The sequence below is a fragment of the Nocardia sp. NBC_01327 genome (assembly GCF_035958815.1).
Classification (GTDB): Bacteria; Actinomycetota; Actinomycetes; order Mycobacteriales; family Mycobacteriaceae; genus Nocardia.
Genome location: NZ_CP108383.1, coordinates 1 through 115,343 on the forward strand (window position 1 = coordinate 1; position 115,343 = coordinate 115,343).

A 115,343-nucleotide genomic window follows, 5' to 3' on the forward strand; every position below is an offset into this window, starting at 1 on the left:
TTGCGAATGATGTTCCGGCGGTGTCCTACTCTCCCACACCCTGTCGAGTGCAGTACCATCGGCGCAGGTGGCCTTAGCTTCCGGGTTCGGAATGGGACCGGGCGTTTCCCCACCGCTATAGCCGCCGTAACTCTATGAAACTGTCACACTTCGTGTGCCACAGGATATTTCGAGGGCCAGCCCTCGAACACCCGAACGGGTGGCCGAGGCAAGAGCCTCGATATCCAGGGGCCCGGGGACAAGGTCCCCGAAACCACCCACACAACGAAGTTGTGTGTTGTTTCAGATACCGCACAGTGGACGCGTAGCTTCTTTGTTGGTAAGTCCTCGGCCTATTAGTACAGGTCACCTGCACCCGTTACCGGGCTTCCAGTTCCTGCCTATCAACCCAATGGTCTGTTGGGGGCCTTAACCTATCAAGTAGGTGAGAAACCTCATCTTGGAACAGGCTTCCCGCTTAGATGCTTTCAGCGGTTATCCCTTCCGAACGTAGCAAACCAGCCGTGCCCTTGGCAGGACAACTGGCACACCAGAGGTTCGTCCGTCCCGGTCCTCTCGTACTAGGGACAGCCTTCCTCAAGTTTCTGACGCGCGCGGCGGATAGAGACCGAACTGTCTCACGACGTTCTAAACCCAGCTCGCGTGCCGCTTTAATGGGCGAACAGCCCAACCCTTGGGACCTACTCCAGCCCCAGGATGCGACGAGCCGACATCGAGGTGCCAAACCATCCCGTCGATATGGACTCTTGGGGAAGATCAGCCTGTTATCCCCGGGGTACCTTTTATCCGTTGAGCGACACCGCTTCCACTTGCCGGTGCCGGATCACTAGTCCCGACTTTCGTCCCTGCTCGACCTGTCGGTCTCACAGTCAAGCTCCCTTGTGCACTTGCACTCGACACCTGATTGCCAACCAGGCTGAGGGAACCTTTGGGCGCCTCCGTTACATTTTGGGAGGCAACCGCCCCAGTTAAACTACCCACCAGGCACTGTCCCTGAACCAGATCATGGTCCGAGGTTAGAAGTCCAATACGATCAGAGTGGTATTTCAACGATGACTCCACGAACACTGGCGTGCCCGCTTCACAGTCTCCCACCTATCCTACACAAACCGTACCGAACACCAATACCAAGCTATAGTGAAGGTCCCGGGGTCTTTTCGTCCTGCCGCGCGTAACGAGCATCTTTACTCGTAATGCAATTTCGCCGAGTCTGTGGTTGAGACAGCTGAGAAGTCGTTACGCCATTCGTGCAGGTCGGAACTTACCCGACAAGGAATTTCGCTACCTTAGGATGGTTATAGTTACCACCGCCGTTTACCGGGGCTTAAATTCTCAGCTTCGCACCGAAGTGCTAACCGGTCCTCTTAACCTTCCGGCACCGGGCAGGCGTCAGTCCGTATACATCGTCTTACGACTTCGCACGGACCTGTGTTTTTAGTAAACAGTCGCTTCTCACTGGTCTCTGCGACCTCACCCAGCTCGGGAAGCAAGTTCCGTCACCAGACAAGGCCCTCCTTCTCCCGAAGTTACGGAGGTATTTTGCCGAGTTCCTTAACCACAGTTATCTCGATCGCCTTAGTATTCTCTACCTGACCACCTGTGTCGGTTTGGGGTACGGGCCATGTACCAGCTCGCTAGAGGCTTTTCTCGGCAGCATAGGATCACTGAATTCGCCTCAATCGGCTACGCATCACCTCTCAGGCTATATGTTGTGCGGATTTGCCTACACAACGCCCTACAGGCTTACACCCGGACAACCATTACCGGGCCCAGCTACCTTCCTGCGTCACCCCATCGCTTGACTACTACCAGCAGGGTCCCATGCAGCCACGTTCCCCCTCGCCCGAAGGCTCGGTAAGACCGCTTTTGGATGGTTAGCACACTAGATTCGCCATTGGGCGCGGATACACGGGTACGGGAATATCAACCCGTTGTCCATCGACTACGCCTGTCGGCCTCGCCTTAGGTCCCGACTCACCCTGGGCGGATTAACCTGGCCCAGGAACCCTTGGTCATTCGGCGGACGAGTTTCTCACTCGTCTTTCGCTACTCATGCCTGCATTCTCACTCGCATGGCCTCCACGGCTGGATCACTCCGCCGCTTCCCTGGCCATACGACGCTCCCCTACCCATCCAGACTCCTGGCCCGAAGGCGGGATAATGTCTGAATGCCGCGGCTTCGGCGGTGTACTTGAGCCCCGCTACATTGTCGGCGCAGGATCACTTGACCAGTGAGCTATTACGCACTCTTTCAAGGGTGGCTGCTTCTAAGCCAACCTCCTGGTTGTCTTCGCGACCCCACATCCTTTTCCACTTAGTACACGCTTAGGGGCCTTAGCCGGCGATCTGGGCTGTTTCCCTCTCGACTACGAAGCTTATCCCCCGCAGTCTCACTGCCACGCTCTCACACACCGGCATTCGGAGTTTGGCTGACTTCGGTAAGCTTGTGGGCCCCCTAGGCCATCCAGTAGCTCTACCTCCGGTGTGAAACACGTGACGCTGCACCTAAATGCATTTCGGGGAGAACCAGCTATCACGGAGTTTGATTGGCCTTTCACCCCTACCCACAACTCATCCCCTCAGTTTTCAACCTAAGTGGGTTCGGGCCTCCACGACGTCTTACCGTCGCTTCACCCTGGCCATGGGTAGATCACTCCGCTTCGGGTCCATAGTGTGCGACTAGAGTTCGCCCTATTCGGACTCGCTTTCGCTACGGCTACCCCACACGGGTTAACCTCGCCACACACCGATGACTCGCAGGCTCATTCTTCAAAAGGCACGCCATCACCCCACGAACAAGTTCGAAGGCTCTGACGGATTGTAAGCGCACGGTTTCAGGTACTATTTCACTCCCCTCCCGGGGTACTTTTCACCTTTCCCTCACGGTACTAGTCCGCTATCGGTCACCAGGTAGTATTCAGGCTTATCGGGTGGTCCCGACAGATTCACGGCAGATTTCACGGGCCCGCTGCTACTCGGGTGCCTACTACAACAGAGAACACGTTTTCGTCTACCGGACTCTCACCGTCTACGGTTGGCCGTCCCAGACCAATTCGACTAACGCATTCTTTTCTGACTGTTGCCCATCACGGCAGTGATGAGAAAGTAGGTCCCACAACCCCAAGAACGCAACGCCTGCCGGCTATCACACGCTCCTGGTTTAGCCTCTTCCGCTTTCGCTCGCCACTACTCACGGAATCACTGTTGTTTTCTCTTCCTGTGGGTACTGAGATGTTTCACTTCCCCACGTTCCCTCCACACGCCCTATATATTCAGGCGCGGGTAACACGACATCACTCGTGCTGGGTTTCCCCATTCGGACATCCTCGGATCTCAGCTCGGTTGACAGCTCCCCGAGGCTTATCGCAGCCTCCTACGTCCTTCATCGGCTCCTGGTGCCAAGGCATCCACCGTACGCTCTTACACACTTACTAACAAAGATGCTCGCGTCCACTGTGCAGTTCTCAAACAACACACCCGCATCGGATTCGAATCCAAGACCTTTCCGGCAGAGCCGGCGGTTTCGAGGAGATCCGAGCAGATCGTTATCTTGCCTGGAAAGAAAGACTCGCGTCTATTCTTTCAGGACCCAACAGTGTGTCGATATATTCACCACGATCTCGGACTGAGCCGAAACCATGTGCGATGAAGCTTGTCAGTGTTCCACCCATGAGCGTCCGCAGTCCCACATATGGGGACTAAACGGTCTCTGACGCATTCTCGTCCGACTGTTCGGAGAGCGTTGCGTAGATGTGCTCCTTAGAAAGGAGGTGATCCAGCCGCACCTTCCGGTACGGCTACCTTGTTACGACTTCGTCCCAATCGCCAATCCCACCTTCGACGGCTCCCTCCACAAGGGTTAGGCCACCGGCTTCGGGTGTTACCGACTTTCATGACGTGACGGGCGGTGTGTACAAGGCCCGGGAACGTATTCACCGCAGCGTTGCTGATCTGCGATTACTAGCGACTCCAACTTCACGGGGTCGAGTTGCAGACCCCGATCCGAACTGAGACCGGCTTTAAGGGATTCGCTCCACCTCGCGGTATCGCAGCCCTCTGTACCGGCCATTGTAGCATGTGTGAAGCCCTGGACATAAGGGGCATGATGACTTGACGTCGTCCCCACCTTCCTCCGAGTTGACCCCGGCAGTCTCTCACGAGTCCCCGCCATTACGCGCTGGCAACATAAGATAAGGGTTGCGCTCGTTGCGGGACTTAACCCAACATCTCACGACACGAGCTGACGACAGCCATGCACCACCTGTACACCGACCACAAGGGGGGCCGTATCTCTACGGCTTTCCGGTGTATGTCAAACCCAGGTAAGGTTCTTCGCGTTGCATCGAATTAATCCACATGCTCCGCCGCTTGTGCGGGCCCCCGTCAATTCCTTTGAGTTTTAGCCTTGCGGCCGTACTCCCCAGGCGGGGTACTTAATGCGTTAGCTACGGCACGGATCCCGTGGAAGGAAACCCACACCTAGTACCCACCGTTTACGGCATGGACTACCAGGGTATCTAATCCTGTTTGCTACCCATGCTTTCGCTTCTCAGCGTCAGTTACTTCCCAGAGACCCGCCTTCGCCACCGGTGTTCCTCCTGATATCTGCGCATTTCACCGCTACACCAGGAATTCCAGTCTCCCCTGAAGTACTCTAGTCTGCCCGTATCCCCTGCAAGCTTAAGGTTGAGCCCCAAGTTTTCACAGAAGACGTGACAGACCGCCTACAAGCTCTTTACGCCCAGTAATTCCGGACAACGCTCGCACCCTACGTATTACCGCGGCTGCTGGCACGTAGTTGGCCGGTGCTTCTTCTACAGGTACCGTCACTTGCGCTTCGTCCCTGTCAAAAGGGGTTTACAACCCGAAGGCCGTCATCCCCCACGCGGCGTCGCTGCATCAGGCTTTCGCCCATTGTGCAATATTCCCCACTGCTGCCTCCCGTAGGAGTCTGGGCCGTGTCTCAGTCCCAGTGTGGCCGGTCACCCTCTCAGGTCGGCTACCCGTCGTCGCCTTGGTGGGCCGTTACCCCACCAACAAGCTGATAGGCCGCGGGCCCATCTCGCACCGATAAATCTTTCCACCTTCGAACATGCATCCGAAAGTCATATCCGGTATTAGACCCAGTTTCCCAGGCTTATCCCAGAGTGCGAGGCAGATCACCCACGTGTTACTCACCCGTTCGCCGCTCGTGTACCCCGAAGGGCCTTACCGCTCGACTTGCATGTGTTAAGCACGCCGCTAGCGTTCGTCCTGAGCCAGGATCAAACTCTCCGTTGAAGACTCTCAACTCCATCCTTACGGATGCAATCGGAAGAATTAACCAGAGTCCGAAAACCATGGCAAAACAAAACGCCAGCAAAAAAGTATTTGCTGACTAAATGTCCGACCTCTCAACCGGGGGGTATGAGAAGCCGGAACCAATAATAATATTGGCACTGACATTCATCGACACACTATTGAGTTCTCAAAGAACACACGCACACAGAACTTCGCGGGCTCTTTGTCCCGGTCGGTCTCTGAGGCAACTTTTACAGCTTAGCCCTTACCGCACAGCAGAACCAAATCCGCTGGTCAGGAGAGCTAGTGTGACTGTCGGGCGCTCCTCGTACAACCTCGTTTCCCAGGCCGTTAAGGCTCCGGGTCGGTGTCCGTGTCGCTCTGACTCGAACTAAGTTACGTGTCGCTACGAATGAAGTCAAATCGGCTGGTCAGGGGCTTGAACCCGGCAATCCGAACGAATGGTCTTGGTCGCGGACCGCCGAAGCGCACCCTAGAGGGCGTGTACGTCTGCGATTGGTCGATTACCACCGGCATCCTCGACGAGTTCGCAGAGCGACTCCCCGGCCATCAGCACAACGCGTCCATCCCCCCACACGCGCAGGACATCTCGCAGACGGCGGAGGCCGTCCCACAGCACGCGGAGTGGCGCGTCAGCTGGCTCCCGGGCCGGCTGCTGACCCGAGACCAGGCGATCGCCGCCATCGAATTGGTCGAACTCCTCTATGCCCCTGCCCCGTACAGCGATGCGGCCTGCCGCGCCGCCATCGCGGCGGCCGCCGAACTCGTCGGCGTCCGGCCCATCGATGCGGCGGCCACACTCTCGGAACGACATCCCCGGCCCTGACTCGCCCCACGTAGAAAGTCCGCGAAACCACAAGGGCCGGTCCACCGTGAGGGTGGACCGGCCCGCGTCATCCAGCTACGGAGCCGTGGATCAGCTCGCGTTATCCGTGCACTTCGACGTGACCAGGATGCCCGGCCCACCCGACGCACTCAGCGACGACGGCCGGAACGCCTGCGACAGCGCCTGCCGCTCCGCCTCGAAACGCGTGGGCGCCGAGGCCCAGAAGTACCGGGAGTCGGAATCCGACGTCTTGGCGATGGCGCCGCAGCCGTCGACGAAACGCACCGCGATGTGGCAGTACTCCGGGTCGCCGCAGTCGTTCAGCGCATCCCGATCCGCCTCTGCCCAGTTCGGGTAGTTGTATGCGGCAGACCAGTTCTCGGTGTTGTCATCCCATTGCAGCAGCGCGATCGAACCGTAGAGTCGTCCATCCGGTCCCGCTTCGGCGCTCGCGGATCCCGCGCCCGCCACCGCACCGGCCATCATCGAGACAGCCGCCAGCCCCAGGGCGATTTTGCCCATTCCAAACATTCGAGATACTCCCCATCAGAAACGGTTTCGCGAATGAAACCGGTTGTGACAGTAGCTCGAAGGTCCGACAAACTCGAGTCGATAAGACAGCTGCGAAAACGCCGAAGGCCGGCCCACCCGAGGGTGGACCGGCCTTCAGTTGTGTACTGCGAGAACCGAATCGGTTCGACGCGGACTCAGATCCGGGGGATCAGAAGTCCATGCCGCCCATGCCACCGGTCGGGTCGCCCGCGGGGGCGGCCTTCTCCGGCTTGTCGGCGACGACGGCCTCGGTGGTGAGGAACAGAGCCGCGATGGAAGCCGCGTTCTGCAGGGCCGAGCGGGTGACCTTGACCGGGTCGGCAACGCCGGCGGCCAGCAGGTCGACGTACTCGCCGGTGTCGGCGTTGAGGCCGTGGCCGGCGGGAAGGTTCGAGACCTTCTCGGCGACAACGCCGGGCTCCAGGCCCGCGTTGAAGGCGATCTGCTTCAGCGGAGCCGAGAGCGCGACGCGAACGATGTTCGCGCCGGTGGCCTCGTCACCGGTGAGGGTCAGCTCGTCCAGCGCCGGGGCGGCCTGCACGAGAGCCACGCCGCCACCGGCGACGATGCCCTCTTCGACGGCAGCCTTGGCGTTGCGCACGGCATCTTCGATGCGGTGCTTGCGCTCCTTGAGCTCGACCTCGGTCGCAGCGCCGGCCTTGATCACCGCAACACCGCCGGCCAGCTTGGCCAGGCGCTCCTGCAGCTTCTCACGGTCGTAATCCGAGTCCGAGTTCTCGATCTCGGTGCGGATCTGCGCCACGCGGCCCTTGATGGCCTCCGGGTCGCCGGCACCCTCGACGATGGTGGTCTCGTCCTTGGTGATGACAACCTTGCGGGCGGTGCCGAGCAGCTCGATGCCGGCGGTGTCCAGGGACAGGCCGACCTCTTCGCTGATGACCTCGCCACCGGTGAGGATGGCGATATCGGCCAGCATGGCCTTGCGGCGGTCACCGAAGCCCGGCGCCTTGACGGCGATGGACTTGAAGGTGCCACGAATCTTGTTGACCACCAGGGTGGAAAGGGCTTCGCCCTCGACGTCCTCGGCGATGATCAGCAGCGGCTTGCCGGCCTGGATGACCTTCTCCAGCAGCGGCAGCAGGTCCTTGACGGTCGAGATCTTCGAGCCGACGAGCAGGATGTACGGATCCTCGAGGGTCGCTTCCTGACGCTCCGGGTCGGTGACGAAGTAACCCGAGATGTAGCCCTTGTCGAAGCGCATGCCCTCGGTGAGCTCCAGCTGGAGACCGAAGGTGTTGCTCTCCTCGACGGTGATGACACCTTCCTTGCCGACCTTGTCCATGGCCTCGGCGATCAGATCACCGATGGACGAGTCGCCGGCCGAGATACCGGCGGTGGCAGCGATCTGCTCCTTGGTCTCGACCTCCTTGGCGGTCTCGAGCAGGCGGGCAGTGATGGCCGCAACGGCCTTCTCGATGCCACGCTTCAGACCCAGCGGGTTCGCACCGGCCGCGACATTGCGCAGGCCTTCGCGTACCAGCGCCTGGGCGAGCACGGTGGCGGTGGTGGTGCCGTCGCCAGCGACGTCGTCCGTCTTCTTGGCAACTTCCTTGACGAGCTCCGCGCCGATCTTCTCGTACGGATCTTCGAGCTCGATTTCCTTGGCGATGGAGACACCATCGTTGGTGATGGTGGGGGCGCCCCACTTCTTCTCCAGCACGACATTGCGGCCCTTCGGGCCCAGCGTCACCTTGACAGCGTCGGCCAGGGCGTTCAGACCCCGCTCGAGACCGCGGCGAGCCTCTTCGTCGTACGCAATTGTCTTGGCCATTGCGTTGAGATCCTCCAGATCAGGGGATTGACACGATCTGGCCAGGCGCGGTGCCCGCGACGGACGACCATAGGGGCCTCACCGTCCCGACCTAGCACTCACAGGTCAGGAGTGCCAAGCCATTTCTAGCACTCACACACCGGGAGTGCAAGGTCGGGGCTCAGCGCACCAGACGGTCGTCCACCCGCAGTAGCAGCGCAATCAGCGCATCGGTACGGCGCTCCTCGGGGGTACGCGGCTCACCCTGATCGATATTGACCAGCTCGGCGTCGTTCAACAGCAACTCCGCCTCGATCCGCATGATGGCGCGGACGAACACCGGAGCCACGTCGGGGGGCAGGTCACCGTTCACGATGAACCCGCCGTCCGGCGCCTCTTCGGTGGAGACATAGGAGAGCGCGCGCACCAGATCTGCGCGGCGTTCCCCTGCAACTAGGTCGGAACCTTCGTCGTCCGCCATGCCCACATGGTATCCGCCGTGGCTAGTGGGACACGTGAGGCGGGGTTCACTGCGCGTCAGCTGCGGGGTCCGCGAACTGCGCGAGCAGTTCCTCGAGGTCCGCCGATACCGCGTCCTTCTCCAGACCGAGGCCGGAGAGCACACCGGTACCGGCCTCCACCTCCAGCAGCGCGAGCAGCAGATGCTCGGTGCCGATGTAGTTGTGGCCCAGGCGAAGTGCCTCCCGGAAGGTCAACTCCAGGACCTTCTTGGCCTGAGAATCGAAGGGAATCAAGGCCGGAATCTTCTCCGCGGGGGCGGGCAGGGCGGCGGTGGCGACCCGGCGGACCGCGTCCACACTCACACCCTTGGCCTTGACAACCTGCACCGCAAGCGAATCCGGCTCCCGCAGCAGACCCAGGACCAGGTGCTCGGGGACGATCTCGGCATTGCTGCCGTTGCGGGCCTCCTCCTGCGCGGCGATGACGACGCTGCGGGCCCGGTGCGTGAAGCGCGCGAAGCCGGTGCTCGGATCGAGCGCCGCGGCGTCGGCGGCATCGCCCGGAGCCTTGGGGACGAAACGCTTCTGCGCGGCCTGCTTGGTGACGCCCATGCTGCGGCCGATATCGGTCCAGGAGGCTCCGGAGCGACGGGCCTGGTCGACGAAGTGGCCGATCAGATGATCGGCCAGGTCACCGAGGTGATCGGCGGCGACCACGGCATCGGAGAGCTGCTCGAGGGTGTTGTCGGGACGGGCCTTCTTGATGCCGTCGATCAGATCGTCGAGGCGAAAGGGAGTGGTCATGCGTCAACTTTAGGTTGACCATCCAGCGGTGGTCAACCCTTAGTTGACGATTTCCGAAGGCGGATTCAGGGCCGCGCCGAACTACCCGCGGTGCGCACGATCTGCTCCTTGACCCAGGCCGCGGTACGACCGGTCAGGACCGTGCGGGCGGGTGAATCGTCGGCGTGCACGAATTGGACGACGGCGTCGCGGCGGCCCAGGCTCACGCACTGCAGGACGTAGCGGAAACGGCGGGGCGCGGGCGTCTTTCTGGCGAGACGCGCGGTCAGGGCGGTCGCGGCGTATTTGCCGGCAGGCAGTGCGGTGGCGCACGCCATGCGCAATTCGCGATCCTCCGGACCGGTCATGACCGCCGAATCGCCGACGGCGTACACCTCGGGATGCGAACGGGACCGCAGTTCGTCGTCGACCAGGACCCGGCCGCGGGGATCCACGGCCAGGCCCGAGCGGGCGGCCAGCTCCGGGACCGCGAATCCGGCTGTCCAGAGCACCGTTTCGGCGGACAGGCGGGCTCCGCCGACCAGCTCGAGACCGTCGGCGGTCACCTCCGCGACCTTCGCACCGGCGTGCACCTCGACGCCCAGGCGCTCCAGCACCGCGCGAATGTGAGTGCGGGCCCTGTCCGACAGCCAGGCTCCCGGCTCCTCGGCGCTCACCAGCAGCACCGTGAGATCCGGTCGGGCCTCGGCCAATTCGGTGGCGGTCTCGATACCGGTGGAACCGCCGCCGACCACCGCGACCCGGCCGGACAGCGCGGACGCTCGCCGCACATCCTCCGGCGTCGCCACCGAGTGGGCGTACTCGGCGACTCCCGGCACACCACCGACATCGGCGACACTGCCCAGGGCGTAGACGAGCGAGTCGTAGGAGACCGGCGGCGCATCCTCCAGCCGCACCTGGCGGGCGGCGGTGTCGATGTCGATCGCCCTACCCTGGACGAACTGTATTCCCTTGCGCTCCAGCATCTCTCGAAGATTCCACCGCGGGATCTGCTGACCGGCGAGCAGCTGATGCAGGCGCACCCGCTCCACCAGTTCGGTGCGTGTGTCGATCACCGTGACGCGTACGCCGCGCGCCCGCGCCGCCTGCCGCGCCGCCGCCAATCCGGCATACCCCGCGCCGAGCACGACGATTCGATGTTCTCCGGTCATGAGAGAGCTCCTTTCCCCAAGGACGACCCTGCGCCGGGCCGACACTCTCTAGACCGGACAGCCCCGCGATCCCTGACAACTCCCGCATGTGTGCTGCGTCACCGACGCGCGAAAGTGGTGGTCAGGCCGTGCGCGACGCGGCTTTGTCGGCGCGCACGAAGTAGGCCAGCTTGTCGGGGTTGACGATCAGCCGCAGCGAGGCCAGTCGGCCGTCCGCGAATTCGGCGGACGCGATCAGGATGGTCACGTCGGCCGCGCGGGCCACGATGGCGGGCGCACCGTTGACATCCTCGACGGCCAGGGACAGATCCGGGATGTCGTGGGAGAAGAGCCAGGCGACGTAGCGGGCCACGCGGCCGGCGCCGACCACGGCGCGGCGGGCGGCATTCACCTTGTCGCCGCCGTCCGCGACCGAGACGATATCCGCGGTGAACATGGCCTCCAGAGCCGCCAGATCACCGGATCCGGCTGCGGTCAGGAACTTTTCGAACAGGGCGCGCGCATGCGCGGGAGCCGGATCGAAGCGGGGGCGCTCCTCGCGCACGCGCAGGGTGGCACGGCGGTAGAGCTGCTGGGAATTGGCTTCGGTGAGGTCGAGCATGTCGGCGATCTCGCGATGCGCGTAGCCGAAGGCCTCGCGCAGGACGAACACCGCGCGCTCGGCGGCGGTCAAGCGTTCGAGCAAGGTCAGGAAGGCCAGGGAGACCAGTTCGCGCTGTTCGGCCGATTCGAGGGGGCCCAGCTCATCGGTCGCCACCGGCTCGGGTAGCCAGGGGCCGATATAGGTTTCGCGGCGGGCACGGGCCGAATCCAGCCAGGTGCGGCACAGATTCACCAGTACGGTGGTCAACCAGGCTTCGGTGGAACGGATTTCGGCGCGATCGGCGGCGGCCCAGCGCAGATAGGTCTCCTGCACGGCGTCCTCGGCCTCGCTCGCCGAACCCAGCAGCCGGTACGCGAGCGCGAACAGGCGCGGACGATGTCGCTCGTATTCCACCAGCCCGCCGGCGTCCATCACTTCACCCGTCCTCGTACGTAGGTTCGGGACGATACGCCTGCGCGCCACCCCGCCAGTGGTGACCATCCACACGCCCCTACGGTCCGCTGCACACCTGAGAGAACCGCAACCGATCACCGCGGAAGACCGCACCCGGCGGCCACGCCGGCGGGTGCACGGGAATCGGTTGCGCCGCACTGCCTATCGGCGGGACGCGCCGGGGAGTTACTTCGCCGCGCCGATGGCGTTTGCTACCGATGTGCCGGCATAGGCGGGTGCGAGGCAGACGAGTTTGGCGGTGCCGAGGGCGACATTGGGACTGCCGTCGAATTTGGAACCCGGGTTGGCGGCCAGGACCTGCTGGATGACCTGCTTCTCGGTGTCGTTGTCGAGATCGCGGAAGTCGCCGCAGGTGGTCTGGGCGCCGTCGGGCGCGGTGGTCTTCTTGGCGGCCGCGGCGGTGGTGTTCGCTCCGGCGGGCGGCTCGACGGGCGCGTCGGCCGTAGTGGCGGCGACCGGGGCGGAAGCGGGTGTGGCAGTGGGCGTGCCGGTGGATGCGGCGGCACTGCCGGAGCTCGGAACGGCCTTGGTCTGGCTGCTCGCTTCGGTGGATTTGCCCGATCCGCAGCCGGCTAGACCCAGCACCAGCGCACCGGCGGCGAGGGCGACGATCACAGTCTGTTTCATACCCTTTTCCGAGCTTCCCGAGAGTGCCTGCGCACCGGGGCGCCCGGCGCTCGGAGCAGAGTACCCGCCGCTGCCCGCTACCGGTAGCAAGAGCACTCCCGTATCGTCACTATCAGGCGAAATGAGACGAATCACGTGCAACCAGAGGAGATCTCATGCCTGCACCGAAAACCCCGATCGTCTTCATCCACGGCCTGTGGATGCACAGCGACAGCTGGACACCGTGGCTCGAGTACTTCGACCGCGCGGGCTTCGCGCCCATCGCCCCCGGCTGGCCCGGCGACGGACGGGATCCGGCGGCCACCCGGGCCAATGCCGAGGCTCTGAACAATCGCGGCATCGCCGAAGTCACCGAGCACTACACCAAATACATTGCCGACCTGCCCGCGCCGCCGATCGTCGTCGGCCACTCCTTCGGCGGGCTCATCGCACAGCAGCTGCTGGCCGCGGGCAGCGCAATCGGCGGCATTGCCATAGCGCCCGCACAGTGCCGGGGCGTGTACGTGCTACCGCCTGTTCAATTGCGCAGTGTCGGAAGGATTCTCGCAAAGCCGTGGTCGAGCCGTAAGACCTGGTCGCACACCGCCGACAGCTATCACCGCGTCTTCGGCAATGCCATCAGTCGCGCGGAATCGGATCAGCTGTTCCGGCAGTACGCGATTCCCGCGCCGGCCAAACCACTGTTCCAGCTGGCCCTGGCGAATGTCAGCCCCAAGAGCGAAGCCGCCGTGGACGTCCATGCCGTGCGCGGGCCGCTGCTGCTGATCGCGGGCGCGGAGGACCGGGCCACTCCCCCGGCCGTGGTGCGCGCGCAATATCGCCTGCAGCAGCGCAATCCGGGTGTCACGGAGTTGAAGGTGCTCGACGGCCGCGGGCACTCCATGGTGGCCGATCACTGCTGGCACAATCTCGCGGATCTCTCGCTCGACTTCCTCAGCAGCCACAAACTCGGTCCGGAAGAATGAAAATCCCTGGGAGACAAGTCTTCCCAGGGATTTCGACACTACCGGCGGACGTCAGTGCAGGTGGCTCTGCCAGTCCGCCGGCACCCGCTCACGCGGCCCGGGCACGGTCTGATTCGCCGGATGCGAATGCGGTGCGGCCAAATCCGGGCCCTCGCCGTACATTTCGTCGGTCGCGTAGTTGTAGAACCAGTCCTCGCCCGGCTCGTAGCTCTGCGCGAACGGGTGCCCGGCGTCCTTGAAATGCTTGGACGCGTGCTGCGACGGGGAACTGTCGCAGCAGCCGACGTGGCCGCACTGGGCGCAGCGGCGCAGATGCAGCCACCAGCCCTGGGCCGCGTCGCAGTCCTGACAGCCGGGGCCGCTGGGGGCCGCGGACGGATCGATTCCCTCGATCTTCTCCGACATCACTGGTCTCCTGTATCAGCTTGCAATGCTTACGGTTTCGATACTCCCAGGCACATCGACGCGCTCGAACGGAATCCGCACGATGAACCGGGTATCACCCGGCTCCGACTCCACCCGGATATCGCCGTGATGCTTGTTCACCACAATGCGGAACGAGATATCCAGTCCCAGACCGGTTCCCTCGCCCACCGGCTTGGTGGTGAAGAACGGTTCGAAGATGCGGGTGCGGATCTCCTCCGGCACACCCGGCCCGGTATCGCCGATTTCCACTGCGACACAGGGCCCGTCGCGATAGGTGCGCACGGTGAGGGTGCCGCGGCCGTCCATGGCCGAGATGGCATTGTCGATCAGATTCGTCCACACCTGATTCAGTTCCGCCGCGTAGCAGGGCACCGGCGGCAGCGCGAGGTCGTACTCCTTGACCACCTGGACATTGTCGCCGATCTTGCGGCCCAGCATGACCAGCGTGCTGTCGAGCAGCTCATGGATGTCGACCACCTGGAACGGGGCCCGATCCATCTGCGAGTACTGCTTGGCCGCGTTCACCAGGGTGGAGATGCGGGTGGTGGAGTCGGAGATCTCGTTCATGAGCAGCTCGGTCTCGACCGTGTAGTTGAGCCAGCGGATCGCGCCCTCGAAAACCGCGCCCTCACAACCGGTGAGCGTGCCGTGCACCTTCTCCAGCCAGTCGATATCGAAACCGGCCTGTACGAAGGTCGGGGCGATATCCCAGCCGTTGGCGATATCGTGCGCCTCCAGCCAATCGCCGAGCTCGTCCTCGCGATCGGCCGCCTCCAGCGGGGTCAGCGTCGGCGCCTTCGCCACCTGGGCGGCGGCCTCCTCCTGCAATTGCGCCAGCGCCTCCATGGTCGCGGAGTCGAACTTGCCGTGCGCCATCATCTTCAGCTTGTGCCGCATACCGGCCACGCGCTCACGCAGCGAGGAGGTGGCGCGCACGGCCGCGGCGGCCGGATTGTTCAGCTCGTGCGTCAGGCCCGCCGACAGCGAACCCAGCGCCAGCAGGCGTTCGCGCTGCCCGATGATCTCGTTGGAATTGCGATTGCCGAAGAACACGCCCTCCAGCAGATGCAATGCCATCGGGAACCATTCCTTCATCATGTGCGAGAAGGTTCCGGCATCCAGCACGAAGAATTTCGACGGCTTGGTGACATAGAAGGACGCGCTGTAGTTCTGGTCGACCTTATCGCCCATATACGCGGTCCAGGCACCGGAATACGACCCGTGATGATCGGTGCGGACGAGTTCGATCTCCTCGCCCGCCGAAATCTTGGTCATCCGGACCTCGCCCTCCATGAGGACGTAGAAGCAGGTGGCCGGTTCACCCTCGCGGAAGACCAGACCCGGTTCGAAACGCTCGACCCGGCCGTCCTTGCACAGCCAGGCGAGTTGTTCGTCGGTCAGCTTCTCGAAGAGGAACAGGTCCCGAAGTTCATTGGGATCGCAGATCAGTGATGTTGTTCCCACAGTTCGACTCCTACTGTTTCGCGATCCAGCGGTGGACCAGCATGACGGCCATCGCGCCCTCGCCGACGGCGGACGCCACCCGCTTCGCCGATTCCGAACGTACGTCGCCGGCCACGAAAACGCCGGGAACGCTGGTCTCCAGATGTTGCGGCGGACGCGGTAGCTCCCAGCCCGCCGGGCGGTTGCCGTCGACCATCAGGTCGGGTCCGGCCAGTACATAGCCCTTGTCGTCGCGGTGGACGACACCATCCAGCCATTCGGTTTCGGGGGCAGCGCCGATGAACAGGAACAACCGTTCGGCATCCACTTTTTCTTCCGTGCCGGTCGCATTGTCACGCAGCACGATCCGCTCCAGATGATCGTCACCGTCCGCCGACACCACCTCGGTGCGGGGATGCACCTTGATATTCGGGATCTGCTCGATCTGCTGGATCAGATAGTGCGACATGGAATCGACCAGCGACGTCGCCCGCACCAGAATGTGCACGGTGCGCGCGTGCCGGGACATGTAGACCGCCGCCTGACCGGCCGAATTCGCGCCGCCGACAATGTAGATGTCGCGGTCGCTGCAATCGGACGCCTCGGTCATCGCGGAGCCGTAGTAGACGCCGCGGCCGGTGAAATCGTCCACCCCGGGCGCCGGATGATGCCGGTAGTTGACGCCGGTCGCGATCAATACGCTGTGGGCGGAAATGCTGCCGCCGTCGGCGAACTTCACCACCCGTGCGGCGCCGCACGGTTCCAGGCTGACCACCTCGCGTGCGGTGATGAGTTCGGCGCCGAATTTGACGGCCTGCCGCCGCGCCCGATCGGCCAGCTGGGAACCGGATACGCCGTCCGGGAAGCCCAGGTAGTTCTCGATGCGCGAGCTCTGGCCCGCCTGTCCGCCCGTCGCGGTGCGCTCGACCAGTACCGTGCGCAGGCCCTCCGACGCGCCGTAGACGGCCGCGCCCAGACCGGCCGGGCCGCCGCCGACCACGATCAGGTCGTAGAACTCGCTGGCGGGAACGATATTGAGACCGACGGCGGCCGCCAATTCCGAGTCGGACGGCATCCGCAGTACTTCACCGGACTGATTGATGACGACCGGACAGTCGTCCTCGGTGGCATTCGCGGCGGCCAGCATCCGGGCGCCCTCGGGCTCGTCCACCTGATACCAGCGATACGACAATTGATTGCGCGCCAAGAACTCCCGGACCTCGGAGCAGCGGGCCGACCAGCGGTGTCCCACCACCTTGGTCTCCGTCACCGGTTTGTGGTCATCGCTGCGCCAGGCGTCGAGCAGGGCATCGATCACCGGATAGAGCTTCTCCTCCGGCGGGTCCCACGGCTTGAGCAGGTAGTGATCCAGATCGACCACATTGATGGCCTCGATCGCGGCATCGGTGTCGGCGTAGGCGGTGAGCAGCACCCGCCGGGCGTGCGGATGCAGGTCCATGGCCTGCTCCAGGAATTCGACGCCGTTCATGCCCGGCATCCGATAGTCCGCGATCAGGACCGCGACCGGCTGGCCGCGCAGTTTCAATTCCCGCAATACCTCGAGGGCGTCGGCACCCGACTCCGCCCGCAGGATCCGGTAGTCCGCGCCGAACCGGCGGCGCAGATCACGAACCACGGCACGGGAGACGCCTGGGTCGTCGTCCACGCTGAGGATGGCCGGTTTGGCGGCAGCTGGTGAAGTCACTTAATGAGTATGAGCCGAGTTGGCAAGTGATTTCGGCCTACGCTGCCCCCGAGAGACGATCGCCACGTCAGATCCGGTGATGCTGAACGATATCGAGCTCGTTCGGTGTGAGCAGTCGCTCCAACCGTTCTTCGAGTTGACCGTTCGGTCTGGTCCGTCTCGGCCGCCCGGGCGGTTGCGCGGCGTCGCGGTTCTCGTCGGCGGGCAGCAGCGGAACCGTCTTGGTTCTGCGATGCAGGAGCGCTAGCAATTTCACGGCCGATCACCTCACGTTTCGCATCGGAAGCTGGTGGCCTTAACTGTTATTTCGTCTATCCCACATTGTGCGTTAGCCATTACCTTCAGCAATGCGGCAACACAGGAATGTGATGCAGTTGATTTTCAGTGTTCGGTTCGATGTTCGAATGGGAACTAGGATCGCTGGTATCCATCGTCACATCTCTCGGAGGCAGCGTTGCCGAACACTCTCGAAGCCACCATCGACATCGCAGCACCTCCTGAGCAGGTCTGGAGCATCGTCTCCGATCTCGTGCGGATGCCGGAATTCAGCCCGAACACCGTGCGCGTGCGGCCGTTCGGAAAGATCCGCACCGGAACCTGGATCGTCAATCTCAATCGCGACGGCGCCAAGTACTACCCCACCACGTCCCGGGTGGTGCGATATGAACCCAACCGCGCCATCGCTTTCCGGATGAACGAGAACCTCACGATCTGGAGCTTCACGCTGGAGCCCATCGAGAGCGGCACCCGGGTCGTGCAGCGTCGCGATATCCCCCGCGGGGTCAGCTGGCCCGTCCGGCGCATGATCGAGGCGCTGCTCGGCGGCGAGCAGCACTTCGAGGCGAATCTCGTCAGCGGTATGAACGAAACCCTCGGCAAGATCAAGAAGACCGTCGAGAGCTGATCTGCGTGTTGTCCGGTGGCGCTGCGGGCGGATAAGTAGGTTCGCGGTATGCGACGACTTATAGGTATCTGTGCCGCGGCCACCGGTCTCGCGCTCGTGCTCACCGGTTGCGGTACCGATAACGACCGGTCGGTGACCGTGGCCGGCACCGGCAAGGTGCAGGGCGTTCCGGATGTGCTCACGGCCGATCTCGGAGCCCAGGTGAATGCCGCCGACGTGTCCACCGCCGTCGACGGTGTCAACGACAAGGCCAAGGCCATGACCGACGCCATGGTCGGGGCGGGCATCAAGCGCGAGGACGTGCAGACCAGCGAGCTGTCCGTGCAGCCCACCTACGGCCCGGAGGGCCACACCATCACCGGGTACCAGGCCACCAACTCCGTGCATATCGCGGTGCACGATCTGCCCAAGGCCTCGGCCATCCTGGATGCGGCGGTCAAGGCCGGCGGCAATGACACCCGCGTCAGCTCGGTGGCCTTCAGCCTCGAGGACAACACCAAACTGCTGGCCGATGCGCGCGCCCGCGCGTTCGACGACGCCAAGGCGCGCGCCCAGCAGTACGCGGACCTCGCGGGGCTGAAACTCAAGAGCGTCAAGACGATCAGCGAGGGCGGTGGCGGCAATACCCCGCCGACCGCCATGCGCGATGCGGCGCCCGCGCCGAGCTTCAGCCTCGAACCCGGCCAGCAGACAGTGACTTTCACCGTCAATGTGGTGTGGGAACTCGGATAGCTACTTCCAGTTCGGGAGCGTGACGACCTGTGCCGCATAGGACAGGCCCGCACCGAAGGCGATGAGCAGCGCGGTGCCACCCGGTTTGGCATCGCCCTCGCGCAGTAGCGCCTCCATGGCCAGCGGGATCGAGGCGGCCGAGGTGTTGCCGGTCTCCTCGATGTCATTGGCCAGGGCGCAGTGATCGGGCAGATGCAGGACCCGGGCCATGATCTCGATGATCCGGCCGTTGGCCTGGTGCGGGACCATGGCGTCGAGATCATCGGTCGTGAGGCCCGCGACCTCGATGGCCTCCCGGCACACCTTCTCCAAAGAGTGTGCGGCCCAGCGGAATACGGCCGTGCCCTCCATGGCGAGGTAGGGCCGGACCGCGGCCGTGCCCTGCTCGTCGATCTCGCGGAAGAATTCCATCCAGTTCTTGTCCTGGCGGATGGCGTGATGCTGGGTGCCGTCCGAACCCCAGACGGTGGGGCCGATGCCGGGTTCGTCGGAGGCGCCCACCACCACCGCGCCCGCACCGTCCGCGAACAGGAACGCGGTGCTGCGATCGGCCGGATTGACTGTATCGGTGAGCCGTTCCACGCCGATGACCAGCACGTTCCGGGCGGTGCCGCCCTTCACCAGATCGGAGGCCACGGCCAGCGCGTGGCAGAAACCGGCGCAGCCCGCGGAGATATCGAAGGCGGCGACGCCGGTGCAGCCGAGTTCGGTGGCAATCTGCGGCGCGGCGGCCGGGGTGAGCAGCAGCCAGGTCGAGGTGGCGACAATGACGCAGTCGATATCGCCGGCGCCGATCTCGGCGGCTTCGAGCGCATCGCGGGCGGCCGCGGCGCTCATGAAGATGATCGTTTCGTCTTCCGAGGCGAAGCGGCGATTGCGGATACCGGAGCGGGTCCGGATCCATTCGTCGCTGGACTCGATCGGTCCGGCGACTTCCTCGTTGGTGACGACCCGGGCGGGGCGATAGACGCCGAGTCCGCGTATTGCGGTGTGCTCTACCCCGCTGATCGAGGCAATTCGAGCAGCCATGGTGCTTCTCCTATGTACTGCGCTTCGAACATGACCTTCATCGGGTTGTTCCCCCAGCCCCTCGCGGCCACGATGCCGCAGACATGAGGCCCCCTCATATTAATCGAAACAGCTTCCCATGCATGTGGGTTCGATCACAAATGGCGGCTGCTGCCAGACTGCTCACTCTGTACCGAAGATCGCTGCGGTAGCCGAGGCAAATCAATTTCGGTCACCTTCCCGTATCGTGTGATCGCGGTCCTGAACCGCACCTACCCGCGCATGAAAGAGGAGCTTGTGGCCCGCCGTCCCACCCCGCCCGGCACCCCCGACACCACCGGACTCGGCCATGTGGTCGATCTGGTCCGCTCCGCCATCCCGCCGCTGCACCCGGCCGGCCTGCCCTTCGTGGCAGCGCCGCTGGCAGTCGCCGTGCTGGGCGTCCGGCGCAAGTGGGTGCGCCGCACGGGACTGCTCGCGGCCGCGGCCACCGCGACCTTCTTCCGGCACCCGCACCGGGTGCCGCCGAATCGTCCCGGTGTGGTGGTCGCGCCCGCCGATGGTGAAGTCGCACTGGTCGATTCGGCCGTGCCGCCCGTCGAGCTGAATATGGGCGATCAGCCGCTGCCGCGCGTCAGCATCTTCCTGTCGGTGCTGGATGTGCACGTACAGCGGATGCCCGTCTCCGGCAGCGTGGAGAACATCGTCTACAAGAAGGGCGAGTTCCTGTCCGCGGATCTGCCCGAGGCCAGTGACGCCAATGAGCGCAACAGCATGGTGCTGCTCACCGAGAGCGGACAGCGGCTGGTGGTCGTGCAGATCGCCGGGCTGCTCGCGCGGCGCATCGTGTGCGAGCCGAAGGTGGGCGACAAGCTCAGCATCGGCGAGACCTACGGTCTGATCCGCTTCGGCTCCCGCGTGGACACCTACTTCCCGGCCGGTACCAAACTGCTGGTCGTTCCCGGGCAGCGGACCATCGGCGCGGAAACGGTGCTGGCCGAACTGGATTCATGATGGAGCAACTCGCGCCCGCACCGTCGCTGCATCGGTCGGCCCGCAACCGCACCGTGCGACTGCTGCCGAGCATGGTCACCATTCTCGGGCTGTGCTCCGGGCTCTCGGCGGTCAAGTTCGCCATGCAGGGCGAACTCGCGATCGCCCTGGCCCTGGTCGGCGCCGCCGCGATCTTCGACATGCTGGACGGTCGCATCGCCCGCATGCTGGATGCCACCAGCCGGATGGGCGCGGAACTCGATTCGCTCTCCGACGCCATCGCCTTCGGCGTCGCGCCCGCCCTGGTGCTGTATGTGACCTTCCTGCACGCCAATAGCGTGGGCTGGATCGTCGCGCTCATGTTCGCGGTCTGCATGGTGCTGCGGCTGGCCCGCTTCAATACGCTCCTGGACGACGACAGCAGGCCCGATTGGCAGCGTGAGTACTTCACCGGTGTGCCCGCGCCCGCGGGCGCGCTCATCGTGCTACTGCCCATCGCGCTGTCCGAGCAGTTCCACGACGGCTGGTGGGTGAGCTTCACGGCCGTCGCGATCTGGACCGTGCTGACCGGCCTGCTGTGCGTGAGCACCCTGCCGACGCTGGCCATCAAGTCGGTATCGGTGGCGCCCCGCACCGCACCGCTGTTCCTGGTGCTGGTCGCGCTCGCGGCGGCGCTGCTGGTCACCTACCCGCTCATCCTGATGATGGCGCTGGTGGTGCTGTACCTCGGGCACATTCCGTTCGCCGTGCATTCGGCGCGCTGGGTCGCGGCCCGCCCGGAGACCTGGGATCACAAGCCCGCCGAGCGCCGCGCCCAGCGGCGAGCCCAGCGACGACGGCCGATTCGGGTGCCGATCCGCGGCGTGTCCACAGCCCGGTTGCGCCTGCGGCGACCTGGTGGGCGGCTGTAGTTTTCGGTCTTTGCTCGCCAGGGGCGGGGCTGTGTTTGATTTGCCCTCCGCTTCGCTCCGGGCAGGTGTGGATGTTGTTATGGGCCGGGTGACATTAGGGGTCGGGCGGCGAGTGCGGGATTGTCGGTGCGGGTTCGAGCACAATGGGGGGCGTGCCCGAACTTGCGCTGACTGCACGACTGAACACTTCGGCCGCTGATGCCCGCAGGGGGTTGGTGCGGCTGCATCCGGAGGCGCTGGCTGCGCTCGGGTTGCGGGAGTGGGATGGGGTTTCGCTCATCGGGGCTCGGCGGACCGCTGCCGTGGTCGCTGTCGCTCCTGCCGGAACGCCGGCGGGGGTGGTGCTGCTCGATGATGTGACGCTGTCGAATGCCGGGGTGCGCGAGGATGCGACCGTGGTCGTCTCGCCTGTGACGGTGTATGGGGCGAAACAGATTTCGGTGACGGGGTCGGCGCTGGCCACCAGTTCGATTCCGGAGACCACACTGCGGCAGGCGCTGCTGGGGAAAGTGGTCACGGTGGGGGACGCGGTCTCGCTGCTGCCTCGGGATCTGGGGCCGGGGACCAGTAGTTCGGCTGCGCCTCAGGCGCTTTCGCAGACCTTCCGGATCGCGTGGACCTCCGAACTGCTGACCGTGACGGCCACCGATCCCATACCCGGACCGGTGAGCGTGCAACCCAATAGCGCGGTGGTGTGGGGGCCCGGGGTGGCGGCCACCGACCATCCGCGTTCGCTGATGGGTGACAATTCGGCGCAGGCTCCCGACCGCATCGATCGACCGGTGATGCCGCCGCGCCCCGAATCGCAGGCCCCGGTGTCGGCCGTCGCGCTGGCCGATCTCGCGGGCGTGCAGGCGCAGGCGGCGAAGCTGACCGAATGGCTGAATCTGGCGCTCGATGAGCCCGAATTGCTGAAAACCCTTGGCGCCTCCTCGCAATTGGGCGTGTTGATCACGGGCCCCGCCGGAGTCGGCAAGACCACCCTGGCGCGGGCGGTGGCGGGGTCGCGGCGACTGGTGGAGCTGGACGGGCCGTCGGTCGGCGCCACCGAGAGCGGCACCCGGCTGCGCGAGGTGGGCATGGTGGTGTCCGATATCTGTTCGGGCATGGGCGGCGTCCTGCTCATTACCGATATCGATGCGCTGCTGCCGGCCGTGGCCGAGCCGGTGGCGACGCTGATCCTCGATCAACTGCGTGCGGCCGTGGCCTGCCCGGCCGTGGCATTGCTGGCGACCACGGCGCATCCGGCCGAGATCGATGCCCGCCTGCGCGGCCCGGAGCTGTGCGATCGCGAGGTGACGCTGCCCCTGCCGACCGCGGCGGTACGCGTGGCCCTGCTGGAGCAATTGCTGCGCACCGCGCCGACCGAGGGCCTGAAGCTGGACGAAATCGCTTCCCGCACACCCGGATTCGTTGCCTCCGACCTGGCAGCGCTGGTGCGCGAGGCAGCGCTGCGGGCGGCGTCCCGCGCCAGCCGGGAGCATTCGGAGCCGATGCTGCGCCAGCAGGATCTGGCGGGCGCACTGGAGGTGATCCGCCCGCTGTCCCGTTCCGGGACGGAGGAATTGGCCATCGGCAGCCTGAGTCTCGACGATGTCGGTGACATGGTCGAGACCAAGCAGGCGCTCACCGAGGCGGTGCTGTGGCCGCTGCGGCATCCGGATTCGTTCGCCCGGCTCGGCATCGATCCGCCGCGCGGCGTGCTGCTGTACGGACCGCCCGGCTGCGGTAAGACCTTCCTGGTGCGCGCCCTGGCCAGCACGGGACAGCTGAGCGTGCATACGGTGAAGGGCGCCGAACTCATGGACAAGTGGGTGGGCTCGTCCGAGCGGGCGGTGCGTGAATTGTTCCAGCGCGCACGCGATTCCGCGCCCTCGCTGATCTTCCTGGACGAGGTGGACGCGCTGGCTCCGCGCCGCGGCCAGAGCGGCGACTCGGGTGTGGCCGATCGGGTGGTCGCGGCCCTGCTGACCGAATTGGACGGTGTCGAACCGCTGCGCGATGTCGTGGTGGTCGGCGCGACCAATCGCCCGGAGCTCATCGATCCCGCGCTGACCCGGCCGGGCCGCCTGGAACGTCTTGTATTCGTCCCGCCGCCGGATGCCGCCGCCCGCACCGAAATTCTGCGCACCGCCGCCACATCCGTGCCGCTGGCGAAGGAGGTCGATCTGCGCAGGCTGGCCAAGGATCTGGACGGCTATTCGGCCGCCGATTGCGCGGCGCTGCTGCGGGAGTCCGCCCTGGCGGCCATGCGCCGCGATATGGAGGCCGCCGATGTGACCGCGGCGGATGTGGCCGCCGCGCGCGCGGTGGTCCGCCCGTCGCTGGACCACGCTCAGGTGGAGTCGCTCCGGAAGTTCTCCGAGCAGCGTGCGGGAACAGGCCGAGTCGGTACCGCAGAGGGCTATGTCTGAGTGGTAATGGGCGATAGCTGATTCGAAGCCAGTTGTCCAGCAAATGACATAACTTAGGCGAGTCGAACTGGTCGGTCCGCCCTGCCACGGTATTTTCACCCAGGTGAGGCCGTATCAGGTAGCGACCGAGACAATTACGGCACTGGTCGCGACGACGGTTGCCGGACTTTCACTAGCCATGCCGATCGACTTCGGCTGGACATCCAACACCTCAGCGTTGCAAATGGATCTGATGGCCTACACGCTGCCGCGTGCCGTCGGCGCCGGCGCCCTGGTGGCCATGATCGTCGCGGTATTGATCACCACGCTCGGCAGCACCGTCATCGCCTGGGCCACCGCGCTCGGCGGTCTGCTCGCGCTGACCGTGAACCATATCTTCGGCCACACCACCGAACCCACGAGCGCGCTCGCCACCCTGAATTTCATCGATTCGCTCGCGGGCGGCGTGGTGCTCGGCGCACTGGGCGCGGCCGTCCTGCATCATCGGCTGCCCGCCTACGGCTGGACACTCGGCGTGCTGATCAGCGTGCTGCTGGGCTCGGTCAGTCCGATGCCGCATCTGGGCGGCCTGCTGAACGAGAGCCTGTCGAGTTCGGCGACCTCGTCGTGGGATGCCATGGATATGCCGCCGCTGTGGATGCTCGAGGTGGCGCTGGTCCTGGTCGCCATCGGCACCCTGGCCAATCGCAATCGCAAGCCCGCCGAGCGGCCGTCCATCGAGCTGCCCATGACCCCGATCCTCGCGGGCGTGGTGCTGGTCGGGGTGACCGTGGCCAGTGCGGAATGGCTGGCCCGCAATGGCGACAGCTTCGCCGGGGTCGGGATGGCGGTGGTGACGACGGTGGCGACCGCGCTCATCGCGGCCATGCTGCTGCCCGGCCGGGACGGCGAACTGGTGCTGGTCATGGTGGGCCTGAGCGCGGTGGGTTCCTCCGCGCTGGCGGCCCAGCTCCCGGCCTGGTCCATACCGCTTTCGGTAGCCATGACATCGGTGGGCATGTGGTACGGCACCCGGCGCGGCGCGCCCCTGGTCTGCCTGGTGCTGGTGCTGGTGCTGGGCCTGTTCACGGCGCTCACCGCGAATACCGATCGGGCGATCTGGACCGTCGGCGGGACGACCGCGCTGGTGTGGCTGGCCGGGTACGCGCTGACCTCGGCGACACCGCGGTATGTGCCGAACCGGGTGCTGGCCACCATGGTCATCTTCATTCCGTCCGCGGTGCTGGGCCTGCGCGACTATGTGGCCCGCGGCCACTACGCCATGCAGGAATCGAGCCGTTCGATCGTCTGCACGGTGGTGCCCGAGGATGTGTCCGCGCCCGCGTGGACCGCGAGTCTCATAGTCATCGGCTGCATTGTCGGTCTGTACGTGCTGCGCTACAACCGGCCGCTGTCCGGACCCGCGGAGGCGGACTCGGCCGAATCCCCCACTGTCACACCGGCGGACGAGTGATTCAGGCGGTGGCGGCGGCCTCGACGGGCAGCGGCTGCGGCGCGGTCGCGAACCAGGTGCGGTAGAAGGCCGTCACATAGCCCGCGAGCAGTCCGAGAATCATGATTCCGGCGGGCACCGGATGTTCGGCGATATCCACCGACAGGTAGCGGTAGCCCAGCAGCAGCGCGGCCACCAGAGTGGCTCCGCCCGCGACCAATTGGATGCGCGCGGCGTCCCAGCCGCGTTCGGGTGCGCGCAGTGCGGATTCGATGGTCAGGCACAGCACTGCGCCCGCCACCAGATCCGCGCCGTAGTGATAGCCGAAACCGAGTGTGGCCGAGAGCGTGGCGATGAGCCAGAGCGTGCCGCCCCAGCGCAGCCAGCTCGGTGCGAGCGCGCCGGTGCTCGCATCGCGGCGGGAGTGGATGAAGATCGACAGCGCCCAGGCGGTGTGCAGCGACGGCATGCAATTGCGCGGGGTGTAGTGATCGAAGGGAATGGCGCCGGGCGAGAGGTCCAGTGGCGGCACGATATTCGGCCAGTAGTTGCCTAGCGAGAAGGCGTGGCCGTCGGCGCCGTATGCGAACATGGGCCCGACCACGGGGAACATGACGTACACGAGCGGGCCGACGAGTCCGACCACCAGGAAGGTGCGCACCAGGTAGTGGCCGGGCCACACCCCGGTCTTCACCACATCGCGCAGCTGCCAGAGGGTCACGATCATGGCCCCGACGGGTAGCTCGATGTACACCCAGTGCAGGCCGAATGAGGCTGCCGGCCCGAGGAAGTCGATGATCTGACCCATCACCCAGGACGGATTGCCGAGGGCGCGGTCGACCAGCGCGATGTGCTGATCCAGCACCTTGGGCCCGGCGAGCACGGTCACGCCCAGCCAGACCTCGGCCACCTTGCTGGAGAGGGTGAGCAGAATGCCGAGCGCCGCGGCATGCAGTGCGTTCTTGCGTTCGGTGCCCTGCCAGTGGAAGGCGGCCAGCAGGACCAGCGCGGTGAGCACGATGACCGGGCCGTTGCCCAGTGCCAGTGGTCCGCCGTGGAGGCTGCGCACGATCTGATAGACGAGATCGATGCCCGCCGCGGCTCCCACGGCGAGGAAGCGCCGTCGCCAGGACAATCCGATGAGGGCGAGTCCGAGTCCGGCCCACGGTACCGACACCGATTTCGGGGTGCCGGTGTAGTCGTCCCAGAGGCTTTCGAGGGGACCGCCGAAGTGATGGTGTGCCGCGAAGATCTGCAGTCCGATGAGCAGCACGGGAACGGCGGTCAGCAACGCCGTCGTCTGGACGCGCCGCGACAGCATCCACGTCAAGTTCCGGCGTGCCCCACCCACCACTTCGGAACGCGGACCGTCGAGCAACACCCACCCATAGTAAACGTCGTGTGAACGCCACCCCCCGGATGAGCTGAACGCAACCCCCGCTGTCGGATGAACAGCCCCCGGTCGTAGCAATGTCGTTCCAGGCCAGGACACCTGGAGGCCATCTGGAAGTAACCGAATTCACACTCGCGGACGCCGAATGTCCGGCCCCCGGCGCAGGTCCCCCGTCATCCCGGCAGGCTTTCGGCCGGGATCAACTCCTACTGTGCGAGCTCGTTCACCAGCGAATCCACCACGGCCACAAAATCCCCCTGTGCGGCGGCCGCCGCGCGGCGCTGTCGCTGATAGGACGCCCCGCGCTTGGGGATGTCCGCGACCATGGCCAGTTCGGTTTCGCAGCCGAGGCTCTTGGCGGTCGGTTCGAGGCGGTTGAGCAGATCGGTCAGATCGTCGGTCACCAGGCGCTCATTGCTGGCGGCGTCGGTGATGATGATGGCGTCGAGCCCGTAGCGTGCGGCCCGCCACTTGTTCTCCTGCACATGCCACGGCGGAATGGTCGGCAGCGTCTCACCGGATTCGACGCGGCGGTCGAGGTCGACGATGAGGCAGTGGATGAGTGCCACGATCGCCGATAGCTCGGCCCGGCTCGGGGTGCCGTCGCACACCCGGACCTCGATGGTGCCCCATTTGGGGGCGGGCCGGATATCCCAGTGCATGCCGCCGATCTGTTCGAACACACCGGTTTTCATCTGGTCGTGCGCGAAACCCTCGAACTGCGCCCAATTTTCGAATTGGAAGGGCAGTCCGGCGGTGGGCAGCTGCTGGAACATGAGCGCCCGGTTGCTGGCGTAGCCGGTGTCGACGCCCGCCCACATGGGGGACGAGGCGGACAGGGCCAGCAGGTGCGGGTAGGACAGCAGCAGGCTGTTGATGATGGGGAAGACCTTCTCCGGATGCGAGACCCCGACGTGCACGTGCACGCCCCAGATCAGCATCTGGCGTCCCCACCACTGGGTGCGCTCGATGAGTTCGTCGTAATGCTCACTGCGCGTGAGCTGTTGGGCGTCCCACTGCGCGAAGGGATGGGTGCCTGCGCAGAACAGGTCGACGCCCAGCGGGTCTGCCACCCGGCGCACCGTGTCCATGGTCCCGTGCAGCTCGTCCACCGCTTCGCCGACGGTGTCGTGCTTGCCGGTGACGAGTTCTACGGTGTTGCGCAGCAGTTCCTTGGTGATCTGCGGATGCCCGTCCCAGGCGCGCAGATCACCGCATGCCTCGAAAACCGCTGCGGCCGTGTTGGAAAGGTCGCGCGTCTGTTTGTCGACGAGCGCGACCTCCCACTCCACGCCGAGCGTGGGCCGAGGCGAACTGTTGAAGTGGACCTTCGAAATGCCTGCCCCGGCCATGGCTCACCTATTGGGTTATGCGATGACGCCGCAAGCGACCCGGGCACCCGCATCGCCGGTCGCCATGGTTTCGGCGTCCGGTCCGGCGGCGCCCCCGGCCTGCGTGTATCGACTGGGGATATTGCCGAAGTTGTCCGCACCCGCGTGGATCATCAGGGCCTTGCCCTTGAGTTCGTCCAGCGTGACTGCGTCGGTAGTGGTGACGAGCTTGGCGGTGCCGTCCTGCTTGACCTCGAGCGACGTCAGATCGCCGCTCGCCGGGTGCACATTCTGGTCACCGGCCTGGAAGTGGCCACCGGCGGAGAGGAAATCGCCGGCCGGGCCGCCGGTGGGTGCGACGGAGTTCGCTTCGCACTTACCGAACTGGTGGACGTGCAGGCCGTGGAAGCCGGGCTTGAGGCCGTGGGCCTCGACGCTGACCTCCAGGTGGTTGCCCACCACACCGAATGTGGCGGTGCCGACGGTCTGGCCGTTCGAATCCTTCAGCGTGGCGCTGACGGAATCGGTGGGCGGGTTGGTGAGGCCACCACCCTGTGCGGTACCGGCCGGCGCCGCGGAACTGGTGAACACCGGCGGCGTCGTTCCCTTGACGTCGCTCGATTCCTGGCTGTTGGAGCAGCCGGCGAGGCCGAAGACCGCGACCGCAAGCACCGGGGTCACTGTCCGCCAGGACGGGCGACGAGTTGACGAGGCCATCGGGGAACTCCTTTACGAGTCCGAGTTTACGAAAAGCTGGGTGGACATGATTACTACTCGGACAAGATGATGCCAGAGCCGTGACCCACTCCCCCGCAGGGGCTGGCCGGGTGTTCAGATGGGGCTCGGACGAGGCCGGGAAGCGGATCAGTTGCCGGTGACGATGATGATGATTCCGGGCGGGCTGTCCATAATTCCGGCGAAGCGCGGTTCGGCGGTGATGCCGAGCTGGTTGGCGATGGCCAGGGCGGCCGCCTTCTCCCCCGCCGAACTGCCGTAGTACACGGTCGTTTTGGGGATGACGCCGGTGCCGTAGTTGCCGGTCTCGGTGATGTTCCAGCCGTCGGCGGAGAGCTCGTTCGCGGTTTTCGCGGCGAGACCGGAGACCATGCTGTTGTTCAAAACCCTTACGGGGAGGGTCTTGTCGACGGCGCCCGCGGCGGGGGTGGTGGTCGGCGGCGGGGTCGTGGTGACCGGCGCGGTGCTGCTGGCCGATGGCGCGGTGGTTGCCGGAGGCGGCGAAACCTGCTGCGCCACAGTGGTGGTGGCCGCTGCGGACTGCGCTGCGGAGGTGGTGGCGGCGCTCGAGGCGGCCCCCGCGTCCGAGGAGTCCGAACTCGACAGCGACATCGCACCGAGCCCGGCGAACACGATGGCAAGCGCGATCAGCACCATGGCCAGGGCGCGCAGCGGCGGACCACCGGACGGCGTATTCGGAGTGCTCACGTCGCAGAGCCTAATCTCTGATCGGTCTGCGGGCGGTTCACACCTGGAATCCCAGACGGCGTGCGGCCCTGGTCTTCTGACGGCTGGCACGCAACCGGCGCAGTCGCTTCACCAGCATGGGGTCGGCGGCGAGCGCCTCGGGCTTGTCGACGACCGCGTTCAGCACCTGGTAGTAGCGGGTGGGCGAGAGGTCGAACAGTTCCCGGATGGCTTCTTCTTTCGCACCGGCGTACTTCCACCATTTGCGTTCGAAATCGAGGATGTCGATTTCCCGCCGTGAGAGGCCGTGCGCGCCATCCTCATCGGGTGTCGCGGCACCGGCGGCGATGTTCTCGCTCACGGAAGGATCGTCCCCGCTTGCGGAAAATCGTGCCGCTGCGCTGTCCATAGTGCTCCCTCGCCGAGTGGTCACCAGACGAATATGGTGCTTGTACGTCGCCGCTCATTCAACCACGCGGCGCTGACTTCGCGGCGCGTACCGTTCGGCGTGTTTTAGTGATCTACGCCCGGCGTGTCGCTCTGGCAACAGGTCCCGGATGGACCTCCGGAACCACCCAGTAGGCTGCTCAGCATGGCTATTCTCCCGATCGTCATCGTCGGCGACCCGGTTCTGCACAACCCGACCGAGAAGGTCACGCAGACACCCGAGGAACTTGCCGAGCTGATCGCGGACATGTACGAAACCCTCGACGCCGCCCGCGGTGTGGGCCTGGCCGCCAATCAGGTCGGTGTGCCGCTTCGACTGTTCGTCTACGACTGCCCCGACGAGGGCCCGGACGGCAAGATGGTCCGCCGGCGCGGTGCGGTGATCAACCCGGTATTGGAAACCTCCGCGATTCCGGAGACGATGCCCGATCCCGATGACGACGAAGAGGGCTGCCTCTCGGTTCCGGGCGAGCAGTGGCCCACAGGTCGCGCCGAATGGGCGAAGGTCACCGGTACCGATGAGCACGGCGATCCGGTCGAGCTGGAGGGTGAGGATTTCTTCGCCCGCATGCTGCAGCACGAGGTGGGTCATCTCGACGGCTTCCTGTACGTGGATGTGCTCCTCGGGCGCAATGCGCGCGGCGCCAAGAAGGCCATCAAGCGGAACGGCTGGGGCACGCCGGGTTTGAGCTGGGTGCCGGGCACCGTGCCGGATCCGTTCGGGCATGACGACTGATCACCCCGCCCCCGGACCCGACGGCGGCCTGCCGCCCCTCGGACGCCGGATGGTGGTGCGCTACCGCCTGCCCGAGGGCTATCCGCAGCCGCTGACCGATGTGATCGGCGAACTCGTCGCGATCGATCCCCTGACCGTGCGCACCGCCGACGGCCAGGTGCTCTCGATCGCCCCGGATCGGGTGGTCGCGTGGAAAGAGCTGGGCGCCAGGCCGATTCGGACCAGTGAGATCCGCGCCCTGGAGGCGGCGGCGGCCGACGGCTGGCCGGGCCTGCAGCGCGCCTGGATCGACGGCTGGCTGCTGCGCGCCGGGGAGGGATATACCGGGCGCGCGAATTCCGCTGTGCCGCTCGGTGGTTCGGAAGGCCCGGCGCGGTTCGACGCGGAGACCATGCACCGGATCGGCGAGTGGTACACCGCACACGGGCTGCCGCTGCAGCTGCTGCTGCCGGATCGGCTCACCGCGATTCCGCAGGGCTGGCGGACCTGGAACGAAACCATGGTGCTGGCCATCGATCTCGAGACCTTCGTGCTGCCGCCGGGTGTCCCCATGCTGCGCATCGCCGCCGAACCGGACGGCGCGTGGCTGTCTATGTACCGGCATCGCGGTGGTGATACCGAGATCGGCAGGACCCCGGTGGTGGAGGTGCTGACCGCGGTGCGCGAGGGTGAATTGGGTTTCGCCACAGTGGGCTTGCCCGCGCCGCTGGCCATCGGCCGGGCCGCGGTCACCACCGCGCCGGACGGCCGCCGCTGGGTGGGGTTGACCTGCGTCACGGTGGCGGACGAGCATCGCAGGCACGGTCTGGGTTCACTGGTGTGCGCGGAATTGCTCCGCTGGGGTCACGCCCGCGGCGCGACGCACGCGTACGTCCAGGTGGAGGCCGGCAATGCCGGAGCGATGGCGTTGTACCGGGAGCTGGGTTTCGTGGAGCACCACTGGTACCGCTACGTGGCGCCCTGACCGCCGAGTTTTTGCTGTAGTCGAAAAACCCTATCTCCGAAAGGCTTTGCCGTGCGGCTCGCAACCTGGAATGTGAATTCGATTCGCTCCCGGCAGGATCGGGTGCTGGCCTGGCTGGACCGCTCGGATATCGACGTGCTGGCCATGCAGGAAACCAAGTGCAAGGACGAGCAGTTCCCGTTCGAGGCCTTCGAGGCCGCCGGGTACGAGGTCGCGCACGTGGGCTACAACCAGTGGAACGGTGTGGCCATCGCCTCGCGCATCGGCCTGGAGGATGTGGCGATCGGCTTCCCGGAGCAGCCGGGTTTCGACAAGGACGCCGGTGAATCGCTGCTGAGCACTCCGGTGGTGGAAGCCCGCGCGATCGGCGCGACCTGCGGCGGCGTGCGGGTGTGGAGCCTGTACGTGCCCAACGGCCGCGCGCTGGACGATCCGCACTACACCTACAAGCTGGAATGGCTTGCGGCCCTGCGCAATGCGGGAACACAGTGGTTGACGGAGGATCCGCACGCACAGATCGCACTGGTGGGTGACTGGAATATCGCGCCGACCGATGCGGATGTCTGGTCACCGGAATTCTTCGAGGGCAAGACGCACACCTCCGAGAAGGAGCGCGCCGCTTTCGAGGCGATGACCGAGGCGGGCTTCACCGACGCCATGCGCCCGTTCCACCCCGGTCCCGGCGTCTACACCTACTGGGACTACACCCAGCTGCGCTTCCCCCGCAAGGAGGGGATGCGCATCGACTTCATCCTCAACTCCCCCGACCTCGCGGCCCGCGTCACCGATACGAACGTGGACCGCGAGGAGCGAAAGGGCAAGGGCGCCAGCGATCATGCGCCCGTGGTCACCGAACTGGCGGACTAGGAGTTACCCCAAGCCATTCAGATCACAGGGGGTTCCGCTGGCCGAACGAAGCACACAGATCAAACCGAAGACACCCAATCCCCCTACCAGCACGCCTCCCGCAAGGAGGTCGGTCAGGCCGCTGCCGGTGCCGAGGCTGACGGATACGGTGTCCGCCTGGGGTGCGGCATTGGGCGCATCGGCGAGGGCGGCGCCCGCGCCGACGGTGAGTGCGGTGGTGAACGCGGTGCCGATGGCGAATGCCCGAAGGGTCTGCCTCATAGCGGTGGATCTCTTTTCGTCTGAAGCCGTACAGCTCTCTGCTGGCGCTCACCATAGTGGATAGCTGACATTTCAGATTGCGTTCGGCGAGGTCCGCCGCCCCCTCTTGCTGGGGCTTGCGGATCTCGGTACGGCGCGTGAATCCCGTTACGCCGGGCGGGTTTTGATGGCGTCGCGGGAGATGAAGACGTCGTAGCTGCCGCCGGTGGCGATGACGGCATTGCCGTAGGCGGAGCGCACGAAGGGCTTGGTGTACCAGGACTGGTCCCGCATATCGGAGAAGAAGTCGCCGTCGCCGCCATTGAGGAAGATCTGGTTCTGCTTGGTGGCGACGCCGTCGAGGCGCTGGCCGAACAGGCGGGTCACCTTGTAACCGGAGTGGAAGCCGAGCGCGTTGACCCACGGTTCCAGTTCGACGATATCGGCCTGCAGGACCCACATATCGCCCTCGACTTGGTATTTCAGATGCTGCTCGTCATGTCCCTTGTCCCCGTACAGGGTCAGATCGACGTTCATCATGTGCTGCTGCCCGGCCACGGGCGAGGTCACTATGTGCGCTGCCTTCACTTCACCGGTGAGTCCGAGGAAGGTTTGCAGCAGCGTCGTGATCCAAAGGATCACCACCGCAACGAAGATCAGCGAGACAGCGCCCGCGCCGCGTCCGACGAGGACCCTGAATCCCACCTTGCGAGACTTGAGCAGCGCGGTCACCAGTAGCGCGATCGCCGCGATCACGAGCGCGGCCAGCAAGAACTGCAGCCAGCCGAAAGATACCGGGAAAACCATGCGGTAGTTGTACCCGCTGAGCGTGAAGCAACACAGCAGGTCACATACAGAACGCGCGTGTCACCCGGCGAGTCCGCAAACCTACTGCCTCAAAACGCAATCCGGCCCCGCCCCGAGGCAGTGGGGGCTACCGACTGCCCCATTATCCAATCCGGCCCCCGCACCTTGGGTGCGGGGGCCGGGAGATCTCAGCGAGCTTCCTAGAAAGCTGCTTCGTCGAGCTTCATGATGTCGTTGTCGAGGTTCTCCACGACGCTGCGCACGCCGGTGATGAGCGGCAGCTTGTTCTTCGCGAACCAGGAGGCGACGGCGATCTTGCCGGTGTAGAAGTGCTTGTCCTTCTCTGCGGCATTGCCGTCCAGCGCGGCCTGCGCGATGGCGGCGCTCTCCAGCAGTCGCCAGGAGATGACGAGATCGCCTACGGAGTACAGGAATCGGACCGAGCCGAGGCCGACCTTGTACAGCTCGTCCGGGTTCGTCTGGGCGGCCATGAGGTAGCCGGTGAGCGTGGCGGCGATGCCCTGCACATCAGTGAGGGCGGCGCCGAGCAGTGCGCGCTCGGCCTTGAGCTGATCCGGCCCGCCGTCGACGAACTTCTGGATGAGTCCGGCGACGTGCGCCAGCGCCACGCCCTTATCGCGAATGATCTTGCGGAAGAAGAAGTCCTGCGCCTGGATGGCGGTGGTGCCCTCGTACAGCGAGTCGATCTTGCAGTCGCGAATGTACTGCTCGATCGGGTAATCCTGCAGATATCCGGAGCCGCCGAGGGTCTGCAGCGATTCGGTGAGCGATTCGTAGGCGCGGTCGGAGCCGCACCCCTTGACGATCGGCAGCAGCAGATCGTTGACGCGCGCGGCGAGGTCGGCGTCGACGCCGTAGTTGGCGGCGGCGACATCGTCGTTCTGGTACGAGGAGCAGTACATGTAGAGCGCGCGCAGGCCCTCCGCGTACGCCTTCTGCGTCGCGAGGCTGCGGCGCACATCGGGGTGGTGGGTGATGGTGACGCGCGGGGCTGCCTTATCCGTCATCTGGGTCAGGTCGGCGCCCTGTACGCGCTGCTTGGCATACTCGAGAGCGTTCAGGTAACCGGTGGACAGCGCGCCGGTGGCCTTGGTGCCCACCATCATTCGCGCGTTCTCGATGACCTTGAACATCTGCGCGATGCCATTGTGCACATCGCCGACGAGGTAACCGACGGCCGGAATATCGCCACCGAAGGTGATCTCACAGGTGGGCGAGGACTTGATGCCCATCTTGTGCTCGACGCCGGTGACCAGCGCGCCGTTCTTGGCGCCGATCGCCATGGTCTCGCGGTCGAACAGGAAGCGCGGCACGATGAACAGCGACAGGCCCTTGGTGCCCGGCCCGGCGCCCTCGGGGCGGGCCAGCACCAGGTGGAAGATGTTGTCGGCGGTATCGCCCACATCGCCACCGGAGATGAAGCGCTTCACCCCGTCGATGTGCCAGGTGCCGTCGGCCTGCGCGGTGGCCTTGGTGCGGCCCATGCCGACATCGGAACCGGCGTCGGGCTCGGTGAGCACCATGGTGCCGCCCCAGCGGTTCTCCCAGGCGTGCGCGGCCCAGCGCTTCTGCTCGTCATTGCCCTCGTCGAAGATGACCTTGTGCATGAGCGGGCCCATATTGAAGAAGCTGGCCGAATTGTTCGCGGCCACAATCATTTCCTGAATGCCCCAGATGAGGGCGTTCGGCGCGGCCACGCCGCCCATCTCCTCGGGCAGGCCGAGCCCGGAGTACCCGGCGTCATTGACCGCGGCGACGGTCTTCCGCAGCAGGTCCGGCACGATGATCGTGTTGTTCGGGGCATCGAATTCGACCGGGGTGCGGTCGCCCTCGACGAAGGATTCGGCGATCGGCCCTTCGGCCAGGCGCACCACCTCGGTGAGCATGTCACGGGCGGTCTCGCTGTCGAGATCGCCGTAGGCGCCCTGATCGAGCAGCGCCCCGATTCCCAGTACTTCGAACAAGTTGAACTCGATGTCACGCAGGTTCGCCTTGTAGTGGGACACGGACGGGCCTCCTCAGCCTTAGGTCTTGATGATCAAGAGGAGGTTGCCGTAGTCTCGTGCGGTTACGCAACCGTAGGCGGACGTGGGCCAGGTCACGATAGGGGATAAATCGGGCGGCGCACCCCCGAATCCCGCTGGCTGGAACACTGCGGCGCACACAGGCCGTACCGATCGCCCCGGTACATGTCACTCCGCGATCCCACGCGCATCACTCCGGCCGGGCCGGCTATGCGCCCTTGGCAGCGCGGCCGTAAAGCTCCTTCGCCTGCGACGGCGTCACCGTGACCGGATTCTGCGGAGTGCCCGCGCGCAGGTGCTCACGGAGCAGCCGGCCCGTCATCGGCCCGATGAAGTTCGCCGCGACCGCATGCTCGAGCCGGTCATTGCTGAGCACCTTCATGGCAGCCCGCACAGCCTTCGGATAGGCGGCGTCGACCACGCCCGGCTGATCGAATCCGCCTGTGCGGCGCATCCATTCGGGCAGGGTGGCAATGGCGGCCGGGGCCACCAGGCGACTGCCGGCCCACAGTTTCATCCCGCGATCACGCGGGGTGAACAGCAGGTAGTGCATGCCCTCGTGGGCGCGCTCGGAAGAGCTGAGCCTGGGCCGCATGTCGGCGAAGTAGTCGCGGACCTCGGCGCGGGAGGTCGGCACCTCGGACGGCTTACAGGTCTGCAGTTCGGCGGCGATGACGCATTCCGCCCAGTACTGCCGCTCCTCCTCCGGGCTCAGCGGTCCGGGGCCGTACATCTCGTAGCATTTGAGCACCGAATGCCAGCCGGTGACGTGAATCCACAGCTGCGAGTCGGGATTGTTTGCGCTGTAACGCTTTCCGCTGATCGGCTCGATACCGGTCGCCTTGGCGTGCACCTGCATGAGATGTTCGGACGCCTCGATCGCCATGCGGCTGTCGGCGACGGCGGCGATCAGGAAGTAGGCGAAGGTGTGATCGAGCCGCCCGCGCGGATCGCTGTAGATGCCGCCGACATCGGCGACGGCCGCGGTGAGCGCGGGATCGAAATGCTCGAGCACCACCGAGCGCTGGAATCCGATGAGCGCGGTGGGCGCGGTCCACACCTTCCAGGTGGGCGAATCCGGCCCGAAGAAGCCGTAGTCGAGCTCACGGATGGTGCGGGCAGGTGCGTCGAATTGCGGACGCTCGGTCGCTGCCTTCACTCCCCCGCCTCCCCGGAAACTCGGCGGACGGCCGAGAGCCGTCGACGTTGAGCCCCCGTGCCGGCGGTCGGGCGCCGCACCGATTTTGGACGTACCCCGGGAGTTACCCCGACCCTCACGAAATCAGTTGTCCCGTCTCGCACTACGTGTGAATGCATAATTTCTCCTTCACGAATGGAACCATCACCCGCCGCCGCTGCGGGACGGGCGCCGACAACATCAGGGGTTCATTTCATACTGCCCGGCAAGCGCCCTGACCTGGCGCAATACCACCTCGAAGCGGACCGGGTCTGCGACCGGGCGGCGTACCAGATCGAGTGCGCGGGCCTGCTGCGCCTTGGTCGCGGAGGGCTTCGCGCTCAGGGCCACCGCGTGCTTGGAGAAGTCGCGCACGAAGATGTCGAAGAGCTGATCGAGCACATCGACATCGGCGTTCGCGATCTCGGCCTGCTCCAGAATCAGCTGGGCGTAGGGCACCATCGTGAACAGTTCGCCGAGCCCGAACAGGAAATCCACATCCGCCTGCTGCTCGCGGGTCGGGGTGGCGGCGGCCAGCAGTGTCTGCAGGCCGAGCGCCTGCTCCAGGAACACCGCGACATTCGGGATGTGCGCGAACTTCTCGAAGACCGGCTTCCAGTCGGCGAAGCGAATCCGGCCGAGGCCGCTGCTCGGACCCTGCCGCCACAGGAAGTCGTCGTCGGCAGCGTCCCGCCGGGTCGGCACGGGAGCGTAAGTGGCGCCGGCCAATTCGCTGCGCAGCTTGGGCACCAGCCCGCCGGCGCGCGGGGCGACACGGCGACTCGACCAGCTCAGCGCCTCGGAGACCGCGCGCACCGCACCCGCCGGGCTGGCGGCGGGCAGATAGCGCAGCGCGGCCAGCGCGGCATCGGCCGGGTGGAACATGTAGTTGGGCATGAACTTCAGCGACAGCGCCATATTCACGTGCACGGTGCCCTCGAGGCGCGGCAGGCCGAACATGCCGACCATGGCCATCGGGAAGTACATATCGTTCTCGAAGCCGCGGGCGGCGATCACATCCGCGAGATCCTCGTAGATCTTCTGCCCGGTGCGGGTCACCGACATCTTCTCGATGGCGCTGACCAGCAGGTAGCGGCGGTCCTTCGCATTCGCCGAGCGCATGTAGTCGATGGCGCGCTCGCTGTAGAGCTTCATGCCGATCAGTCGCGCGAAGCTGTCCGCCAGTAGCGATTTCACCTGCGGGAACTCGGTCACCTTGTGCCCGAACAGGATTCGGTTCTCCGCATGCGTGACCGCCTCGTACATGGCGTGCTCGCACGCGCCGACCGCACCGAAGCCGAGGTTGAACTTGCCGACATTGACGGTGTTCATGGCGGCGTCGAAGGCCTCACGGCCGGTGTGCAGGATATCGGCCTCGGCGACCGGGTATTTGTCGAGTTCGAATGCGGCGACGTACATCTGGGAGTCGACGACATTCTTCTGCAGCTTGTAGTTCTTGTGCCGGGAGTCGGCCGCGAAGAAGAGGTAGCCGGAGTACTCCTCGTCGGTCATCTTCCGCTGGAAGTCGGCGGAATCGATGATCGGCTTATCGGACCGGCGGCCGAAGACCGACACCATGGCGGCCTGATTGCCATTGCCGATGTAGTACTTGCCGCCGGTCGCGGTGAAGCCCGCGCCGCGCGCCTTCGGCTCGAGGATCATGTCGGTGGAGTACACATCGGCGCCGTGCGCCTGCTCGGACAGCCCGAAGGCGAAGATCTCGCCGGAGTCCAGCGCGGCCGCGGCGCGCGCCTTGGCCTCGGCATTGGCGCTCTGCCAGATCGGCCCGAGGCCGAGGATGGTGACCTGCCAGACGTACCAGTACTGCATGCCGTAGAAGCCGAGGATCTTGCTCATCATGGCGATGCGCGCGGTGTCCCAGCGCTTGTTCGGATCGCCGGCGGCCTCGGCCGCGGGGGTCAGGAAGGTGGCGAAAACGCGCTCGCTCTTGATGAAGTCGAGGAATTCCGAATACCAGACCCGATCGCGGCTGTCGGCCAGCAGGCGCACCTTGCCGAGGCTCTCGAACCAGTTGACGGTGGCGCGCAGCAGGCGCCGGGTCTCCGCATCGAATTCGGCGAACTCGTGCGTCTTCGGGTTGAACAGGGTCTCGGTCATGTCGTCTTCCTCAAGCCGGGGCGTCGGTCGCGGGCACGTTTCCTTCGCGAATGTAGCATTTTTATTCACTCACGTAGGAAACGATCTCGCAATCCCCGTGGAGCACGAAATTCACATACCGGGCCACCCGGTGCGCACCGGCCGCGACCAGCCGTTCCCCCGCCCGCCCACGCTGCTATGGTCGGTGCTCATGGGCACCGAATCGGCTGTACGACCACGCCAGCGCGCGCGGCATCTCGGGCCCGAACGCCGCCGCCCGCAGGTGCTCGACACCGCCCTCAAGATTGCCGCCGACGACGGCATCGCCGCGGTGACCATTGCCGCCGTCGCCGATCGCATGAAGGTGACCCGCCCGGTCGTCTACGCCTGCTTCGCCGATCGCGTGGAGCTCATCGAGGCGCTGCTGCGGCGCGAGGAAGACCTCATGCTCACCGGTGTGCTGGCGGCACTGCCCCGCCGCCGGGTCGAGGCCGACGAGGCCGTGTTCGTGGAGGGTTTCCGCGCCCTGCTGCAGACCGCCACCGCCCGCCCCGACGGCTGGCGGCTGCTGTACGGCAATCCCGATCCGGCCGTGGCCAGTTCCTTCGGGCGCGCCCGCGAGCTGGCCGTGGAGCGCTGCACCCGCCGCCTGCGCCCGACCCTGCGCGCCTGGGGCACCGTCGACGCCGAGCACAAACTGGCCGCACTGGTGGAATTGTGGGTGTCGGCGGGCGAGGGCGCGGTGCGCACGCTGCTCACCGAACCGGGCGACTGGACCTCGGACACGCTGGGCGAATTCGTCGGCGCGGCCGTCTATCGCGCCCTGCGGCACGCCTGAACAAACCCTGCGGCACGCCTGAACAACACTGCGCCTGAGCAATTCCGCGGCCGCGTCGGCAATCCGGTGGCTACGATGGACAAGGGACCATCAGTCAGTGGGAGACGGCGATGACGTTCTATCGACAGGTGGGGGCGGTGCCGCCGAAGCGGCACACCCAGCATCGTGATGAGCAGGGCCGGCTCTACTACGAGGAGCTGATGGGAGAAGAGGGTTTCTCCGGCGACTCCTCTCTGCTCTATCACCGCGGATTGCCGCCCGCCATTGTGGATTCGACGGTGTGGGCACTCCCGGATCAGCGCACCTACCCGAATCATCCACTGCGGCACCGGCATTTGAAATTGCACGAGCTGTTCCCCGAGGGCAGGCCCGCGGAGAGCGATATAGTCACCGGTCGGCGACTACTGCTCGGCAATGCCGATGTCCGCCTCTCCTATGTGGCCGCACTGCGGGAATCACCGCTGTACCGCAATGCCATCGGTGACGAGCTGGTCTACATCGAATCCGGCAGCGGCACCGTGGAGACGGTGTTCGGCGTGCTGCGGGTGCACCAGGGCCATCAGGTGCTGCTCCCCCGCGCGACCACGCACCGCTGGCTGCCGGACGGCCCGGAACCCTTGCGCGCCTACATTATCGAGGGCACCGGGCATATCACGCCGCCCAAGCGCTACCTCTCCAAATACGGTCAGCTGCTGGAGCACTCCCCCTATTGCGAGCGCGATCTGCACGGACCGGCGGAGCCGTTCGAGGCGCAGGGCGCCGATGTGGAGGTGCTGGTCAAGCATCGGCCCGCCGGTGAGATCGTCGGCACCCGACTGGTTTACGCCGCGCACCCGTTCGATGTGGTGGGCTGGGACGGCTGCCTGTACCCGTTCGCGTTCGATATCGCCGATTTCGAACCCCTCACCGGCCGGGTGCATCAACCGCCGCCCTCCCATCAGGCGTTCGAGGGCAACAACTTCGTGGTCTGCAATTTTGTGCCGCGCAAGGTGGACTACCACCCGCTCTCGATTCCGGTGCCGTACTACCACTCCAATGTGGACTCCGACGAGATCATGTTCTACTGCGGCGGAAACTACGAGGCGCGCAAGGGTTCCGGCATCGGCCAGGGCTCGGTATCGGTGCATCCGGGCGGGTACGCGCACGGCCCGCAGCCCGGTGCGTACGAGCGCAGCATCGGCATCGAATTCTTCGACGAGCTGGCGGTCATGGTCGATACCTTCCATCCGCTGCAGCTCGGTGCGGCCGCACAGGCCTGCGAGGACCCCGGTTATGCCTGGACCTGGTCCGGTCGCGGACCCTCCCAGTGGATTTGAGCCGAACACCGATGACGACGAGCAGGGGTGGGTATGAATAGTCGTGTGCGGATCGAGGTCCCCGCGGACTCCGGATTCGGCCCGGCGCATCTGCCGTACTGCGTGTTCCGCCCGCTGGGCGAACAGCCGCGGGTGGGTGCGCGGCTGGGCGACAGCGTCATCGATCTGGCGGTGGCGCTGGACGATCCGATGTTCGCGCAGCCCAGCCTGAACGCCTTCATGACCCAGGGCCCGCAGTGCTGGCGCGAGGTGCGGGAGCTGATCCAGGCCGCGGCCGAGCACGAATTCTCCGCCGCGGCAGTGCATTCGGTGCAGTCGATCGAGCTGGATCTGCCCGTGCGGATCGCCGACTACGTCGATTTCTACGCCAGCATCGACCATGCCACCGCCATGGGCCGCATGCTGCGCCCCGATGGCGAACCGCTGCTGCCGAATTGGCGGCATCTACCGGTGGGCTATCACGGCCGGGCCGGCACGGTGGTGGTATCGGGCACCGAACTCACCCGCCCGCAGGGTCAGCGCCGGACCGAGTCCGGCACACCGGATTTCGGGCCGACCCGCCGCCTGGATATCGAGGCCGAGCTGGGCTTCCTGGTGGGCGCGGGTTCGGATCTGGGCGCTCCGATCCCGACCGGCGACTTCGCCGAACACGTTTTCGGCGTGGCCCTGGTGAACGACTGGTCGGCCCGCGATATCCAGGCCTGGGAGGGACAGCCGCTCGGCCCGTTCCTCGGCAAGTCCTTCGCAACCACGCTCTCGGCCTGGGTGACGCCCCTGGAGGCCTTGGTGGCGGCGCGGATTCCCCTGCCGGAGCAGGATCCGGAGCCGCTGCCCTATCTGCGCGACAGCGCGCCCTGGGGCCTGGATATCGAGCTGGCGGTGGAGTGGAACGGGCAGCAGGTCAGCACTCCCCCGTTCGGCCGCATGTACTGGTCCCCGGCGCAGCTGCTGACGCATATGACGGCCAACGGCGCGTCCACCCGCACCGGCGATCTGTTCGCCTCCGGCACCATCTCCGGGCCGGAACGGCAGGAGCGGGGTTCCTTCATGGAATTGAGCTGGGGCGGCAGCGAGCCGATCGATCTGGACGGGGTGCCGCGCACTTTCCTGGAGGACGGCGACGAGGTGGTGGTCACGGCCACCGCACCGGCGGCGGGTGGCGGGCGGCTGACTCTCGGTGAGGTGCGGGGCCGCATCGCGAAGCAGTAGAGGCCTATCGCTGAGTAATAGCTGATCGATATGTCCATGACCATGGTCACTGTCGATCGCTAGGAAGAACTCAGGAACGCTACCGTTCCGAAGTCGAATGACTTCGGAGGGTGTGCGTCAATGCTGACCAATCTTGCCCGGTTCGCCATGACGCGCCCGCGCGCCGTCCTGGTGGCCGCACTGTTGCTGATGATCATTTGCGGTGGCTTCGGCGCCACCGCGAAATCGCATATGGTCGGCGGCGGCTACCTCACCCCCGAGCTGGAGTCGGTGCAGGCCAACGACTTCATCGACAAGCACTTCCCGGGCGGCAACCCCAATCTGATCGTCATGGTCAGCACCGATGCCGGGGTCAACAGTCCCGCGGCACGCCAGGAGGCGCAGAGCGTCACCGATCGGCTCACCCAGGATCCGAATGTGACCGGGGTGCAGTCGTATTGGACCAATCTGACGTCCCGTCCGGATCTGGCCACCGCACTGCGCAGCAAGGACAGTCATCGCGGCCTGATCATGGCCACCATCCTGGGCACCGATAACGAGGTGCAGAACCGGGCCGTGGCGCTCAGCGCGGATATCAACGGCGACCGCGAGGGTGTGCAGGTGCGGGTCGGCGGTATGGCCGGCAGTTTCGCGGATATCAACCATCAGGTGGAGAAGGACCTGATCCTGGCCGAATCCATTGCCGTGCCGGTCTCCGGGCTGCTGCTGGTCCTGGTGTTCGGCAGTGTGATCGCGGCGGCGCTGCCACTCATGGTGGGGTTCTTCGCGATTGCGGCGACCCTCGGCATTCTGCGGCTGATGACCGTGTTCATGGACGTCTCCATCTTCGCGCTGAATATGACCAGCGCGCTGGGCTTGGCCCTCGCCATCGATTACAGCCTGTTCATAGTCAGCAGATACCGCGAGGAACTCGGCAACGGTCTCGACAGCCGGGCCGCCATTCTGCGCGCGGTGCAGACGGCCGGGCGGACCGTGGTGTTCTCCGGGCTGACGGTCGCTCTGGCCCTGGCCGCGCTGGCGGTGTTCCCGCAGCCGTTCTTCAAATCCTTCGCCTATGCCGGTGTCGCGGTCGTGGCCGCCGCGGTGGGTGCGGCGGTCCTGCTGCTGCCCGCCGCGCTGATCCTGCTCGGCGACCGTGTGAATGCCTGGGATCTGCGAAAGCCGCTGCGGCGTCTGCTGGGTCGCGGTGAGCGGACCGTGGTGCGTGCCGAGGACAGCGGCTGGTATCGACTGGTATCGGGCGTCATGAAGCGGCCGGTCCCGGTAGCCGTAGCTGTCACCGCGATTCTGCTGCTGCTCGGAACCCCTTTCCTGTCAGCACATTTCGGCACGCCCGACGATCGAATGATCGGCACCTTCGCCTCCAGCCGTCAGGTCGGTGATGCGGTGCGCGGAGACTTCAACGCGAATATGGCTTCCAGCGCGGTGGTCGTACTGCCCGGATTCCACGGCTCACCCACCGAGATTCGCGACTACGCAACGGCATTGGCGAAGGTGCCCGGAGTGCCCGCGGTGCTGTCGAGTGACGGCGTGTACGCCGACGACGGCACCGGCGTGCGCAAGGTGGCGGCGGGGATTTCGCAGATGGCCGGGCCGGATGGAGCCTATCTGTCCATCGGTACCAGGGAATCGCCCTTCACCGAGGCAGGCAAGACGCAGCTGGAAGCACTGCGTGCGGTACCTGCGCCCGGTCCGGTGCTGTTCGGTGGTGCGGCGGCGCTGAACAAGGACACCATGGACTCGGTCATCTCACGACTTCCGCTGGCAGGGGCGGCAATCGCGGTGATCACCCTCATCCTGCTGTTCCTGTTCACCGGCAGTGTGGTGCTGCCGGTGAAGGCGCTGCTGCTGAATGTGCTGTCCCTGACGGCCACCTTCGGCGCCATGATCTGGATCTTCCAGGAAGGCCACCTGGCGGGCGTCCTCGGATTCACCCCCACCGGCAGCGTCGACATGTTCATGCCGATCCTCATGTTCTGCCTGGCCTTCGGCATGTCCATGGACTACGAGGTCTTCCTGCTCTCCCGCATCCGCGAGGAATGGCTGGCCTCCGACCGCACCCCCGAAGCCAACACCCGCTCAGTGGCCCTCGGCGTAGCCCGAACCGGCAAAATCTTCACCGCCGCAGCAGGCCTGATGGCAGTAGTCCTCCTGGCAGTAGCCACCTCCGAAGTCACCGCCATGAAACTCTTCGGCATAGGCCTGGCCCTGGCAGTAATAGCCGACGCAACAGTAATCCGAGCCCTCCTGGCCCCCGCCCTGATGCGCCTGATGAGCACCACCAACTGGTGGTCCCCCAAACCCCTAGCCGCCCTACACAAACGAATCGGCCTGGAAGAAACCCCCACCGACCACCCAACCCCCATTCCCCAACAAGAACCCGCCCTGACAAAGCAATAACCAGCCACCACCTATGAGGAGCCGGAAGGAATTCGGACAGTGAGGGTTTGGTCTGTCAGGCTGCCTGGTTCTGTTCGGACCATTCGGACTCTACCTCGTTGGGTGTGCGGTAGCCAATCGCTGAGTGCAGCCGAATCTGGTTGTACCGCAACTCGATATAACGAGTGATGTCTTCCTCGGCAGCTGCCCTGGTCCGATAGTGCGTCCGGTAGACACGTTCATTCTTCAAGGTCCCGTTGAATGATTCGGCCCAGGCGTTGTCGTAGCAGACCCCGGTCCGCCCCACCGACCGGAGAATGTTCAATTCCTTCGCGACACCGGCGAACTCCGCGGACAGATATTGAGTACCGCGGTCGGAATGGAATACCGTGACCCCTGGCACGAAAGCAACTGTGCGGCAAGCCATTCGCAACGCGTCTGTGACGAGTTCGGCACGCATGTGTTCGGCCATCGCGTAGCCGACTACCTTCTTGGAAAAACAATCCAGCACAGTCGCGAGATAGAGCCAGCCCTCCGCAGTACGAACGTAGGTGATGTCGCCGACCAGCTTGAGGCCGGGCCGGTCGGCGGTGAAGTCACGCCGTACCAGGTCCAGCAACACGCCTGCGTCGCCGGCGAGGGTCGTGACCGGCCGGAACGGGCGCGGCTGGCAGGCCACCAAACCCAACTCACGCATGATCGACCGCACCGTCTCCGGATCGGCGATGGTGCCCCACCGGGCGAGCTGAGCGTGGACGCGACGATACCCATACGTGCCGTCGGAATGTTCGAACGCGAATTGAACTTCAGCAGAAAGGATCTCGCGCCGAACAGTGGTCACCGAGACCGATCTGCTCTTCCAGTCATAATAGCCGGACCTGGATACTTTCGACCACCTGCACATCCTGGAGACCGGGTAGTTTCCTTCTTCGGATTCGATGAACGCGTACTTCGCGGTCACCGGAACCTCTTCGCGAAGAAGGCCGCCGATTTTCCCAGGAACTCGTTCTCCGCCTCCAACTCTCGCACCCGGCGCTCGAGTTCGGCCAACCGCGCCTTATCAGGTATCGACAACTCCGGCTCCACGACCACATGGGTTTGCCGATAGTTCTTCACCCAGTAGTTCAAGGTCTGCTCGATCAACCCCAACTCGCGCGCAACCTCGGCCACCGTCCGTGACCGCTCGACCACTTCTCTGGCCGCCGCCTCACGAAACTCCGGCGAATACCGCGTATTCTTCCGTGCCACAACAACTCCGTTCGGTGAACCCCGACTCTACTTCGGGGCCACTGTCCGAGAACCTTCCAGCGCCTCACCTAAGCCCTCGAACCAAAAGCTCTTCGTGTTTTGTTCTCGAGAACGGCACCACAGCCGGTCGACCCCGCTGGTACCGCAGGTTCGCTCCTGACTGCGGAAGGTAAATCGGGTACCCCTCCCCACGTGCCCAGCACGGCCATCTCGGGCTTTGCCCGCACCCCGTGCTGACCAACCCTGCCCGGGAGGCAAGAAACCCAGGTGCACCGACCGTTTCGGCATAGAAACCGTCGGCCACCGGGGATGGAACAGCGGGTCTCTCAGTGGCACAACGGTTATCGGGTCTGTGCCGTGCGGATATCTGCTGTGTGGTCGGGGAGAAGGGTTGTGTGGTGCCCTCTTCGGGAGGGTTTCGAGGCCGAGATGAGGCCGGTGCACCTGGGTTGTATGCGTCGAGAGGCAGTGGTGGGTCACTGGGTGCGGGCAGGGCCCGAGATGGCCGTGCTGGTGGCGCCGGGTGGGGTACCCGATTTACCTCCCGCAGTACGGATATACCTGCGGTACCGGCGGGGTCGATCGGCTGTGGTCCCGTTCTCGAGACGGAAGACGAAAAGACCACAGAATCAAAGAACAAGGACGCCCGGAAACAAGGGATCGAAAACCAAAACCCCGAAAAACCTTGTCCGGCAACGACCTCTAGCACCGACAGGATCAACCTGTCGGTGACACAAGGGGCAGGAACCTATTGTCGCGGTGGCGGTGGGGCGACCCGGCGCAGCACCCGGTACCGCATCGGGGACAACCCCCAGGCACGACACACCGGGCGAGGGCGCAGGGACGGCGGAGCCTCAGCCATCAACTCACCAGGATGATGCAGATGATTGACCTGCGGAGTCCCGGACGGGTCCACATGCGCAGGGGCGATCCACGCGGTACGGCCCGGGAAGTCTGAATCCGCACCGAGTTTGATCGTCTTCCACCCGCGCGGGCCGTCCTTGACCAGGGCGTGGCAGTGATCGCACGCCAAGGTCAGGTTCTCGATGTCGGTGCGGCCACCCTTGCAGAACTCGGTCACATGATGCACTGCCGCCATACTCGCCGGAGCCGAGCAACCCGGACGGGTGCAGCCACGCTCGGTGGCGATCAACGCCAACCGCTGCGCCGGATTCGCCAACCGGGCCTCGCCCAGGTGCAGCGGCATGCCGTCCTTGTTCTTCACCAACACGAACGTCTTCGAGCGGCGGGCCACCAACTTCAACGCCTCAGGAACAGGCACCGTCCCACCGGTCGCGGTGGTAGCCACCCCGGCCACGCGTTCCACGTCCTCGATGCTCATGGTGAGGATGGTCGAGACCGGCAGCCCGCGGTGGGAGCCGAGCTTGGCCGGGTTGAAGTCCGGGTGCAGCACCGCCAGCAACGCATCATGCTGGCGCTGCACCTTCGTGCGCTCGTCGCGGGCCGCGCAGGCTTCGAGTACGTCCCGGGGGATCGGGTTGTCCTCGTCCTCGGCCCACGGGCTTTCCTTGTCCGCGGGGTTGCACATGCCCGGACGCGCCAGCTTGGCCATGACCGCATCGAAGGCCCCACGCGCATCGGGGGTGAGTTCGACGGTGAGGGTGGACATCAGGTCGTAGCGTTGCGGACTCGCACTCGCCGACCGCAGCCGTTGCCGGTCGTCATCGTCGGTGAGTGTGCCGTCCGGGTCGAGGTAACCGAGGATCCGCTCCCCGATCCGAGGCAGATGTGTCGGATCCAAAGCGCGTGCTTGCCGGGCCAGTTCTTCTTCGGCGTAGGCGCGGGCTTCGGCGGGGACCTTGCTGGGCAGCCGGTTCATGACCTGCCGGATCACCCGCACATGATCGAGGGAGATCGCCCCGTCATCGAGAGCCTGGGCCGAGCACGGCAGTATCGGGGCCGGGTCGGGTTCGTCACCGACGCGGTGCCAGACGGCGAGGTCTTCGGCGGTGCGCCACCGGTTGATCGCATCCCCGTGCGAGATGTGCAGCACCGCTTGCAAATACAGGGCCGGGCTCCCGGAACCGTTCTTGGTGGGCAACGACCGGGCACAGGCTTGTACGATCAGGTCTCGTTGCACTGACGCCAACCGGCGGGTGCTGGTTTCGATCTGCTGCATCAACTCGACGATGTCGGTGTCGGGCAACGGAATCAACGACAGGGTGGTGAGGGTATCGACCGCCGCGACCAGTGCGGCTGCACTGGCCGTGATTGCGGTTTCTTCCCTTGATTCCATGCCTCTATTCTACCGCTGGAAAACAGACCCGGAAAGGCGAATTCCGTTGTGATATAAGGCTATTCAGAATATTCGGGTTTTATCATTTGCTCTTGTTCTTCTTCTCATCCAGGCGATCTTGTCTTTTACCGCTCGCCCCGTCGACCGCTATCGACCACTGCGATGAATCGGGTCAGGTCCTCGGTCAATGTCTCTACGGTGTCGGCGGCTTCGCCGTCGTCGTGATGGTGCAGCCAGTCGGCGACCAGTTCGAACATGCCTCCGATGGTGGCGAGGCATAGGGCTAGGCCCTGGCGGTCGGTGAGTGAATTCTGTTGTGGCCATTGCTGGTTGAGGAAGGCGGCGGCCCAGCGGCGGTTGCTGCGGCGTTTGGCTTCGACGGCGGGGGAGATTCCGCCTGCTTCGCCGAAGGTGACCTTGGCCAGGCGGGGGTCGTCGGCGATGGCGTGTACGAAGGCGGTGGTGAGGGCGCGCAGGCGGTCGGGCCAGTCGTGGCCCTCGGTGTCGGCGGCGGTTTCCGCGACCCGCTGCTGGATCTGTGCGGTGATCTGTTCCAGCAGTGCCGTATAGCACGCCTCCTTGCTGTCGAAATGGTCGTAGAAGCCTTTGGTGCCGACGTAGGCCTGCTGACAGATCTGCTCGATCGACGTTCCCGAATAGCTTTGCCGGGCAAAGAGTTCGGTGGCGGCGGCGAGCAGTTGCCGGCGCCGTTGCGCGCTGCGCTCGTCCGCGTCGAGGCCGCGGATCCGGCGCCGCACGGGGGTCCGGTCTGGCGCCGCGGCCGGTTTGCTGCGGGTCATGCCATGACGATAGCCGGGTGCGTTTCAGAAAGACATCTTGTTGACAACAGGGTGCCGTGTTGTAATCGTCGTCACGTCGATGACGAAGGGAACAGACGTGGCTATCAATGGGGATCGCCGGCGGAGGGGGTGGCGGCGGTTTACCGCGGCCGCGCTCTCGACGGCAATGACGGCATCCATCGCGGTGCTGCTGGGGGGCGCGGCCACGGCACCGGCCGCCGCACAGCCGGAACCGGTGAACGTCGACCAGTTCTACAGTGCGCCAGACGGTTTCGAATCGACTGCACCGGGCACCATCCTGCGCTCCCGCGAAGTGCAGCTGGCGGTGCTCACCGTACTGCCGGTGCATATTCGGTCCTGGCAATTGCTTTATCGCACAACCGATCTGAACGGACAGCCCGCGGTCGCGGCCACCACCGTCGCGATTCCGGAGGGCGCCGATACCTCGCACGGCCGCCCGCTCGTATCGCATCAATTCTTCTACGACAGCACCTCGCCGAACTGCGCACCGTCGTACGTCCTGCAGCAGGGCGGCGGATTGCCCGCGCTGGAGGGCATCCACTCCACGGTCGAGTACCTGGAGCTGGCGGCCTCGATCAGCCAGGGCTACGCCATCAATGTTCCCGATTACGAAGGGATTTACGGGCACCTCGCGGTGGCCAAGGAACCCGGCTACATGATTCTGGACAGCGTGCGCGCGGCGGAGAGTTTCTCCCCGCTCGGCCTGGACGGTGTCAATACCCCTGTCGCACTGTGGGGTTACTCCGGCGGTGGCATGGGCAGCGGGTGGGCGGCGGAGATGCAGCCGACGTACGCACCCGAGCTGAACATCAAGGGCATCGCCATGGGCGCGCCCGTCTCGGACGTGGAATCGCTTCTGCACGTGAACGGTTCGATGTTCGCCGCGCTCATCGGCGTCGGCATCGCCTCACTGCGCAATGCGTATCCGAAGTTCGCGGACGCCGTCGACCGCTATATGACACCGGAGGGCCGGGCGATCATGGATCGCACTGCCAACCAATGTCTGCCGCGCAATGCGCTCACCCTCATGTTCACCGACTACCAGCGCATGCTGACCATCCCCATCGCCGATTTCCTGGCCCTGCCGGAGGTCAAGGAGGTCTTCGATTCGACTGTGCTGGGCAGCAATCCGCCCACCGCGCCGACCATGGTCTACCAGGGCGTCTACGACGAGGCCGTGCCCTGGTACACCAACGATCGCATGGTGCAGCAGTGGTGTGACGGCGGCACCTCGGTCTACTACAAGCGCGACCATCTCAGCGAACACCTGACCCTGACCACCCTCGGCATGGCGGACGCCTTCAACTGGATCAACGGCCGGTTCGCACCCGGCGCACCTGATCCGGTCGGCTGCCGCACCGACAATGTGGTCACCATGCTCGCCAATCTGGACGCCCTGGCGACCCAGACCGAGATCAGCCTGAACGCCACCTTCGGCGCACTGGGCTGGCCCATCGGCCCGCAGGAGCACTGACCCGCTGGGCGGTCGCTCGTGCGGCCGCCCAGTTCCCGCGTGTCACCTGCGCGAACAGTTCTGTGTGATTGTCCGAGTCCGCGCACTCCGGCAACCCGGTAAGGTCGGCCACGGTAATCATGCCAACGGGGGCTCGCACCAGCGGGCTGAGAGGACGGCTAGCCCATTCGGGCGGAGCAGGGCCGTCGACCGTATGAACCTGACCGGGTAATGCCGGCGTAGGGAGGATTCACATGTCATCGAAGTCTGTCGTGCCCAAGGGCGGTTCCGCCGTGGTCGACACCGTGACAACCGGGCCCATTCAGGGCAGCGTCAAGCATTACGAGCAGGTCGAGGCCGGCGGCACGACGCTGCGGATTCCGGTGCGGCGCATCAACCTCACCAATGGCGAGAAGTTCGACGTCTACGACACCTCGGGGCCGTACACCGACGACAATGCCGTGATCGACCTGCAGGCCGGGCTGCCCAAGGTGCGCGACACCTGGACCAAGCCCGATGTCCCCGGTCCGCGCACCCAGCTGGCCTGGGCGCGCGCGGGCATCATCACCCCGGAGATGCACTTCATCGCGGCCCGCGAAGGCGTCGACGCCGAACTGGTATGCGATGAGGTCGCCGCCGGCCGCGCCGTGATTCCGGCCAACCACAATCACCCCGAGTCCGAGCCGATGATCATCGGCAAGAAGTTCCTGGTGAAGATCAACGCCAATATCGGCAACTCGGCCGTGAGCTCCTCCATCGCCGAGGAGGTGGAGAAGATGGTGTGGGCCACCCGCTGGGGCGCCGACAACATCATGGATCTGTCCACCGGCAAGAACATTCACGAGACCCGCGAATGGATTCTGCGCAACTCCCCCGTCCCGGTCGGCACCGTGCCGATCTACCAGGCGCTGGAGAAGGTGAACGGCGATCCCACCCAGCTTACCTGGGAGCTGTACCGCGACACCGTCATCGAGCAGGCCGAGCAGGGCGTCGACTATATGACCGTGCACGCGGGCGTGCTGCTGCGCTATGTGCCGCTCACCGCCAAGCGTGTCACCGGCATCGTCTCGCGCGGCGGCTCGATCATGGCGGCCTGGTGTCTGGCGCATCATCAGGAATCGTTCCTGTACACCAACTTCCGCGAACTCTGCGAGATCCTGGCCAAGTACGACATCACCTTCTCGCTCGGTGACGGCCTGCGCCCGGGTTCGGTCGCGGATGCCAATGACGAGGCCCAGTTCGCCGAACTGCGCACCCTCGGCGAACTCACCAAGATCGCGAAATCCTATGGCGTGCAGGTGATGATCGAGGGCCCCGGCCACGTCCCCATGCACAAGATCGTGGAGAACGTGCGGCTGGAGGAGGAGCTCTGCGAAGAGGCCCCCTTCTACACCCTCGGCCCGCTGGCGACCGATATCGCGCCCGCCTACGACCACATCACCTCGGCCATCGGCGCGGCCATCATCGCCCAGGCCGGCACCGCCATGCTCTGCTACGTCACGCCCAAGGAGCATCTGGGCCTGCCCAACCGGGACGACGTCAAGGTCGGCGTGATCACCTACAAGATCGCCGCCCATGCCGCCGATCTGTCCAAGCAGCACCCGCACGCCCAGGACCGTGACGACGCACTGTCCAAGGCGCGCTTCGAATTCCGCTGGCACGACCAGTTCGCGCTCTCCCTGGATCCCGATACGGCCCGGGAGTACCACGACGAGACGATGCCCGCGGAGCCCGCCAAGACCGCGCACTTCTGCTCCATGTGCGGCCCGAAGTTCTGCTCCATGCGCATCTCCGCGGATGTCCGCGAATATGCCGAGAAGCAGGGGCTCACCGATGTGGCGGCCATCGAGGCCGGCATGGCCGAGAAGTCGGCCGAATTCGCCTCGACGGGCAATCAGGTCTATCTGCCGGTCGTCTCCTAGAACACACGTAATACGCACTGGGCGTGCACTACTCGGTTCCTGGCCGAGTGGTGCACGCCCGGTTCGTCCGCGCCGGCGAGTGTTCACCGGCGTTGTTGCGGCACAACCTATTTCTTATCGGCGGTGAGCGTTCCCCCGATGGCCCAGCTGTCGGTGGGGACCTCCTGGATCCACACCTGCACGGCCTCGGCGGGAATCTGCAGCGCGTCGACAAAAGCGTCGGTCACCCTCCGCACCAGCTCGCGCTTGAGTTCGACGGTGCGGGGGCCCTGCTGAATGGTGACGATGGGCATGACTGCTCTCCTCTGCGATGTGCCGAATTCGATTGGCCCCGTCCGATTTCCGGTTCTTCCGGCGGCCTGAGAACAGTTCACCGCAGCGCGGAGCGCGAACCAATGGCCAGTGCGTTCACATTGCGATAAGCAATCCTTATCGTGCGTCCGAACCCGCCTGCTCGCTCTCGGAAATCAACCTGACCAGCAGATTCAACTGCGGCGACACGGCGCCCGACCGGACCGCCAATCCGATGGGCAGCGACATGCCCGCCTCCGCGAACGGCCGGAACGCCACCCTCGGGTTATGCACCAGGCGAGCGTTCGACGCGTAGACGACGGTCCACATCGGCGCGCCGGCGCCCACCGCGGCCATGGTGTCCTGCAAGGTGCTGGAGGCGGGCGAGGGCAACGGGACGGGCTCGAAACCGGCACGCTGACAAGCCGAAAGCACCAGATCCACCAGCGCCGGATGCTCACGCCGCTCGATCAGCCGGATCGGGAGCGAGGCCAGATCGGCAAGGCGGACCGTCTCCTGCGCGGCCAGCGCATGCCGGGCGGGCAATGCCACCACGAGCGGATCATCCCAGGCCGGAAGCAGATCCAGCTCCGGACTGTCCTGCGGCGACCGCACGAACGCGGCATCCAATCGCCCGTCGGCCACCTGCTTGATCCGCTCCTGCACCGGCAGCGCGACCAATTCGACCCGCACCTGCGGCGCCCGCTCGGCGAACCCCTCCAGCAGCGCGTCCAACCGCTCCCCGAGCCCGGTCACGGTGCCGAGCCGGAAGACCTCCGCGCGCCCGCCTGCCAGATCCGCCACCGACGCCCGCGCCTGATCGGCCGCCGCCAGCACGGCGCGCGCCCCGGGCAGGAACCGCATTCCCGCCTCGGTCAACCGCACCCGGCGCGGGGAGCGTTCCAGCAGTTGCACTTTCAGGTCCCGCTCCAGCCGCTGCACCTGCTGGCTGACCGCCGGCTGCGCAATATGCAATCGCTCGGCGGCCCGCCCGAAGTGCAATTCCTCGGCCACCGTCACGAAGTATCGCAGCTGACGCAGTTCCATCTACTGTTCCTGAATCCTACTGCGCCTGAATCGAACTCACGTCGACGGGAAGCTTCGGACCGCCGTCGCCCGGCCCCATTTTCTCGTCCGTTCCACCCGCCGCGACCTTGTCGAGCACCGCCAGCCCGGCCGTGTCGATGGTCCCGAAAACGGTGTACGAGGGCGGCAATTGCGAATCACCGTAGACGAGGAAGAACTGGCTGCCGTTCGTGCCCGGACCGGCATTCGCCATGGCGAGCGTGCCGCGCGGGTACAGCACCGGCCCGGAGGCCGCCGCGGCATCGGTGGAGCCGAAGGTGTCGGTCGGATACTCGTCATCGAATTCGTATCCGGGACCGCCCATTCCGGTACCCGTCGGATCACCGCACTGCAGGACCTTCAAATCGTCGGCGGTGGTCAACCGGTGGCAGTGCGTGCCGTCGAAGTAGTGCTGCGCCACCAGACTGCTGAAACTATTGACGGTGCAGGGTGATTCGGCGCTGTTGAGACTCAGCCCGACGCTCCCCTGCCCGGTCGCCATCACATACTGCGTCACCGAAGAGCTCGTATTCGCCGGAACACCATCGGTTTTCGGCAACTGCGCCTGCCCCTGCTGCGCCCCGGCCTTCGTCCGGTAGACACAACTCACCGCGGCGGGTTTCGTGCCGGGAGCCGGTAGTGCGCCACCGGCCGGTGCGGCCGGTGCGGTGGTGGAATCAGGGGCCGATTCCGGGGCCGACGCGGCGGCCGACGTCGTCATGGGCAGGGCGGTGCCCGACTCCTCGGACTTCTTCGAATAGACGACCGCCGCGACCGTGAGCACGACAAGCGCCACCACCACCGCGGGAATGGCCACCAGCAGCCACTTCGGCACCGATCGGCGCGGCGGACCCGGGGGCGGATATCCCGGACCGGGGCCGTAAACCGGCGGACCGGGCGGATAGGCGCCCGGTGGCAGCGGAGGCGCGGGATACGCGTCCCGTGCCGGATGAACCGGTTGCTGCTGTGGCGGCATGCCCGCCGGATCCTGATTCATGCTGTCCTCTCACCTGCGCTACCCGCCGCACCTTACCCAGGTGCTGTTACCGGCCGGTTCTGATGAGGATCGCGCCACTACTCGGGCGAGTAGTAGGTGCCGCCACCGGCAATGTGCGGGAAGTTGGTGTCGATGGTGACCTGGACACGACCGGGGCCGGTCGGAAGGGTTTCCGGGACCCAGAGCGCATCGGTGGGGCCGAAGGGGGTGTCGTCACCGAGCGGGACCGGCGGGAAGGTGCCGCTCGCTCCGCTGTCGAGGTTCTTCCAGCTGAGGGTCGCGGTCGCGCCGCAACCGCCGGTCAGCACGGGCAGATAGGTGAAATCGGCTCGCACCCACACGGTTTGCCTGCCGTAGAAGGTGTTCTGCGGGTCGTGGAACGCCACAATCTGACCGGCGCAGGGGAAGGCCCCGCCGCCGATCGTATAGGCGGGCGTGAATGTGGTGACAGGATCGGCCTGGGCCGGTGCGGCTACGGCGAGCAGGGCGCCGGCGGCGAACGGAACTGCGAGCAATGAGCGGAACCAGCGCATCGAAACTCCTGTGGTCGATAACGGGGGTACGGCCTATGTGTCGAGGACGAGACCGCAAACGCTACGCGGGACTAAAGATTCGGGCGGCGAGTCGCCGGAATCAGCGGCCGGGCGGTTGCCAGCGGTGTGCGAATTCGTTCGGGGCCGGGGGTGGACCCGGCAGATCTCCGGCGCCGGTCAGGCCGTCGATGAGCAGCGCCAGGACGCGGCGGCGCAGCTGGGCGGCACGCTGCGGGTCGGGAAGTGTGATGGCGGCACAGGATTCGAGGATCAGGCCCAGGTCCGGGGTGGTGACATCCTTGCGCAGCCTGCCGGATTCGCGTGCGCGGCGCAGGATCTCGTCGTTCAGCTCGGCGGAGCGCATGACATCCGGGACGATCGACTCGTCGGGCGTGAAGGTGCCGGCCAAATGTGTTGTCAGCGAATGCACGTCGGCATCCACGACGCGTTCCAGGAAGCCCACGAAGCCGTGCCAGCCGTCCGGATCCGTCAGCGCCGCTTCGGCTTCGATGTTGTAGCGGCGCAGCCCGTCATAGCAGAGCGTGCGCAGCAGATCCTCCTTGCTGGGGTAGCGGCGGTAGAGCGCGCTGATACCGACCCCCGCGCGCTCGGCCACCGCCGAGATGGGGGCCTTGGGTTCGGCGAGGAAGACATCGCGCGCGGCGGCCAGGATGAGCTCGTCATTGCGGGCGGCCTGCGCCCTGCGGCCGGGCAGAGCGCGCTGAGCTGGGACTTCGACTGATTCGGGCATGAATCGAGAATACCACTTGAACGGAATGATCCGTTCCGCTATGGTTGAAACAGAACGAAACATTCCGTTCCAACAAGGAGAACATCATGACCGCCATCCGCCCCTTCCGCATCGACGTCCCCCAGGCCCAGCTCGACGATCTGGCCGATCGACTGCACCGGGCGCTGTGGCCGAACGAGCTCCCCGGCGTCGCCGATGCCTACGGCGTCCCCAACGACCGCATTCGCGGCCTGGCCGAGTACTGGGCGCAGAGCTTCGACTGGCGGGCCCTGGAGGCGAAGCTGAACTCCTACCCGCAGTTCACCACCGAGATCGACGGTGAGGACATCCACTTCCTGCACATTCGCTCCGAGCGCCCGGATGCCACGCCGGTCGTCCTGACCCACGGCTGGCCGGGTTCGATCCTGGAGTACCTGGACGTCATCGCACCGCTCACCGCACCCGAATCCGCCGATGATCCGGCCTTCCACGTGGTCATCCCGTCACTGCCCGGCTTCGGCTTCTCCGGCCCGACCCGCAGCACCGGCTGGAACCGCTTCCGCACCGCCCGCGCCTGGATCGAGCTCATGAATCGCCTGGGGTACAGCCGATTCGGGACCATCGGCAATGACGGCGGCTCGTTCGTCGCACCCGAAATGGGGCGCATCGCCCCGGAGCAGGTCATCGGAGTCCATGTGACACAGCTGTTCTCGTTCCCCTCGGGCGATCCGGCCGAGATGGCGGACCTGTCCGAGGAGGATCTGGCCGGACTGCAGCAGCTGCAGTGGTTCTACGAGAACAAGATGGCCTTCAGCTCACTGCACGGCCAGCAGCCGCAGACCCTGGCCTTCGCACTCGCGGATTCGCCGATCGGGTTGCTGGCATGGAACGCACAGCTTTTCGGCGAGAGCCTCGACAATGAATTCGTGATCGGCAATGTGGCGATCTACTGGCTGACCGGCACCTCGGGGTCCTCGATCCGGTTCTACTACGAGGACCAGCACGCCACCGAGCAGCCGACCGAACCGACCACCACGCCGACGGCGCTGGCCATGTTCAAGGGCGATTTCCAGTCCATTCGCCGCTTCGCGGACCGCGATCACAAGAACATCGTGAGCTGGCACGCCTACGACGTGAGCCCGGATTCCACCAGCGCCAATGACGCGGCCGGGCACTACGCCGCGCACGAGGCACCCGAGGTTTTGATCGCCGATATCCGGCAGTTCTTCGCCCAGCTGAGCTGAATCTCGCAGCAGCGGCCCGCATTCCGTGATCGGAGTGCGGGCGCTGACGCGCCTCAGGCGTGCTCGTGGGCCGGGCCCCAGGACGGGAAGGGGTCCCGGAAGCCGAGCCACGCCTGCCGCCCGGATTCCATTTCGGCGTCGGTGAGCAGTGCGGAGTACAGCAGATCCCGCACATGCGGGCGATCGAGCTTCACCCCGATGAAAACGATTTCCTGACCGGGCTGCATTTCCAATGCGGACCAGTACGCACCCGCCTCGAAGGTCAGATTGGGCCCGGCCTGCGACCAGATGGCCGCCATATCCGGACGGCTGGCGAGCCAGAAGAAGCCCTTGCTGCGCAACAGCCGATGCAGTTGTGCCAGTGCGGCATCCAGGCGTTCGGGATGGAACGGCCGATCGGCGGTGAAGGTGACGCTGCTGATCCCGTATTCCTCGGTCTCCGGGGTGTGCCCGCCCGCGAGCTCGGAGTCCCAGCCCTCGAACTGGGCGGCGATATCCGGGTTGTAGAGACCGGTGCCGAGCACCTCCGCCAACTCCACCACGCCGTGCGAAGCGTGCACGATCCGCGCGGCCGGATTGAGCCGCCGGATCGTAGCCTCCACGGTGCCAACGGCTTTCGCGCTCACCAGATCGGTCTTGTTGAGCACCAGGACATTCGCGAACTCGACCTGATCCACCAGCAGATCGGCAATCGTGCGCGCATCCCCCTCGCCCGCTTGCAGATTCCGCTCCGCGAGCGCCTGCCCCTGCACCACCTCGGCGAGGAAGGTGGAGGCGTCCACCACGGTCACCATGGTGTCGAGCCGGGCCAGCTCGCCGAGGGTGAAACCGTCCTCGAATTCCCATTCGAAGGTGGCGGCCACCGGCATGGGTTCGGAAATGCCGGTGGATTCGATGATCAGCTGATCGAAGCGGCCCTCGCGGGCCAGCTGACCCACCGATTCAATGAGGTCCTCGCGCAGGGTGCAGCAGATGCAGCCATTGGTGAGTTCGACGAGCTTCTCCTGCGTGCGGTCCAGATGCCCCTGGCCGGCCACCAGGGCCGCGTCGATATTCACCTCGCTCATGTCATTGACGATGACCGCCACCCGGCGGCCCTCGCGATTGGCCAGGATGTGGTTGAGCAGGGTCGTCTTACCCGCGCCGAGGAAGCCGGAGAGCACGGTCACGGGCAGCTTGGCGGGTTCTCGGTCCGAAGTCATGGGGTAATGATAATGGTTTTCATTAACAGCGACAGGGTGGGGTCGCCCACGCACGGCGGCGGGATCGTAGGGTCGGTGTCGTGAAACTCCTGCCGCTCTCCCCCAACGGGCAGACACCCGTCCGCGCACTCACCATCGCGGGCACCGATTCCGGCGGCGGCGCCGGCATTCAGGCCGACTCCCGCACCATGGCGCTCTGCGGCGTGCACGCGTGCGTGGCGGTCGCCGCGGTCACCGTGCAGAACACGCTGGGCGTCAGCGGTTTCCACGAGATTCCGCCGGAGATCGTGGCGGGCCAGGTGCGCACCGTGGTCGGCGATATCGGCATCGGCGCCGCCAAGACCGGCATGCTGGCCTCCACCGCCATCATCGAGGCGGTCGCCCAGGTCTGCCGGGAGGTCGGCATCGGCCGCGATGGCGGCATCCCACTGGTGGTGGACCCGGTCGCGGCCTCCATGCACGGCGATCCGCTGCTGCACGCCGAAGCCCTGGACGCGCTGCGGCACACGCTCATTCCGCTCGCCACCCTCGTCACCCCCAATCTCGACGAGGTGCGGCTGCTCACCGGTATCGAGGTCGTGGACGAGGTCACCGCCCGCAAGGCCGCCGAGGCCCTGCACGCGCTCGGCGCGCAGTGGGCCATCGTCAAGGGCGGGCACCTGCGCACCTCCGAGATGAGCACCGACCTGCTCTTCGACGGCGACACCTTCCACGAGCTGCCCGCCCCGCGCCTGGCCACCGGCAATGACCACGGCGGCGGCGATACCCTCGCGGCCGCCACCACCTGCGCACTCGCACACGGCTATTCGGTGCCGGACGCGGTCGCCTTCGCCAAGGAGTGGACCTTCCGCTGCCTCGAAGCCTCGTACGACCTGGGCGCGGGCCACGGTCCCGTCTCCCCGCTGTGGCGGCTGCACACGGGTCCGCAGTAACCCGGAAAGATGCCAGACCCTAGTTTTCGGTCTTGTCCGGGGCCAATCTGAGCCGATAACGTTTCTGATCATGAAGAACACCAAGGCCCACCGCATCGGCGCGGTCACGGCGGGCATCGCAGCCCTCACCGCCGCCGTCGCGCTGGCCGCTCCGTTCGCGGCCGCCGACGTCACCAATAACGGCCTCACCCTGTCCGGCTCCGCCTACCAGACGGGCCAGACCTACCAGCTGTCCTTCGACGGCAGCCAGTTCACCGGCGCCAGCTACAGCGTCTACGACAATGTCAACAACGACCCCACCAATCGGGTCAAGATCGCCGACGGCTTCACCACCAGCGCACACCAGCAGATCTCGGTGAACTGGACCCCGAACACCGTTGGCGCCCACTCACTCTGGGTCGCCATCGGCTACCTGTCCGCCGCGACCCCCGAACCCGGTCCGGTGAATGTCACCGTCACCCAGGGCACCTCCTCGGGCAGCTCGCTCACCAACCTGCTCGGTTCGCTCAGCGGCTAGACCTTCCGGCAGTGCCGCCCCGGCGCAGTGATCCCGCTCGGATCACTGCGCTCGGAACCATTCCGCCGGTGTCGATCGACGGCTATGAAGGCACCTGTTCCAGGCCCGATAGCTGGGGGTTGAGATCGTTGCAGCGAATATGTAGCAATCTCATTTGATGCTTTAATTCCGAGTGCGTCCCCGGCGGCTTTCCACTGTTCACCAGCACCCACATGGGTTTTTTGCGGCTTATGTACAGACCGTCGGCGGCGCAGCGACCTGCCGCGATAGCTGATCGATAGCGCACAGTCGCGAACAAACAGCAACATGCTCCCAGGAACTTCCCAGCTCTGCCGCAGTCCTGGCCCAGCGTGGCCGACGAACGTAGTGATCATGTCGGAGACCGTGACCGCCGTCCGGGCGGCAGCACCAGTAGAGTCCTTGACCACGCCCGTTGTGGATGTGGTCATTCCTGTCTACAACGAGGAAGCCGACCTCGGGCCGTGTGTGCTGCGGCTGCACGCGTTTCTCAATGACAATTTCCCGTTCACGGCGCGAATCACCATCGCCGACAACGCATCCACCGATTCCACCATGCAGGTGGCGAAGCATCTCGCCGCTCAGCTCGAGGGGGTGCGTGTGGTGCACCTCGATCGCAAGGGCCGCGGCCGGGCACTGCGTGAGGTCTGGCAGGGCTCCGACGCACAGGTCGTCGCGTATATGGACGTCGATCTCTCGACCGATCTGAACGCCCTGCTGCCGCTGGTGGCGCCGCTGGTCTCCGGACACTCCGATCTGGCCATCGGCACCCGGCTCGCCGCTTCCTCGCGGGTGGTCCGCGGACCCAAGCGCGAATTCATCTCGCGCTGCTACAACCTCATCCTGCGCACCTCGCTGCAGGCCAAGTTCTCCGACGCGCAATGCGGTTTCAAGGCCATGCGCGCCCAGGTGGCCCGCATGGTGCTGCCGCTGGTGGAGGACGGCGAATGGTTCTTCGACACCGAGCTACTGGTACTGGCCGAGCGCATCGGGCTACGCATCCACGAGGTGCCGGTGGACTGGATCGACGATCCGGACAGCAGCGTCGACATCATCGACACCGCCCGCAAGGATCTGCAGGGCGTGTGGCGAGTCGGGCGCGCGCTGGGCAGCGGCCGGCTGCCCATCAATGAGCTGCGCGCGGCCATCGGCCGGGAACCGCTCATGGAGGGCGTGCCGCTGGGCATGGTCGGGCAGCTGGTGCGGTTCGGCATCGTCGGCATCGGCTCCACGCTCGCCTACATGCTGCTGTATGTCCTGCTGCAGTCGTTCACGGGCGCACAGGTCGCCAACTTCCTGGCACTGCTCATCACCGCCGTCGCGAACACCGCGGCCAACCGCACCTTCACCTTCGGCGTGCGCGGCGCCACGCAGGCGGTATCGCACCAGCTCCAGGGGCTGCTGCTCTTCGGCATCGGCCTGTTCCTGACCAGCGGATCGCTCTTCGCCCTGCACCATTGGGCGCCGGACTCCGCCGTGCACCTGGAACTGGCGGTGCTGGTCATCGCCAACCTGCTGGCCACCCTGATCCGATTCGTGGGCCTGCGCTGGGTCTTTCGCCAGGCCGGCGCCTCGCCGCACCGGGCGACCGTGACCGGGATCCGCCCGTGACGGCGACCCTGGCCGATCCCCGGCCGATCGCTCCCGACCTGCCTCCCACACAGACGCGCAACCGGCGCTGGGAATACCCGGCGCTGGCGGTGCTGCTGATCGGGACCGCGGTCGCCTATCTGCAGAACCTGTCCATCAACGGCTGGGCGAATTCGTTCTATGCCGCTGCGGTGCAGGCGGGTTCGGTGTCCTGGAAGGCCTTCTTCTTCGGCTCCTCCGACGGCGCGAACTCCATCACGGTGGACAAGACCCCGCTGTCGCTGTGGCCGATGGAAATCTCGGTGCGAATCTTCGGACTGCACTACTGGAGCGTGCTGCTGCCGCAGGCGCTCATCGGCGTGGCCTCGGTGGCGCTGCTGTGGGCGACCGTGCGCCGGAGCTTCGGCCCGGTCGCCGGGCTGCTGGCCGGACTGGTTCTGGCCGTGACTCCCGTTGCGGCACTGATGTTCCGGTTCGACAATCCGGACGCGCTGCTGGTGCTGCTCATGGTCGCCGGCACCTGGGCCATGACCCGGGCGGTGGAGGACGGGCGCTGGCGCTGGCTGCTTTCCGCCGGGGTATTCCTCGGCCTCGGCTTCCTGACCAAACAGCTGCAGGTGCTGCTGGTGGTGCCCCCGCTGGCGCTGGCCTACCTCATCGCCGGTCCGCCCAAGCTCGGCAAGCGCATTGTGCAGCTGTTCACGGCGGGCGCCGCCATGGTGGCCGGTGCGGGCTGGTGGCTGCTCATCGCGGAACTGTGGCCGGATGACGACCACCCGTACTTCGGTGGCTCCCAGCACAATTCGATTCTCGAACTGACCTTCGGCTACAACGGCCTCGGCCGCCTCAATGGCGATGAGACCGGCAGTACCGGCGGCGGCGGGCCGGGCGGCGGAGCCGGCGGGCACGGCATGTGGGGCGAAACCGGCATCACCCGCCTGTTCCAGCCCGCACAGGGCGGGCAGATCGGCTGGCTCATCCCGGCGGCCCTGGTGCTGCTGGTGGCCGGACTCGTCCTGCGCGGCAAGCTCGCTCGCACCGATCAGAAGCGTGCCGCACTCATCATGTGGGGCGGCTGGCTGCTCACCACCGGGCTGGTCTTCAGCTTCATGAAGGGCATTTTCCACCAGTACTACACGGTGGCCTTGGCCCCGGCGGTGGCGGCTTTGATCGGCATCGGCGTGGTGCAGCTCTGGGGCGAACGCGAAAAGCCCTGGGTGCGTGTGACATTGGCGCTGGCACTCGGACTGACCGTCGCGACGTCGTGGATGTTGCTCTCCCGCACCGAATCCTTCCAGCCGTGGTTGCGCTGGACGGTGCTGATCGCCGGTATCGCCGCCACGGTGGCACTGCTGATCCCGCTGCCGCGCAAGCTGTCGCTGGTCGCGGCGAGCGCCGCTGTGCTCATCGGCCTCGCCGGACCGCTCGCCTACACCGTGGACACTCTCGCGACCGGACACGAGGGACCGATCCCCAGTGCCGGACCGGCAGTTCGTGGCGGCTTCGGTGGCTTCGGCGGACCGCGACAGGGCGGCGGCAATCGTGGCCCGAACGCGGCAGCCGGCAATCATCGCAACAATGCCGGACCGGGCGCAGGCCAGGGAGCGGGCGCGGGCCAAGGTCCCGGAGCGGCAGGCTGGGGCGGCGGCGATCGTATGGGCGGCGCGGCAGGCGGGCTCATGATGGCCAGCAAGCCGAGCGCACAGGTCACCGCTCTGCTGGCGGCGAACGGCGACTCCTACACCTGGGTGGCCGCGGCCATCGGCTCCAATAGCGCCGCCGGATTCCAGCTGGCCACACAACTGCCGGTCATGCCGATCGGCGGCTTCAACGGCAGCGATCCGTCGCCGACGCTGCAGCAGTTCCAGCAGGATGTCGCCGGCGGCGAGATCCACTACTTCATCAGCAGTGGTGACGGTGGCGGCGGCGGCCGCGGCGGCACCGCCGGGACCGGCGGCAGCAATGCGAGTTCCGAAATCTCCAAGTGGGTGCAGGCGAACTTCACCGCAAAGGAGGTCGACGGGGTAACCCTCTACGACCTGACCGCACCGAAGACCGTCACCCCGCAGTAAAAGCCTCGCGACCGGGCAGCCGGTAGCCAGGGGACAGCAGAACGCCCGTCACCGCAGTAGCGGGACGGGCGTTCTGTTGTCTATCGCCAGTGACGTATTACCACCGGTGAGGCGACTGAATCAGGCCAGGCCCCACGCGTGCAGCAGGTACGTGATGTTGGACGCGATGCTGGTGACAACATTCGCGAGATTCAGTGCGGCAGAGCCGAGATCGATGATGGGCACAGCATTGTCCTTCGCGGATCGGGTTCAGAGTTGCGCCCAACGTATGCCACTGGACAAGCGCCCAACAATGATGCAGTTCACGTATCGCCGCAGTTCAGGCGTGATTCGCAGCACCCGATACGGCAATCGTGGCAGCCGTCACCGCCGGTGCGACGCCCCTGCACCCCTGCCATCGCGGCGCGTTTTCGGCCGGGATCTACCCCGGACTTCCGGCCAGCATGCGTGGATCCCGGCAGAAAGCATGCCGGGATGACGGGGGTGGCCCCGAGAATGGATCCGCGATCAGTGCTGGGTGGCGGCAAGCGCGGTGTGCAGCGTGGCGGCCCACTGCTGGACGATTTCCTTGCGACGCAGGGAGTCGTCGGTGAGCACATCGGCCAGTCCGAGGCCGCGCGCGAGGTCGAGGGTGGCCTGAACCAGGTGGTGCGCAACGGGATCCGAGTCGTCCACGCCGAGCGCTTCCACCGCCATGCGGTGCGAGACACGGCCGAAGCGGGCCTCGAGGGGAACGATGCGTTCGCGCAGTGCGGGATCCGCGGCGGCGTGTGTCCACACCTGCAGGGCCGCCTTGAACAGTGGCGTGGTGAAGCCCTCGACCAGCGCCGTCACCACGGCCTCGGTGCGTCCCACGCCCGCGGCCACCTCGCCGATGGCCTTGGAGTCGGCCAGCGACTGAGCCATGCGGGTGTCGAACATGTACTCCAGGGCGGCGGTGATCAGGTCTTCCCGGGTCGGGAAGTGATGCTGTGCCGCGCCGCGCGACACCCCGGCCCGTTCGGCGACCACGGCGACCGTCGCCGCTGCCCAGCCGGTTTCGGCCAGGCAGTCGATGGTCGCCTCCAGCAGCCGCTGCCGGGTGGCCCGGCTGCGGTCCTGCTTGGGTTCGTGGGGTGTAGCCATGGTGGCTATTGTGCCCAGCTCGGTGGGCGGCGCTCGAAGAAGGCCGTCATGCCCTCGATCACCTCGGCGGTGCCGAAGAAGCTGCCCGAGCGCTTGGCCAGGGTGTCGGCATAACCGTCGAACTCGCGCAGCGTGGCCGCGGTGGTGAGCCGCTTGCTCTCGGCCAGACCCTGCGGCGACCCCTTGCGCAGCGCGCTGAGCAGCTCATTCACCTCGGCGACCGGATCGTCGGCGGCAAGGGTGATGAGTCCGGTGCGCTCGGCCTCCGCGGCGTCGAAGGTCTCGCCGGTCTGGAAGTAGCGGGCGGCGGCACGGGAGGTCATCCGCGGCAGCAACGTCAGCGAAATCACGAAGGGGGCCAGCCCCAGCCGTGCCTCGGTGAGCGCGAAACTGCTGCCGCGACCCGCGACCGCGATATCGCAGGCCGCGACGATGCCCATGCCGCCGGCGCGCACATTGCCGTCGATCCGGGCGAGCACCGGCTTGGGCAGTTCCAGGATGCGGCGCAGCACCTGCACCATCCAGCCGGTCCGGATCTCCGCGGCCGCCGACGGATCGGCGTCGATGGCCTCGCGCAGATCCGCACCGGCACAGAAGGTATTGCCGGTGTGAGTGAGCACCACCCCGCGCACCTCGGTGTCCTCGGCCGCACGGCCGAGCCCCTGCAACAGCTCCGTCACCAGGCGGGAGGAGAGCGCATTGCGATTGTGCGGGGAATCGAGGGTGAGCACGGCGAACCCGTCCTGCACCTCGTAGCGCACGAACGGCGCGTCGGGGGCGGTATCACTCATGAGATCTCCTGGCTTCTCGAATATCGTTGCGGCTCAGTACGACCGGGGCAGGCCGAGCGAATGCTGCGCGACGAAGTTGAGGATCATTTCGCGACTGACCGGGGCCACCCGGGCGATGCGCGAGGCGGCGAGCATGCCGGCCAGGCCGACATCGGAGGTCAGCCCCGCCCCGCCGTGCGTCTGGATGGACTGATCGAGCGCCTTGATACTGGCCTCCGCCGCAGCGTATTTCGACATATTGGCCGCCTCGGCCGCACCGAATTCGTCACCGGCGTCGTAGAGGTGCGCGGCCTTCTGCATCATGAGCTTGGCCAGCTCCAGTTCGATCTTCACCTGGGCCAGCGGATGCGAAATGCCCTGGTGCGCACCGATCGGCACACCCTTCCAGACCGAGCGCTCCTTGGCGTAGGCGACGGCCTGGTCGATGGCGTAGCGGCCCATGCCCACGGCCATGGCCGCGCCCATGATGCGCTCGGGATTGAGTCCGGCGAACAGCTGCGCGATGGCGGCGTCCTCCTTGCCGACCAGCGCGGTGGCGGGCAGGCGCACATCATCGAGGAAGAGCGTGAACTGATTGTCCGGCTCGATAATGTCCATCTCCTGCTTCGTCTTCACGAAGCCGGGGGCATCGGTGGGGACGATGAACAGGGCGGGCTGCAGATTGCCGGTCTTGGCATTCTCGCTGCGGGCCACGATGAGCACGGCCTCGGCCTGATCCACACCGGAGATGAAGATCTTGCGGCCGCTGAGGATCCAGTCCTCACCGTCGCGCCGCGCGGTGGTGGTGATCTTGTGCGAATTGGAACCGGCGTCCGGCTCGGTAATGCCGAAGACCATCTTGCCGGAGCCGTCGGCCAGCTTGGTCAGCCATTCCTGCTTCTGCGCCTCGGTGCCGTACTTGGTGATGATGGTGCCGCAGATGGCCGGGGACACCACCATGAGCAGCAGACCGCAGCCGCGCGCGGCCAATTCCTCCTGCACCAGCGCCAGCTCGTAGATGCCCGCGCCGCCACCGCCGTACTCCTCCGGCAGGTTCACGCCGAGGAAGCCGAGTTTGCCTGCCTCGTCCCACAATTCGTCGAACGGCTCACCCTTGCGGGCCTTGGGTCCGGCGTAATCGCGGAAGTTGTACTTCGCGGCCAGCTGAGCGACCGCGGCGCGCAGCGCCTTCTGTTCGTCGGTTTCCACGAAACTCATTGCCTACTCCTGATCTTCGCTGTCGGCCTGGACCACGGCGAGTACGGCGCCGACCTCGACCTGCTGGCCGGTGCTGACGTTCAATTCGGTGAGGATTCCGGCGACGGGCGCGGCGATGGTGTGCTCCATCTTCATCGCCTCCAGCCACAGGATCGGCTGACCCTTCTCGACCCGGCTGCCCGCTTCCGCCGCGACGCGGATGACCGCGCCGGGCATGGGCGCGAGCAGTGAGCCCTCGGCCACCTGATCGGCCGGATCCTCGAAACGCGGCAGGCGGCGCACCGCCACCGGGCCGAGCGGGGAATCGACGGCCACCAGATCGCCGTAGCGGGCGATCTCGAAGCGGCGGCGCACCGCACCGCGCTCCCCCGGCACCTGCAGGATCACCAGATCCGGTGTGGCTTCGACCAATTCGAGATCCGGATGACCCTCGACCTCGACACCGGCGCGGGTGAGCCGGTAGCGCACCTCGTGCTTACCGGTCAGGCGGCTCTCGTAGGACTTGGACTGGGGCTGCGACGGCAGATTTCGCCAGCCGCTGGGCGTGCCCCGCACGACCCGTGCCGCATGGCGATTGGCGGCAGCGTCCGCGAGAGCGGCGGCCACGATGGACAGCGCCTCCTCCGACTCCGACGCCAGCGGTGCGGACAGCGCGTCCAGACCGTGGGTGGCGAAGAAGGCGGTATCGGTGTCCCCCGCCAGGAAGGCCGGATGCCGCAGCACCCGCACCAGCAGGTCCCGATTGGTGACCAGGCCGTGGATCTTGGCGCGCTGCAAGGCCGATGCCAGCAGGTGCGCGGCCTCGTCGCGAGTGTCGGCGTAGGAGATGACCTTCGACAGCATCGGGTCGTAGTGCACGCCGACCACGGAACCGTCCACCACACCGGTGTCCAGGCGTACGCCCGGCTCGGTCAGAACGGTGAATTCACCCAGGGTGCCGGGGATGTCGAGCTTGTGCACCGGACCGCTCTGCGGCTGCCAGTCGTGCGCCGGATCCTCGGCGTAGAGCCGAACCTCGATGGAGTGGCCGCGCATGGCCGGCTGCTGCGCGGGCAGCGGGCGACCCGCGGCCACCTGCAATTGCAGGCGCACCAGATCGAGTCCGGTGACCTGTTCGGTGACCGGATGTTCCACCTGCAGACGGGTATTCATCTCCAGGAAGAAGAAGTCGCCCTTCTCGTCCGCCAGGAATTCGACGGTGCCCGCACCCTCGTAACCGATGGCTTCGGTCGCCAGCCGGGCCGCCTCGAACAGCCGCGCCCGCATCCCGTCGATCTTCTCGACGAGCGGCGACGGCGCTTCTTCGACAACCTTCTGATGGCGACGCTGGATGGAGCATTCACGCTCGCTGACGGTCCACACGGCGCCCTGCGTATCGGCCATGACCTGGACCTCGATATGACGGCCGGTCTCCAGGTAGCGCTCACAGAACACGGTCGGATCGCCGAAGGCCGACGCCGCCTCGCGCCGTGCGCCCTCCAGCTGCTCGGTCAGCTCGGCGAGGTCGCGCACCACGCGCATACCGCGGCCGCCGCCACCGGCGGAAGCCTTGATGAGCACCGGGAGCATATCCGCGGTGACCTCGGCCGGATCGAGTTCGGCCAGCACCGGGACACCGGCGGCGTCCATCATCTTCTTGGACTCGACCTTGGAGCCCATCTGCTCGATGGCCGCGACCGGCGGGCCGATCCAGGTCAGGCCCGCATCCAGGACGGCGCGCGCGAATTCGGCGTTCTCCGACAGGAATCCGTAGCCGGGGTGAACGGCGTCGGCTCCGGCGGCCAGTGCCGCCGCGATGATCAGGTCACTGCGCAGGTAGGTCTCGGCCGGGGTATTGCCCGGCAACCGGATGGCGGCATCGGCCTCGGCCACATGCGGTGCGGCGGCATCGGCATCCGAATACACCGCGGTGGTAGCGATTCCCATGCGGCGGCAGGTGGCGAATACCCGGCGCGCGATCTCGCCGCGATTGGCGACCAGCACGTTCGTAATGTCCATAACCGCACTCACATTCGGAAGACGCCGAAGCCCTCGGCGCCCTTGATCGGGGCATTGTGGATGGCGGACAAGGCCATTCCCAATACCGTGCGGGTATCGCGGGGATCGATGACGCCGTCGTCGTAGAGGCGGCCCGACATGAACATGGGCAGCGATTCGGCCTCGATCTGCGCCTCGATCATGGCGCGGATACCGGCATCGGCGGCCTCGTCGAACGGAATGCCGCGCGCCTCATTGGCGGCCCGGCCGACAATGGAGATGACACCCGCCAGCTGCGCACCGCCCATGACGGCGGATTTCGCACTGGGCCAGGCGAATACGAAGCGCGGATCGTAGGCGCGACCGCACATGCCGTAGTGGCCCGCGCCGTAGGACGCGCCCATGAGCAGCGAAATATGCGGCACCTTCGAATTGGACACCGCATTGATCATCATCGCGCCGTGCTTGATGATGCCCTTCTGCTCGTACTCCTTGCCGACCATGTAGCCGGTGGTGTTGTGCAGGAACAGCAGTGGGGTGTTCTTCTGATTGGCCAGCTGGATGAACTGGGCAGCCTTCTGCGCCTCCTCCGAGAAGAGCACGCCGCGGGCATTGGCCAGAATACCGACCGGATACCCGTGCAGCTCAGCCCATCCCGTGACCAGGCTGGAGCCGTAGAGCGGCTTGAACTCGTCGAAATCGGAACCGTCCACCACGCGGGCGATGACCTCGCGGGGGTCGAACGGGATCTTGAGGTCGCCCGGCACGATGCCGACCAGCTCCTCCTGGCTGTACAGCGGTTCGATCACCTCGGTGATCGCACGCGGGGCCGGGCCCTTCTTCTCCCAGTTCAACCGGCGGATGATCGAGCGGCCGAGGCGAATCGCGTCCTGCTCGTCGACGGCCAGATAGTCCGCCAAACCCGATACGCGAGCGTGCATTTCGGCGCCGCCCAGGGATTCGTCGTCGGACTCCTCGCCGGTGGCCATCTTCACCAGCGGCGGGCCGCCGAGGAACACCTTGGAGCGATCCTTGATCATCACGGTGTAGTCGGACATGCCGGGGATGTACGCGCCACCGGCGGTCGAATTGCCGAAAACCAGTGCGATGGTGGGTATTCCGGCTGCCGACAGGCGGGTCAGGTCGCGGAACATGCGGCCGCCCGGGACGAAAACCTCTTTCTGCGTGGGCAGATCCGCACCGCCGGACTCCACCAGGCCGATGACCGGCAGGCGGTTCTCCAGCGCGATATCGTTCATGCGCAGGTTCTTTCGCAGCGTCCACGGATTCGAGGTGCCGCCGCGCACGGTCGGATCGGGCGCCACGATCATGCACTCGACGCCTTCGACAATGCCGATGCCCGCGATGACGCTGGCGCCGACATGGAAATCGCTGCCCCACGCGGCGAGCGGCGCCAGCTCCAGGAACGGCGAATCCTCGTCGAGCAGCAGTTCGATGCGCTCGCGCGCGGTCAGCTTGCCGCGCTTGCGATGCCGCGCCATCTTGTCCGGCCCGCCGCCGGCGATGTTCTTCTCGTACTCGGCTTCGACCTCGTCGAGTTTGGCCGTCATCGCCTCGGCGGCGGCCTGATAGTCCGCCGACTTCGGATCTACGGAGGTGCGCAGAATACTCAAGACTGGAACCCCAATCGCTTTGCCGCCAGGGCGGTCAGGATCTCGTTGGTGCCGCCGCCGATACCGAGAATGCGCACATCACGGTACTGGCGCTCGACCTCGGACTCACGCATGTAGCCGAGCCCGCCGAACAGCTGCACGGCCTGGTGGGCCACCCACTCCGCCGTCTCGACGGCGGTGTTCTTGGCGAAGCACACCTCGGCGATCAGATCGGTCTCACCGCTCGCGGCGCGTTCGGCCACATGCCGGGAGTACACCCGGGCCACATCGATGCGCCGGGCCATCTCCGACAGCGTGTTCTGCACGGCCTGGCGGCTGATGAGCGGGCGGCCGAAGGTCTCGCGGTCGCGGCACCAGGCCAGGGTGAGGTCCAGGCAGCGCTGCGCGTGCGCGTAGGACTGGGTGGCCAGGCCGACCCGCTCGCTCACGAAAGCATTGGCGATCTGGGCGAATCCGGAATTCTCCGGGCCGACCAGATTCGAGACCGGTACGCGCACATCCACATACGACAGTTCCGCCGTATCGGAGCAGAGCCAGCCCATCTTGTCCAGCTTGCGGCTGACGGTGAATCCGGGCGTGCCCTTCTCCACCACGAGCAGCGAAACCCCCGCCGCGCCTTTGCCTCCCGTGCGCACGGCCGTCACCACATAGTCGGCGCGCACGCCGGACGTGATGAAGGTCTTCGCGCCGTTGACGATGAACTCATCGCCGTCGCGGACCGCACTGGTGGTGAGGTGCCCGACATCGGAGCCGCCGCCGGGCTCGGTAATGGCCAGCGAGCCGATCAGCTCGCCCGCGAGGGTCGGCTTCACCCAGCGCTCGATGTGCTCGGCATTGCCGGAGGCGATGATGTGCGGCACGGCGATTCCGCAGGTGAACAGCGAGGCGAACAGGCCGCCCGAGCCACCGGCGTAATGCATTTCCTCGCACACGATCGCCGCGTCGATGGGATCGCCGCTGGAACCGCCCGCGGACTCCGGGAACTGGATGCCGAGCAGGCCCAGCGCACCGGCCTTCTTGTGCAGCTCACGCGGGAGCAGACCGTCCCGCTCCCAGTCGTTCAGGTACGGCAGCACCTCGCGCTCGGTGAATCCGCGCACGGTGGCGCGCAATTCGCGCCGCTCGGGCGTCTCCCACTGGTTCACATAGCTCATGCTGTGCCCTTTCGGCATGCTCGGGGGCCCTGCGTGGTTACGCAGGCTGCCTCCTTCGGGCCCTGACCGCTCATGCCAGAAGCTCCACAGGTATCTCGATGTGCCGGGCTCGCAGCCATTCCCCGAGCCCCTTGGCCTGCGGATCGAAGCGCGCCTGATAGGCCACGCCCGCGCCGAGCAGGCCCTCGACAATGAAATTGATCGCGCGCAGATTCGGCAGTACATGCCGGGTGATCGGCAGTTTCGCGGTTTCCGGCAGCAGCAGGCGCAGCTCGTCGACGGTGAGCGCGTGCACCAGCCAGCGCCACTGCTCGTCGGTGCGCACCCAGACGCCGATATTGGCATTGCCGCCCTTGTCACCACTGCGCGCCAGCGCGATGGTGCCCAGTGGGACGCGGCGGGTCTCGCCCTGCGGAAGTAGCTGCGGCAGTGCCGGTTCCGGCACCTCGGCCAGTTCCAGGGTCTCCCCCGCCGGGGCGATGTCCACCGTGCTGCCGTCGGGCAGCGTCGCGAGGTGCGGAACCTCCTTCGCATCCACGTATCCGGGGGTGAACACGCCGTAGGGCGCGCCATTGCCGGGCAGCGTGGTCAGCGAGAAGCCCGCATAGCTGGCCAGCGCCAATTCCACTGCCACAGCGGAGAATCCGCGGCCGACCTTGTTCGGGTCCGGATCGCGCACCACGCAGCGCAGCAGCGCGCTGGCCTGCTCCTCGGTCTCGGCATCGGGGCGGTCCAGGCGCGCGAGCGTCCAGTCCAGCTCCGCCGGGCGGACCGGCAGCCAGGCTTCCAGCTGCCGCTGCACCAGTTCGACCTTCGCCTCGATATCGAGGCCGGTGAGAATGAATTCCATCTCGTTGCGGAAACCGCCGAGGGTGTTGAGCGACACCTTGGTTCGCGACGGCGGCGCTTCACCCCGCACACCGCTGATGAGGACCCGATCCGGCCCCTCCTGGGTGAGCGCGATGCTGTCGAGCCGGGTCGTCACATCCGGTCCGGCGTAGCGCGCGCTCTGGATCTCGTACATGAGCTGCGCTTCCACCGTGTCCACGGTGACCGCGCCGCCGGTGCCCGCATGCTTGGTGATCACCGTGCTGCCGTCGCGGCGCACCTCGGCGATGGGGAAGCCCGGGCGCATCAGATCGGCGATCTCGGTGAAGAAGGCGAAATTGCCTCCGGTGGCCTGTGTTCCGCACTCGATGACGTGCCCGGCCACCACGGCTCCGGCGAGTGCGTCGTAATCCCCACGCCCCCAGCCGAAGTGGGCGGCCGCGGGACCGACCACCAGCGCGGCGTCGGTGACGCGCCCGGTCACCACAATGTCCGCGCCCGCGTTCAGGCATTCGGCGATGCCCCAGGCGCCCAGGTACGCATTGGCCGTCAGCGGCGTCCCCAACCCCAGTTCAGCGGCGCGCGGCAGCAGGTCGTCACCGGCCACATACGCGACTTTCGGTGCCAGCCCGAGCTTTTCGGCCGCCTCCCGCACCCGCTGGGCCAGCCCCGCCGGGTTCAGCCCACCGGCATTGGCCACAATGCGCACACCCGATTCGAGGGCCAGCCCGAGGCTGTTCTCCAGCTGCCGCACAAAAGTCTTGGCATAACCCAGGTTCGCGTCCTTCATCCGATCGCGCCCCAGGATCAGCATGGTGAGCTCGGCGAGGTAGTCGCCGGTGAGCACATCGAGCTCCCCGCCCTCGAGCATCTCGCGCATGGCGCTCATCCGGTCGCCGTAGAAGCCGGAGCAGTTGCCGATCCGAATGAGCTCCGGATCGTCGCCGAGCTGACTCATTACTGGGCCTCCCTGTGCACACCGCGTTCGCGCGGCTTCTTCGCCGCGGTCGCTTACAGGGTCACATCGCCCCAGAAAAAAATCAAGCCTGCGTGCTTGTTAATTGCGGGCACCGCCGAACCTGGGAGTCGAGCCACCAGGCAAACTGGGTCGGGTGTCCTCAGATGTCAGCGTGATCGTGCTGCTTGCCCTGGCCGGCTTCCTGCTCGGCGGGGCCTATTCGACCTGGAAGACGCTGCGCCCGCTCGCCATCGCACTCGGTGTGGCCGGGGTGCTGGCGGTGGCGGGCGCGATCCTCTACGTGATTTAGCTAATAGTTAGCTACTCGGCTCGTCGGCTATTCGGCGTCGAGCCGGAAGATGCGCAGATCCTCGGGCACTCCGCTGAGGGGGGCCGCGAAGAAACTGCGGCGATAGGGCTTCACCCCGAAGCCCAGCTCCTCGAGCGTCTCGTCGTGCAGGGAGTCCAGGGTGGCCGCCGACAGCATGGTGTTGCCGTTTCCACCGGCCTCCATGACCCGTGCGGCGATCGTGACGTCCAGGCCCAGCCAGTCCCCGCCGATCTCGCGCGGCGTGCCCGTGTGCAGGCCCATCCGCATCTGCGGGCGGTAGCCGCCGACGGTCACGCCGGTCAGGTTCTCCTTGGCCGCCACCGCGGCCCGTACGGCCCGGTCGGCGGACGGGAAGACGGCCATCAGGCCGTCGCCCATGCGCTTGATGACCGTGCCGCCGCGATCGGCGATGGGCGGCTCGATGGCCTTGGCGACCCGGCGCAGCAGCTCCAGGGTCTGTTCGTCGCCGGCGGTCAGGGACCAGCTGGAGAAGGCCACCAGATCGGTGAACATGATGGTGATCTCCTGCGTGCCGCGGCCCTTGCCGACCCGTTCCAGCATGGCCTGCCAGACCTGCAGCGCACCCAGCCCCAATTCGCGTGCGGCGCTGGGTGAATCACCGACCAGCTTGTCCGCGGCGCGGGCGACCGCCCGCGCGCCGCCGGGACCGGACACCGACAGCGGATCGCCGAAGGCGGGGTCGCCGGGGAGGTTCTCGCGGGCCTTGCGGATGGCGCCGATGAGATCGCCGCGGGCATTGGCGGCGGAAACCAGACCCGACAGCTGGCCGGGGAAACGGCGGCGGCCGGGAGCGGCGTCGGGTTCCTCGCCGTCGTCGACCGTTTCGGTCGGGACCAGCGGGATCACCAGGTCGGGGTCGATGCGGGGGGAACGCGCATCACGCGCGCGAGCACCGTTCGCCTCACGCGACCGGTTGCGATCGGTGCCCAATCCTTCCGAACGGGAGGCGTCGGATGCGCGTTCGCCGTCGTCGGAGGGTCGCTCGCTCACGCCCAGAGCGTATCTCAGGGCTTGATCTCCGGATGGATGAATGATTGCCACCTGCACACCTTCCGATCGGTCTGAGCGGCCACATCGTTGGGCCCGCCGATGTATGGAGTGTTTTGGTTGCTGGGACGATGCTACCGACGCGTGGTTTGGATAGCCAGGCGAGTGGGTAGCGGAGCGATAGTTTTCACACACTGTTCTTCTGCGCACATGACTCTTCTGTGCACATGACATCGGCCCGATACGGAACCAGTCCGTATCGGGCCGATGGTCGCCGCCGAGCCGGGCAGTGGCCGGCGGCATCCCCGGGCAGGGTCTATGCGTCGCGCTTGTTCACCATGAACAGAGCCGCGCCGAAAATGATCGCGACGAAGGCCGCGAAGTACACCAGGCTCCCCCACGGGCCCCAGTGCCAATCGGTACTGCCGCCGTCGGACACCGAGTAGAAGTGCGAGGCGTTGGCGAAGGGCATGAACGCGCCCACATTCCGGCCGAAGCTACCGAAGGCGCTCAACAGCGACTCGATCACGGTGGGCCACAGGATGATCAGCGAAATGGCGGCGGCCGTCTGCCGCACCAGTACGCCGATGCCGACCGCGAGCAGCACGGCGAGGAAGGCGTAGATGGCCGGGCCGTAGATCGCCCGCGCATTGGCCGAGGTCGACAGTTCCAGCGCGGAACCGCCGCTGGAACCGGTGATGATCTTGGCCAGGCCGAAGGCCAGCAGGGTCAGCACCCCGATGAGCACCGCGCCGTACACGCCGATCATGAGCGCCTTGGTGGTGAGCACCTTGTCGCGCTTCGGGGTGGCCAGGAAGGTGGATTTGATGGTGCCGAAACGGTATTCACTGGTCACCGCCAGCGACGCCAGGATCATCAGCACCAGCACGCCGAAGCCGCTCACGCCGCCGACGACGTTCGTCACGCTCAGCGGCGGCGAATCGGCCTTCGGATTGCGATTGACCGCCGCGATCAGGGCGGCGAAGCCGAGACCCAGCGCCACGATAATGGCCGAGCACCACCACGGCGACCGGGTCGAGGTGAGCTTGATACGTTCCGCTGCGAGCACGCCCATCAGAGCGCCCCTCCCATCACCTGGTCGAAACCTTCGCCGTGGTATTCCACCGCGCTGCCTGTCATCCGCATGAACGCCTCCTCCAGCGAGGCGCGCTGCGGCGACAGCTCGTAGAGCGTGATGTCGTTGGCGCCGGCCAGTTTTCCGACCGCGTCGGAGGTGACGCCGGTGACGATCAGGGCGGCGCCGGCGGCGTCCGCACCCTCCTCGCGCACCGTCATACCGCCCGAGGTGAGCACGCTGCGCAACTGATCCAGCTGCGGACTACGCACGCGCACAGAGTGTTCCGAGGCGCGCTCGATGAAATCCTTGGTGGAGACGTCGACCATGAGCTTGCCGCGGCCGATCACGATGAGCTGTTCGGCGGTCTGCGCCATTTCGGACAGCAGATGGCTCGACACCAGCACGGTGCGGCCCTCGCTCGCGAGCCGCTGCATGAAACGCCGAATCCACAGAATGCCTTCGGGATCCAGGCCGTTCACCGGCTCGTCGAACAGCAGCACCTTCGGATCCCCGAGCAGTGCGCCGGCCAGGCCGAGTCGCTGCGACATGCCGAGCGAGAAACCGCCCGCATTGCGATTGGCGACCTCCGAGAGGCCGACCAGCCGCAGCACCTCCTCCACCCGGGAGGCCGGAATGTCATTGGATGCCGCCATCCAGCGCAGATGCGCACGCGCCGAACGGTTCGGATGCACCCACTTGGCATCGAGCAGCGCGCCGACCTCTTCCAGCGGGCGCTTCAGAGCTCGATACGGCTTACCGTTGACGAGCGCCGTACCGGACGTCGGTTCGTCCAACCCCAGAATCATCCGCATGGTGGTCGACTTGCCCGCCCCGTTCGGGCCGAGAAAGCCGGTCACCAGTCCCGGACGCACGGTGAACGTCAGATCCGACACCGCGACGGTCTGCCCGTAGTGTTTGGTCAGGCCCCTCAGTTCGATCATGACGCCCAGTCTTCCCGAAGTTGCGGCCGGGCACTATCGACCCGAGGTCGCGCGTCGCATCCCCCTCGAGGATGACCTGGTCCCGAGCTCCCCCGAGGATCATCCCCCTGAACGAGGAGCTGCGGCAACGCAATTTCGGCCGGTCATACAGCGGGCGAGGACGCCTGCGCCCAGAAGCGCTTCGGAATGCGGCCCGCCTCCCGGGCGAGCAGGCCACCCTGGACGGCATGGGCCATGGCGGCGGCCATCAGCGCGGGCCGGCGGGCCCGGGTGACGGCCGTGGCCAGCAACACCGCGGAACAGCCCAGTTCCATGGCCAGCGCGGCATCACTGGCGGTGCCGATGCCCGCGTCCAGAATGATCGGGACGCCCGCGGCGGCGACGATCATCTCGATATTGTGCGGATTCCCGATGCCCAGGCCGGTGCCGATGGGTGAGCCCAGCGGCATGACGGCGGCGCAGCCGATGTCCTCGAGCCGGCGGGCCAGCACCGGATCGTCGGTGGTGTAGGGCAGCACCGTGAAACCGTCGTCCACCAATTGCTCTGCGGCACTGACCAGTTCGATGGCGTCCGGGAGCAGGGTGCGCTCGTCGGCGATGACCTCGAGCTTCACCCAGTCGGTGTCGAGGGCCTCGCGGCCGAGCTGCGCGGTGAGCACGGCCTCGGCGGCGGTGCGGCAGCCCGCGGTATTGGGCAGCGGCGCAATATCCAAGCGCTTCAACAGATCCAGCACGCCGGTGCCGCCCGCGGCGTCCACCCGGCGCATGGCGACCGTGGTCAGTTCGGTGCCCGAGGCGATCAGCGCCTCCTCCAGCACCGTGAGGTTCTCCGCCCCGCCGGTGCCCATGATCAGGCGGGAGCCGAATTCGCGGCCCGCGATCACCAGCGGTCCGATCGGGCTAGCCACCCTGCACCGCCGTCAAAACCTCGATCTCCCAGCCACGTTCGATCTGCTGGTCCCAATTCGATTTGGGGAACAGCGCGCCGTCCACCGCCACCGCGACGCCCTGGGACGGCAGGTTCAGCCGCTCCAGTAGCTCGCGCACCGTGGGCGCCTCGGCGAACGAATGATCCTCACCGTTCACGGTGACGCCGATCGGGATAACGGTCATCGAATTCCTCCTGGAGAAATCGGGGCTTCGGTGCGGGCGGACGGGGTATCGGCCGGGACAGGGCGGGCGAAACGACCGGGGTCGGCGGGCGCGGCCTCCGGAAGCTCGGTGTCGGAGAGCAGGGCGAGCACCGCGTCGACGGTGACGGGCGTACCGAGAATTCCATTGCGGCCGTGGCCGGTCGCGGCGATCACCCGATTGTCCAGGTAGCCGATGAGGGGGACGCTGTCCGGTGAGCCCGGGCGGGAACCCGCTGCGGCTTCGGCGAATTCGTATTCGCCGATGCCCGGGAGAATCGCCTCGGCATCGGTGATGAGGTCGCGAACGCCGGCGACTGTCACGGCGGTGTCGAAACCCTGCTCGTATTGGGTTGCGCCCAAGACGATTCCGTCCGCGCGCGGGACCAGGTAGATGGGGCGGCCGTGCACGCGCGCCCGGATCACGCCCTGCGGCGGGACCGGTGCGCTGGGGCGGCGGCGCAGGCGCAGGATCTCACCCTTCACCGGGCGCACCGGCAGGCCCGACCACAGGGCGGCCGCGGCGGCGCCCGCGGCGAGCACGATCCGATCGTGCGGGAGGTCTTCCAGGGAGGTCACCTGTTCGGCGCGGAATTCGACTCCGGCGGCGGTACAGGCCGCGCGCAGGGCGGTCACCAGGGCGCGGTTGTCCACGGCCGGTTCGGACGTCGCCAGCAGTCCGGCGCGGACCGTGCGGGCCAGGCCGGGTTCGGCCGCACGGACACCGGCCCGGTCCAGCAGTCGCAGTGCATGACCGCGCGCATTGACCCAGTCTGCGATGGTGCGCAGATCGGCCGCGTCGGCGGCATCGAGGGCGACGGTGAGGGTGCGCGTCGCGGTGAACAGGTCCGCACCCGTGCGGGCCCGCAGGCGCTCGGCGAAATCGGGCCAGCGCGCGAGCGAGGCGGCCCCGAATTCCAGGGCGCCGTCCTCACCCGGCCACCCCTCGGAGAGGGGGGCGAGCATGCCGCCCGCGACCCAGGAGGCGCCTGTCCCATTTGCCGGATCCAGCAGTGTGACCATCCAGCCCGATTCGGCGGCCCGCCAGGCCACTGAGAGCCCGATCACGCCTCCGCCGACCACGGCCAGAGTCCGCATCTGGTTCCACCTCACTACCCGGACATACCGGGAACTGCAATTTCATCTGTAAGTACATCTGACGTAAACGCCTGATCACGCGTAACCGACCGCGAGGCATTCCACATGCCCACGGTAGCGCGACTACGGTCTGAAACGTGCAGCCCTCCCACCCCGGCCGCCCTGCGGCACCGCGCGAACGTCTGGCCGACGCGCGCCTGTATTTGTGCACCGACGCTCGGCGGGAAAAGGGCGATTTGGCCGCCTTCGCCGATGCGGCCCTCGCGGGCGGTGTCGACATCATCCAGCTACGAGACAAGGGGTCGCCCGGGGAGCAGCAGTTCGGCTCGCTCGAGGCCAAGGCCGAACTCGGCGTCCTCGCCGAACTGAAGGCGGCCGCCCGCCGCCACGGGGCGCTCCTCGCCGTGAACGATCGCGCCGATATCGCCCTCGCCGCCGGCGCCGATGTGCTGCATCTGGGCCAGGGCGATCTACCGCCCTTCTACGCCCGCAGAATTCTCGGCCCGGATGTCGTGATCGGGCGCTCCACCCACAATCGCGCGCAAGCCGGGCTCGCGGGGGTCGACGAACATATCGACTACTTCGCCACCGGCCCGGTGTACGCCACTCCGACCAAGCCTGGACGCCAGCCCTCGGGGCTGGACCTCGTGCGCTCCACGGCCGAATCGCACACCACCCGACCGTGGTTCGCCATCGGCGGCATCGACGACACACGACTGCCCGAGGTGCTCGCCGCCGGTGCGACCCGAATCGTGGTGGTGCGCGCCATTACCGCCGCCGCCGACCCCGAGGCCGCCGCCCGCGCCCTGAAGCAACGCATTCTGGACAACCTCGACCGCTGAGAACCACCCGTCGTCCCAGCATGGCTTCGGCCGGGACCGTGGTGGATCAGCCGCTCCCTGTGGATTCCGGCCGGAGGCACGCCGGAATGACGGGCGAATTCAGCCGGCCGGCAATGGGTCCAGGCGGATCGGGACGCCGTTGAGGTTGGACATGCCCGCGAGGCGTTCGACATCGGCGATGTCGGACGACATCAGGTCGTTGACATTGGCGCCGCCCGCGGCGTTCGCGCGCTGCCAGCCGCCGCTGTGGCCCCAGCCGTGCGGGATGGCCACCGTGCCCTCGGTCATGTCCTCGGTGAGGCGGGCGGTCACTTCGATCGAACCGTGCGCGGAGCTGACCCGGCAGCGGACGCCCTCCGAGATACCGGCCACGGCAGCGTCTTTCGGGTTGATGCGGGCCGCGTGCGTGCGATCGCCGCGCATGAGCAGTTCGGAATTGTGCATCCAGGAGTTGTGGGATTTCAGCTCACGCATGCCGATGACGCGCAGCGGATAGGCCGGATCCACCTCCGGGGTTTCGAGGCCGCCGAGTTCGGCGAGAATCTCCCCCGGAGCCAGCTGCACCCGTTTGTCCTTGTGCTGCACCACTTCTCGCAGCACCCCGGTGGTGACGGCCTCGGCGAGCACCACGCCGTGCGGGTGGCGGCGCAGCATGCGGAGGCTCAGGCCACCGCGGCGCAGGCCGAACAGATCGCCGTACGGACCCGTGCGAATGGCGAGGTCGGCCAGCACCTTCGGGGTGGGCCGGGCATTGCGCCCGCCGGGCAGACCGCGCAGGCGGCTCAGCAGGCCACCGGCGAGCTTTGGTCCGAAAACGAAGGGCTGCACGCCGATTCGGGTGGCGATAGCGTCGATGATCTGCCATTCCTCGCGGGCCTCGCCGTACGGCTCCAGCACCCGCTCGGTGTACTGGGTGTACGGGGTGGGCGAGAGCGCCGTGAACGGCAGCGGAATATCGTCGCGCTCCAGGAAGGTGGTGGCGGGCAGGATGTAGTCCGCCATTCGATTGGTGTCGTTCATATAGAGGTCGATCGAGACGAACAGGTCGAGTTGCGCCAGCGCGGCGAATAATTCACGGCCGTTGGGGACCGAGGAGACCGGATTGCCGGCCGAGGTGAACAGTGCGCGCAACTGACCGGGGCCCGGGGTGGTGATCTCCTGAGCCATGACGGCCGCCGGGAAGGTGCCCAGCACATCCGGGAAATCGCCTATGCGGGAACGGTTCTTGCCGTAGCCGATGAGGCCGAGGCGGGCGTTGAGCTTGGAGACGGCCACCAGTTCTTTACCGAATACCGAGCCGCCGGGCACATCCAGATTGCCGGTCACCAGGGCCAGCGCATCGATGAGAAAGGCGACCAGGGTGGCATGGCGGCCCAGGCACGTGCCGGTGCGGCCGTAGACGGCGGCGCTGCCGGCGCGGGCCAGATCACGGGCCAGCGCGCGCACCCGGTCCGGTTCCAGGCCGGTCACGACGGCGGTCGCCTCCGGGCTGAATCGGCTGACGGCATCGCGCAATTCGCGCACGCCGGCGGCCTGGCGGCGCAGCGCCTGCGCATCGGCCAGGCCTTCGGTGAAAATGACCTGGAGCAGCGCGGCGAGCAGCCAGGCATCACTGTCCGGCCGCACACCGACGTGCTCGAACAGGCGCGCGGTCTCCGTCCGGCGCGGATCGACCACCACGACCCGGCCGCCGCGCTTGGTGATCGCGGTGAGCTTCTCCCGGATGCGCGGCATGCTCATCGCACTACCGTGTGAGACAACGGGATTCGCGCCGAGCATGAGCAGGAAATCGGTGCGCTCCAGATCCGGGACCGGCACCGAGGTGAGCGAGCCGTACAGCAGCTCACTGGCGACGAAGCGATTGTTGATGTCCTGCGAGCCCGCCGAATACATATGCCGCAGACCGGCGGCCAGCTGAAAACCGACCAGCCACAGCGTATGTGAATAGGAGAACGAGGACGGATTCCCGAAATACCAACCGAGACTTTCCCGTCCGTGCGCGCCGATGATCGCGCGCAGCCGGGCGCCGATATCGTCGAGCGCCTCCGCCCACGAGACGCGCTCGAAACCCTCGCCGTTTCGCCGCATCGGATACAGCACGCGATCCGGATCGTTCTGAATCTCGGTGAACGCGATGCCCTTCGGGCACGCATTGCCCAGCGATAGCGGATGCTCCTTATCGGCGCGCAGCCGCACCAGTTTCCCGTCCTCGACGGTGGCGATCAGCCCGCAGAGTGGTTCGCAGATCCGGCAGTACGTGGGAATCTCACGCTGGCTCACGCCTCAAGACAACACCTGGGCGAGCGTGAGGAACAACACATTTCCGGCCATATCGGCCGCCGCGGGGCTCGGTTCGGCCGCACCGATCCGCGCGGTGCGGGCATCGCCGTTGCCGCCGGAGCACAGCCACAGGAACTCCGCGTCCGACAGTTCCAGGGTGCGTGGCAATGCGGCCGCCACCGCCGCCGGATCGTCCAGCCCGTCCAGGCTCACCCGCGTCGGGGTGGCGCGCAGCAGCGGCCAGGCGGCGGCGAAACCGGGATGCAGCGGGCGCGCGTCCACCTCGTCCTCCGGCACCCACGCCAGTTCCGTGGATTCGAGATTGCCCCGGGTGCGCAATTGCGTGACCGCGTCGGCGATGACCGTGGTGTACGTCCAGCCGCTGTCCGCGACGGCGGTAACCCGCGAGGCCCGCACCCGGATGGACCCGGCGGTGATGCCCGCCTCCTCCTCGGCCTCGCGAACGGCGGCGTGCACGGTGGTCTCATGGCTGTCGCGCGCGCCGCCGGGCAGCGCCCAGGTGCCGCCCTGATGACTCCAGGCCGCGCGATGCTGCAGCAGCACCGCCGATCCCCCGTCCACGAGCGGTGCGCGCAGCAACAGTCCGGCAGCACCGAAGCGTCCCCACTGACGGGTGCCATCGGGACTCTCGGCCCAGCCGTCGCCGTCACCTCGCATACTTCGCAATCCCATCCTCGGACCGCGCCGCGATGACTGCCGGGTGTTCCCGCGTCACGGCACAGGTACGTCCACAATAAGCTCATTCGACAGCAACAAGTCGATCGTCCGGTTTCGGTCAGTGGGAGGTGAACATGGTTCGCAACGAGGAGCTGCGCCTCGACGAGCTGTCGCCGCGGGCTGCGGCCGCCGCCGTCCGGGAACGGTTCTCGTCGACCGATATGCGGACGTTCGCGCACTCCTCACCGGCGAAATTGATCGCGGTGGGGCTGGTGCTGCTGGGCATGTGCGTGGCGGCCGGGGTGGTCACCGCCACCGCGGTCAACCATCGCCAGCACGCGCTCGACGTGCTTTTGGATCAGTCCGAGCCGGACGCCTATTCGGCACAGCGGCTCTATACCTCGCTGTCGGTGGCGGACGCCTCGGCCGGCACCGCGTTCATCTCCGGCGGGCTGGAACCGAAACCGGTGCGGGACAGGTACAACCAGGCCATCGGCGAGGCGGCGGCGGAACTGGTGACGCAGTCCGATCGCAGCGGCGGGGATACCGATACCGATCTGCGCTCCGGGATAGCCACCGGATTGCCGGTGTACAGCGGACTGGTGGAGACGGCACGCACCGACAATCGCAACAGCCTGCCCGTCGGCGCCGCCTATCTGAGCGAGGCGTCCAATCTCATGCAGTCGACCATGCTGCCCATGGCGCAGGAACTGCAGGAGCACCGCTCGGCCGCCATCGCCGCGACCCAGCACCATCATGTGCAGCCGCCGTGGTCGGCGATCATCCTGCCGCTGCTGGCGGTCGCGGCGCTCGTCACGGCACAGCTGTTCCTGTTCCGGCGCTGGAATCGGGTGCTCAATCCGGGACTGCTGCTGGCCACCGCCATCATGGTGGCGTTACTGGGCTGGACGGTGCTGGCGGGCGTCATCTCCGCGGTGTCCACCACCCATTCCCGCGACGACGGCAGCGTTCCCACCGCGGCGCTCACCGAGAGCCGCATTCTCGCGCAGCAGGCCCGCGCCGCCGAAACCCTGAAGCTGGTGCGCCGCGATACCAGCGCCGAATACGACAACACCTTCGACCAGGCCACCACTAAACTGAGTGGCATTCTGGCCGGTTATTCGAAGGACGCACCTGGCGCGAGCGAGGTGAAAACCGCGAGCGACGCCCTGAGTCATTGGCGCGCCGCCCATCAGCGCATGAACGACGCACTTTCGCGCGGCGACTTCATCGGCGCGGGCGCGGTCGCCACCGGACCCGGCGCGAACGAGGCCACCGCCCAGGTCGACACCCTCGACCACGCACTCGGCGACGGCATCACCGACACCCGGAACACCCTGCGCACCAATGCCTCCCATGCCGCCCGCACCCTCGATCTGCTGGCGCCGGGTGCGCTGGTGCTGAGCACCGCGGCGGCCGTACTGGTGGCAGCCGGGCTGTGGCCGCGCCTGCGGGAGTACCGATGAGCCGGCGGCGCGCACCGTTCGACGGGCGCCGCGCGGCCCGGGCGACCTGGCGACCGGCGGTGGCCGCGCTGACCCTCTGCACGGTCGCACTGACCACGGCCTGTGCCGACAATGCCGCTCCCGCACCGCAATTGCCGCGGGTGCCCAGCTATGCCGAACCGCCGCTGCCCTCGGGGGCCACGGTCGCACCGGCCAATGCCGCCGCGCCACCGGCGCCGGTGAACTGCGGTGACCCGACCGCCAGTCTGCGGCCGACCGGCGCGCGGACCGGGCCCGATCTCGATGCCATCCGCAATCGGGGGCGGCTGCTCGTCGGGCTCGATCCGGGCAGCAATCTGTTCAGCTTCCGCGATCCGACCACCGGGGCGCTCGCCGGATTCGATGTGGACATCGCCAGGGAGGTGGCGCGGGATCTGCTCGGCAATCCCGATCTCGTCGAATTCCGCATTCTCGGTTCCGCCGAGCGGGAACGCGCGCTGCAGGAGCACACCGTCGATGTCGTGGTGAAGACCATGACCATCAATTGCGACCGGCGGCAACGGGTTACGTTCTCCACCTCCTATCTGCAGGCGCATCAGCGGGTGCTGACGGTGCGCGATTCCGGTATTACCGGACTCGCGGATCTGGCGGGCAAACGGGTGTGCGTGGTGCCCGGCACCACCTCCATCGATCTGGTCCGCAGTCAGCAGCCCGCCGCCTCCATCGTCACCGTGCCCAGCTGGGCCGACTGCCTGGTGGTGCTGCAGCAGCGGCAGGCCGACGCCATCAGCACCGATGACACCCTGCTCGCCGGACTGTCCGAACAGGATCCGCAGACCGAGGTGGTCGGCCCCGACCTCAGCACCGAGCAGTACGGCATCGGCATCTCCAAGGGCTCCGACGATCTGGTCCGCGCCGTCAATGCGACGCTGGAGCGCATTCGCGGTGACGGCACCTGGAACCGCAGCTATCAGCGCTGGCTCGCCAGCGAACTCGGCGATGCCGCGATCCCGCCGCCGCCCAGGTATCAGGACTGATATGAGCGACCCGAACGAGATCGGCGAGCCGACCCGGGCATCGCAGCGCACAGGGGACGAGGCGCCGCCGACCCAGGCCACCGAGCGCATCGAGCAGGCGCACCCGGGCACCCCGGCCACCGAAAACATGAACGGCGCGCCGACCCGCTCCACCGAGCGGTTCGGCGATGACGGTACAGGCACACCGGAACCGGAAGTAGTTGCGGCGGAGGGTGTTTCCCCGAGCTCCGGCCTCGGCGGGCACGAGGGAGAGGTCCGGACACCGACCCGGCCCTCGCAGCGCACGGCGCGGATGTCGCGGCAGCGGCCGGTGGTCCGGCGGCTCGGGGCCGGACTGGTGCCCATTCCGGCGGTCACGCCGGTGGATCCGGAACAGGCGGTGCTCGCCGATCCGGAGGTGTCGGAGGGACGCCGATTCTGCTGGCGCTGCGGCAAACCCGTGGGCCGGGCGACCGCGACGCATGCCGCGCACGCCGCGGGAACATGTGAAACCTGCGGTGCGCCTTATGATTTCCGCCCTTCACTGCATCAGGGTGATGTGGTGGCGGGCCAGTACGAGATCCAGGGCTGTATCGCACACGGCGGACTGGGCTGGATCTACCTCGCCATCGACCGCAATGTCAGCGACCGATGGGTGGTGCTCAAGGGCCTGTTGCACTCCGGTGATGCCGAGGCGCAGGCGGTGGCGGTCGCCGAACGGCAGTTCCTGGCCGAGGTGGCGCATCCCAGCATTGTGAAGATCCACAATTTCGTGGAGCATCCGGGGCCGGACGGCTCCCCCATCGGCTACATCGTCATGGAGTACGTGGGCGGGCACTCGCTGCGGGACATGCTCGATCAGCATGTGCGGCCCGAACGCATGCCGGTGGCCGAGGCCATCGCCTATGTGCTGGAAGTCCTTCCGGCACTGGAGTATCTGCACTCCGGCGGGCTGGCCTACAACGACCTCAAACCCGACAATGTCATGGTCACCTCCGAGCGGGTGGAACTGATCGACCTGGGTGCGGTGGCGCAGTTCGAGGCATACGGAAACCTGTACGGCACCAGGGGTTATCAGGCCCCGGAGGTCGGCCGGACCGGGCCGACCGTGGCCTCCGACATCTATACGGTGGGCCGGACGCTGGCCGTGCTCACGCTGAATCTGCCGATGGAGAAGGGCGCCTACGTCGACGGCATCCCGAACCCGACGGATCAGCCGGTCCTGGCCCGGCACGAGTTCTTCCATCGGCTGCTGCTGCGCGCCACCGATCCGGACCCGGACCGCCGATTCGGGTCGGCCCGGCTGCTCGGCAGTCAGCTCATGGGCGTGCTGCGGGAAATCCTCGCCGTCGAACTCGGCAATGAACATCCGCAGCTGTCCACACTGTTCAGCCCGCCCCGCACGAGTTTCGGGACCGGGGAGTTCGTCGCGCAGACCGACGGCATCATCGACGGCATCGCCCGCAGCACGCTGCTGCGCCCGCGCGATGTGGTGGCCGCGCTGCCGGTGCCGATCATCGATCCCGCCGACCCGTCCGCACCGCTGCTGGCCGGCGCGGCGCATCCCGAACCCCGGCACGCGCTGGACGAACTGCGGCACTCCCGCCAGCGCGCGGCGGCCGAACCCGCCGGTGCGCCGGACACTTTCGAGATGGAGGTGACGCTCGCCGAGGCCCGCGCGCATCTCGATCTGTTCGAGCCCGCCGCCGCCCGCCTGGTACTGGAGCGCCTCACCGGCACACCGGAGGCCGCGGATTGGCGCACCGACTGGTATCTCGGCATGACCGAACTGCTGGAACAGGATTTCGAGCGCGCCTTCGCGCACTTCGACTCGGTGCTGCAGGCCGTTCCGGGTGAGATCGCACCCAAGTTGGCCCTGGCCGCCACCGCCGAACTCACACTCCAGCACTGGGATTCACCCGATCCGGAGGAGTGGCGCGCCTACGCCGAGAACTACTACGCCACGGTCTGGCGCACCGACCGGGGTGTGGTGAGCGCCGCCTTCGGCCTGGCCCGGCAGCTCGCGGCCGCCGGTGACATCAGCGCGGCGGTGCACGCCCTCGACGAGGTGCCGCCCGCCTCCCGGCACTATGCCGAAGCGCGCATGACCGCCGTGCTCATGCTGTTGACCTCGGCTCCGGTCGGGAAACTCGACGAAGGCACCCTGTATGTGGCCGCCGCCCGGGTACAGGCGCTGCCCGCCGGTGAAAGCCGTGCGGCGCAGCTGCGCGTGCTGGTACTGGGCACCGCGCTGGGATGGCTCGAGGCCGGTCGCATTCCGAAGACGTCGGATGCGGAGATCTTCGGCGCACCGTTCACCGAACGAGAGCTGCGGCGCGGCATCGAGACCGGCCTGCGCGGCATCGCCCGCTCCGCACCCGGCCGCACGCACCGCTACGCGCTGGTGGATCTCGCCAATGCGGTGCGCGCCAAATCCTGGTTCTGACCGGGGACCGGAAGGTCCCCGTGCCGCGCTGCGGTGACCCTCGGGGCAGCCGAGGCGTCGGCGGTTCTGGCGAGGGAAGGTCAGTTCCTACCGCAGCTGTGCGTGTGCGACACGGGTTCCGGTGGCGCCGGAGGAACCGGATCCGAGTGCCACTCTGTCAGCGCGATCGTGAGGATTGTATGAAGCTCAGCCGACCAGGCGGGCGGCTGCGCGGGCGATGGCCAGCTCCTCGTTGGTGGGCACCACCAGCACCGCCACCTCGGCGCCCTCGGGCGAGATGTACCGGGCGGAGCGGTCTTTCGCGGTATTGCGTTCCGGATCGACCGTGATGCCGAAGCGCTCGAGATCGGCCAGGGCGGCCGCGCGCACCTTCGCATCGTTCTCCCCCACGCCCGCGGTGAAGGTGATGGCGTCCACGCGGCCGAGTTCCACCAGGTACGCGCCGATATAGCGGCGCAGGCGGTGGATGTAGACATCGAAGGCGAGTCGCGCTGCGGCATCACCGGTTTCGATGAGGCGGCCGAGTTCGCGGAAGTCGTTCACCCCCGAGAGGCCCTTGATGCCGGATTGCCGGTTGAGCAGGGCGTCCACATCGTCGACATCCATCTCGGCGGTGCGGATCAGGTGGAAGATGATGCCGGGATCGAGATCGCCCGAGCGGGTGCCCATGACCAGCCCCTCGAGCGGGGTCAGGCCCATCGTGGTGTCGACGGCTCGGCCACCGCGAATGGCGGAGGCCGACGCGCCGTTGCCGAGGTGCAGCACAATCTGATTGAGCTCGCCGCGATCGCGGCCGAGGAAGTCCGCGACCTGGCCCGAGACGTACTCGTGCGAGGTGCCGTGGAAGCCGTAGCGCCGCACACCGTGTGCGGCAGCGACTTTCGCATCGATGGCATAGGTCTTGGCGGCGGCGGGCAGGCCGTGGAAGAACGCGGTGTCGAACACCGCCACCTGCGGCACGTCCGGCAGCAGCTTGCGGGCGCTCTCGATGCCGACCACGTTTGCCGGATTGTGCAGCGGCGCAAGGGAAGAAAGATTGGATATCGCCTCCACCACCTCATCTGTGATGAGCGTCGGCTCGTAGAACACCTCACCGCCGTGCACCACCCGGTGCCCGACCGCGCGCAGGCCCTCATCGGCCAGATCGTGCCCGCTCTCGGCGAAGATGTCGAAGACCAGGCGCAGTCCGGCGGCGTGATCGCCCACTTCGCCGTCGTGCTCGAAAGTCTTTCCGTCACTCTGGTGTTCGATGGTGGGCGAGCCCGCGGCGACCGGTTCGCCGATGCGCTGCACCACGCCGGAGGCGACCACATTCGCCGATTCCGGGTCCAGCAGCTGGTATTTGATGGACGAGGATCCCGAATTGATCACCAGGACATTCACAGTGCCTCCTGCTGGGCCTGAATGGCGGTGATGGCAACGGTATTGACGATATCGGCGACCAGCGCGCCACGGGAGAGGTCATTGACCGGCTTGCGCAGACCCTGCAGCACCGGGCCGATGGCCACCGCGCCCGCGCTGCGCTGCACGGCCTTGTAGGTGTTGTTGCCGGTATTGAGGTCCGGGAAGATGAAGACCGTCGCCTGCCCGGCCACCGCCGAATCCGGCAGTTTGGTGCGCGCCACGGTCGGTTCGATGGCGGCGTCGTACTGAATCGGGCCCTCCACCAGCAACTCCGGCGCGCGCTCGTGCACCAGCTTGGTGGCGGTGCGCACCTTCTCCACATCGGCGCCGGAGCCGGATTCGCCGGTCGAGTACGACAGCATGGCCACCCGCGGTTCGATACCGAACTGGGCGGCGGTCTTCGCCGAGGAGATGGCGATATCGGCCAGCTGATCCGAGGTCGGATCCGGTACCACCGCGCAGTCGCCGTAGGCCAGCACCCGGTCCGCCAGGCACATGAGGAAGACGCTCGACACCGTGGAGACGCCCGGGGTGGTCTTGATGATCTCGAACGCCGGGCGAATGGTGTGCGCGGTGGTGTGCGCGGCGCCGGACACCATGCCGTCCGCGACGCCCATATGCACCATCATGGTGCCGAAATACGAGATATCGGCCAGGTATTCGCGGGCCCGGTCCACCGTCATGCCCTTGTGCGCGCGCAGCCGGGTGTACTCCTCGGCGAATTCGTCACGCAGCGGGCAGGTCAGCGGATCGAGCACCTCGGCGGCCTCGATGTCCACCCCGAGTTCGGCGGCGCGATTACGCACGGCGGTCTCGTCACCGAGGATGGTGAGATCGGCGATCTTGCGCTGCAGCACCCGGCCGGCGGCGCGCAGAATGCGATCGTCGTCGCCCTCAGGCAGCACGATGCGCTTGCGGTCGGCGCGGGCGCGCTCGATCAGCTGGTACTCGAACATCTGCGGGGTGGTGACATTCGGGATGGGAATCTCGATCTGCTCCAACAACTCCCGGGCATTCACCCGCTCCTCCATGAGCGCGAGCGCGGTGTCGACCTTGCGGATGCTGGACAGCGACACCCGGCCCCGGGTGCGGGCGGCGGCCTTGGCGGTGGCGAAGGTGCCCAGCGCGGTCGAGAGGATCGGCAGCTTCGGCTTCAAACCCGCCATAAGGCGTGCGATGGACGGCGCGGGCTGCATATCGCCGTTCATGATGATGCCCGCCAGCGACGGAAAACCCTCCGCCTCATGGGCATTCACCAGGGCCAGCAGGACGTCCGAACGATCGCCGGGCGTGATCACGGCGACGCCGTCGGTGAGCCGCTCCAGAATGTGCTCGATCGTCATACCGCCGATGATCACGTCCAGCGCTTCGCGCTGCAGCAATTCCGGGTCGCCACTGTACATTTCGCCGTCGATGGCATGGCACAGCTCGTCCATGGTGGGCGCCTGCAGCAGCGGCACCTCCGGCAGCGTCCAGGTCGGCACCGCGGCCGCCTGGCGCAGCGCCTCGGTATCGGCCTCCAGCTGATCGGGTTCGCAGCGGTTGGCGATCACCGCGACCAGCTTGGCGTGCTCGGCCACCAGCTCGTTCCGGCACAGCTCCACCAGCTGCATCAGTTCCGCGGTCGTGCGTTCGGCCCCGCGCACCACGAGCAGTACCGGCGCACCGAGATTCACCGCGATGCGGGCATTGAAGCGCAGCTCGCTGGGGCTGGCGACATCGGTGTAATCGCTGCCGAGAATGAGCACGGCATCACACTGCTTGGCCATGGCGTGATAGCGCATGACGATCTCGCTGATCGCCCCGTCCGGATCCTCGTGCACCTGTTCGTAGGTCACGCCGATGGACTGGTCGTAGTCGTCGTCCGCGGTGGAATGCTCGAGCAGCAACTCGAGGATGTAATCCCGCTCGGTCGCCGATCGCGTGATGGGGCGGAACACGCCCACGCGCGGGGTGGTGGCGGCCAGCGCCTGCAGCACCCCCAGCGCCACGGTCGATTTGCCCGTGTCGCCCTCGGGCGACGCGATGTACACACTCGAGACCGGTGCCGCAGTCATGAACGAGAGCCTACCGACCGTTATGTGCGGATCCGCGCGTGCACGGGAGAACAAGTGCCGCGTGCCACACCGAAGACCGCTTTGCACGCCGTTAACCAGTTGACACGAGATTCCCAGCAACTGCCACTACGCTGCCGCGCATGGTAGGCGCTTCCGGTCTCGATTGGGGACACGAGCTTTTCAACAGCCTGTGGTGGATCGCGAAGGGGTTCGTCATCACGTCGGCGATCTTCGTGGTGGCCGTGGCAGTCATCATCAGGTTCACCGGCTGGGGCCGGATGTTCTGGCGGATCAGCGGGGGGTACTTCAAGGGCCGCCAAAGCTGGCCCGCCTGGGGACTATTGGCGGTCGTCGTGGCGCTCGCGGTGTACAGCGTGCGCATCAGCGTGCTGGTCACCTATTACTACAACGACATGTACTCATCGCTGCAGCTCGGGGTGCAGGCGCTGGCGGATCACAATGCGGACGACGCCGCACACGCCAAAACCCTGTTCTGGCAGAGCATGGGCGTATTCGGCGTGCTCGCCACCATCTCGGTGAGCATGGGCATGATCACGTACTGGCTGAACAACGCCTTCCAGATCCACTGGTGGAAGTGGCTGAACACCCGCTATCTCAACGACTGGATGGACGGAAAGGCGTACTACCGCAACCGATTCATCGATAACACGATCGACAATGCCGACCAGCGTATCCAGCAGGACGTGCAGGACTTCGTGAACGGCATCTTCGCACTGGCCTTCGGCGGCAATGTCGGTCCGTACGGCGTCAGCGGCGGCGGCGTGATCGGCAGCGGACTCACGGTGGTGTCGTTCACCCCGATTCTGTGGAAACTGTCCCTTCCGCTGGACCTTCTCGGCCAGCACATACCGCGAGCGCTGGTGTTCGGCATGTTCGCCTTCACCTTGCTCGCGACCGTGATCGCGTTCTGGATCGGGCATCCGCTCATCAAGTTGAACTTCTGGTTCCAGCGCCGCACGGCCGACTATCGATTCGGGCTGGTGCGATTGCGGGAGAACGCTGAGAACGTCGCCTTCTACCACGGTGAGAAGGAAGAGCGGCACGGCTTGGACAATCGGTTCGACGCCGTCATCGACAACACCTGGTCGCGCATCTACCGGCTGATCAAGTTCTACGGCTGGAACCTGGTGACCAGCCAGGTGACGGGCGTTTTTGTCGGACTGGTCATGGGGCCGCAGGTTCTCGCGGGCACCACCACCCTCGGCAATATGCAGCAGGCGGGCAGTGCCTTCAGCAGCTTGCAGACGGCAGTATCGATGCCGCAGAACTCCTATGACGCGTTCACCTACGTCCGTGCGACTCTGGCCCGTCTGGACGGACTGCGGGACGCCGACGACAAGGCCCGGGAACTGCCCGCCATCGATACCGTCGAATTGCTCGAAGGCCTCGAACTGCAGGACGTATCCGTCAGCAAGCCGGACGGAACGCCGCTGATCAACGACCTGTCCCTGCGGCTCGTCCCGGGCGATGCCCTGGTCGTCAAGGGCGACTCCGGCGTGGGCAAGACGACCCTGCTGCGCAGCATCGGCGAATTGTGGCCCTACACAACAGGATCCGTGCGCCGACCGCTGGGGGACGACGCCCTGTTCCTCTCACAGCGACCCTATATGCCACTCGGCAATCTGCGCGGCGCCATCACCTATCCGGCGACGCCGGGCGCCATCGATGACGCCGTACTGCGGGAAACACTCGTCAAGGTCAACCTCGGGCATCTGACGGACCGGCTGGACGAGGACGACAATTGGGGCAACACACTCTCACCGGGTGAGCAGCAGCGCATCGCCTTCGCGCGAATCCTGTTGCTGCAGCCCAAGATCGTATTCCTCGACGAGGCCACCTCAGCCGTGGACGAGGGGCTCGAGTACACGCTCTACAACCTCGTGCGGACCGAGTCGCCGAACACCGTGCTGGTCAGCGTCGCGCACCGCAGCACCGTGGATCGGCATCACAATCAGCGGCTCGATATCACCGGCGGCGGCGGGTGGGAGCTCACGCCATTGGACGCACCGGTATCAGTCTGAGAGCCGTTCCGGCGCAGTGATATTCGGTACGACGCGCGGTCGCGATGCGACCGCGCGTCGGCCGTTGTACAGCTCGTGAGGTCAGGCCAGGGCGCGCAGGCGGGGGCCCAGGTCGCGCTTGAACAGGTCCAGGAAGCGGAGCTGGTCGTGGCCGGGGGCGTGGAAGACCAGGTGGTTGAGGCCGGCGTCCAGGTAGGGCTTGATCAGTTCCACGGCCTGGTCCGGATCGCTGGCCACGATCCAGCGCTTGGCGATCTGCTCGATCGGCAGTGCGTCGGCGGCGGCCTCCATCTCGATCGGATCGGTGATGGAGTGCTTCTGCTCGGGCGTCAGGGACAGCGGCGCCCAGAAACGCGTATTCTCCAGCGCCAGTGCGGGATCGGTGTCGTAGGAGATCTTGATCTCGATCATGCGGTCGATATCCTCGACCGTGCGGCCGACCTTCGCGGCGCCCTCGGCGACGGCGGGCATGAGCTTCTCGGTGTACAGGTCCATGCCCTTGCCCGAGGTGCAGATGAAACCGTCACCGGCGCGGCCGGCGTAGCGGGCCACCAGCGGGCCGCCCGCGGCGATGTAGACCGGGATGCCGCCCTTGGGCACGTCGTAGATCGAGGCGCCGACGGTGCTGTAGTACTCGCCCTCGAAGTCGACGCGGTCACCCGTCCACAGGGCGCGCATGAGATCCACCGACTCGCGCAGGCGCGCGAAACGCTCCTTGAACTCCGGCCATTCGCCCTTGTAGCCGGTGGCGATCTCATTGAGCGCCTCACCGGAACCCACACCCAGCATGATGCGATCCGGGTACAGGCAGCCCATGGTCGCGAACGCCTGCGCGATCACCGCCGGGTTGTAGCGGAAGGTCGGGGTGAGCACCGAGGTGCCGAGCTGAATGCGCTCGGTGCGCTCACCGGTCGCGGCCATCCACGCCAGCGAGAACGGGGCGTGCCCGCCATTGTGCCGCCAGGGCTGGAAATGATCGCTCACCGTGGCGCTGTCGAGGCCGTGCTCCTCGGCCGCCACCGCGATCTCCACCAGTTCCCGGGGGCCGAACTGCTCCGCCGACGCCTTGTATCCGAGCTTGAGATCCTTCACCGCGCCACTCCTGTCGCCTTGCTGCGCTTGGTTCGTGCGGGATCGAACTCCCACACCGCCGCCCGGAGCGCGGGTCATGCGCCCGGCGAACGGCCTACTTCGCACCCTAGTCAGCGATGTGTCGGGGGTCGCACTCGCCACCCGCGCCCGCGATAGCGGACAATTGACCCGTGACCTCAAACGACGAACCGATTCTGTCCTATCTGACCGACATGGACGGCGTTCTCGTGCACGAGAACCACATGGTGCCCGGCGCCGACCAGTTCCTCGCCGAACTGCGTGACAATGAGATCCCGTTCCTGGTGCTCACCAATAACTCCATCTACACCGCGCGGGATCTGCAGGCCCGGCTGCAGCACACCGGTCTCGACATTCCGATCGAATCCATCTGGACCTCGGCGCTCGCCACCGCGACCTTCCTGCGCGATCAGCGGCCGAACGGAACCGCCTATGTCGTAGGCGAATCCGGCCTCACCACCGCGCTGCACGAAATCGGCTACGTGCTCACCGACAGCGAGCCGGACTACGTGGTGCTGGGCGAGACGCGCACCTACTCGTTCGAGGCCATCACCACCGCCATCCGGCTGATCTCGGCGGGCGCGCGCTTCATCGCCACCAATCCCGACGCCACCGGCCCGTCCCGCGAGGGCATTCTGCCCGCCACCGGTTCGGTCGCCGCACTCATCACCCGCGCCACCGGCAAAGAGCCCTACTACGTGGGCAAGCCCAACCCGCTCATGATGCGCTCGGCGCTGCGCCGCATCGACGCGCACTCGCAGTCCACCGTCATGATCGGCGACCGCATGGACACCGATGTGATCTCCGGGCTGGAAGCGGGCCTGCGCACCATCCTGGTCACGACCGGCATCTCCACCCACTCCACCGTCGAGCAGTACCCCTACCGCCCGACCGCCATCCTGCACTCGGTCGCCGACCTGGTCGGCAAGACCAAGGACCCCTTCGCCCCCTGACAGCCCTCGTCACCCGGCGCACACCCACGTCATCCCCAGCGCACACCCTCGTCATCCCGGCGCGCCTTTGGCCGGGATCCACAGCGGCCGTATAGATCCCGGCCAAAAGCATGCCGGGATGACGAGGGTCCGCCCCCCGCAGCCCTACCGGGTCGGTCGGGCCGGCGCTCAGTCGGTTTCGAAGGAGTCGAGCGCGGCTGACAAGGTCGTGAGCGATTCGACGATCCGGGTGAACTGTTCGACGCCGAGCTGGGCGGTGAGGCGGGCGGCCAGCTTGGCGTGCTGCGGGCCGATGCGGCGCACCGCCTCGTGACCGGCCTCGGTGATCGCGACCAGTTTGGCGCGGCGGTGTGCGGGGTTGGTGCGGTATTCGGCAAAACCCTTGTCCACCAGTAGATCCGCTATGCGCTGGACGCTCTGGCGGGTGATACCCATTTCGCGGGCGATGCCCGCCACCGGCAGCGGCTCGTGCAGTACCGCGCCCAGGACCTGCCACCAGGCGGCGGTGATATCGGCCGGACGCGCCAATTCCTCTGCGATGGCGAGGAATTGGCCGTTGAGCTTGAACGAGGTGATGGCGGCGGTACTGAACAGCTCCTGCTCGGGATTCATCCCGCCTCCTGTCCGCCCGGGGCGGGCGCTGCCGGGGAATTCTCCCTCATCGTGCCGCCGGATCGGTTGCCCGGCTCTGCTCGTACTCGGCGAGCGCGAAGAAAGCCGCCGGCTCATTGTGCGCGTAGAGGCGGTACCAGGCGTCGAGGACGTGGGGTTCGAAGATGTCCAGGCGTTCGAAGATCGCCCGGGCGAAGTCCACCGGTGTAGTACCGCTGGCGGTGACCAGATCACCGGCGAGCACCGCGGGCTCATGGACGAAGTTGTCGCCGCCCGAATATCCGCTCATGGCAAGGTATTCGGCCGCATTGCTGGTGTGCGGGCGGTCGTCCAGCAGTCCGGCGGTCGCCAGGCCGAAGGTCGCGCCGCAGATGGCGGCGACCGGAACGCCGGCCGCGAGGAAATCGCTCGCCTTATCGGCGAAAGCCTTCAGTTCGCCCGCCTCCCAGGTCGCCGACCCGGGCAGGATCAGCATGGCGCTGTCGGCCGGGTCGAGTTCGTCCAGCGCGATATCGGGAGTCACCCGCAGACCGCCCATCGAGACGACGGGCTCCGTGGTGAGGCCGACCGTCCGGATCTGCCAGGCGCCCTGCTCGCGGTGCCACAGCGGGCGATGGATATGCGCGGTGGTGTGCCCGGCTTCCCAGTCGGAGAAGGTGTCGTAGACGGCGAGGTGCACTGTTTTCATCATGACAGCATCCTGTCATGTTTGACAGGATGCTGTCAACGAAGATCAGCTCAGCGCGTTGCCCAGATCGTTCAGCAGATCCTCGACATCCTCGAGACCGATGGAGATGCGGACGACGCCATCCGTAATGCCGATGGCCGCACGGCCTTCCGGCCCCATCGCCCGATGGGTGGTGGTGGCGGGATGGGTGATCAGCGTCTTCGAATCGCCCAGATTATTGGAGATGTCGATGATGCGCAGACCGTTGAGCACCTCGAACGCCCGCTTCTTGGCGTCCTCCGGCAGCGCCTTCAACTCGAAGGTCACCACCGTGCCGCCGCCGGACATCTGCTTCCTGGCCAGCTCGTACTGCGGATGCGACGGCAGGAACGGGTACTTCACCCACGACACCGCCGGGTGCTGCTCCAGGAATTCGGCGATCCGCAGCGCGGACTCCGTGGACTGGCGCACCCGCAGCGGCATGGTCTCCAGACCCTTGAGCAGCGTCCAGGCATTGAACGGGCTCAGCGCCGGACCGGTATGGCGCATCAGGTTTTTCACCGGGCCGTCGATGTAGTCGTGCGAACCGAGAATCGCGCCGCCGAGCACCCGGCCCTGGCCGTCGATGTGCTTGGTGCCGGAGTAGACCAACACATCGGCGCCGAGATCGAAGCCCTTCTGCAGCAGCGGAGTGGCAAAGACGTTGTCCAGCACCACCTGTGCACCCGCGGCATGTGCGAGATCGCAGACCGCGCGCACATCCACCAGCGTCTGCATGGGGTTGGACGGGGTCTCGAAGAACACGGCCTGGGTCGGCACCGACAGCGCCTCTTCCCACTGCGCCAGATCCTCGCCGTCGACGAAGACGGTCTCCACGCCCCAGCGCGGCAGGATCTCATTGGCCACCACGAAGCAGGAGCCGAACAGGCTGCGCGCGGCGACCAGTCGGTCACCCGCGCCGAGCAGCGCACCCAGTGCGGTGAAGACCGCGGACATGCCGCTGGCGGTGGCGAAACACGCTTCGGCGCCGTCGAGCAGGCGCAGGCGCTCCTCGAACATGGCGACCGTCGGATTGCCGTAGCGCGAGTAGACGAAATGCTTGATATCGCCGGTGAAGGACGCCTCGGCGGCCTCGGCGCTCTCGTAGACGAAGCCCGAGGACAGGTACAGCGCCTCCGACGTCTCCTCGAAACCGGAGCGGCGCAGGCCACCTCGCACACCGAGCGTGGCCGGGCCGACGCCCTCGGGCAGCGGTCGCTCGAACGATCCACCGGTGATCATGACTGCCTCCACGGAAGTCCGTCGGCGCGCCAGCCCTCGCTGCCGCGGTGTCCCTGCGCGTCGAGCGCGCCTTCGAAACCCTCGAGGACATTGAAGGCCGGTGCGAGCCCGATGCCCGTCGCCGCCGTCGCCGCACCGATGGAGCGCTGGCCGGAGCGACAGATGAAGATCACCGGCGCCTCCGAATCCGGCTCACGATCGGCGAGCGCCTGCTTCAGCTGGTCCACGAACCGGGCATTGCGCGTGCCGGTGGCGTCGACCCATTCGATCAGCGCGGTCGGCCGCCCGATGCCACTGGTATCGGGGACTCCGACAAAGCGCCACTCGGCTTCGGTGCGCACGTCCACCAGCACCGCATTCGGATTGTCCCGCAACAGTTCCCACGCCTGCTTCGGCGTCAGGTCACCCGCGTAACTCATATCGACCTCCTGTGAATCCGCACTTGCCGCACCGTTGCCCGATGCGCGGCCAGGTCGTCACCCGGAGCACCCCGCCGCGGAGGAGGGTTGCCGATCAGCCAGCCGGGGCTTCGCGCTGATACTCATGACCTGGGTTGAGATTGCCGAAAATCATGCCCCACTGTCAAACCCTGTTTAATTTGCCTCCGCTCCGCTCCGGCGGGTTCGCGGCCCTGTTACCTGGGTCTTCCCTCCTCCGCTCCTCCGCTTCGCTCCCCCACTCCGTCAGTCCAGACCCAGGCGGGCCGCGAACTTGGGGCTGGTGAGGACCTCAGGAATTGCAGACCAGCCAGGTCGTATCTGCGCGGGTGAAGTTCCAGGTGGCGGTCGTATCGTGGCTGTCGGCGCGGAAGGTGACCGCGGCGGTCGCATGATCACCGTCGATTTTCGAGTCGGCGAGCCCGACGATGTCGAGTTTCGGGCCGCCCTCGACCGCGGTTTTCAGCGGCGAGCGGTTGTCGTCGAAGCCCTTGCAGACCACGGCCGGATCGAGTGCGCCACCGTCACTGCGGGATTGGATGAAATTGCGGGCGGCGACGGCCAGCTGACCGGAATCTGTGAGATTCTTCTCAGCCGGCGACATCAGGGTGGCGATCACGATCCCGATAACCACCAGCACCAGGATGCCGGCCGCCAGCAGGAACGGCAGCATGCTCCTGGCCTCGTCCTGATCGATCGGAACCGCCTGGTCATCGACGTCGCTCATGGGTAGATCATGCCCGTAGCGCCGGAGCGCACGGTCCGCCGCACCGGTCAGCGAGCGGGATGGGCATTCGTACAGTTCACCGCACCGCCGCGGGCGGGGGGTTCCTTCCACCGATAGAATCAGCACAATTTCCCTGAACGAGCGGGAATAGCGGTACCAGGCAGCAACGCTGCAGCTTCGGGGATCCAACGGAGGCACCCGGGGCGAGGGCGTCAACTTAGCCTAAGCTAAGAGCGACGGCTGAGACTTGACGACAAGATAGTTCCAACCAAAGGGTGCGCGTAAGAATGACCGAACAGAGTGCAGCAACCGATACGCAGTCCGGGACGGTGTCCGACTCGCACCACGGTGCGGTGACCCGCCCGCTCCGCATTGCGATCGTGGGCGCCGGTCCGGCCGGAATCTACGCCGCCGACGCGTTGATGAAGTCCGACGCCGATGTGAGCATCGACCTCTACGAGCGGATGCCCGCACCGTTCGGTCTGATCCGCTACGGCGTCGCCCCCGATCACCCGCGCATCAAGGGCATCATCACCGCCCTGCACAAGGTGCTCGACAAGGAGCAGGTCCGCCTGCTCGGCAATATCGACTACGGCGTCGACATCACCCTCGAAGACCTGCAGCGCTTCTACGACGCGGTCATCTTCTCCACCGGCGCGAACGCCGACCGCGCACTCGAGGTCCCGGGCATCGAGCTCGAAGGCAGCTTCGGCGCCGCCGACTTCGTCTCCTGGTACGACGGGCACCCGGACGTGCCGCGCAGCTGGCCGCTGGACGCCGAGAAGGTCGCGGTCCTGGGCGTCGGCAATGTGGCCCTGGATGTGGCCCGTGTGCTCGCCAAGACCGGCGACGAACTACTCCCCACCGAGATCCCGCCGAACGTGTACGCGGGCCTGAAGGAGAACAAGGCGCTCGAGGTGCACGTCTTCGGACGCCGCGGCCCCGCGCAGGCCAAGTTCACCCCGCTCGAGCTACGCGAGCTGGACCACTCCCCGACCATCGAGGTCATCGTCGACCCCGAGGACATCGACTACGACGAGGGTTCAGAGGCTGCACGCCGGCACTCGAAGCAGGTCGACATGATCTGCAACACCCTCGAGCAGTGGGCCATTCGCGATGTGGGCGACCGCCCGCACAAGCTGTTCCTGCACTTCTTCGAGAGCCCCGCCGAGATCCTCGGTGACGCCGACGGCAAGGTCGTCGGCCTGCGCACCGAGCGCACCGCGCTCGACGGCACCGGAAACGTCAAGGGCTCCGGCACTTTCAAGGACTTCGACGTACAGGCCGTGTACCGCGCGGTCGGCTACCTGTCGCAGAACATCCCGGCCCTGCCGTTCGACGACCAGGCCGGCACCGTGCCCAATGAGGCCGGGCGCGTCCTGCTCGACGAGGACGCCGACGGCGCGGCGCGCTTCATGCCGCAGACCTACGTCACCGGCTGGATCAAGCGCGGCCCGGTCGGCCTCATCGGCCACACCAAGGGCGATGCGAACGAGACCATCGCCTGCCTGCTCGACGACGCCGCCGGTTTCACCCCGGCTGCCGAGCCGGAGCTGGACGCGGTGACCTCGTTCCTGGAGAGCAAGGGCGTCCCCTTCACCACCTGGGCCGGCTGGTACCGCCTGGACGCGCACGAGCGCGCCCTGGGCGAGCCGGAAGGCCGCGAGCGGGTGAAGGTCGTCGAGCGCGAGGACATGATTCGCGCGAGCGAGCCGGACAAGGTTTCCTGATAGCTCTGACCTGGCTGAATCCGGCAGGTGGACAAGGTCTTCCGCACTTGTCACCGTTCTGAGGCATGCTGATCACGTGTTCGATGCCCATCTCCACATCTTCGACCCGCGGTTCCCGCTGGCCGAGAACGAGGGCTACCTGCCCGACCCGTACACCATTGCCGACTATCGGCGGCGCATGCAGCGCTTCGATATCGACAGTGGCGCGGTGGTCGCCGGTTCCTTCCAGGGCAACGAGCACACCTTTCTCCGGGCCGCCCTCGCCGAATTGGGCGAGGGCTGGGTCGGCGTCGCGAATCTGAGCGAAGACGCCACCGACGAGGAGATCATCGAGCTGGACCGCGCAGGCGTGCGCGCGATCCGGTTCAATTTCAAGCGCGCGGGCGGCGATATCGTCGGGCTCACCATGCTGGCGCTGCGGGCCTACGAGCTGGTCGGCTGGCATGTGGAGCTGTATATCGACGGGTCCATGCTGGGATCGCTGGAACCGGTCATCACCAAGCTGCCGACGCTGTCCATCGATCACCTCGGCATGTCCGACGACTGCCTGCCGTATCTGCTGAATCTGGTCGATCGCGGGGCGAAGGTGAAGGCGTCCGGATTCGGCCGCGTCTCGATGAATGTGGGCACCGCGCTGCGGCGGATTCACGCGGTGAATCCGGAGGCGCTCATGTTCGGTTCCGATCTGCCCGGCACCCGCGCCGGGCGGCCGTTCCTGGACCGGGATATCAAGGTGATCGCCGATGCGGTCGGTGCCGACCTGCACCGGGTGCTGGAAGACAATGCGCGCGCCTTCTACCGGCTGCCCGCCAAGGAACCCCGCTTCGCCGATCCGACGCCGACGCTGCCGCTGGTCGCCCCGCAATCGCCGACCCTGCGCCTGCACCGCTCCGAACTACCCCCGCCGCCGCCGGACACCATGCCGCTGCCCAGGATCGAGCGCTAGCGGCCGCCTCGCCGTCCCGGCACGCTTATGCCCGGATCCACAGCCGGGGGCTTGCCGCGTCAGCGCACCCCCGCGTTATTGTCATACCGTCAACACCGGTGTTGTGAGCCGGTGCGCACTGGAAAAGACGATGAACCGAGGTAGGTCGTGAGCACTCCATCCACCGCCAAGCAGGGCCCGCTCGCGGGCGTCCGCGTTGTTGAACTGGCCGGGATCGGCCCCGGTCCGCACGCGGCGCTGCTGCTCGCGGATCTCGGCGCGGACGTGGTCCGGGTGCAGCGGCCGAACCAGTTCCCCGGACTCATGGAGCGGCCGCAGTGGCGTGGCCGCACCATCGTCGAGGCGAATCTCAAGGATCCGGCCGATATCGAGAAGGTGCTCGGGCTCGTAGAGAAGGCCGATGTGCTCATCGAGGGCTTCCGGCCGGGCGTCACCGAGCGCATGGGCCTGGGCCCCGACGCGGCGCTCGCGCGCAATCCGCGCCTCGTCTACGGCCGCATGACCGGCTGGGGCCAGGACGGGCCGATGGCCGATCGCGCCGGGCACGACATCAACTACATCTCGCTGACCGGTGTGCTGAATGCCATCGGCCGCAAGGGCGAACGCCCCGTACCGCCGCTGAACATGGTGGGCGACTTCGGCGGCGGCTCCATGTTCCTGGTCTTCGGCATTCTGGCCGCGCTGGTGGAACGGCAGAACTCGGGTAAGGGTCAGGTCATCGACTCCGCCATGATCGATGGGGCGCTGGCCCTTTCGCACATGATCTGGGGCATGAAGGGCATGGGCCTGTGGTCCGATGAGCGCGGCACCAACCTGCTCGACACCGGTATGGCCTTCTACGACACCTATGAGACCTCCGACGGCAAGTACATGGCGGTCGGCTGCATCGAACCGCAGTTCTACGCCGCCATGCTGAAGGGCCTGGAGATCGACCCGGAGGGCCTGCCCTACCAGATCGACCCCAACGGCCAGGACCAGCTGCGCAAGCTGTTCACCGAGAAGTTCAAGACCAAGACCCGTGACGAGTGGTGGGCCATCTTCGAGCACACCGACGCCTGCACCACCCCCGTGCTGACTTTCACCGAGGCGGAACAGAATCCGCACATCGTGGCGCGCTCCGGGCTCATCGAGATCGACGGCGTGGTGCAGCACGCACCCGCGCCGCGCTTCTCCCGCACGCCGGGCGGCATCCCGACCCCGCCGCCGAACGAGGGCACCCCGATCGAAAGCGTCTGGGCGGACTAGCTTTTCGAGTCGCGCCGACCCAGCGCGGCGGCACTCGGACATAATCCAGCGGCGGCACCCGAAGGGGCGCCGCCGCTTGGCATTTCGCTGATTTACGCCGGAAGGATCAGGCGGACGGCTCGACGAGCTGGATATCGAGCTCGATGGCGATCTTGTCGCCCAGCATGGCGGTGGGGAGGCCGGCGGCGATATTGAACTCGCTGCGCTTGATGACGCCGGTGGCGGTGAAGCCGGCGTGCTGCTTCTGATCGCCGGGGAAGACCTGCACGCCGCCCCATTCGACGTCGAGGGTGACGGGCTTGGTCACATTGCCGAGGGTGACCTCGCCGGTGACCTCGAACTCGGCGGCGACGGCGACCGGCTCGGTGACCTTGAAGTGCAGGGTGCTCAGGTTCGCGGTGTCGAGGATGTCGGCGCTGCGGACGTGGCCGTCGCGCGCCTCGTTGCCGGTGTCGAAGGAGTCGAGGTAGATGGTGGCCTCGATGACGGCCTTGCCGGCGTCGTCGGCGACGAAGCTGGTCTCGAACTTGTTGAAACGGCCGCGGACCTTGGAGATTCCCAGGTGGCGGGCGGTGAAGTTGACCGAGGAGTGGTTGGCATCCAGGGTCCAGGAGCCGGGGGCGATCACGGTCTGCTCAGAAGTCGTCATGCCGGAAGCCTAACCGGACTTCAGTCCGGATATCCACACCGTCCTGATCCTGGCATTGGCAGGGCGGGGCTAACGGGACCAGGACAGGGCACCATGGAGGGGTGTCCCGATCCGAATTCGCCGAGTTTCTCATTGCGCGGCGCGCGCAGCTGCAGCCCGAAGAGGTCGGCCTGCCCTCCGGCCGGCGTCGTCGCACGCCCGGACTGCGCCGTGAAGAGGTCGCCGCGCTGGCAGGCGTGAGCGCCGACTATCTGGCCCGCCTCGAGCAGGGCCGGGATACCAATCCCTCCACCTCGGTGCTGGGCGCGCTCGCGGACGCACTGCGGCTCAATGACGTCGAACGGCATCACTTCGGCAGGCTCGCCCTGGGCATGGAGCAGAAGGAGACCTGCCCCACCGCCGGCCAGGCCGGCGAACAGGTCTCCGAGACATTGCGCGCGGTCATCGACTCCATGCACCCCACCCCGGCCTTCGTGCTCGGGCGCTGGATGGATCTGCTCGCCTGGAATCCGTCCTGGCGTGATTTCGCGGAACCCCTGGGCCTGTTCGACGAATCCGCGGGCGGCAATTTCGCGAACTATCTCTTCGCGCACCCCGACGCGCAGCGCTATTTCAGCAATTGGTCCGATGCCGCCGATATCGCCGCCTCCGCACTGCGCAATGCGCAGACCCGATTCACCGACGACCGCAGCCTCGAGGCGCGGATCACCGCCCTGCAGCGCTATCCGGAATTCGATCGGCGCTGGCGGGAACACCGGGTGATCGACTATCGCAGCCGGGTGCTGCTCATCGAGCATCCGCTGCGCGGCCATGTCGAGGTGGAAATCGAGACCCTCGACCCGGCCGCCGACCTGAGCATTCAGGTGTGGCTGGTCGATCGCCGCAAGGCGCAGGCGCCCGGATTGCGGCTGGTCAACGAATAGGTCCACGCCTCGTGGGCCCGTTCGTTCCTCCCGCTCACCATCGGCGGGCGAACTACAGTTGACCTATGGCTCGGAATTGGCCGATGGTCGAACGCGAGAACGAGCTCGAAACCATTACGTCCGCGCTGACCGGCACTGATTTCGTCGGAGCGGTCCTCACCGGAGACGCGGGGGTCGGCAAAACCACGCTGGCCCGGCTGGCCACGACCGCGGTGAACGGCAGTGCCGGGAACATTCGCTGGGTCGCCGGGACCGAATCCGCGCGCAGCATTCCACTCGGCGTGTTCGCGCATATGGTCGGCGTGTACACCGCGCACGATCCCGTGACCTTCATGGCGGCCGCGCGGGAGGCGCTGCTCGCGGACGGGCACACCATTATCGGCGTCGACGACGCCCATCTGCTCGATCAGCTGTCCGCCACCCTGCTGCTGCAGCTCGCCATCGACAAGGCCGCGCACATTGTGGCCACCGTGCGCAGCGGGGTGCCGGTGCCGGATGCGGTGACCTCGCTGTGGAAGGACGGGCATCTGCTGCGCATCGATCTGTCGCCGTTCAGTCAGCGCCAGAGCGTGGAGCTGGTCGAGAATATGCTCGGCGGGCAGCTGGAGGGCTTCACCGCCAATCTCATGTGGGAATCCTCCGCCGGGAACGCGCTGTTCCTGCGGCATCTGGTCGAGGGCGCGCTGGAGGCGGGCACGCTGCGGCAGGTCAAGGGCGTGTGGCAGTTGCGCGGGCGCGCGGCCGTCACCTCGGAATTGGCTGCGCTGCTGGAGGATCGGGTGGAGCAGCTGCCCGAATCGGTGCTGCGGGTGCTGGAACTGCTCACCTTCTGCGAGCCGATCGACCTGGATGTGCTCGCCGAGCTCGCGGGTGAGGAAGCCGTGGAGACCGCCGAATCACGCGGTGTCATAAGGATTGTCGAGAACGGCAGGCAACTGCTGGTGCGGTACAACCATCCGCTGTTCGGCGAGGTGATCCGGCGGCGGCTCGGCATCGCCTCGGCACGGCGATTGCGCGGGCGGCTGTACACCTCCCTGCGGGAACGGCCCATCAATTCCGCTCCCGACCGCATCCGGCTCGCCGAATTGGCTTTGGACAGTGATAAATCCGCCGATCTCGAACTATTCGAGGCCGCCGCGGCCGATGCCATCGGATTGGCGAATCTGCCACTGGGAGAACGATTCGCGCGGGCGGCGGTGGAGCGGCGCGGCGGTGTCGAGGCCGCCGATCTGCTGGCGCGGGCACTGCTGTGGCAGGGGCATCGCATCGAGGCCGAGCGCACGCTCGCGGTCTTCGATCCGGATCAGTTGAACGAGGTGCAGCTGGCGCGCTGGGGCAGTACCCGCGTGTCGAATCTGCTGTGGTCCATGGGCGATGCCGATCGCGCGGACGAGGTGCTGGATTCGGTGCGCCGCCGGGCGCAGCATCCCAAGATCGTGGCGACGCTGGACGGGCTCGCCTCCGCGTGTGCGGTCAATGAGAACAAGCTCGACGAGGCCTTCGCGCTGGCCGAACCCGTCATGGCCGCCGAGGACGCGCCGCCGTGGGCGGTCTGGTGGGCGGCGTTCGGCGGCGGCCTCGCCCTGGCGCTCATGGGACGGGGTGATGCCGCCCGGCAGTACGCGGCGCGGGGGCATGCCATCGAATCGCATATCGACGGGCTCAATCGGTTCATGTCCGCGCACGCGGAGGTGCTGGCGCTCACCTTCACCGGGGATCTGAATGCCGCAAGGCGTTGTGCCAGTAGCCCTTACACCTATTCCTCGCCCGGCCAGTACCTCGCGTGGGGAATGACGAAGATTCTGCAGGGCACCGTCGATGTGGCACAGGGCCTGTTCCCGCAGGGCATCGACAATCTCGAACAGGCGCTCGCGGCGCTCACCACCGAGGGCGCGGCCGCCTGGATGTTCCCCGCGAGACTTCGTCTGGCCGAGGCGTATTCGGCGGTGGGGCGCGCCACCGACGCGGCCGAATCCATTGCCGCCGCCATCGAACGCGGCGGTCGGCACAGCGCCGTGTACGAACCGATGCTGGAGATCGCCAAGGCGTGGCAGGCCGCCGCCGAGGGCACCGTGACCCCCGCGATCCGGCTGGCGCTCGGTGCGGCCGATGCGGCGGCGCGCTCACATCAGCACGCCATCGAGGCCATGGCGCTGCATACCGCGGCGCGCTTCGGTGATCATTCGGTGGCGGGGCGGCTCGCGGATCTGGCCGCCCGGGTGGACGGGCGGCTGGTGCAGGTCCAGTCCCGGCACGCGGTGGCGGTCGCGGCGCACGACGGGGCCGGGTTGGACACTGCCGCAGCCGAATTCGAGGAGATCGGGGTGCTGCTGTCGGCGGCCGACGCCGCCGCGCAGGCCGCGTCCGCACACGAGCGCGCGGGAGATCGCCGCCGGCTGCTGGAATCGGCGGCCACCGCCAATCGGCTCGCCGCCGCGTGTGGCGGGGCCAGTACGCCCGCGCTGCGGCAGTCCGCGCAACCGTTGCCGCTCACCTCGCGGGAGCGGGAGATCGCGAATCTGGTGGCCGCGGGACTGTCCAATCGGCAGATCGCCGATCGGCTCACCGTCTCGGTGCGCACCGTGGAGGGTCATCTCTACCGCGCCTGCATCAAGCTCGACGTCACCGATCGTGAGGCGCTGGCCGAACTCATGCGTGGCGGGTCATCTGTCGGCAAATCGGAAAGCTGATCAGTACAGCTTCCACAAAAGGCTTCTACCAGCATCTGTGGGATTTATCTCGCCGTATGACGTCATCGATCGGATCGATTGATTCCGATCTGGAATTACCGGTTTCTCATCAGCTACCATCCCCCGCGAAGGTGGCCGAGCCCGGTCTCCGGGGACGGTTCCCATCTGATGAGAGTGGTGTTTCGGCGTGAGTCGTAGGCAGCGGATCTTGCGACTGAGCTTCCCGTTCCACCGGCCTCGCCACAGCCCGGCGGGCGACTCGGGAACGCATGGCGCGGGCGATTCGGCATCACCGCAATCGTCGGGTCCGCTCTGCGACCGGTGGCGTGTGCGCTTCCGGAGCTGAGTCCGCCGCCGAGAACGACTCGCGCAGGCGAGGGGGTGCGAAGTTCCGGACCTGGATATGGCGGCGATCGGCGGCGCGCACCATCGAATTGCCTGGCACAGACGTGAATTGCACGTCGATCAAGTAGATCCACAACTGATGAGGGTGGTGATCCGGCGTGACTCGTCGGAATTTCGACAGCAGGACCGGCGCGGCACGGCGCGCGATGATCGTGGGCACGCTTCCGCTCGCCCTCGCCGTGGCGTGCTCGAGCGCCACCGATCCGCAGAGCGCCGCACCGGCGAGCAGCGCGAACGGCACCGGGCCGTCGAGCACATCGCAGGCGCCGGGCGGGGTGCAGTCGCCCGGCGCCGCGCAGTCCCCGGGCGGGGCGCAATCGCGCGGCGAGGGCGCAGCCCAGGCGCCCGGAAACGGTGCGCCCGCACCACAATTCGCCAATCCGCGCTCCGCGCAGCCCGGCGTGGCCGCACCCACCGCCAATGCCGATCGCCTGGAATTCCGTCCCGGACCGATCCAGCCCGGCGTCACCACCGTGCCCCGGCCCGCCGCACCGGGCCCGAGCGGAGGTACGAGCGCGAATTACGCCGTCCCGCCGAACTTCCGCGCCATCCCCCAGCCCGAGGTGGCCCCCGCCATCAACTGGCAGGAACTGCACGCACCCACCGTCGTCACCCCGGTAGCCCCCATCGCACCCCCGCCCCGCACCCTCCGCCTGGGCAACTTCACCACCCCCGCCCCGGACCAACTCCCCGACAACATCCTGAACCCGGTGAACACCACCGCCGCCACCGCCGAAGCCGCGATCGCCACCGGCTTCAACTCCATCGGCATCAACCCCACCCGCTCCGACCGCATCGCCGCCGGCACCCTCGCCGGCGTGGCAGCGGGCGCCACCGGCGGCGCCCTGATCGCCGGTGTTCCGGCCGCGGTCCTGGGTGCAGCACCGGGCGCGGTGGCCGGTGCGGTCATCGGATTGGGCGTCGGCGCCGCCGTCGGCACCGTGGTGGCCGGCGGCCTGACCGCTGCCAGCGTTGTCGCAGGTGTGGCGACCGGCGGTGCGGCCGGAGCCCTTACCGCAATCCAGGCCGCCGCCGCAGCGCCCGAAGTCGCAGGTTTCGCAGGAGGCGGCGCACTGATCGGCGCAGGAGTCGGAGGCGCGGCAGGAGCCGCGATCGTCGGCATCCCCGCCGCCGTGGTCGGCGGTGTCGCCGGTGGCGTAGCGGGCGGCGCAGTCGGCGGCTTCCTCGGCGGAGCCTTCTAACCGCACGCCACACGAACTCAGCGCCTGCGCCGTGCGAATCCGCATGGCACAGGCGCTTTTTCATGGCTGGAGGCCACCGGTGGCCAAGGCGGTCACGCCCTTCCAGCTACCCGCGCCCGAGGGCTCGGCGCGCAGCTGCCAGCCGACGCACACCAAGAAACCCCCGTCATGCGTCAGCGTCCGGCCATTCGAATACGTATGGTGCGAGCACTCTTTCATGATCAACGGGCTCTGATGGAGGGGCGCGGCGGCGTGTCGCCACCGTCAGAGCCCTCTCGGTGGATTGTGCGGGGCTACATGGCGCTGACTTGGCGGGCGTAGTTGATCTGGTGCATGACCATGGGGAAGGTTTGCTGGTCTTGGACCTGGATCATGGTGGAGTGGAAGCGGCCGGCGTTGTTCACTGTGACCTGGACGTATCCGGCTATGACGCGCTCTTTGATCAGCAGGAAGAAGAGGCCGATGAAGCAGACCGGGAAGAACAGGATGGCCAGTACTACCGCGTAGGCGGGGATTCGCTCCGTGGTCTGGGACATATCGGTGGCCGTCCAGGTGGCGCCGCGCAGGGGCAGGGTGCCCGAGGGGGTGACCACCGCACCCTCCATGACCGCGATATCACCGATCGCGACCAGGAAGCCGCCGTGCTGAGCACCCACCGGAGGATTCCAGACAGGTTGTGCGGCAGGCAATCCGGGCTGAACCACGGGCATTGCGCCGGGCGGACCGTACGGTCCGCCCGGACCGCCGGCGGGCGGCCCGGCCTGCGGTACACCGTTCCCCGGCCAGTTCAGATTCGGGTCAGTCACGTCGCCCCTCCCTATTCAATGCGGGCCCCCGCTCGCATTGCTCCCGATGACCGCGGGATCGATTGGCGCTCAACGCGGTCGTGATCATTCTCGTCCCGAATCGCGGAATCCGCCGGGCGTTCGGCGAGCGAAATCAGAAGAGGGTGGGTTCGCCGAAACCCGGGGTGCGCTCGATTTCGAGTAGTCGCTGTTTGGTGTCCAGGCCACCGGGAGCGGAGAACCCGTGCAGGGCGTGATCGGCGGCCAGCACGCGGTGGCACGGAATGATCAGGGGAATCGGGTTGCGGCCCAGGGATTGGCCTACGGCCTGGGCGCCGCCGGGCGCGCCGATGCGATGCGCGATATCGCCGTAACTCAGCGTGTGGCCGGGGTCGATGGCGCGGGCCACGGCGTACACGGCGCGGTCGAAATCGTTGAAAGGACTGGTATCCAGCGGGATCCAGTGCAGGTCGTCGAGGTCACCGGCCAGGTGGGCACGAATCTTCTCGATGACCGCGGCGATTTCGGGAGTGGGCTCGGCTTCCCGGACATCGAAGGTGCGGTGGCGGCGCAGGATATACGCGAGCGTGGCAGCGGGATCGGCCTCGGGGAGGGCGAAGCGCAGCACCCCCGCGGCGCTCCAGGCGAGGGCGCAAGTGCCGATCGCGGTGTCGAAGAGCGCCGCTGAGGCGAGCGGGCGGTCCGGATGCGACATAGAGCCAGTGTGCACCGAGGCACCGACAAGTCCAGTTAAATCAGTCCAGTTCTCTAGAACTGGACTGATTCTCCACGGCACGGGATATTCGCGAGATCAGGGCGGGCCGGCGCACGGCGGCGCATACGGCGCACCGGACGTCCGGGTTCGAGGACATCCTGATGCGCGGCCGCCGCGGAGAGGTCGGAGTATTGCCGTGCCCCTTCATATTCCGCGACCGACCAGTCTGACATCGGCGCATGCGGACGGTACCGCTCCAGCAGCACGCCCCAGCGCTCATCCGGCTTGGGAGCGAATCGGTAGACGATCCCGGCGAAAGCCGCGACTACCAGCAGGGAGGCGAGCATTGCGATCATCACCCCATAGTGGTCCGGTCTGGACTTGAAGAAAATATCCAGTACCCGGATACTGGCCTTTATGGCGATACGAGTGATCGGCGCGGCCAGCCTTACCCGCGACCTGGGCCGGTGGCGGCACGACGAACCCGGCGCCGCCCCGGCCGCCGACAGCAGCAGGCGCACGACCCGGCCCGCCTATGTCGCACTGGCCGAGAGCGTCCGGCTGCTCATCCACGACGGGCGCGCGCCACTGGGCGTGGCACTGCCCAGCGAACGCGATCTGGCCACCAGCCTGCGCGTCAGCCGCACCACCGTCACCTCCGCGTACTCACTGCTGCGCGAGCACGGTTATCTGATCAGCAGGCAGGGTTCGCGCAGTACGGTGGCGCTGCCGCCGACGGTGGTGCACGACGGCACCAAACCGGCGCGCAGCCTGCTCGCCATGATGGCGCAGCCGGAGCTGCCGACCATCGATATGACGTACGCCGCCATGTCTGCCCCAGTGGAGATGATGGATGCGTACACCACTGCGCTGCAAGGACTTCCGACGTATCTCGGAACTCACGGCATGGACCCGGTCGGCATGCTCATGCTGCGTGAGGCGCTGGCCCGGCGGTACACCGAGCGCGGGCTGCCCACCGATCCCGATCAGATCCTGGTCACCCTCGGCGCGCAGCACGGATTGCGACTACTGCTGAATGTGCTCACCACTCCGGCCGAGCGGGTGCTCATCGATCACCCCAGCTATCCCAATGCCATCGAGGCCATTCGCGATGTGGGCGCCCGCCCGGTGCCGGTGCCGCTGCGCCCGGACGGCTGGGATCTGGACGGAATCCGCAGTGCCGCAAGGCAAACCGCGGCGAGCATCGCGTACCTGGTGCCGGATTACCACAATCCCACCGGACTGCTGCTGTCCGCCGAGGGCCGCGCCGAGCTGGCGGCCATCGCCCGCGAAACCCGTATGACGGTGATCGTCGACGAATCGATGGTGGATCTGCACCTCACCGATGACGAAATCATGCCTCCGGTAGCGGCATTCGCGCGCGGCTCGGAGATCGTGACCATCGGCTCGGCCTCGAAGTCCTTCTGGGGCGGCCTGCGCGTCGGCTGGGTCCGCGCCAACCAATCCCTCATCACCAAACTGCTGGGCACCCGCTCCACCATGGACCTCGGCACACCCGTGATGGACCAGCTGGCCACGGTCCACCTGCTTCAGCACGCCGACGAAATCCTCACCGTCCGAAGGCAACAGCTCCGCTCCCGCCGCGCAGCCCTCCTCGACGCCCTGGCCGAGGACCTCCCCGACTGGCGCGTCTCCCCCGGCGCCGGGGGCATGTCCCTCTGGGCCCAACTCCCTGCCCCCGTCTCCACCGCCCTGGCCGCCACCGCCCCGAACCACGGCGTCCTGCTCGCCGCCGGCCCTCGCTTCGGCGTCCAAGGCGCCTTCGAACGCTTCCTCCGCCTCCCCTTCACCCACGAGGAAACCGACATCCGAATCGGCGTGAAATGCCTAGCGGCCGCCTACAACTCCCTCACCCCCCACGCCGTCGAGCCGCTGACGCCGCTGACCTGCTACTGACCGACTGCCGATCGCACCACACAGCCCGCGCACCGGCCGAACAGCCCATGTAGCGGCTGCTCGACAGCGACGCGCGCTGTTCGATAGGGGTGCGGCGCCATCGGGGGACGGCTCGCGAAGGCCGGTCTGGAGTGCTCGGCCTGAAATGCCTCGCCCCCGCTGCGTATTCAGGCAGCGGGGGCGAAAGTCATTCAGGGAGAAGTGATCTCCGCGAGATTCAACTCAAGATGTCGTGGCGGACGATGGTCTGGTCGCGGCCGGGGCCGACGCCGATGCAGGACATGCGGGCGCCGGAGAGTTCCTCCAGGCGCAGGACGTAGGCCTGGGCGTTCGGGGGTAGTTCCTCGAAGGTGCGGGCGCCGGAGATGTCTTCCCACCAGCCGGGCATTTCCTCGTAGATGGGCTTGGCGTGGTGGAAATCGGTTTGGGTGGTGGGCATTTGCTCGACGCGCTCGCCGTCGACCTCGTAGGCCACGCAGATCGGGATGGTGTCCAGGCTGGAGAGGACGTCCAGCTTGGTGAGGAAGTAGTCGGTGATGCCGTTGACGCGGGTGGCGTAGCGGGCGATCACGGCGTCGAACCAGCCGGTGCGGCGGGCGCGGCCGGTGGTCACGCCGACCTCGCCGCCGGTCTTGGCCAGGTACACGCCGGACTCGTCGAAGAGTTCGGTCGGGAAGGGGCCGGAGCCGACGCGGGTGGTGTACGCCTTCAGGATGCCGAGCACGGTCTCGATCTTGTTGGGGCCGATGCCCGAACCGACCGCCGCGCCGCCCGAGGTCGGGTTGGAGGAGGTGACGTACGGGTAGGTGCCGTGATCGACATCCAGCAGGGTGCCCTGCGAGCCTTCCAGCAGCACGATCTCGCCGGCCTCGATGGCCTGGTTCAGCAGCAGGCGGGTGTCGGCGATGCGGTGCTTGAAGCCTTCGGCCTTCTCCAGCACCTCGTCGACCACCTGCTGCGGGTCGAGCGCGCGGCGGTTGTAGATCTTCACCAGCACCTGGTTCTTGAATTCCAGTGCGGCCTCGACCTTCTGGGTGAGGATCTTCTCGTCCAGCACATCGGCGACGCGGACGCCGACGCGGGCAACCTTGTCCTGGTAGCAGGGCCCGATGCCGCGGCCGGTGGTGCCGATCTTCTTATTGCCGAGGAAGCGTTCGGTGACCTTATCGATGGCCACGTGGTACGGCATGATCAGGTGCGCGTCGGCCGACAGCAGCAGGCGGGAGGTGTCCACGCCGCGCTGTTCCAGGCCCGCGAGTTCGTCGAGCAACACGCCCGGATCGACGACGACGCCGTTGCCGATGACGTTGGTCACACCCGGGGTGAGGATGCCGGAGGGAATCAGGTGCAGCGCGAAGTTGTCGCCATTGGGCAGCACCACGGTGTGACCCGCGTTATTGCCGCCCTGGTACCGCACTACCCACTGGACACGGCCACCGAGCAGATCGGTCGCTTTGCCCTTGCCCTCGTCGCCCCACTGGGCGCCGATCAGCACGATTGCCGGCATTAGGAGTCTCCTACGGGTTCGACGCGCAGCACCGGTGATGCTGCAGCTACCCGCCGTCAGAAGGCGGTGGCCGGACGCACAGTCTAATAGATGCCCTTCGACCACCGGTTTAACGCCCGACCCACAGCCTTCACCGGGCGATCGCCGTCCGATACGGAACGGTGTCGCAAATTGGACACAGCAGGCGGCGCGCCCCTGGAACCGGGGCTATGGTGGCACGGGTAGCCGGACCGGCAGGGGGTCCGCGAGAACGCAGCGAGGCGATGGTGTTGTCAGGTCAGAGGAGGGTGTACGGCAGTTGAGTACCCATGTTCTCCGCTGCGACGGCGCACCGGTACCGATCGCTCTCGCTTCCCTCCCCCTCACCCAGACTTCGGCGATTCCGGACACCACGGTGCTGGACGAGCTGCTGCCCGTCATGGCCGCCGACAGTCTCCCCCGCCTGATCGTGCTCGGTGAGGACGCCGGCCTGGCCGCGGTGCTGACCCACCTGATGCGCACCGAGCGGCTCGGCGTCGAGATCGGTTACGTGCCCGTCGACCGCACCTACGGCTCCCGCGCCTACGAGACCGGCACCGGCAGCGCCGCCGCCAAACGCGCGCTCGACGGCAAGCCGCAGGAAACCCCGCTGATTCGCGATGACACCGGCAAGGTGCTCATCGGCCGCGCCACCCTCGTCGGCGAGGACGGCGGCAAGCTCGAAGGCGAGGCGTACGTGGACGACACGCGGCTCTTCACCGGAAAAGTCACCGCTCTGCTGGTCTCCCCCACACTGGAGCTGCCCGGCCTGCACGCGAGCGTGCACCGCGGATTGCGGAAGAAGCGCTGGGTGGAAGGCCGGGCCATGCAGCTCGGCACCCGCGGCGCCATCGTCACCCGCGACGGCATCACCACCGATAAGCCGGTGCGGCGCTCCACTTTCTACCGGCATCACGAACCGTGGTTGCTGGTCCGCTGATCCGCTCCCGGTGGCGCACCGGGGTTCTCATACAAGGAGTCCGATGAGCTCTCCCCGCGCGCTCGGCCGAACCCCGGGGGCCGTGCGGCCGAGCCCGATTTTCCTGCTGGTCATCGCGATTGCCGTGGCAGGCGGCGTGGTCGCGTGGATCTCCGATCTGCTGTCGCGCCAAGCGCAGTTCGGCGTTTTCGTCATGGTGGTGGCGGGCTGGATCGTCTCGCTCTGCCTGCACGAGTTCGCGCACGCGTATGTGGCGTGGCGGGCCGGGGACCGGGATGTGGAACTGCGCGGGTACCTCACGCTGAATCCGCTGAAATACAGTCATCCGCTGCTGTCGATCGGGCTGCCGATCCTGTTCATCGCCATCGGCGGGTTCGCGCTGCCCGGTGGTGCGGTGTACGTGAATTCGGGGGCCTTCAACGCCCGGACACAGCGGACCGTGAGCGGTGCGGGTCCGGCGGTCAATGCCGCGTGCGCGATCGTGCTGCTGATCATCGTGCGGCTCTGGGGCAGTTCGTCTTCCCATCCCGCGTTCTGGTTCGGGCTGAGTTACCTTGCGTTCCTGCAGATCATGGCGACCGTGCTGAATCTGATCCCGGTGCCGGGAACGGACGGGTACGGGATTCTGGAGCCGTCGCTGAGCTATGAGACGCGGCGGTCCATGGATCAGATCAAGCCGTACGGACTCTTGATCCTGATCGCGCTGCTGTTCGTGCCGCAGATCAATATCGCGTTCTTCGACGGCATTCGCGCGCTGTTCGGCCTGTCGGGCGTGCCGTCG

Annotated in this window: 97 protein-coding genes, 3 rRNA genes and 2 riboswitches (1 of these 102 running past the window's edge); of the genes, 38 read left to right on the top strand and 62 right to left on the bottom strand. The window is 66.6% G+C overall.

Annotated features, from left to right (window positions below; all coding sequences use genetic code 11):
* Positions 1–12: 12 nt before the first annotated feature.
* From rrf to OG326_RS00015, 3 genes are all read right to left on the bottom strand, one after another.
* Positions 13–129, bottom strand: a 5S ribosomal RNA gene (gene rrf / locus OG326_RS00005).
* Between the two features lie 186 nt (positions 130–315).
* Positions 316–3,434 (bottom strand): 23S ribosomal RNA (locus OG326_RS00010).
* 329 nt (positions 3,435–3,763) lie between these two features.
* Positions 3,764–5,280 (bottom strand): 16S ribosomal RNA (locus tag OG326_RS00015).
* The 16S, 23S and 5S rRNA genes sit together here, the layout of an rRNA operon.
* Positions 5,281–5,782: 502 nt before the next feature.
* Between OG326_RS00015 and OG326_RS00020 the strand changes: the two genes are divergently transcribed.
* Positions 5,783–6,127 (top strand): hypothetical protein, encoded by a 345-nt coding sequence (locus OG326_RS00020; RefSeq protein WP_327142570.1) that lies wholly within the window; start codon positions 5,783–5,785, stop codon positions 6,125–6,127.
* Between the two features lie 90 nt (positions 6,128–6,217).
* Here the strand turns inward: OG326_RS00020 and OG326_RS00025 are convergent, their stop codons facing one another.
* The 7 genes from OG326_RS00025 to OG326_RS00055 all read right to left on the bottom strand — a co-directional run bounded on the left by OG326_RS00025 (position 6,218) and on the right by OG326_RS00055 (position 12,550).
* The gene (locus OG326_RS00025; RefSeq protein WP_327142571.1) at positions 6,218–6,649 is read right to left on the bottom strand and encodes a DUF4189 domain-containing protein; all 432 of its coding nucleotides are present in this window, start codon (positions 6,647–6,649) and stop codon (positions 6,218–6,220) included.
* Between the two features lie 199 nt (positions 6,650–6,848).
* Complete coding sequence (gene groL / locus OG326_RS00030; RefSeq protein WP_327142572.1) at positions 6,849–8,471, bottom strand: chaperonin GroEL; 1,623 nt, start codon at positions 8,469–8,471, stop codon at positions 6,849–6,851.
* A gap of 160 nt (positions 8,472–8,631) precedes the next feature.
* Complete coding sequence (locus OG326_RS00035; RefSeq protein ID WP_327142573.1) at positions 8,632–8,931, bottom strand: hypothetical protein; 300 nt, start codon at positions 8,929–8,931, stop codon at positions 8,632–8,634.
* Between the two features lie 46 nt (positions 8,932–8,977).
* On the bottom strand, positions 8,978–9,715 hold the full coding sequence (locus tag OG326_RS00040) for a Clp protease N-terminal domain-containing protein (RefSeq protein ID WP_327142574.1): 738 nt from the start codon (positions 9,713–9,715) through the stop codon (positions 8,978–8,980).
* Between the two features lie 65 nt (positions 9,716–9,780).
* Entirely contained in the window at positions 9,781–10,866 is a 1,086-nt protein-coding gene (locus OG326_RS00045; RefSeq protein ID WP_327142575.1) for an NAD(P)/FAD-dependent oxidoreductase, read from the bottom strand.
* Positions 10,867–10,987: 121 nt separating this feature from the next.
* Positions 10,988–11,881 (bottom strand): RNA polymerase sigma-70 factor, encoded by an 894-nt coding sequence (locus tag OG326_RS00050; protein WP_327146301.1) that lies wholly within the window; start codon positions 11,879–11,881, stop codon positions 10,988–10,990.
* A 207-nt stretch (positions 11,882–12,088) separates the two neighbouring features.
* Positions 12,089–12,550 carry a hypothetical protein gene (locus OG326_RS00055; RefSeq protein WP_327142576.1) on the bottom strand — a complete coding sequence of 154 codons (462 nt, stop codon included), beginning with the start codon at positions 12,548–12,550 and terminating at the stop codon, positions 12,089–12,091.
* 155 nt (positions 12,551–12,705) lie between these two features.
* On the opposite strand from OG326_RS00055, the gene OG326_RS00060 reads away from it, so the two are divergent.
* A complete protein-coding gene (locus OG326_RS00060) occupies positions 12,706–13,515 on the top strand; it encodes an alpha/beta hydrolase (protein ID WP_327142577.1) in 810 nt (269 codons plus the stop codon).
* A 51-nt stretch (positions 13,516–13,566) separates the two neighbouring features.
* On the opposite strand, the gene OG326_RS00065 is transcribed toward OG326_RS00060, so the two are convergent.
* The 4 genes from OG326_RS00065 to OG326_RS00080 all read right to left on the bottom strand — a co-directional run bounded on the left by OG326_RS00065 (position 13,567) and on the right by OG326_RS00080 (position 17,345).
* Positions 13,567–13,920, bottom strand: coding sequence for a UBP-type zinc finger domain-containing protein (locus OG326_RS00065; protein WP_327142578.1), 354 nt, complete (start codon positions 13,918–13,920; stop codon positions 13,567–13,569).
* A 15-nt stretch (positions 13,921–13,935) separates the two neighbouring features.
* Positions 13,936–15,405, bottom strand: coding sequence for an ATP-binding protein (locus OG326_RS00070; protein ID WP_327142579.1), 1,470 nt, complete (start codon positions 15,403–15,405; stop codon positions 13,936–13,938).
* Between the two features lie 10 nt (positions 15,406–15,415).
* Positions 15,416–17,089, bottom strand: coding sequence for an FAD-dependent oxidoreductase (locus OG326_RS00075; RefSeq protein WP_327142580.1), 1,674 nt, complete (start codon positions 17,087–17,089; stop codon positions 15,416–15,418).
* 67 nt (positions 17,090–17,156) lie between these two features.
* Positions 17,157–17,345, bottom strand: a complete 189-nt coding sequence (locus OG326_RS00080) for a hypothetical protein (RefSeq protein WP_327142581.1) — start codon at positions 17,343–17,345, stop codon at positions 17,157–17,159.
* A 198-nt stretch (positions 17,346–17,543) separates the two neighbouring features.
* On the opposite strand from OG326_RS00080, the gene OG326_RS00085 reads away from it, so the two are divergent.
* Both OG326_RS00085 and OG326_RS00090 read left to right on the top strand, forming a co-directional pair.
* Positions 17,544–17,993 (top strand): SRPBCC family protein, encoded by a 450-nt coding sequence (locus OG326_RS00085; RefSeq protein ID WP_327142582.1) that lies wholly within the window; start codon positions 17,544–17,546, stop codon positions 17,991–17,993.
* A 48-nt stretch (positions 17,994–18,041) separates the two neighbouring features.
* The gene (locus tag OG326_RS00090; RefSeq protein WP_327142583.1) at positions 18,042–18,725 is read left to right on the top strand and encodes an SIMPL domain-containing protein; all 684 of its coding nucleotides are present in this window, start codon (positions 18,042–18,044) and stop codon (positions 18,723–18,725) included.
* Here OG326_RS00090 and OG326_RS00095 read toward each other — a convergent pair whose 3' ends face one another.
* A complete protein-coding gene (locus OG326_RS00095) occupies positions 18,726–19,754 on the bottom strand; it encodes a beta-ketoacyl-ACP synthase III (RefSeq protein ID WP_327142584.1) in 1,029 nt (342 codons plus the stop codon).
* A gap of 276 nt (positions 19,755–20,030) precedes the next feature.
* Here OG326_RS00095 and OG326_RS00100 point away from each other — a divergent pair, with 276 nt between their 5' ends.
* From OG326_RS00100 to OG326_RS00115, 4 genes are all read left to right on the top strand, one after another.
* The gene (locus OG326_RS00100) at positions 20,031–20,747 is read left to right on the top strand and encodes a phosphatidylserine decarboxylase (RefSeq protein WP_327146302.1); all 717 of its coding nucleotides are present in this window, start codon (positions 20,031–20,033) and stop codon (positions 20,745–20,747) included.
* Entirely contained in the window at positions 20,744–21,637 is an 894-nt protein-coding gene (gene pssA / locus OG326_RS00105; protein WP_327142585.1) for a CDP-diacylglycerol--serine O-phosphatidyltransferase, read from the top strand. Before OG326_RS00100 ends, pssA begins: the two co-directional genes overlap by 4 nt.
* Positions 21,638–21,780: 143 nt before the next feature.
* Positions 21,781–24,051 (top strand): AAA family ATPase, encoded by a 2,271-nt coding sequence (locus OG326_RS00110; protein ID WP_327142586.1) that lies wholly within the window; start codon positions 21,781–21,783, stop codon positions 24,049–24,051.
* 103 nt (positions 24,052–24,154) lie between these two features.
* Complete coding sequence (locus OG326_RS00115) at positions 24,155–25,504, top strand: hypothetical protein (RefSeq protein WP_327142587.1); 1,350 nt, start codon at positions 24,155–24,157, stop codon at positions 25,502–25,504.
* 1 nt (position 25,505) lies between these two features.
* Here the strand turns inward: OG326_RS00115 and OG326_RS00120 are convergent, their stop codons facing one another.
* The 5 genes from OG326_RS00120 to OG326_RS00140 all read right to left on the bottom strand — a co-directional run bounded on the left by OG326_RS00120 (position 25,506) and on the right by OG326_RS00140 (position 30,038).
* On the bottom strand, positions 25,506–26,864 hold the full coding sequence (locus tag OG326_RS00120; protein ID WP_327142588.1) for a phosphatase PAP2 family protein: 1,359 nt from the start codon (positions 26,862–26,864) through the stop codon (positions 25,506–25,508).
* Positions 26,865–27,082: 218 nt separating this feature from the next.
* Positions 27,083–28,228 (bottom strand): glutamate--cysteine ligase, encoded by a 1,146-nt coding sequence (locus tag OG326_RS00125; protein ID WP_327142589.1) that lies wholly within the window; start codon positions 28,226–28,228, stop codon positions 27,083–27,085.
* Between the two features lie 15 nt (positions 28,229–28,243).
* Positions 28,244–28,924: a superoxide dismutase[Cu-Zn] gene (gene sodC, locus OG326_RS00130; protein ID WP_327142590.1), complete on the bottom strand. Its 681-nt coding sequence runs from the start codon at positions 28,922–28,924 to the stop codon at positions 28,244–28,246.
* 147 nt (positions 28,925–29,071) lie between these two features.
* Positions 29,072–29,650 (bottom strand): LytR C-terminal domain-containing protein, encoded by a 579-nt coding sequence (locus OG326_RS00135; protein ID WP_327142591.1) that lies wholly within the window; start codon positions 29,648–29,650, stop codon positions 29,072–29,074.
* A gap of 37 nt (positions 29,651–29,687) precedes the next feature.
* Positions 29,688–30,038 carry a DUF3263 domain-containing protein gene (locus OG326_RS00140; protein WP_297626259.1) on the bottom strand — a complete coding sequence of 117 codons (351 nt, stop codon included), beginning with the start codon at positions 30,036–30,038 and terminating at the stop codon, positions 29,688–29,690.
* A gap of 183 nt (positions 30,039–30,221) precedes the next feature.
* Here OG326_RS00140 and OG326_RS00145 point away from each other — a divergent pair, with 183 nt between their 5' ends.
* From OG326_RS00145 to OG326_RS00155, 3 genes are read left to right on the top strand one after another with little or no spacing between them, the layout of a single operon-like run.
* The gene (locus OG326_RS00145; protein ID WP_327142592.1) at positions 30,222–30,812 is read left to right on the top strand and encodes a peptide deformylase; all 591 of its coding nucleotides are present in this window, start codon (positions 30,222–30,224) and stop codon (positions 30,810–30,812) included.
* Positions 30,802–31,776, top strand: a complete 975-nt coding sequence (locus tag OG326_RS00150; protein ID WP_327142593.1) for an N-acetylglutamate synthase, CG3035 family — start codon at positions 30,802–30,804, stop codon at positions 31,774–31,776. Before OG326_RS00145 ends, OG326_RS00150 begins: the two co-directional genes overlap by 11 nt.
* Positions 31,777–31,827: 51 nt before the next feature.
* Positions 31,828–32,643 carry an exodeoxyribonuclease III gene (locus tag OG326_RS00155; protein WP_327142594.1) on the top strand — a complete coding sequence of 272 codons (816 nt, stop codon included), beginning with the start codon at positions 31,828–31,830 and terminating at the stop codon, positions 32,641–32,643.
* Between the two features lie 3 nt (positions 32,644–32,646).
* On the opposite strand, the gene OG326_RS00160 is transcribed toward OG326_RS00155, so the two are convergent.
* The 5 genes from OG326_RS00160 to OG326_RS00180 all read right to left on the bottom strand — a co-directional run bounded on the left by OG326_RS00160 (position 32,647) and on the right by OG326_RS00180 (position 39,030).
* Positions 32,647–32,904, bottom strand: coding sequence for a hypothetical protein (locus OG326_RS00160; RefSeq protein ID WP_327142595.1), 258 nt, complete (start codon positions 32,902–32,904; stop codon positions 32,647–32,649).
* A gap of 147 nt (positions 32,905–33,051) precedes the next feature.
* Positions 33,052–33,690, bottom strand: coding sequence for a hypothetical protein (locus OG326_RS00165; RefSeq protein ID WP_327142596.1), 639 nt, complete (start codon positions 33,688–33,690; stop codon positions 33,052–33,054).
* A gap of 200 nt (positions 33,691–33,890) precedes the next feature.
* Positions 33,891–35,717: an acyl-CoA dehydrogenase gene (locus OG326_RS00170; RefSeq protein WP_327142597.1), complete on the bottom strand. Its 1,827-nt coding sequence runs from the start codon at positions 35,715–35,717 to the stop codon at positions 33,891–33,893.
* Between the two features lie 226 nt (positions 35,718–35,943).
* A complete protein-coding gene (locus OG326_RS00175) occupies positions 35,944–36,894 on the bottom strand; it encodes an oxygenase MpaB family protein (protein ID WP_327142598.1) in 951 nt (316 codons plus the stop codon).
* 219 nt (positions 36,895–37,113) lie between these two features.
* Positions 37,114–39,030 carry an acyl-CoA dehydrogenase family protein gene (locus OG326_RS00180; RefSeq protein WP_327142599.1) on the bottom strand — a complete coding sequence of 639 codons (1,917 nt, stop codon included), beginning with the start codon at positions 39,028–39,030 and terminating at the stop codon, positions 37,114–37,116.
* 190 nt (positions 39,031–39,220) lie between these two features.
* Here OG326_RS00180 and OG326_RS00185 point away from each other — a divergent pair, with 190 nt between their 5' ends.
* From OG326_RS00185 to OG326_RS00200, 4 genes are all read left to right on the top strand, one after another.
* The gene (locus OG326_RS00185) at positions 39,221–39,847 is read left to right on the top strand and encodes a TetR/AcrR family transcriptional regulator (RefSeq protein ID WP_327146303.1); all 627 of its coding nucleotides are present in this window, start codon (positions 39,221–39,223) and stop codon (positions 39,845–39,847) included.
* 110 nt (positions 39,848–39,957) lie between these two features.
* Entirely contained in the window at positions 39,958–41,163 is a 1,206-nt protein-coding gene (locus OG326_RS00190) for a homogentisate 1,2-dioxygenase (protein ID WP_327142600.1), read from the top strand.
* Between the two features lie 33 nt (positions 41,164–41,196).
* Positions 41,197–42,372 (top strand): fumarylacetoacetase, encoded by a 1,176-nt coding sequence (gene fahA, locus OG326_RS00195; protein WP_327142601.1) that lies wholly within the window; start codon positions 41,197–41,199, stop codon positions 42,370–42,372.
* 120 nt (positions 42,373–42,492) lie between these two features.
* Positions 42,493–44,772, top strand: a complete 2,280-nt coding sequence (locus tag OG326_RS00200; protein WP_327142602.1) for an MMPL family transporter — start codon at positions 42,493–42,495, stop codon at positions 44,770–44,772.
* A gap of 55 nt (positions 44,773–44,827) precedes the next feature.
* Here OG326_RS00200 and OG326_RS00205 read toward each other — a convergent pair.
* The 3 genes from OG326_RS00205 to OG326_RS00215 all read right to left on the bottom strand — a co-directional run bounded on the left by OG326_RS00205 (position 44,828) and on the right by OG326_RS00215 (position 49,056).
* A protein-coding gene (locus OG326_RS00205) for an IS3 family transposase (protein WP_442790893.1) occupies positions 44,828–45,999 on the bottom strand; the annotation gives its coding sequence in 2 pieces (ribosomal slippage) (positions 44,828–45,747 and positions 45,747–45,999; 1,173 coding nt in all).
* 748 nt (positions 46,000–46,747) lie between these two features.
* A complete protein-coding gene (locus OG326_RS00210) occupies positions 46,748–48,256 on the bottom strand; it encodes an HNH endonuclease signature motif containing protein (RefSeq protein WP_327142604.1) in 1,509 nt (502 codons plus the stop codon).
* Between the two features lie 125 nt (positions 48,257–48,381).
* Positions 48,382–49,056 (bottom strand): TetR/AcrR family transcriptional regulator, encoded by a 675-nt coding sequence (locus tag OG326_RS00215; RefSeq protein WP_327142605.1) that lies wholly within the window; start codon positions 49,054–49,056, stop codon positions 48,382–48,384.
* Between the two features lie 97 nt (positions 49,057–49,153).
* Here OG326_RS00215 and OG326_RS00220 point away from each other — a divergent pair, with 97 nt between their 5' ends.
* Positions 49,154–50,551, top strand: coding sequence for a lipase family protein (locus OG326_RS00220; RefSeq protein WP_327142606.1), 1,398 nt, complete (start codon positions 49,154–49,156; stop codon positions 50,549–50,551).
* A gap of 115 nt (positions 50,552–50,666) precedes the next feature.
* Positions 50,667–50,793: riboswitch (TPP riboswitch) on the top strand.
* Positions 50,785–52,452 (top strand): phosphomethylpyrimidine synthase ThiC, encoded by a 1,668-nt coding sequence (gene thiC, locus OG326_RS00225; RefSeq protein WP_327142607.1) that lies wholly within the window; start codon positions 50,785–50,787, stop codon positions 52,450–52,452. (Overlaps the previous riboswitch by 9 nt.)
* Positions 52,453–52,559: 107 nt before the next feature.
* Here the strand turns inward: thiC and dmpI are convergent, their stop codons facing one another.
* The 5 genes from dmpI to OG326_RS00250 all read right to left on the bottom strand — a co-directional run bounded on the left by dmpI (position 52,560) and on the right by OG326_RS00250 (position 56,089).
* Positions 52,560–52,826 carry a 4-oxalocrotonate tautomerase DmpI gene (gene dmpI / locus OG326_RS00230; RefSeq protein ID WP_327142608.1) on the bottom strand — a complete coding sequence of 89 codons (267 nt, stop codon included), beginning with the start codon at positions 52,824–52,826 and terminating at the stop codon, positions 52,560–52,562.
* Positions 52,827–52,881: 55 nt separating this feature from the next.
* Positions 52,882–53,790 carry a LysR substrate-binding domain-containing protein gene (locus OG326_RS00235; protein WP_327142609.1) on the bottom strand — a complete coding sequence of 303 codons (909 nt, stop codon included), beginning with the start codon at positions 53,788–53,790 and terminating at the stop codon, positions 52,882–52,884.
* 16 nt (positions 53,791–53,806) lie between these two features.
* Positions 53,807–54,805: a peptidylprolyl isomerase gene (locus OG326_RS00240; RefSeq protein ID WP_327142610.1), complete on the bottom strand. Its 999-nt coding sequence runs from the start codon at positions 54,803–54,805 to the stop codon at positions 53,807–53,809.
* A gap of 77 nt (positions 54,806–54,882) precedes the next feature.
* The gene (locus OG326_RS00245; protein WP_327142611.1) at positions 54,883–55,338 is read right to left on the bottom strand and encodes a hypothetical protein; all 456 of its coding nucleotides are present in this window, start codon (positions 55,336–55,338) and stop codon (positions 54,883–54,885) included.
* A 100-nt stretch (positions 55,339–55,438) separates the two neighbouring features.
* Complete coding sequence (locus OG326_RS00250; protein ID WP_327142612.1) at positions 55,439–56,089, bottom strand: TetR/AcrR family transcriptional regulator; 651 nt, start codon at positions 56,087–56,089, stop codon at positions 55,439–55,441.
* Positions 56,090–56,175: 86 nt separating this feature from the next.
* On the opposite strand from OG326_RS00250, the gene OG326_RS00255 reads away from it, so the two are divergent.
* Positions 56,176–57,312: an epoxide hydrolase family protein gene (locus tag OG326_RS00255; RefSeq protein WP_327142613.1), complete on the top strand. Its 1,137-nt coding sequence runs from the start codon at positions 56,176–56,178 to the stop codon at positions 57,310–57,312.
* Between the two features lie 53 nt (positions 57,313–57,365).
* Here the strand turns inward: OG326_RS00255 and OG326_RS00260 are convergent, their stop codons facing one another.
* The gene (locus OG326_RS00260; protein WP_327142614.1) at positions 57,366–58,514 is read right to left on the bottom strand and encodes a GTP-binding protein; all 1,149 of its coding nucleotides are present in this window, start codon (positions 58,512–58,514) and stop codon (positions 57,366–57,368) included.
* Positions 58,515–58,594: 80 nt separating this feature from the next.
* On the opposite strand from OG326_RS00260, the gene thiD reads away from it, so the two are divergent.
* The 4 genes from thiD to OG326_RS00280 all read left to right on the top strand — a co-directional run bounded on the left by thiD (position 58,595) and on the right by OG326_RS00280 (position 63,643).
* Positions 58,595–59,446 (top strand): bifunctional hydroxymethylpyrimidine kinase/phosphomethylpyrimidine kinase, encoded by an 852-nt coding sequence (gene thiD, locus OG326_RS00265; protein WP_327142615.1) that lies wholly within the window; start codon positions 58,595–58,597, stop codon positions 59,444–59,446.
* 70 nt (positions 59,447–59,516) lie between these two features.
* Positions 59,517–59,963, top strand: a complete 447-nt coding sequence (locus OG326_RS00270; protein ID WP_327142616.1) for a hypothetical protein — start codon at positions 59,517–59,519, stop codon at positions 59,961–59,963.
* A 372-nt stretch (positions 59,964–60,335) separates the two neighbouring features.
* Complete coding sequence (locus OG326_RS00275; protein WP_442790894.1) at positions 60,336–61,592, top strand: glycosyltransferase; 1,257 nt, start codon at positions 60,336–60,338, stop codon at positions 61,590–61,592.
* Complete coding sequence (locus tag OG326_RS00280) at positions 61,589–63,643, top strand: glycosyltransferase family 39 protein (protein WP_327142617.1); 2,055 nt, start codon at positions 61,589–61,591, stop codon at positions 63,641–63,643. The genes OG326_RS00275 and OG326_RS00280 overlap by 4 nt, the downstream gene beginning before the upstream one ends.
* A 507-nt stretch (positions 63,644–64,150) precedes the next feature.
* Here the strand turns inward: OG326_RS00280 and OG326_RS00285 are convergent.
* The 7 genes from OG326_RS00285 to OG326_RS00315 all read right to left on the bottom strand — a co-directional run bounded on the left by OG326_RS00285 (position 64,151) and on the right by OG326_RS00315 (position 73,307).
* Positions 64,151–64,768, bottom strand: coding sequence for a TetR/AcrR family transcriptional regulator (locus tag OG326_RS00285; RefSeq protein ID WP_327142618.1), 618 nt, complete (start codon positions 64,766–64,768; stop codon positions 64,151–64,153).
* Between the two features lie 5 nt (positions 64,769–64,773).
* Positions 64,774–65,559, bottom strand: coding sequence for an enoyl-CoA hydratase family protein (locus OG326_RS00290; RefSeq protein WP_327142619.1), 786 nt, complete (start codon positions 65,557–65,559; stop codon positions 64,774–64,776).
* Positions 65,560–65,592: 33 nt separating this feature from the next.
* Positions 65,593–66,756 (bottom strand): acyl-CoA dehydrogenase family protein, encoded by a 1,164-nt coding sequence (locus tag OG326_RS00295; RefSeq protein ID WP_327142620.1) that lies wholly within the window; start codon positions 66,754–66,756, stop codon positions 65,593–65,595.
* A 3-nt stretch (positions 66,757–66,759) separates the two neighbouring features.
* Positions 66,760–68,754 carry an acetyl/propionyl/methylcrotonyl-CoA carboxylase subunit alpha gene (locus OG326_RS00300; protein ID WP_327142621.1) on the bottom strand — a complete coding sequence of 665 codons (1,995 nt, stop codon included), beginning with the start codon at positions 68,752–68,754 and terminating at the stop codon, positions 66,760–66,762.
* Positions 68,755–68,762: 8 nt separating this feature from the next.
* A complete protein-coding gene (locus tag OG326_RS00305; RefSeq protein WP_327142622.1) occupies positions 68,763–70,367 on the bottom strand; it encodes an acyl-CoA carboxylase subunit beta in 1,605 nt (534 codons plus the stop codon).
* Positions 70,364–71,512 carry an acyl-CoA dehydrogenase family protein gene (locus tag OG326_RS00310; RefSeq protein WP_327146305.1) on the bottom strand — a complete coding sequence of 383 codons (1,149 nt, stop codon included), beginning with the start codon at positions 71,510–71,512 and terminating at the stop codon, positions 70,364–70,366. The genes OG326_RS00305 and OG326_RS00310 overlap by 4 nt, the downstream gene beginning before the upstream one ends.
* A gap of 79 nt (positions 71,513–71,591) precedes the next feature.
* Positions 71,592–73,307, bottom strand: coding sequence for an acyclic terpene utilization AtuA family protein (locus OG326_RS00315; protein WP_327142623.1), 1,716 nt, complete (start codon positions 73,305–73,307; stop codon positions 71,592–71,594).
* 154 nt (positions 73,308–73,461) lie between these two features.
* On the opposite strand from OG326_RS00315, the gene OG326_RS00320 reads away from it, so the two are divergent.
* Positions 73,462–73,617: a hypothetical protein gene (locus tag OG326_RS00320; RefSeq protein ID WP_327142624.1), complete on the top strand. Its 156-nt coding sequence runs from the start codon at positions 73,462–73,464 to the stop codon at positions 73,615–73,617.
* Positions 73,618–73,644: 27 nt separating this feature from the next.
* On the opposite strand, the gene OG326_RS00325 is transcribed toward OG326_RS00320, so the two are convergent.
* The 6 genes from OG326_RS00325 to thiO form a co-directional block, all read right to left on the bottom strand.
* Complete coding sequence (locus OG326_RS00325) at positions 73,645–74,412, bottom strand: adenylate/guanylate cyclase domain-containing protein (protein WP_405140084.1); 768 nt, start codon at positions 74,410–74,412, stop codon at positions 73,645–73,647.
* A gap of 550 nt (positions 74,413–74,962) precedes the next feature.
* Positions 74,963–75,721 (bottom strand): ABC transporter permease, encoded by a 759-nt coding sequence (locus OG326_RS00330; protein WP_327142625.1) that lies wholly within the window; start codon positions 75,719–75,721, stop codon positions 74,963–74,965.
* Complete coding sequence (locus OG326_RS00335; RefSeq protein ID WP_327142626.1) at positions 75,721–76,665, bottom strand: ABC transporter ATP-binding protein; 945 nt, start codon at positions 76,663–76,665, stop codon at positions 75,721–75,723. Before OG326_RS00335 ends, OG326_RS00330 begins: the two co-directional genes overlap by 1 nt.
* A gap of 143 nt (positions 76,666–76,808) precedes the next feature.
* Positions 76,809–77,573: a thiazole synthase gene (locus OG326_RS00340; protein ID WP_327142627.1), complete on the bottom strand. Its 765-nt coding sequence runs from the start codon at positions 77,571–77,573 to the stop codon at positions 76,809–76,811.
* The gene (gene thiS / locus OG326_RS00345; RefSeq protein ID WP_327142628.1) at positions 77,566–77,778 is read right to left on the bottom strand and encodes a sulfur carrier protein ThiS; all 213 of its coding nucleotides are present in this window, start codon (positions 77,776–77,778) and stop codon (positions 77,566–77,568) included. Before thiS ends, OG326_RS00340 begins: the two co-directional genes overlap by 8 nt.
* Positions 77,775–78,893 carry a glycine oxidase ThiO gene (gene thiO / locus OG326_RS00350; protein WP_327142629.1) on the bottom strand — a complete coding sequence of 373 codons (1,119 nt, stop codon included), beginning with the start codon at positions 78,891–78,893 and terminating at the stop codon, positions 77,775–77,777. Before thiO ends, thiS begins: the two co-directional genes overlap by 4 nt.
* Positions 78,894–79,030: 137 nt before the next feature.
* Here thiO and thiE point away from each other — a divergent pair, with 137 nt between their 5' ends.
* On the top strand, positions 79,031–79,735 hold the full coding sequence (gene thiE, locus OG326_RS00355; protein ID WP_327142630.1) for a thiamine phosphate synthase: 705 nt from the start codon (positions 79,031–79,033) through the stop codon (positions 79,733–79,735).
* Between the two features lie 99 nt (positions 79,736–79,834).
* Here thiE and OG326_RS00360 read toward each other — a convergent pair whose 3' ends face one another.
* Complete coding sequence (locus OG326_RS00360; RefSeq protein WP_327142631.1) at positions 79,835–82,015, bottom strand: molybdopterin-containing oxidoreductase family protein; 2,181 nt, start codon at positions 82,013–82,015, stop codon at positions 79,835–79,837.
* Positions 82,016–82,018: 3 nt separating this feature from the next.
* A complete protein-coding gene (locus OG326_RS00365; protein WP_327142632.1) occupies positions 82,019–82,693 on the bottom strand; it encodes an NUDIX domain-containing protein in 675 nt (224 codons plus the stop codon).
* Positions 82,694–82,827: 134 nt separating this feature from the next.
* Between OG326_RS00365 and OG326_RS00370 the strand changes: the two genes are divergently transcribed.
* From OG326_RS00370 to OG326_RS00380, 3 genes are all read left to right on the top strand, one after another.
* Positions 82,828–84,159: a hypothetical protein gene (locus tag OG326_RS00370; protein WP_327142633.1), complete on the top strand. Its 1,332-nt coding sequence runs from the start codon at positions 82,828–82,830 to the stop codon at positions 84,157–84,159.
* Complete coding sequence (locus OG326_RS00375) at positions 84,156–85,175, top strand: glutamate ABC transporter substrate-binding protein (RefSeq protein ID WP_327142634.1); 1,020 nt, start codon at positions 84,156–84,158, stop codon at positions 85,173–85,175. Before OG326_RS00370 ends, OG326_RS00375 begins: the two co-directional genes overlap by 4 nt.
* Before the next feature lie 127 nt (positions 85,176–85,302).
* Positions 85,303–87,600, top strand: a complete 2,298-nt coding sequence (locus OG326_RS00380) for a tetratricopeptide repeat protein (protein WP_442790986.1) — start codon at positions 85,303–85,305, stop codon at positions 87,598–87,600.
* A 186-nt stretch (positions 87,601–87,786) separates the two neighbouring features.
* Here OG326_RS00380 and OG326_RS00385 read toward each other — a convergent pair whose 3' ends face one another.
* Together OG326_RS00385 and pta are read right to left on the bottom strand one after the other, a co-directional pair.
* A complete protein-coding gene (locus OG326_RS00385) occupies positions 87,787–88,983 on the bottom strand; it encodes an acetate kinase (RefSeq protein ID WP_327142636.1) in 1,197 nt (398 codons plus the stop codon).
* Positions 88,980–91,061 carry a phosphate acetyltransferase gene (pta, locus tag OG326_RS00390; protein ID WP_327142637.1) on the bottom strand — a complete coding sequence of 694 codons (2,082 nt, stop codon included), beginning with the start codon at positions 91,059–91,061 and terminating at the stop codon, positions 88,980–88,982. The genes OG326_RS00385 and pta overlap by 4 nt, the downstream gene beginning before the upstream one ends.
* A gap of 140 nt (positions 91,062–91,201) precedes the next feature.
* Here pta and OG326_RS00395 point away from each other — a divergent pair, with 140 nt between their 5' ends.
* Entirely contained in the window at positions 91,202–93,103 is a 1,902-nt protein-coding gene (locus tag OG326_RS00395; RefSeq protein WP_327142638.1) for an ABC transporter ATP-binding protein/permease, read from the top strand.
* An 81-nt stretch (positions 93,104–93,184) separates the two neighbouring features.
* Here OG326_RS00395 and fgd read toward each other — a convergent pair whose 3' ends face one another.
* The gene (gene fgd / locus OG326_RS00400; RefSeq protein ID WP_327142639.1) at positions 93,185–94,195 is read right to left on the bottom strand and encodes a glucose-6-phosphate dehydrogenase (coenzyme-F420); all 1,011 of its coding nucleotides are present in this window, start codon (positions 94,193–94,195) and stop codon (positions 93,185–93,187) included.
* Positions 94,196–94,407: 212 nt separating this feature from the next.
* On the opposite strand from fgd, the gene OG326_RS00405 reads away from it, so the two are divergent.
* Complete coding sequence (locus OG326_RS00405) at positions 94,408–95,166, top strand: HAD-IIA family hydrolase (RefSeq protein ID WP_405140080.1); 759 nt, start codon at positions 94,408–94,410, stop codon at positions 95,164–95,166.
* 168 nt (positions 95,167–95,334) lie between these two features.
* Here the strand turns inward: OG326_RS00405 and OG326_RS00410 are convergent, their stop codons facing one another.
* From OG326_RS00410 to OG326_RS00430, 5 genes are all read right to left on the bottom strand, one after another.
* Positions 95,335–95,778, bottom strand: a complete 444-nt coding sequence (locus OG326_RS00410; RefSeq protein WP_327142641.1) for a MarR family winged helix-turn-helix transcriptional regulator — start codon at positions 95,776–95,778, stop codon at positions 95,335–95,337.
* Positions 95,779–95,824: 46 nt separating this feature from the next.
* Positions 95,825–96,469 (bottom strand): type 1 glutamine amidotransferase family protein, encoded by a 645-nt coding sequence (locus tag OG326_RS00415; RefSeq protein ID WP_327142642.1) that lies wholly within the window; start codon positions 96,467–96,469, stop codon positions 95,825–95,827.
* A 42-nt stretch (positions 96,470–96,511) separates the two neighbouring features.
* Entirely contained in the window at positions 96,512–97,726 is a 1,215-nt protein-coding gene (locus tag OG326_RS00420; protein ID WP_327142643.1) for an O-succinylhomoserine sulfhydrylase, read from the bottom strand.
* Positions 97,723–98,145 carry a rhodanese-like domain-containing protein gene (locus tag OG326_RS00425; RefSeq protein ID WP_327142644.1) on the bottom strand — a complete coding sequence of 141 codons (423 nt, stop codon included), beginning with the start codon at positions 98,143–98,145 and terminating at the stop codon, positions 97,723–97,725. Before OG326_RS00425 ends, OG326_RS00420 begins: the two co-directional genes overlap by 4 nt.
* A gap of 14 nt (positions 98,146–98,159) precedes the next feature.
* Positions 98,160–98,275: riboswitch (SAM riboswitch) on the bottom strand.
* Between the two features lie 180 nt (positions 98,276–98,455).
* Positions 98,456–98,890 carry an Rv0361 family membrane protein gene (locus tag OG326_RS00430; protein WP_327142645.1) on the bottom strand — a complete coding sequence of 145 codons (435 nt, stop codon included), beginning with the start codon at positions 98,888–98,890 and terminating at the stop codon, positions 98,456–98,458.
* 287 nt (positions 98,891–99,177) lie between these two features.
* On the opposite strand from OG326_RS00430, the gene OG326_RS00435 reads away from it, so the two are divergent.
* From OG326_RS00435 to OG326_RS00445, 3 genes are all read left to right on the top strand, one after another.
* Complete coding sequence (locus OG326_RS00435; RefSeq protein ID WP_327142646.1) at positions 99,178–100,620, top strand: FAD-dependent oxidoreductase; 1,443 nt, start codon at positions 99,178–99,180, stop codon at positions 100,618–100,620.
* A 76-nt stretch (positions 100,621–100,696) separates the two neighbouring features.
* Positions 100,697–101,566 (top strand): amidohydrolase family protein, encoded by an 870-nt coding sequence (locus tag OG326_RS00440; protein ID WP_327142647.1) that lies wholly within the window; start codon positions 100,697–100,699, stop codon positions 101,564–101,566.
* Between the two features lie 147 nt (positions 101,567–101,713).
* Positions 101,714–102,811 carry a CaiB/BaiF CoA transferase family protein gene (locus OG326_RS00445; RefSeq protein WP_327142648.1) on the top strand — a complete coding sequence of 366 codons (1,098 nt, stop codon included), beginning with the start codon at positions 101,714–101,716 and terminating at the stop codon, positions 102,809–102,811.
* Positions 102,812–102,917: 106 nt separating this feature from the next.
* On the opposite strand, the gene OG326_RS00450 is transcribed toward OG326_RS00445, so the two are convergent.
* On the bottom strand, positions 102,918–103,460 hold the full coding sequence (locus tag OG326_RS00450) for a YceI family protein (RefSeq protein WP_327142649.1): 543 nt from the start codon (positions 103,458–103,460) through the stop codon (positions 102,918–102,920).
* Between the two features lie 101 nt (positions 103,461–103,561).
* Here OG326_RS00450 and OG326_RS00455 point away from each other — a divergent pair, with 101 nt between their 5' ends.
* From OG326_RS00455 to OG326_RS00465, 3 genes are all read left to right on the top strand, one after another.
* Positions 103,562–104,383, top strand: a complete 822-nt coding sequence (locus tag OG326_RS00455; RefSeq protein ID WP_327142650.1) for a helix-turn-helix transcriptional regulator — start codon at positions 103,562–103,564, stop codon at positions 104,381–104,383.
* A 65-nt stretch (positions 104,384–104,448) separates the two neighbouring features.
* The gene (locus OG326_RS00460; protein ID WP_327142651.1) at positions 104,449–107,073 is read left to right on the top strand and encodes a helix-turn-helix transcriptional regulator; all 2,625 of its coding nucleotides are present in this window, start codon (positions 104,449–104,451) and stop codon (positions 107,071–107,073) included.
* A gap of 503 nt (positions 107,074–107,576) precedes the next feature.
* The gene (locus OG326_RS00465) at positions 107,577–108,680 is read left to right on the top strand and encodes a hypothetical protein (protein ID WP_327142652.1); all 1,104 of its coding nucleotides are present in this window, start codon (positions 107,577–107,579) and stop codon (positions 108,678–108,680) included.
* A 293-nt stretch (positions 108,681–108,973) separates the two neighbouring features.
* On the opposite strand, the gene OG326_RS00470 is transcribed toward OG326_RS00465, so the two are convergent.
* The 3 genes from OG326_RS00470 to OG326_RS00480 form a co-directional block, all read right to left on the bottom strand.
* Positions 108,974–109,486, bottom strand: a complete 513-nt coding sequence (locus OG326_RS00470) for a hypothetical protein (protein WP_327142653.1) — start codon at positions 109,484–109,486, stop codon at positions 108,974–108,976.
* A gap of 133 nt (positions 109,487–109,619) precedes the next feature.
* Entirely contained in the window at positions 109,620–110,180 is a 561-nt protein-coding gene (locus OG326_RS00475; protein ID WP_327142654.1) for a methylated-DNA--[protein]-cysteine S-methyltransferase, read from the bottom strand.
* Between the two features lie 53 nt (positions 110,181–110,233).
* Entirely contained in the window at positions 110,234–110,536 is a 303-nt protein-coding gene (locus OG326_RS00480) for a hypothetical protein (protein WP_327142655.1), read from the bottom strand.
* Between the two features lie 61 nt (positions 110,537–110,597).
* Between OG326_RS00480 and yczR the strand changes: the two genes are divergently transcribed.
* Positions 110,598–112,097 carry a MocR-like transcription factor YczR gene (gene yczR, locus OG326_RS00485; protein ID WP_327142656.1) on the top strand — a complete coding sequence of 500 codons (1,500 nt, stop codon included), beginning with the start codon at positions 110,598–110,600 and terminating at the stop codon, positions 112,095–112,097.
* Positions 112,098–112,314: 217 nt separating this feature from the next.
* On the opposite strand, the gene OG326_RS00490 is transcribed toward yczR, so the two are convergent.
* Positions 112,315–113,604, bottom strand: a complete 1,290-nt coding sequence (locus tag OG326_RS00490) for an adenylosuccinate synthase (RefSeq protein WP_327142657.1) — start codon at positions 113,602–113,604, stop codon at positions 112,315–112,317.
* A gap of 298 nt (positions 113,605–113,902) precedes the next feature.
* Here OG326_RS00490 and OG326_RS00495 point away from each other — a divergent pair, with 298 nt between their 5' ends.
* Positions 113,903–114,562, top strand: coding sequence for a hypothetical protein (locus tag OG326_RS00495; protein ID WP_327142658.1), 660 nt, complete (start codon positions 113,903–113,905; stop codon positions 114,560–114,562).
* A 43-nt stretch (positions 114,563–114,605) separates the two neighbouring features.
* A protein-coding gene (locus tag OG326_RS00500) for a site-2 protease family protein (protein WP_327142659.1) crosses the window boundary here: on the top strand, positions 114,606–115,343 show its 5' portion. It continues 45 nt past the right edge of the window; only the first 738 of its 783 coding nucleotides appear in the window; it begins with the start codon at positions 114,606–114,608; the stop codon falls past the right edge of the window.

What these genes read in the sequence shown, in the direction of transcription:
- OG326_RS00025 (WP_327142571.1), bottom strand. Translation starts at nt 6,649, where the DNA reads ATGGGCAAAATCGCCCTGGGGCTGGCGGCTGTCTCGATGATGGCCGGT.
- groL (WP_327142572.1), bottom strand. Translation starts at nt 8,471, where the DNA reads ATGGCCAAGACAATTGCGTACGACGAAGAGGCTCGCCGCGGTCTCGAG.
- OG326_RS00035 (WP_327142573.1), bottom strand. Translation starts at nt 8,931, where the DNA reads ATGGCGGACGACGAAGGTTCCGACCTAGTTGCAGGGGAACGCCGCGCA.
- OG326_RS00040 (WP_327142574.1), bottom strand. Translation starts at nt 9,715, where the DNA reads ATGACCACTCCCTTTCGCCTCGACGATCTGATCGACGGCATCAAGAAG.
- OG326_RS00045 (WP_327142575.1), bottom strand. Translation starts at nt 10,866, where the DNA reads ATGACCGGAGAACATCGAATCGTCGTGCTCGGCGCGGGGTATGCCGGA.
- OG326_RS00050 (WP_327146301.1), bottom strand. Translation starts at nt 11,881, where the DNA reads ATGGACGCCGGCGGGCTGGTGGAATACGAGCGACATCGTCCGCGCCTG.
- OG326_RS00055 (WP_327142576.1), bottom strand. Translation starts at nt 12,550, where the DNA reads ATGAAACAGACTGTGATCGTCGCCCTCGCCGCCGGTGCGCTGGTGCTG.
- OG326_RS00060 (WP_327142577.1), top strand. Translation starts at nt 12,706, where the DNA reads ATGCCTGCACCGAAAACCCCGATCGTCTTCATCCACGGCCTGTGGATG.
- OG326_RS00065 (WP_327142578.1), bottom strand. Translation starts at nt 13,920, where the DNA reads ATGTCGGAGAAGATCGAGGGAATCGATCCGTCCGCGGCCCCCAGCGGC.
- OG326_RS00090 (WP_327142583.1), top strand. Translation starts at nt 18,042, where the DNA reads ATGCGACGACTTATAGGTATCTGTGCCGCGGCCACCGGTCTCGCGCTC.
- OG326_RS00095 (WP_327142584.1), bottom strand. Translation starts at nt 19,754, where the DNA reads ATGGCTGCTCGAATTGCCTCGATCAGCGGGGTAGAGCACACCGCAATA.
- pssA (WP_327142585.1), top strand. Translation starts at nt 20,744, where the DNA reads ATGATGGAGCAACTCGCGCCCGCACCGTCGCTGCATCGGTCGGCCCGC.
- OG326_RS00110 (WP_327142586.1), top strand. Translation starts at nt 21,781, where the DNA reads ATGGGGGGCGTGCCCGAACTTGCGCTGACTGCACGACTGAACACTTCG.
- OG326_RS00125 (WP_327142589.1), bottom strand. Translation starts at nt 28,228, where the DNA reads ATGGCCGGGGCAGGCATTTCGAAGGTCCACTTCAACAGTTCGCCTCGG.
- sodC (WP_327142590.1), bottom strand. Translation starts at nt 28,924, where the DNA reads ATGGCCTCGTCAACTCGTCGCCCGTCCTGGCGGACAGTGACCCCGGTG.
- OG326_RS00140 (WP_297626259.1), bottom strand. Translation starts at nt 30,038, where the DNA reads ATGGACAGCGCAGCGGCACGATTTTCCGCAAGCGGGGACGATCCTTCC.
- OG326_RS00145 (WP_327142592.1), top strand. Translation starts at nt 30,222, where the DNA reads ATGGCTATTCTCCCGATCGTCATCGTCGGCGACCCGGTTCTGCACAAC.
- OG326_RS00150 (WP_327142593.1), top strand. Translation starts at nt 30,802, where the DNA reads ATGACGACTGATCACCCCGCCCCCGGACCCGACGGCGGCCTGCCGCCC.
- OG326_RS00160 (WP_327142595.1), bottom strand. Translation starts at nt 32,904, where the DNA reads ATGAGGCAGACCCTTCGGGCATTCGCCATCGGCACCGCGTTCACCACC.
- OG326_RS00165 (WP_327142596.1), bottom strand. Translation starts at nt 33,690, where the DNA reads ATGGTTTTCCCGGTATCTTTCGGCTGGCTGCAGTTCTTGCTGGCCGCG.
- OG326_RS00180 (WP_327142599.1), bottom strand. Translation starts at nt 39,030, where the DNA reads ATGACCGAGACCCTGTTCAACCCGAAGACGCACGAGTTCGCCGAATTC.
- OG326_RS00185 (WP_327146303.1), top strand. Translation starts at nt 39,221, where the DNA reads ATGGGCACCGAATCGGCTGTACGACCACGCCAGCGCGCGCGGCATCTC.
- OG326_RS00190 (WP_327142600.1), top strand. Translation starts at nt 39,958, where the DNA reads ATGACGTTCTATCGACAGGTGGGGGCGGTGCCGCCGAAGCGGCACACC.
- fahA (WP_327142601.1), top strand. Translation starts at nt 41,197, where the DNA reads ATGAATAGTCGTGTGCGGATCGAGGTCCCCGCGGACTCCGGATTCGGC.
- OG326_RS00200 (WP_327142602.1), top strand. Translation starts at nt 42,493, where the DNA reads ATGCTGACCAATCTTGCCCGGTTCGCCATGACGCGCCCGCGCGCCGTC.
- OG326_RS00210 (WP_327142604.1), bottom strand. Translation starts at nt 48,256, where the DNA reads ATGGAATCAAGGGAAGAAACCGCAATCACGGCCAGTGCAGCCGCACTG.
- OG326_RS00215 (WP_327142605.1), bottom strand. Translation starts at nt 49,056, where the DNA reads ATGACCCGCAGCAAACCGGCCGCGGCGCCAGACCGGACCCCCGTGCGG.
- thiC (WP_327142607.1), top strand. Translation starts at nt 50,785, where the DNA reads ATGTCATCGAAGTCTGTCGTGCCCAAGGGCGGTTCCGCCGTGGTCGAC.
- OG326_RS00235 (WP_327142609.1), bottom strand. Translation starts at nt 53,790, where the DNA reads ATGGAACTGCGTCAGCTGCGATACTTCGTGACGGTGGCCGAGGAATTG.
- OG326_RS00240 (WP_327142610.1), bottom strand. Translation starts at nt 54,805, where the DNA reads ATGAATCAGGATCCGGCGGGCATGCCGCCACAGCAGCAACCGGTTCAT.
- OG326_RS00245 (WP_327142611.1), bottom strand. Translation starts at nt 55,338, where the DNA reads ATGCGCTGGTTCCGCTCATTGCTCGCAGTTCCGTTCGCCGCCGGCGCC.
- OG326_RS00250 (WP_327142612.1), bottom strand. Translation starts at nt 56,089, where the DNA reads ATGCCCGAATCAGTCGAAGTCCCAGCTCAGCGCGCTCTGCCCGGCCGC.
- OG326_RS00255 (WP_327142613.1), top strand. Translation starts at nt 56,176, where the DNA reads ATGACCGCCATCCGCCCCTTCCGCATCGACGTCCCCCAGGCCCAGCTC.
- OG326_RS00260 (WP_327142614.1), bottom strand. Translation starts at nt 58,514, where the DNA reads ATGACTTCGGACCGAGAACCCGCCAAGCTGCCCGTGACCGTGCTCTCC.
- OG326_RS00270 (WP_327142616.1), top strand. Translation starts at nt 59,517, where the DNA reads ATGAAGAACACCAAGGCCCACCGCATCGGCGCGGTCACGGCGGGCATC.
- OG326_RS00275 (WP_442790894.1), top strand. Translation starts at nt 60,336, where the DNA reads ATGTCGGAGACCGTGACCGCCGTCCGGGCGGCAGCACCAGTAGAGTCC.
- OG326_RS00285 (WP_327142618.1), bottom strand. Translation starts at nt 64,768, where the DNA reads ATGGCTACACCCCACGAACCCAAGCAGGACCGCAGCCGGGCCACCCGG.
- OG326_RS00290 (WP_327142619.1), bottom strand. Translation starts at nt 65,559, where the DNA reads ATGAGTGATACCGCCCCCGACGCGCCGTTCGTGCGCTACGAGGTGCAG.
- OG326_RS00295 (WP_327142620.1), bottom strand. Translation starts at nt 66,756, where the DNA reads ATGAGTTTCGTGGAAACCGACGAACAGAAGGCGCTGCGCGCCGCGGTC.
- OG326_RS00300 (WP_327142621.1), bottom strand. Translation starts at nt 68,754, where the DNA reads ATGGACATTACGAACGTGCTGGTCGCCAATCGCGGCGAGATCGCGCGC.
- OG326_RS00315 (WP_327142623.1), bottom strand. Translation starts at nt 73,307, where the DNA reads ATGAGTCAGCTCGGCGACGATCCGGAGCTCATTCGGATCGGCAACTGC.
- OG326_RS00330 (WP_327142625.1), bottom strand. Translation starts at nt 75,721, where the DNA reads ATGGGCGTGCTCGCAGCGGAACGTATCAAGCTCACCTCGACCCGGTCG.
- OG326_RS00335 (WP_327142626.1), bottom strand. Translation starts at nt 76,665, where the DNA reads ATGATCGAACTGAGGGGCCTGACCAAACACTACGGGCAGACCGTCGCG.
- thiS (WP_327142628.1), bottom strand. Translation starts at nt 77,778, where the DNA reads ATGACCGTTATCCCGATCGGCGTCACCGTGAACGGTGAGGATCATTCG.
- thiO (WP_327142629.1), bottom strand. Translation starts at nt 78,893, where the DNA reads ATGCGGACTCTGGCCGTGGTCGGCGGAGGCGTGATCGGGCTCTCAGTG.
- OG326_RS00365 (WP_327142632.1), bottom strand. Translation starts at nt 82,693, where the DNA reads ATGCGAGGTGACGGCGACGGCTGGGCCGAGAGTCCCGATGGCACCCGT.
- OG326_RS00370 (WP_327142633.1), top strand. Translation starts at nt 82,828, where the DNA reads ATGGTTCGCAACGAGGAGCTGCGCCTCGACGAGCTGTCGCCGCGGGCT.
- OG326_RS00375 (WP_327142634.1), top strand. Translation starts at nt 84,156, where the DNA reads ATGAGCCGGCGGCGCGCACCGTTCGACGGGCGCCGCGCGGCCCGGGCG.
- OG326_RS00380 (WP_442790986.1), top strand. Translation starts at nt 85,303, where the DNA reads ATGAACGGCGCGCCGACCCGCTCCACCGAGCGGTTCGGCGATGACGGT.
- pta (WP_327142637.1), bottom strand. Translation starts at nt 91,061, where the DNA reads ATGACTGCGGCACCGGTCTCGAGTGTGTACATCGCGTCGCCCGAGGGC.
- OG326_RS00395 (WP_327142638.1), top strand. Translation starts at nt 91,202, where the DNA reads ATGGTAGGCGCTTCCGGTCTCGATTGGGGACACGAGCTTTTCAACAGC.
- OG326_RS00405 (WP_405140080.1), top strand. Translation starts at nt 94,408, where the DNA reads ATGGACGGCGTTCTCGTGCACGAGAACCACATGGTGCCCGGCGCCGAC.
- OG326_RS00410 (WP_327142641.1), bottom strand. Translation starts at nt 95,778, where the DNA reads ATGAATCCCGAGCAGGAGCTGTTCAGTACCGCCGCCATCACCTCGTTC.
- OG326_RS00415 (WP_327142642.1), bottom strand. Translation starts at nt 96,469, where the DNA reads ATGATGAAAACAGTGCACCTCGCCGTCTACGACACCTTCTCCGACTGG.
- OG326_RS00420 (WP_327142643.1), bottom strand. Translation starts at nt 97,726, where the DNA reads ATGATCACCGGTGGATCGTTCGAGCGACCGCTGCCCGAGGGCGTCGGC.
- OG326_RS00425 (WP_327142644.1), bottom strand. Translation starts at nt 98,145, where the DNA reads ATGAGTTACGCGGGTGACCTGACGCCGAAGCAGGCGTGGGAACTGTTG.
- OG326_RS00430 (WP_327142645.1), bottom strand. Translation starts at nt 98,890, where the DNA reads ATGAGCGACGTCGATGACCAGGCGGTTCCGATCGATCAGGACGAGGCC.
- OG326_RS00435 (WP_327142646.1), top strand. Translation starts at nt 99,178, where the DNA reads ATGACCGAACAGAGTGCAGCAACCGATACGCAGTCCGGGACGGTGTCC.
- OG326_RS00450 (WP_327142649.1), bottom strand. Translation starts at nt 103,460, where the DNA reads ATGACGACTTCTGAGCAGACCGTGATCGCCCCCGGCTCCTGGACCCTG.
- OG326_RS00460 (WP_327142651.1), top strand. Translation starts at nt 104,449, where the DNA reads ATGGCTCGGAATTGGCCGATGGTCGAACGCGAGAACGAGCTCGAAACC.
- OG326_RS00475 (WP_327142654.1), bottom strand. Translation starts at nt 110,180, where the DNA reads ATGTCGCATCCGGACCGCCCGCTCGCCTCAGCGGCGCTCTTCGACACC.
- OG326_RS00480 (WP_327142655.1), bottom strand. Translation starts at nt 110,536, where the DNA reads ATGATCGCAATGCTCGCCTCCCTGCTGGTAGTCGCGGCTTTCGCCGGG.
- yczR (WP_327142656.1), top strand. Translation starts at nt 110,598, where the DNA reads ATGGCGATACGAGTGATCGGCGCGGCCAGCCTTACCCGCGACCTGGGC.
- OG326_RS00490 (WP_327142657.1), bottom strand. Translation starts at nt 113,604, where the DNA reads ATGCCGGCAATCGTGCTGATCGGCGCCCAGTGGGGCGACGAGGGCAAG.